This is a genomic window from Anoxybacillus tengchongensis, assembly GCF_014201585.1.
Lineage (GTDB): Bacteria > Bacillota > Bacilli > Bacillales > Anoxybacillaceae > Anoxybacillus > Anoxybacillus tengchongensis.
The window spans coordinates 1-111,370 of the sequence record NZ_JACHES010000010.1 but is presented as its reverse complement, the minus strand read 5'-3'; the positions used below and the strand labels follow the sequence as shown (position 1 = coordinate 111,370).

110 protein-coding genes, 1 tRNA gene, 1 pseudogene and 3 other annotated features are annotated in these 111,370 nt (G+C 41.7%); of the genes and pseudogenes, 102 read left to right on the top strand and 10 right to left on the bottom strand.

Annotation, left to right across the window (positions count from 1 at the left end):
* Positions 1 to 94: 94 nt before the first annotated feature.
* From polX to uvrC, 18 genes and pseudogenes are all read left to right on the top strand, one after another.
* Positions 95 to 1,453: pseudogene (polX, locus tag HNQ82_RS11420) on the top strand (DNA polymerase/3'-5' exonuclease PolX); the annotation flags it as partial.
* A gap of 19 nt (positions 1,454 to 1,472) precedes the next feature.
* On the top strand, positions 1,473 to 3,818 hold the full coding sequence (locus tag HNQ82_RS11415) for an endonuclease MutS2 (protein ID WP_183249739.1): 2,346 nt from the start codon (positions 1,473 to 1,475) through the stop codon (positions 3,816 to 3,818).
* Between the two features lie 11 nt (positions 3,819 to 3,829).
* Positions 3,830 to 4,237 carry a DUF350 domain-containing protein gene (locus tag HNQ82_RS11410; protein WP_032100526.1) on the top strand — a complete coding sequence of 136 codons (408 nt, stop codon included), beginning with the start codon at positions 3,830 to 3,832 and terminating at the stop codon, positions 4,235 to 4,237.
* A gap of 193 nt (positions 4,238 to 4,430) precedes the next feature.
* Positions 4,431 to 6,107 (top strand): long-chain-fatty-acid--CoA ligase, encoded by a 1,677-nt coding sequence (locus HNQ82_RS11405; RefSeq protein WP_183249737.1) that lies wholly within the window; start codon positions 4,431 to 4,433, stop codon positions 6,105 to 6,107.
* A gap of 96 nt (positions 6,108 to 6,203) precedes the next feature.
* Positions 6,204 to 6,785: a fatty acid metabolism transcriptional regulator FadR gene (gene fadR, locus HNQ82_RS11400; protein ID WP_004889140.1), complete on the top strand. Its 582-nt coding sequence runs from the start codon at positions 6,204 to 6,206 to the stop codon at positions 6,783 to 6,785.
* A 39-nt stretch (positions 6,786 to 6,824) separates the two neighbouring features.
* Complete coding sequence (locus HNQ82_RS11395) at positions 6,825 to 7,592, top strand: enoyl-CoA hydratase (RefSeq protein ID WP_183249735.1); 768 nt, start codon at positions 6,825 to 6,827, stop codon at positions 7,590 to 7,592.
* A 15-nt stretch (positions 7,593 to 7,607) separates the two neighbouring features.
* A complete protein-coding gene (locus HNQ82_RS11390) occupies positions 7,608 to 8,381 on the top strand; it encodes an electron transfer flavoprotein subunit beta/FixA family protein (protein ID WP_183249733.1) in 774 nt (257 codons plus the stop codon).
* A 16-nt stretch (positions 8,382 to 8,397) separates the two neighbouring features.
* A complete protein-coding gene (locus HNQ82_RS11385; protein WP_183249731.1) occupies positions 8,398 to 9,375 on the top strand; it encodes an electron transfer flavoprotein subunit alpha/FixB family protein in 978 nt (325 codons plus the stop codon).
* 147 nt (positions 9,376 to 9,522) lie between these two features.
* Positions 9,523 to 9,837, top strand: coding sequence for a thioredoxin (gene trxA / locus HNQ82_RS11380; RefSeq protein ID WP_032100268.1), 315 nt, complete (start codon positions 9,523 to 9,525; stop codon positions 9,835 to 9,837).
* Positions 9,838 to 9,963: 126 nt separating this feature from the next.
* Positions 9,964 to 11,169, top strand: coding sequence for a hypothetical protein (locus HNQ82_RS11375; RefSeq protein WP_183249730.1), 1,206 nt, complete (start codon positions 9,964 to 9,966; stop codon positions 11,167 to 11,169).
* A gap of 83 nt (positions 11,170 to 11,252) precedes the next feature.
* Positions 11,253 to 12,230 (top strand): NAD-dependent epimerase/dehydratase family protein, encoded by a 978-nt coding sequence (locus tag HNQ82_RS11370; protein ID WP_183249728.1) that lies wholly within the window; start codon positions 11,253 to 11,255, stop codon positions 12,228 to 12,230.
* Positions 12,190 to 13,107, top strand: coding sequence for a lysylphosphatidylglycerol synthase transmembrane domain-containing protein (locus HNQ82_RS11365; protein WP_183249726.1), 918 nt, complete (start codon positions 12,190 to 12,192; stop codon positions 13,105 to 13,107). The genes HNQ82_RS11370 and HNQ82_RS11365 overlap by 41 nt, the downstream gene beginning before the upstream one ends.
* On the top strand, positions 13,104 to 14,546 hold the full coding sequence (locus tag HNQ82_RS11360) for an alkaline phosphatase family protein (RefSeq protein ID WP_183249724.1): 1,443 nt from the start codon (positions 13,104 to 13,106) through the stop codon (positions 14,544 to 14,546). The genes HNQ82_RS11365 and HNQ82_RS11360 overlap by 4 nt, the downstream gene beginning before the upstream one ends.
* Positions 14,543 to 15,265 carry a glycosyltransferase family 2 protein gene (locus tag HNQ82_RS11355; protein WP_183249722.1) on the top strand — a complete coding sequence of 241 codons (723 nt, stop codon included), beginning with the start codon at positions 14,543 to 14,545 and terminating at the stop codon, positions 15,263 to 15,265. The genes HNQ82_RS11360 and HNQ82_RS11355 overlap by 4 nt, the downstream gene beginning before the upstream one ends.
* Positions 15,266 to 15,339: 74 nt before the next feature.
* Positions 15,340 to 16,086, top strand: coding sequence for a hypothetical protein (locus tag HNQ82_RS11350; protein ID WP_183249720.1), 747 nt, complete (start codon positions 15,340 to 15,342; stop codon positions 16,084 to 16,086).
* 18 nt (positions 16,087 to 16,104) lie between these two features.
* Positions 16,105 to 17,028, top strand: a complete 924-nt coding sequence (locus tag HNQ82_RS11345; protein ID WP_183249717.1) for an FTR1 family iron permease — start codon at positions 16,105 to 16,107, stop codon at positions 17,026 to 17,028.
* A 45-nt stretch (positions 17,029 to 17,073) separates the two neighbouring features.
* A complete protein-coding gene (locus HNQ82_RS11340) occupies positions 17,074 to 18,474 on the top strand; it encodes a nucleoporin-interacting protein (protein ID WP_183249715.1) in 1,401 nt (466 codons plus the stop codon).
* Positions 18,467 to 20,248 carry an excinuclease ABC subunit UvrC gene (uvrC, locus tag HNQ82_RS11335; RefSeq protein WP_183249713.1) on the top strand — a complete coding sequence of 594 codons (1,782 nt, stop codon included), beginning with the start codon at positions 18,467 to 18,469 and terminating at the stop codon, positions 20,246 to 20,248. Before HNQ82_RS11340 ends, uvrC begins: the two co-directional genes overlap by 8 nt.
* A gap of 10 nt (positions 20,249 to 20,258) precedes the next feature.
* On the opposite strand, the gene HNQ82_RS11330 is transcribed toward uvrC, so the two are convergent.
* A complete protein-coding gene (locus tag HNQ82_RS11330) occupies positions 20,259 to 20,690 on the bottom strand; it encodes a DUF2507 domain-containing protein (protein ID WP_183249711.1) in 432 nt (143 codons plus the stop codon).
* Positions 20,691 to 20,975: 285 nt separating this feature from the next.
* Here HNQ82_RS11330 and HNQ82_RS11325 point away from each other — a divergent pair, with 285 nt between their 5' ends.
* The 25 genes from HNQ82_RS11325 (at position 20,976) to yihA (ending at position 47,319) form a co-directional block, all read left to right on the top strand.
* Positions 20,976 to 21,584, top strand: a complete 609-nt coding sequence (locus tag HNQ82_RS11325) for a succinate dehydrogenase cytochrome b558 subunit (RefSeq protein WP_183249709.1) — start codon at positions 20,976 to 20,978, stop codon at positions 21,582 to 21,584.
* 23 nt (positions 21,585 to 21,607) lie between these two features.
* Positions 21,608 to 23,368, top strand: coding sequence for a succinate dehydrogenase flavoprotein subunit (gene sdhA / locus HNQ82_RS11320; RefSeq protein WP_032100261.1), 1,761 nt, complete (start codon positions 21,608 to 21,610; stop codon positions 23,366 to 23,368).
* The gene (gene sdhB / locus HNQ82_RS11315) at positions 23,365 to 24,126 is read left to right on the top strand and encodes a succinate dehydrogenase iron-sulfur subunit (protein WP_183249707.1); all 762 of its coding nucleotides are present in this window, start codon (positions 23,365 to 23,367) and stop codon (positions 24,124 to 24,126) included. Before sdhA ends, sdhB begins: the two co-directional genes overlap by 4 nt.
* Positions 24,127 to 24,207: 81 nt before the next feature.
* Positions 24,208 to 24,657 (top strand): acyl-CoA thioesterase, encoded by a 450-nt coding sequence (locus tag HNQ82_RS11310; RefSeq protein WP_183249705.1) that lies wholly within the window; start codon positions 24,208 to 24,210, stop codon positions 24,655 to 24,657.
* Between the two features lie 80 nt (positions 24,658 to 24,737).
* Entirely contained in the window at positions 24,738 to 24,953 is a 216-nt protein-coding gene (locus HNQ82_RS11305) for a helix-turn-helix domain-containing protein (RefSeq protein WP_032100525.1), read from the top strand.
* A gap of 109 nt (positions 24,954 to 25,062) precedes the next feature.
* Entirely contained in the window at positions 25,063 to 25,860 is a 798-nt protein-coding gene (gene racE / locus HNQ82_RS11300; protein WP_281380823.1) for a glutamate racemase, read from the top strand.
* An 89-nt stretch (positions 25,861 to 25,949) separates the two neighbouring features.
* Positions 25,950 to 26,996: a GerMN domain-containing protein gene (locus HNQ82_RS11295; protein WP_183249701.1), complete on the top strand. Its 1,047-nt coding sequence runs from the start codon at positions 25,950 to 25,952 to the stop codon at positions 26,994 to 26,996.
* Positions 26,997 to 27,089: 93 nt separating this feature from the next.
* A complete protein-coding gene (gene rph, locus HNQ82_RS11290; protein WP_032100256.1) occupies positions 27,090 to 27,857 on the top strand; it encodes a ribonuclease PH in 768 nt (255 codons plus the stop codon).
* Positions 27,854 to 28,465: an XTP/dITP diphosphatase gene (locus HNQ82_RS11285; protein ID WP_183249699.1), complete on the top strand. Its 612-nt coding sequence runs from the start codon at positions 27,854 to 27,856 to the stop codon at positions 28,463 to 28,465. The genes rph and HNQ82_RS11285 overlap by 4 nt, the downstream gene beginning before the upstream one ends.
* Positions 28,462 to 28,974 (top strand): YfcE family phosphodiesterase, encoded by a 513-nt coding sequence (locus HNQ82_RS11280; RefSeq protein WP_183249697.1) that lies wholly within the window; start codon positions 28,462 to 28,464, stop codon positions 28,972 to 28,974. Before HNQ82_RS11285 ends, HNQ82_RS11280 begins: the two co-directional genes overlap by 4 nt.
* Positions 28,975 to 29,054: 80 nt before the next feature.
* Positions 29,055 to 29,128 (top strand) — tRNA-Arg (locus HNQ82_RS11275).
* Between the two features lie 361 nt (positions 29,129 to 29,489).
* Positions 29,490 to 30,392: a branched-chain-amino-acid transaminase gene (gene ilvE, locus HNQ82_RS11270; protein ID WP_032100254.1), complete on the top strand. Its 903-nt coding sequence runs from the start codon at positions 29,490 to 29,492 to the stop codon at positions 30,390 to 30,392.
* A 12-nt stretch (positions 30,393 to 30,404) separates the two neighbouring features.
* Positions 30,405 to 30,663 (top strand) — a binding site (T-box leader).
* 66 nt (positions 30,664 to 30,729) lie between these two features.
* Positions 30,730 to 32,448 carry an acetolactate synthase large subunit gene (ilvB, locus tag HNQ82_RS11265; protein WP_183249695.1) on the top strand — a complete coding sequence of 573 codons (1,719 nt, stop codon included), beginning with the start codon at positions 30,730 to 30,732 and terminating at the stop codon, positions 32,446 to 32,448.
* On the top strand, positions 32,445 to 32,963 hold the full coding sequence (gene ilvN, locus HNQ82_RS11260; protein ID WP_055440178.1) for an acetolactate synthase small subunit: 519 nt from the start codon (positions 32,445 to 32,447) through the stop codon (positions 32,961 to 32,963). Before ilvB ends, ilvN begins: the two co-directional genes overlap by 4 nt.
* Positions 32,964 to 32,980: 17 nt before the next feature.
* Positions 32,981 to 34,006 (top strand): ketol-acid reductoisomerase, encoded by a 1,026-nt coding sequence (gene ilvC, locus HNQ82_RS11255; protein WP_183249693.1) that lies wholly within the window; start codon positions 32,981 to 32,983, stop codon positions 34,004 to 34,006.
* Positions 33,993 to 35,537 carry a 2-isopropylmalate synthase gene (locus HNQ82_RS11250; RefSeq protein WP_183249690.1) on the top strand — a complete coding sequence of 515 codons (1,545 nt, stop codon included), beginning with the start codon at positions 33,993 to 33,995 and terminating at the stop codon, positions 35,535 to 35,537. The genes ilvC and HNQ82_RS11250 overlap by 14 nt, the downstream gene beginning before the upstream one ends.
* 17 nt (positions 35,538 to 35,554) lie before the next feature.
* A complete protein-coding gene (gene leuB, locus HNQ82_RS11245; protein WP_183249689.1) occupies positions 35,555 to 36,664 on the top strand; it encodes a 3-isopropylmalate dehydrogenase in 1,110 nt (369 codons plus the stop codon).
* A gap of 11 nt (positions 36,665 to 36,675) precedes the next feature.
* Positions 36,676 to 38,091: a 3-isopropylmalate dehydratase large subunit gene (gene leuC, locus HNQ82_RS11240; RefSeq protein ID WP_183249687.1), complete on the top strand. Its 1,416-nt coding sequence runs from the start codon at positions 36,676 to 36,678 to the stop codon at positions 38,089 to 38,091.
* Between the two features lie 11 nt (positions 38,092 to 38,102).
* Positions 38,103 to 38,687: a 3-isopropylmalate dehydratase small subunit gene (gene leuD, locus HNQ82_RS11235; protein WP_183249686.1), complete on the top strand. Its 585-nt coding sequence runs from the start codon at positions 38,103 to 38,105 to the stop codon at positions 38,685 to 38,687.
* An 83-nt stretch (positions 38,688 to 38,770) separates the two neighbouring features.
* Entirely contained in the window at positions 38,771 to 39,691 is a 921-nt protein-coding gene (locus HNQ82_RS11230) for a DUF3196 family protein (protein ID WP_183249684.1), read from the top strand.
* Positions 39,692 to 39,792: 101 nt separating this feature from the next.
* Positions 39,793 to 41,079, top strand: a complete 1,287-nt coding sequence (gene tig / locus HNQ82_RS11225; RefSeq protein ID WP_032100248.1) for a trigger factor — start codon at positions 39,793 to 39,795, stop codon at positions 41,077 to 41,079.
* Positions 41,080 to 41,275: 196 nt separating this feature from the next.
* Positions 41,276 to 42,538, top strand: a complete 1,263-nt coding sequence (clpX, locus tag HNQ82_RS11220) for an ATP-dependent protease ATP-binding subunit ClpX (RefSeq protein ID WP_183249682.1) — start codon at positions 41,276 to 41,278, stop codon at positions 42,536 to 42,538.
* A gap of 106 nt (positions 42,539 to 42,644) precedes the next feature.
* Entirely contained in the window at positions 42,645 to 44,303 is a 1,659-nt protein-coding gene (lonB, locus tag HNQ82_RS11215) for an ATP-dependent protease LonB (RefSeq protein WP_183249680.1), read from the top strand.
* A 113-nt stretch (positions 44,304 to 44,416) separates the two neighbouring features.
* Entirely contained in the window at positions 44,417 to 46,741 is a 2,325-nt protein-coding gene (gene lon, locus HNQ82_RS11210; RefSeq protein WP_183249678.1) for an endopeptidase La, read from the top strand.
* Positions 46,738 to 47,319 carry a ribosome biogenesis GTP-binding protein YihA/YsxC gene (gene yihA, locus HNQ82_RS11205; protein ID WP_183249676.1) on the top strand — a complete coding sequence of 194 codons (582 nt, stop codon included), beginning with the start codon at positions 46,738 to 46,740 and terminating at the stop codon, positions 47,317 to 47,319. Before lon ends, yihA begins: the two co-directional genes overlap by 4 nt.
* 40 nt (positions 47,320 to 47,359) lie before the next feature.
* On the opposite strand, the gene HNQ82_RS11200 is transcribed toward yihA, so the two are convergent.
* Positions 47,360 to 47,833 (bottom strand): LiaI-LiaF-like domain-containing protein, encoded by a 474-nt coding sequence (locus tag HNQ82_RS11200; RefSeq protein ID WP_183249674.1) that lies wholly within the window; start codon positions 47,831 to 47,833, stop codon positions 47,360 to 47,362.
* 176 nt (positions 47,834 to 48,009) lie between these two features.
* On the opposite strand from HNQ82_RS11200, the gene hemA reads away from it, so the two are divergent.
* From hemA to HNQ82_RS11160, 8 genes are all read left to right on the top strand, one after another.
* Positions 48,010 to 49,344, top strand: coding sequence for a glutamyl-tRNA reductase (hemA, locus tag HNQ82_RS11195; protein WP_183249672.1), 1,335 nt, complete (start codon positions 48,010 to 48,012; stop codon positions 49,342 to 49,344).
* Positions 49,345 to 49,356: 12 nt separating this feature from the next.
* Positions 49,357 to 50,172, top strand: coding sequence for a cytochrome C assembly family protein (locus tag HNQ82_RS11190; RefSeq protein ID WP_055440006.1), 816 nt, complete (start codon positions 49,357 to 49,359; stop codon positions 50,170 to 50,172).
* A gap of 21 nt (positions 50,173 to 50,193) precedes the next feature.
* The gene (hemC, locus tag HNQ82_RS11185; RefSeq protein ID WP_183249669.1) at positions 50,194 to 51,117 is read left to right on the top strand and encodes a hydroxymethylbilane synthase; all 924 of its coding nucleotides are present in this window, start codon (positions 50,194 to 50,196) and stop codon (positions 51,115 to 51,117) included.
* Positions 51,118 to 51,120: 3 nt separating this feature from the next.
* Positions 51,121 to 51,873: a uroporphyrinogen-III synthase gene (locus HNQ82_RS11180; protein ID WP_183249667.1), complete on the top strand. Its 753-nt coding sequence runs from the start codon at positions 51,121 to 51,123 to the stop codon at positions 51,871 to 51,873.
* A 2-nt stretch (positions 51,874 to 51,875) separates the two neighbouring features.
* Positions 51,876 to 52,850: a porphobilinogen synthase gene (gene hemB, locus HNQ82_RS11175; protein ID WP_183249665.1), complete on the top strand. Its 975-nt coding sequence runs from the start codon at positions 51,876 to 51,878 to the stop codon at positions 52,848 to 52,850.
* Positions 52,850 to 54,145 (top strand): glutamate-1-semialdehyde 2,1-aminomutase, encoded by a 1,296-nt coding sequence (gene hemL, locus HNQ82_RS11170; protein WP_183249663.1) that lies wholly within the window; start codon positions 52,850 to 52,852, stop codon positions 54,143 to 54,145. Before hemB ends, hemL begins: the two co-directional genes overlap by 1 nt.
* Positions 54,146 to 54,232: 87 nt before the next feature.
* Positions 54,233 to 55,138 (top strand): LysM peptidoglycan-binding domain-containing protein, encoded by a 906-nt coding sequence (locus HNQ82_RS11165; RefSeq protein WP_183249661.1) that lies wholly within the window; start codon positions 54,233 to 54,235, stop codon positions 55,136 to 55,138.
* A 15-nt stretch (positions 55,139 to 55,153) separates the two neighbouring features.
* Complete coding sequence (locus tag HNQ82_RS11160; protein WP_183249658.1) at positions 55,154 to 56,065, top strand: protein kinase family protein; 912 nt, start codon at positions 55,154 to 55,156, stop codon at positions 56,063 to 56,065.
* On the opposite strand, the gene HNQ82_RS11155 is transcribed toward HNQ82_RS11160, so the two are convergent.
* Positions 56,050 to 56,241 (bottom strand): hypothetical protein, encoded by a 192-nt coding sequence (locus HNQ82_RS11155; protein WP_183249657.1) that lies wholly within the window; start codon positions 56,239 to 56,241, stop codon positions 56,050 to 56,052. The genes HNQ82_RS11160 and HNQ82_RS11155 overlap by 16 nt on opposite strands.
* A 135-nt stretch (positions 56,242 to 56,376) precedes the next feature.
* Positions 56,377 to 56,599: a binding site (T-box leader), on the top strand.
* 41 nt (positions 56,600 to 56,640) lie between these two features.
* Between HNQ82_RS11155 and HNQ82_RS11150 the strand changes: the two genes are divergently transcribed.
* The 4 genes from HNQ82_RS11150 to HNQ82_RS11135 all read left to right on the top strand — a co-directional run bounded on the left by HNQ82_RS11150 (position 56,641) and on the right by HNQ82_RS11135 (position 64,980).
* Positions 56,641 to 59,265, top strand: coding sequence for a valine--tRNA ligase (locus HNQ82_RS11150; RefSeq protein WP_183249655.1), 2,625 nt, complete (start codon positions 56,641 to 56,643; stop codon positions 59,263 to 59,265).
* A 62-nt stretch (positions 59,266 to 59,327) separates the two neighbouring features.
* Positions 59,328 to 60,632 carry a bifunctional folylpolyglutamate synthase/dihydrofolate synthase gene (locus HNQ82_RS11145; RefSeq protein WP_183249652.1) on the top strand — a complete coding sequence of 435 codons (1,305 nt, stop codon included), beginning with the start codon at positions 59,328 to 59,330 and terminating at the stop codon, positions 60,630 to 60,632.
* A gap of 58 nt (positions 60,633 to 60,690) precedes the next feature.
* Positions 60,691 to 64,113, top strand: coding sequence for an Ig-like domain-containing protein (locus tag HNQ82_RS11140; RefSeq protein WP_183249650.1), 3,423 nt, complete (start codon positions 60,691 to 60,693; stop codon positions 64,111 to 64,113).
* Positions 64,114 to 64,131: 18 nt separating this feature from the next.
* The gene (locus HNQ82_RS11135) at positions 64,132 to 64,980 is read left to right on the top strand and encodes an ankyrin repeat domain-containing protein (RefSeq protein ID WP_183249648.1); all 849 of its coding nucleotides are present in this window, start codon (positions 64,132 to 64,134) and stop codon (positions 64,978 to 64,980) included.
* Between the two features lie 10 nt (positions 64,981 to 64,990).
* Here HNQ82_RS11135 and HNQ82_RS11130 read toward each other — a convergent pair whose 3' ends face one another.
* Genes HNQ82_RS11130 through HNQ82_RS11120 form a run of 3 tightly spaced genes read right to left on the bottom strand, consistent with a single transcriptional unit; the run spans position 64,991 to position 67,785 of the window.
* Positions 64,991 to 66,628, bottom strand: coding sequence for a hypothetical protein (locus tag HNQ82_RS11130; protein WP_183249646.1), 1,638 nt, complete (start codon positions 66,626 to 66,628; stop codon positions 64,991 to 64,993).
* 13 nt (positions 66,629 to 66,641) lie between these two features.
* A complete protein-coding gene (locus tag HNQ82_RS11125; RefSeq protein ID WP_183249644.1) occupies positions 66,642 to 67,211 on the bottom strand; it encodes a PulJ/GspJ family protein in 570 nt (189 codons plus the stop codon).
* Positions 67,195 to 67,785 (bottom strand): type IV pilus modification PilV family protein, encoded by a 591-nt coding sequence (locus tag HNQ82_RS11120; RefSeq protein ID WP_183249642.1) that lies wholly within the window; start codon positions 67,783 to 67,785, stop codon positions 67,195 to 67,197. The genes HNQ82_RS11125 and HNQ82_RS11120 overlap by 17 nt, the downstream gene beginning before the upstream one ends.
* 88 nt (positions 67,786 to 67,873) lie before the next feature.
* Between HNQ82_RS11120 and HNQ82_RS11115 the strand changes: the two genes are divergently transcribed.
* The 29 genes from HNQ82_RS11115 (at position 67,874) to pheA (ending at position 91,293) form a co-directional block, all read left to right on the top strand.
* Positions 67,874 to 69,088: a hypothetical protein gene (locus HNQ82_RS11115; RefSeq protein WP_183249640.1), complete on the top strand. Its 1,215-nt coding sequence runs from the start codon at positions 67,874 to 67,876 to the stop codon at positions 69,086 to 69,088.
* Positions 69,085 to 69,831 carry a PRC-barrel domain-containing protein gene (locus HNQ82_RS11110; protein WP_183249638.1) on the top strand — a complete coding sequence of 249 codons (747 nt, stop codon included), beginning with the start codon at positions 69,085 to 69,087 and terminating at the stop codon, positions 69,829 to 69,831. Before HNQ82_RS11115 ends, HNQ82_RS11110 begins: the two co-directional genes overlap by 4 nt.
* 13 nt (positions 69,832 to 69,844) lie before the next feature.
* Positions 69,845 to 71,095: a VanW family protein gene (locus HNQ82_RS11105; RefSeq protein ID WP_183249636.1), complete on the top strand. Its 1,251-nt coding sequence runs from the start codon at positions 69,845 to 69,847 to the stop codon at positions 71,093 to 71,095.
* Entirely contained in the window at positions 71,092 to 72,753 is a 1,662-nt protein-coding gene (locus HNQ82_RS11100; RefSeq protein ID WP_183249633.1) for a GspE/PulE family protein, read from the top strand. The genes HNQ82_RS11105 and HNQ82_RS11100 overlap by 4 nt, the downstream gene beginning before the upstream one ends.
* A 10-nt stretch (positions 72,754 to 72,763) precedes the next feature.
* The gene (locus HNQ82_RS11095; RefSeq protein WP_183249631.1) at positions 72,764 to 73,798 is read left to right on the top strand and encodes a type IV pilus twitching motility protein PilT; all 1,035 of its coding nucleotides are present in this window, start codon (positions 72,764 to 72,766) and stop codon (positions 73,796 to 73,798) included.
* 5 nt (positions 73,799 to 73,803) lie between these two features.
* The gene (locus HNQ82_RS11090; RefSeq protein ID WP_183249629.1) at positions 73,804 to 75,015 is read left to right on the top strand and encodes a type II secretion system F family protein; all 1,212 of its coding nucleotides are present in this window, start codon (positions 73,804 to 73,806) and stop codon (positions 75,013 to 75,015) included.
* Positions 75,016 to 75,091: 76 nt separating this feature from the next.
* A complete protein-coding gene (locus tag HNQ82_RS11085) occupies positions 75,092 to 75,541 on the top strand; it encodes a prepilin-type N-terminal cleavage/methylation domain-containing protein (protein ID WP_183249626.1) in 450 nt (149 codons plus the stop codon).
* On the top strand, positions 75,525 to 76,289 hold the full coding sequence (locus HNQ82_RS11080; protein WP_183249624.1) for a prepilin peptidase: 765 nt from the start codon (positions 75,525 to 75,527) through the stop codon (positions 76,287 to 76,289). The genes HNQ82_RS11085 and HNQ82_RS11080 overlap by 17 nt, the downstream gene beginning before the upstream one ends.
* Positions 76,290 to 76,301: 12 nt before the next feature.
* A complete protein-coding gene (gene pilM / locus HNQ82_RS11075; RefSeq protein ID WP_183249622.1) occupies positions 76,302 to 77,270 on the top strand; it encodes a type IV pilus biogenesis protein PilM in 969 nt (322 codons plus the stop codon).
* Positions 77,254 to 77,835 (top strand): PilN domain-containing protein, encoded by a 582-nt coding sequence (locus HNQ82_RS11070; protein WP_183249620.1) that lies wholly within the window; start codon positions 77,254 to 77,256, stop codon positions 77,833 to 77,835. Before pilM ends, HNQ82_RS11070 begins: the two co-directional genes overlap by 17 nt.
* Entirely contained in the window at positions 77,832 to 78,458 is a 627-nt protein-coding gene (locus tag HNQ82_RS11065; protein WP_183249618.1) for a type 4a pilus biogenesis protein PilO, read from the top strand. The genes HNQ82_RS11070 and HNQ82_RS11065 overlap by 4 nt, the downstream gene beginning before the upstream one ends.
* A 13-nt stretch (positions 78,459 to 78,471) precedes the next feature.
* Positions 78,472 to 78,912, top strand: a complete 441-nt coding sequence (locus HNQ82_RS11060) for a type IV pilin protein (RefSeq protein WP_183249616.1) — start codon at positions 78,472 to 78,474, stop codon at positions 78,910 to 78,912.
* 105 nt (positions 78,913 to 79,017) lie between these two features.
* Entirely contained in the window at positions 79,018 to 79,797 is a 780-nt protein-coding gene (locus tag HNQ82_RS11055) for an SPOR domain-containing protein (protein ID WP_183249614.1), read from the top strand.
* A 114-nt stretch (positions 79,798 to 79,911) separates the two neighbouring features.
* Entirely contained in the window at positions 79,912 to 80,481 is a 570-nt protein-coding gene (locus HNQ82_RS11050) for a Maf family protein (RefSeq protein ID WP_183249612.1), read from the top strand.
* Between the two features lie 28 nt (positions 80,482 to 80,509).
* Positions 80,510 to 81,184, top strand: a complete 675-nt coding sequence (radC, locus tag HNQ82_RS11045; RefSeq protein ID WP_006320431.1) for a RadC family protein — start codon at positions 80,510 to 80,512, stop codon at positions 81,182 to 81,184.
* 84 nt (positions 81,185 to 81,268) lie between these two features.
* On the top strand, positions 81,269 to 82,291 hold the full coding sequence (locus HNQ82_RS11040; RefSeq protein ID WP_006320433.1) for a rod shape-determining protein: 1,023 nt from the start codon (positions 81,269 to 81,271) through the stop codon (positions 82,289 to 82,291).
* A gap of 19 nt (positions 82,292 to 82,310) precedes the next feature.
* Entirely contained in the window at positions 82,311 to 83,171 is an 861-nt protein-coding gene (mreC, locus tag HNQ82_RS11035) for a rod shape-determining protein MreC (RefSeq protein WP_032100213.1), read from the top strand.
* Positions 83,168 to 83,692, top strand: a complete 525-nt coding sequence (gene mreD / locus HNQ82_RS11030; protein ID WP_183249609.1) for a rod shape-determining protein MreD — start codon at positions 83,168 to 83,170, stop codon at positions 83,690 to 83,692. Before mreC ends, mreD begins: the two co-directional genes overlap by 4 nt.
* Positions 83,693 to 83,771: 79 nt before the next feature.
* Positions 83,772 to 84,422, top strand: a complete 651-nt coding sequence (gene minC, locus HNQ82_RS11025; protein ID WP_221261142.1) for a septum site-determining protein MinC — start codon at positions 83,772 to 83,774, stop codon at positions 84,420 to 84,422.
* A 2-nt stretch (positions 84,423 to 84,424) separates the two neighbouring features.
* On the top strand, positions 84,425 to 85,231 hold the full coding sequence (minD, locus tag HNQ82_RS11020; protein WP_032100211.1) for a septum site-determining protein MinD: 807 nt from the start codon (positions 84,425 to 84,427) through the stop codon (positions 85,229 to 85,231).
* Positions 85,232 to 85,317: 86 nt separating this feature from the next.
* Positions 85,318 to 86,046, top strand: a complete 729-nt coding sequence (locus HNQ82_RS11015; RefSeq protein WP_183249607.1) for a peptidoglycan DD-metalloendopeptidase family protein — start codon at positions 85,318 to 85,320, stop codon at positions 86,044 to 86,046.
* Positions 86,039 to 86,902 carry a site-2 protease family protein gene (locus tag HNQ82_RS11010; protein WP_183249605.1) on the top strand — a complete coding sequence of 288 codons (864 nt, stop codon included), beginning with the start codon at positions 86,039 to 86,041 and terminating at the stop codon, positions 86,900 to 86,902. Before HNQ82_RS11015 ends, HNQ82_RS11010 begins: the two co-directional genes overlap by 8 nt.
* A gap of 44 nt (positions 86,903 to 86,946) precedes the next feature.
* Positions 86,947 to 87,025, top strand: a sequence feature (ribosomal protein L21 leader region).
* Between the two features lie 14 nt (positions 87,026 to 87,039).
* Positions 87,040 to 87,348, top strand: a complete 309-nt coding sequence (gene rplU, locus HNQ82_RS11005) for a 50S ribosomal protein L21 (protein ID WP_003396311.1) — start codon at positions 87,040 to 87,042, stop codon at positions 87,346 to 87,348.
* A 10-nt stretch (positions 87,349 to 87,358) separates the two neighbouring features.
* The gene (locus tag HNQ82_RS11000) at positions 87,359 to 87,694 is read left to right on the top strand and encodes a ribosomal-processing cysteine protease Prp (protein WP_183249602.1); all 336 of its coding nucleotides are present in this window, start codon (positions 87,359 to 87,361) and stop codon (positions 87,692 to 87,694) included.
* A gap of 13 nt (positions 87,695 to 87,707) precedes the next feature.
* Positions 87,708 to 87,998, top strand: a complete 291-nt coding sequence (gene rpmA, locus HNQ82_RS10995) for a 50S ribosomal protein L27 (RefSeq protein ID WP_003396301.1) — start codon at positions 87,708 to 87,710, stop codon at positions 87,996 to 87,998.
* Between the two features lie 92 nt (positions 87,999 to 88,090).
* The gene (locus HNQ82_RS10990; RefSeq protein WP_246349008.1) at positions 88,091 to 88,633 is read left to right on the top strand and encodes a Spo0B C-terminal domain-containing protein; all 543 of its coding nucleotides are present in this window, start codon (positions 88,091 to 88,093) and stop codon (positions 88,631 to 88,633) included.
* 32 nt (positions 88,634 to 88,665) lie between these two features.
* Positions 88,666 to 89,952, top strand: a complete 1,287-nt coding sequence (gene obgE / locus HNQ82_RS10985) for a GTPase ObgE (RefSeq protein ID WP_183249599.1) — start codon at positions 88,666 to 88,668, stop codon at positions 89,950 to 89,952.
* Between the two features lie 22 nt (positions 89,953 to 89,974).
* Complete coding sequence (locus tag HNQ82_RS10980; RefSeq protein ID WP_032100204.1) at positions 89,975 to 90,415, top strand: ACT domain-containing protein; 441 nt, start codon at positions 89,975 to 89,977, stop codon at positions 90,413 to 90,415.
* A 14-nt stretch (positions 90,416 to 90,429) separates the two neighbouring features.
* Positions 90,430 to 91,293: a prephenate dehydratase gene (gene pheA, locus HNQ82_RS10975; RefSeq protein WP_055441828.1), complete on the top strand. Its 864-nt coding sequence runs from the start codon at positions 90,430 to 90,432 to the stop codon at positions 91,291 to 91,293.
* Between the two features lie 10 nt (positions 91,294 to 91,303).
* Here the strand turns inward: pheA and HNQ82_RS10970 are convergent, their stop codons facing one another.
* Together HNQ82_RS10970 and HNQ82_RS10965 are read right to left on the bottom strand one after the other, a co-directional pair.
* Positions 91,304 to 91,837, bottom strand: coding sequence for a transcription repressor NadR (locus tag HNQ82_RS10970; protein WP_183249597.1), 534 nt, complete (start codon positions 91,835 to 91,837; stop codon positions 91,304 to 91,306).
* Complete coding sequence (locus HNQ82_RS10965; RefSeq protein WP_183249596.1) at positions 91,834 to 92,970, bottom strand: IscS subfamily cysteine desulfurase; 1,137 nt, start codon at positions 92,968 to 92,970, stop codon at positions 91,834 to 91,836. Before HNQ82_RS10965 ends, HNQ82_RS10970 begins: the two co-directional genes overlap by 4 nt.
* 92 nt (positions 92,971 to 93,062) lie before the next feature.
* Here HNQ82_RS10965 and nadB point away from each other — a divergent pair, with 92 nt between their 5' ends.
* From nadB to yajC, 14 genes are all read left to right on the top strand, one after another.
* Positions 93,063 to 94,595, top strand: coding sequence for an L-aspartate oxidase (nadB, locus tag HNQ82_RS10960; protein WP_183249594.1), 1,533 nt, complete (start codon positions 93,063 to 93,065; stop codon positions 94,593 to 94,595).
* Positions 94,592 to 95,422 carry a carboxylating nicotinate-nucleotide diphosphorylase gene (gene nadC / locus HNQ82_RS10955; protein ID WP_183249592.1) on the top strand — a complete coding sequence of 277 codons (831 nt, stop codon included), beginning with the start codon at positions 94,592 to 94,594 and terminating at the stop codon, positions 95,420 to 95,422. The genes nadB and nadC overlap by 4 nt, the downstream gene beginning before the upstream one ends.
* A gap of 12 nt (positions 95,423 to 95,434) precedes the next feature.
* Positions 95,435 to 96,538, top strand: a complete 1,104-nt coding sequence (gene nadA / locus HNQ82_RS10950; RefSeq protein WP_183249589.1) for a quinolinate synthase NadA — start codon at positions 95,435 to 95,437, stop codon at positions 96,536 to 96,538.
* 136 nt (positions 96,539 to 96,674) lie between these two features.
* Positions 96,675 to 97,577: a SafA/ExsA family spore coat assembly protein gene (locus HNQ82_RS14705; RefSeq protein ID WP_183249587.1), complete on the top strand. Its 903-nt coding sequence runs from the start codon at positions 96,675 to 96,677 to the stop codon at positions 97,575 to 97,577.
* Positions 97,578 to 97,653: 76 nt separating this feature from the next.
* Positions 97,654 to 98,394 carry an NAD(+) synthase gene (gene nadE, locus HNQ82_RS10940; RefSeq protein ID WP_183249585.1) on the top strand — a complete coding sequence of 247 codons (741 nt, stop codon included), beginning with the start codon at positions 97,654 to 97,656 and terminating at the stop codon, positions 98,392 to 98,394.
* Between the two features lie 78 nt (positions 98,395 to 98,472).
* Complete coding sequence (locus tag HNQ82_RS10935) at positions 98,473 to 99,168, top strand: YhcN/YlaJ family sporulation lipoprotein (RefSeq protein WP_183249583.1); 696 nt, start codon at positions 98,473 to 98,475, stop codon at positions 99,166 to 99,168.
* Between the two features lie 86 nt (positions 99,169 to 99,254).
* The gene (locus HNQ82_RS10930) at positions 99,255 to 99,992 is read left to right on the top strand and encodes a YebC/PmpR family DNA-binding transcriptional regulator (RefSeq protein WP_183249581.1); all 738 of its coding nucleotides are present in this window, start codon (positions 99,255 to 99,257) and stop codon (positions 99,990 to 99,992) included.
* A 61-nt stretch (positions 99,993 to 100,053) separates the two neighbouring features.
* Complete coding sequence (locus tag HNQ82_RS10925; protein ID WP_183249741.1) at positions 100,054 to 100,524, top strand: BofC C-terminal domain-containing protein; 471 nt, start codon at positions 100,054 to 100,056, stop codon at positions 100,522 to 100,524.
* Positions 100,525 to 100,635: 111 nt separating this feature from the next.
* On the top strand, positions 100,636 to 101,229 hold the full coding sequence (ruvA, locus tag HNQ82_RS10920; protein WP_032100193.1) for a Holliday junction branch migration protein RuvA: 594 nt from the start codon (positions 100,636 to 100,638) through the stop codon (positions 101,227 to 101,229).
* 12 nt (positions 101,230 to 101,241) lie between these two features.
* Positions 101,242 to 102,240, top strand: a complete 999-nt coding sequence (gene ruvB, locus HNQ82_RS10915; RefSeq protein WP_183249579.1) for a Holliday junction branch migration DNA helicase RuvB — start codon at positions 101,242 to 101,244, stop codon at positions 102,238 to 102,240.
* The gene (locus HNQ82_RS10910; RefSeq protein ID WP_183249577.1) at positions 102,237 to 102,443 is read left to right on the top strand and encodes a DUF2905 domain-containing protein; all 207 of its coding nucleotides are present in this window, start codon (positions 102,237 to 102,239) and stop codon (positions 102,441 to 102,443) included. The genes ruvB and HNQ82_RS10910 overlap by 4 nt, the downstream gene beginning before the upstream one ends.
* 25 nt (positions 102,444 to 102,468) lie before the next feature.
* Complete coding sequence (queA, locus tag HNQ82_RS10905) at positions 102,469 to 103,500, top strand: tRNA preQ1(34) S-adenosylmethionine ribosyltransferase-isomerase QueA (RefSeq protein WP_183249575.1); 1,032 nt, start codon at positions 102,469 to 102,471, stop codon at positions 103,498 to 103,500.
* A gap of 20 nt (positions 103,501 to 103,520) precedes the next feature.
* Positions 103,521 to 104,660 carry a tRNA guanosine(34) transglycosylase Tgt gene (gene tgt / locus HNQ82_RS10900; RefSeq protein ID WP_183249573.1) on the top strand — a complete coding sequence of 380 codons (1,140 nt, stop codon included), beginning with the start codon at positions 103,521 to 103,523 and terminating at the stop codon, positions 104,658 to 104,660.
* 14 nt (positions 104,661 to 104,674) lie between these two features.
* A complete protein-coding gene (gene yajC / locus HNQ82_RS10895; RefSeq protein WP_006320470.1) occupies positions 104,675 to 104,938 on the top strand; it encodes a preprotein translocase subunit YajC in 264 nt (87 codons plus the stop codon).
* A 25-nt stretch (positions 104,939 to 104,963) separates the two neighbouring features.
* Here the strand turns inward: yajC and HNQ82_RS10890 are convergent, their stop codons facing one another.
* Positions 104,964 to 105,338, bottom strand: coding sequence for a TIGR04086 family membrane protein (locus HNQ82_RS10890; RefSeq protein WP_183249571.1), 375 nt, complete (start codon positions 105,336 to 105,338; stop codon positions 104,964 to 104,966).
* A 90-nt stretch (positions 105,339 to 105,428) separates the two neighbouring features.
* Between HNQ82_RS10890 and HNQ82_RS10885 the strand changes: the two genes are divergently transcribed.
* Positions 105,429 to 106,076: a YetF domain-containing protein gene (locus tag HNQ82_RS10885; protein ID WP_183249569.1), complete on the top strand. Its 648-nt coding sequence runs from the start codon at positions 105,429 to 105,431 to the stop codon at positions 106,074 to 106,076.
* On the opposite strand, the gene spoVB is transcribed toward HNQ82_RS10885, so the two are convergent.
* Positions 106,077 to 107,600 (bottom strand): stage V sporulation protein B, encoded by a 1,524-nt coding sequence (spoVB, locus tag HNQ82_RS10880; RefSeq protein WP_183249567.1) that lies wholly within the window; start codon positions 107,598 to 107,600, stop codon positions 106,077 to 106,079.
* Positions 107,601 to 107,691: 91 nt separating this feature from the next.
* Here spoVB and HNQ82_RS10875 point away from each other — a divergent pair, with 91 nt between their 5' ends.
* The 3 genes from HNQ82_RS10875 (at position 107,692) to HNQ82_RS10865 (ending at position 111,283) form a co-directional block, all read left to right on the top strand.
* Positions 107,692 to 107,964: a post-transcriptional regulator gene (locus HNQ82_RS10875; protein WP_032100186.1), complete on the top strand. Its 273-nt coding sequence runs from the start codon at positions 107,692 to 107,694 to the stop codon at positions 107,962 to 107,964.
* A gap of 95 nt (positions 107,965 to 108,059) precedes the next feature.
* On the top strand, positions 108,060 to 110,306 hold the full coding sequence (gene secDF, locus HNQ82_RS10870) for a protein translocase subunit SecDF (RefSeq protein ID WP_032100185.1): 2,247 nt from the start codon (positions 108,060 to 108,062) through the stop codon (positions 110,304 to 110,306).
* 83 nt (positions 110,307 to 110,389) lie between these two features.
* A complete protein-coding gene (locus tag HNQ82_RS10865; RefSeq protein WP_183249565.1) occupies positions 110,390 to 111,283 on the top strand; it encodes a cation diffusion facilitator family transporter in 894 nt (297 codons plus the stop codon).
* Positions 111,284 to 111,370: the final 87 nt, after the last annotated feature.

Sequence of the window (111,370 nt, the reverse complement as noted above, 5' to 3'; positions counted from 1 at the left end):
TCTTCTTCCAAAGGAAGATGCTGGTGCATGTGGAGAACACCTCACATAATAGATAAATTGACTCGTAGTGCTAGTTGAGAACTAGCACTACGAATTAAAAGAAGCATGTTTAGCTCAACGTGTGCGACAATTAAGCGGCTTCGGTGCAAAAACAGAAGAAAATATTTTAGCTGCACTTGCCCACATGAATGCACGCCCTGAGCGTTTACCGATTGCGTTTATGTTGGAAGTTGCTTCCGACATCGAGCGTCAGCTAGAAAACTTCGCTGGCATTATTCAGTTTTCACGCGCAGGCAGTTTACGGCGCGTGTGTGAGACGATCAAAGATTTAGATTTTATTATTGCAGCAACAGACGATGCGCTCGTTCGTAAGCAGTTGTTGCAACTTGAACATATTTATGACGTTGTCGCAAACGGTGAAACGAAAGTATCGTTGCAATTGCAATACGATTATGTTGTCAATGTCGATTTTCGCCTCGTTTCTCCTAAACATTTTGCGACAACGCTTCATCATTTCACCGGTTCAAAAGACCATAACGTTCGCATGCGCCAATTAGCAAAAGAGCGCGGTGAAAAAATTAGTGAGTACGGTGTTGAAAACATTCAAACAGGTGAAGTAAAAACGTTTACGACAGAGGAGCAATTTTTTGCCCACTTTCATTTGCCGTTCATCCCACCAGAAATGCGTGAAAGTGGAAACGAAGTCGATGCATATGATGGGACACCACTCCTCACTTTATGTGATATACGTGGAGATTTACATATGCATACGACATGGAGCGATGGGGCGTTTTCGATTCAACAAATGGCGGAAGCATGTCGGAAAAAAGGATATCGCTACATTGCAATTACCGATCATTCACAGTTTTTAAAAGTAGCCAATGGACTAACTGTTGAACGACTAAAACGCCAACAAGAAGAAATTGCTCGCTTGAACGAACAATATGATGACTTTGTCATTTTATCAGGTATTGAAATGGATATTTTACCGGATGGAACGTTAGATTTTGCGGATGATGTATTGCAAACGGTTGATTTTGTCATTGCGTCGATTCATTCTGCTTTTTCGCAACCGCAAGAAACGATTATGAAACGATTGAAAGAAGCGCTTATGAATCCATATGTTCATATGATTGCACATCCGACAGGAAGATTAATCGGAGAACGAAGCGGATACGATGTAAATATAGATGAATTGTTGCAGCTTGCGAAAGAAACAAATACGGTGCTTGAGTTGAATGCAAATCCACATCGTCTTGATTTAACGTATACCTATTTACAAAAGGCGCAACAGCTTGGTGTCAAAATCGCGATTAATACGGATGCGCACAACGTTCGTATGCTTGATGATATGGAGCTTGGTGTGGCGTTTGCTCGAAAAGGTTGGATTCGAAAAGAAACGGTCATTAATACATGGGATATCGAACAACTCATGTCTTTTTTGCGAAAATAAACAGCTGGAGGGTTTATCGGTGCATGCCAAAACATTACACATTCTTGAATTTGATAAAGTGAAAGCACAGCTTGCGGAATATGTATCTTCCTCACTAGGGAAAGAAAAAGTCGTAACGCTTGTGCCATCATCGGACGTTGAAGAGGTGACGCGTTGGCAAGAAGAAACGGATGAAGCAGCAACCGTTCTTCGCTTGCGCGGTCACGTCCCTCTTGGTGGCATATTTGATGTTCGTCCCCAGACGAAACGCGCAAGCATCGGGGGAACGCTCAGTCCACATGAGCTACTCGATGTTGCAAGTACGATGCGGGCGGCGAGACAGTTAAAAAAGTTTTTAGAAGCGACAGAGGCCAACTTGCCACATATTATCGCATATGTGGAGCAAATAGTTCCTCTAAACGAGCTCGAACAACATATATATCATTGTATTGATGAAAGCGGAGATGTGCTTGACGAGGCAAGTGAACGGCTGCGCTCGTTACGTCAACAGCTACGTACGATCGAAGGAAGGGTGCGCGATAAGTTAGAAAGTATTATTCGCTCATCATCTGCCCAAAAGACATTATCGGATGCAATCATTACGATTCGTAACGATCGGTACGTCATCCCTGTCAAACAAGAATATCGCCATACGTATGGTGGAATTGTACATGATCAGTCCTCATCTGGGGCTACGTTATTTATCGAGCCACAATCGGTTGTAGAACTAAACAACGAATTGCAACAGTTGCGCGTGAAAGAAAAACAAGAAATTGAGCGCATTTTAAGTGAATTATCTTCCTCTGTCGGCGAGCAGGCGGAAATAATTATTAGGAACGTCGAATTGCTTGCACAGCTTGACTTTTTATTTGCAAAGGCGAAATACGCGAAAACGATCAAAGCAACAAAACCAGCGATCAATGAGCGTGGATATATTCGTCTTATGCAAGCGCGGCATCCGCTCATCCCTCCTGATCAAGTCGTTCCAAATGATATTGAACTAGGGAACGACTATACGACGATGGTGATTACCGGACCAAATACGGGAGGAAAAACAGTCACGCTAAAAACGATTGGCTTGTTCACCGTCATGGCTCAAGCAGGGTTGCAAGTGCCTGCGTTAGACGGATCGCAATTAGCAGTATTTCGCGCTGTATATGCCGACATTGGTGATGAACAATCAATCGAACAAAGTTTAAGTACGTTTTCGTCTCACATGGTCAATATTGTTGATATTTTAAAACAAGTGGACGAGCATAGTCTTGTGTTGTTTGATGAGCTTGGAGCAGGAACGGATCCGCAAGAAGGGGCAGCTTTAGCGATTGCTATTTTAGATGAAGTGCACAATCGCGGAGCACGTGTTGTAGCGACGACGCATTATCCTGAATTAAAAGCATATGGTTACAATCGACAAGGTGTCATGAATGCCAGTGTCGAATTTGACATCGAAACGTTAAGTCCAACGTATAAACTGTTGATCGGTATTCCAGGTCGAAGTAATGCACTTGATATTTCTCGTCGCCTCGGATTAGACGAACATATTATTGCTCGCGCTCGCACGTATATTAGCGCAGAAAGCAATGAAGTTGAAAATATGATTGCTTCATTAGAACGAAGTAAAAAGCGAGCCGAAGAAGAATGGGAGCAAGCAGAAAAACTTCGTGAAGAAGCAGAACGGTTGAGAAATGAATTAGAGCAACAGTGGAACGAACTAAACGAACAGCGTGAGCGTTTGTTAGAAAAAGCGAAAGAAGAGGCGGAACTCATTGTAAAAAAAGCGATGAAAACGGCAGAAGAAGTGATTCAAAACCTTCGTGACATGCAAAAACAACAAGCCGTTGCGATGAAAGAACATGAGCTGATTGCCGCACGGAAGAAGCTAGAAGAAGCGATCCCACAAATGGAAAGAAAAAAGAAAAAACAAGTCCAAAAAGCTAAGCAACTTTTACATCCTGGCGACGAGGTGAAAGTCACTCATCTTAATCAAAAAGGACAACTTCTTGAGAAAGTATCGAACGACGAATGGCTCGTGCAAATTGGGATTTTAAAAATGAAAGTGCATGAAGAAAACTTGGAGTATGTAAGCAGTCCAACGCCAATTGAAACAAAACCAATTGCGACTGTAAAAGGCCGCGATTATCATGTGCCACTAGAACTCGATTTACGCGGTGAACGATATGAAGACGCGTTGCTTCGCGTTGAAAAGTATATTGATGATGCAGTATTGGCAGGGTACCCGCGCGTGTCTATTATTCACGGAAAAGGGACAGGAGCACTTCGCAAAGGGGTGCAACAATATTTGCAAAATCATCGCTCAGTAAAAAGCATTCGATTTGGTGAGGCGACTGAAGGGGGAACAGGCGTCACCATTGTCGAATTACAATGACGGGAGGAACTATGAGCGCTTTCTGGGAAAACGAAATGATTCATATTGCTGCCAATTTTAGTGTCGTGATTTTATGTTTAGTTTTATTTTTAGCTATTTTTGAACTTGTGACGAAATATAAAAATTGGGAAGAAATTAAAAAAGGAAATATGGCAGTAGCGATGGCAACAGGTGGAAAAATATTTGGGATCGCTAATATTTTCCGATACTCGATCGATCATCACGATTCACTTTTTACGATGATCGGTTGGGGCGTTTACGGCTTCGTTTTATTGTTAATCGGTTATTTTATTTACGAGTTTTTAACGCCAAAGTTTAACATTGACGATGAAATTGCTAATGATAATCGAGCGGTAGGATTTATTTCCATGGTTATTTCGATCGGTTTGTCGTTTGTCATCGGAGCAAGTATACGGTGAGAGGAGAAAAAAATGGAAACTCTAGCGAAAGTATTGCTCGTATTGTGCGGTGTATTTTTGCTTATTGGTGTCATATATATCATGTTTTTTGCATAAAAGGATGTCAGTAGGCATCCTTTTATATTTTTTAATACAAAAATTTCTGAAAATATTATAAAATATAAATAATCTTATAGAAAAAGGGGGAAACAAAATGGAGAAGCCATGGCTAGCGTTATATCCTCAGCAAGTTCCTCATTCAATTGATTATCCGCGCAAGCCGTTGCAACAATTTTTGCGGGAAGCGGCGGAGCAATTTCCGCACAAAACAGCCATTCACTTTTTAGGAAAGGAGCTGACATATAAAGAAATATATGAACAAGCACTTAAATTAGCATCGTATATGCAACAGCTCGGTTTACAAAAGGGTGATCGCGTATCGATTATGTTGCCGAACTGTCCACAAGCGGTTATTAGCTATTATGCTGTTTTATTTGCAGGTGGTATTGTTGTACAAACAAACCCATTATATACTGAACGAGAGTTGGAATATCAGTTAAATGATAGTGGTGCGAAAATCATTATTGGTCTTGATTTACTTTATCCAAGAATCATGAAAGTGAAAGCGCATACAAAAATTGGTCATGTGATCATTACAAGTATAAAAGATTATTTACCGTTTCCGAAAAACGTGTTATATCCGTTTGTACAAAAGAAACAAACAGGGATGATTGTACGCGTCAAACATGAAGGGGATTGCCACTTATTTACGAAAGCATTATCGCTTGCGAGCGGGAAAGTAAAAGAGACGGATGTGAATCCGGTGGAAGACGTTGCGCTTCTTCAATATACAGGCGGAACAACTGGGTTTCCGAAAGCTGCGATGTTGACACATCATAATTTAACGTCCAACACGCTCATGTGCACAAAATGGATGTATAAATGTGAACGCGGGAACGAATCGATTCTCGGTGTGCTTCCGTTTTTTCACGTATATGGGATGACGGCCGTCATGAACTTATCCATTATGGAAGGATATAAAATGATTTTGCTACCGAAGTTTGATGTGGAAACGACATTAAAAACGATTGAAAAGCAACGGCCAACGCTATTTCCAGGTGCACCAACGATTTACATTGCGTTGCTCAATCACCCGAATTTAAGAAAATACGATTTATCATCAATCAAAATATGTATTAGCGGTTCAGCTCCACTTCCTGTTGAAGTGCAAGAACAATTTGAAACAGTAACAGGTGGAAAAATCATTGAAGGATACGGCTTAACTGAAGCATCTCCTGTGACACATTCCAATTTCATTTGGGATGGGAAACGAATTAAAGGGAGCATTGGCGTACCTTGGCCAGATACAGAAGCGATGATCGTTTCAATCGAAACAGGTGAGCGAGCAAATGTGAACGAGATTGGGGAAATCGTTGTGCGTGGGCCGCAAGTGATGAAAGGATATTGGAACCGCCCAGAAGAAACTGCTGTAACGCTTCGAGATGGTTGGTTATATACGGGTGATTTAGGGTATATGAATGAAGAAGGCTATTTCTTTGTTGTCGACCGGAAAAAAGATATGATTATCGCAAGTGGCTATAACGTATATCCGCGCGAAGTAGAAGAAGTGTTGTATGAGCATCCGAAAGTGCAAGAAGCTGTCGTCATCGGTGTACCAGACGCTTATCGTGGTGAGACGGTAAAAGCGTTTATTGTGCTTAAAGATGGAGAACAGTGCACAGAAGAAGAACTTGACGAATTTATGAGAAGTAAATTGGCTGCTTATAAAGTGCCACGCATTTATGAATTTCGAAAAGAATTGCCAAAAACAGCAGTCGGTAAAATATTGCGTCGTGCCCTTGTTGAAGAAGAAAAAGAAAAACAAAAATAACCTTTATACGTTTTTTCTTGACACGTTTTTTGCCTCTCTTTAAAATAAAAATATGAATGATTATTCATTCATATTTTTGAAAGGGAGAATGCAAAGTTGAAACGTGATAAACCGAAGTTTAAACAAATTATTGATGCAGCTGTGATCGTCATCGCTGAAAATGGTTACCATCAAGCGCAAGTATCGAAAATCGCAAAACAAGCAGGTGTAGCTGACGGTACGATCTACTTGTATTTTAAAAATAAAGAAGATATTTTAATTTCACTGTTTCAAGAAAAAATGGGTTATTTTATCGAAAAAATTGAGGAAGAAATAGAAGGAATTTCGAGTCCGTCGGAGAAATTGTTTTTGTTGATTCAAAAACATTTTCAAATGTTAGCGGCGGATCCCCATTTAGCGATTGTTACCCAATTGGAACTTCGCCAATCGAATAAATCATTACGTCTGAAAATTAATGAAATTTTAAAAGGATATTTAAAAGTAGTTGATCGCATTGTGCAAGAAGGGATTGACAAAGGGGAATTTCGTTCAGATTTAGACGTACGGCTTACTCGGCAAATGATTTTCGGGACGATTGACGAAATGGTAACAACATGGGTAATGAATGAGCAAAAATATGATCTCGTTGCATTAGCGAAGCCAGTTCATCAATTGTTAACGAAAGGTTGTTGTGTTTAAAGCACAACAACCTTCCGACATACATGAAGGAGGGAGAATATGTTTTCCGTTCAACAAGAGGGGTATGTGGCGATTTTGACACTTCACCGCCCGCCAGCAAACGCTTTGGCATCTTTTGTTTTGAAAGAGCTTTCAGAACGGCTTGATGCATTAAAGGAAGATGACGAAGTGCGTGTTATCGTTCTCCATGGAGAAGGAAGGTTTTTCTCAGCTGGTGCGGATATTAAAGAGTTTACGGCAATTGAGGCAAGCGAACAAGCAGTTGAACTCGCTCGAGCTGGACAGCGAATAATGGAGAAAATCGAACAGTTTCCGAAACCAATTATTGCAGCCATTCACGGTGCTGCGCTTGGTGGAGGGCTTGAATTGGCGATGAGTTGCCATCTGCGCATCGTAGCGGAAAACGCCAAACTCGGTTTGCCAGAGTTGCAGCTTGGCATCATTCCAGGTTTTGCAGGAACACAACGGTTATTGCGCCATGTCGGTATGGCAAAAGCGCTAGAAATGATGTGGACGAGTGAACCGATCACAGGTGCAGAAGCTGTTCAATGGGGACTAGCGAATAAAGCTGTTCCAGAAGAACAGTTGCTTCATACAGCAAAGCAGCTTGCACAAAAAATTGCTCAAAAGAGCCCGATTTCCGTTCAAGCAGTATTGCAACTTGTCAATGAAGCACGAACAAAAACATTCCATGAATGTGTCGAAAAAGAGGCGCAACTGTTTGGACAAGTATTTGTGACGGAAGATGCAAAAGAAGGCATTTCAGCATTTATCGAAAAACGGACACCACAGTTTCAAGGAAAATAAGAGGGGGAGAGAAACATGAACATTTTCGTATTAATGAAACGTACATTTGATACGGAAGAGAAAATTGTCATTCAAAACGGAAAAGTAAGTGAAGAAGGGGCAGAATTTATCATTAACCCGTACGATGAATATGCGATTGAAGAAGCGATTCAAGTGCGCGACCAGCATGGTGGTGAAGTGACAGTTGTTACAATTGGAAATGAAGATGCAGAAAAAGAACTTCGTACGGCACTTGCGATGGGAGCAGATAAAGCAGTGCTTATTAACATTGAAGACGATGTAGAAAATCGTGACCAATATACAACGGCCACAGTGCTTGCGGAATATTTAAAAGATAAAGAAGCTGATTTAATTTTAGCTGGAAATGTAGCGATTGACGGCGGTTCTGGGCAAGTTGGGCCACGCGTTGCTGAATTGCTAGGTATTCCTTATGTAACAACAATTACGAAGTTAGAAATGGACGGAACAAACGTAAAAGCTGTGCGCGATGTTGAAGGTGACGAGGAAGTCATTGAAACATCGTTACCGCTACTAGTTACGGCGCAACAAGGGTTAAATGAGCCGCGTTATCCATCATTGCCAGGTATTATGAAAGCGAAAAAGAAACCGCTTGAAGAGCTAGAGCTTGATGATTTAGATTTGGAAGAAGACGATGTAGAAGCGAAAACGAAAACGATTGAAATCTTTTTGCCGCCGAAAAAAGAAGCGGGAAAAATTTTGCAAGGAGACATTGCGGATCAAGTAAAAGAACTCGTTTCACTTCTTCATACAGAAGCAAAAGTCATTTAATAGGGGGATGGGGAGCATGGCAAGAAAAGTATTAACATTAGCAGAAGTACGCGATGGAGCATTGCGTAACGTATCATTTGAAGCAATTTCCGCTGCGAAAACGATCGCTGAAGGCGGAGAAGTTGTTGCTGTTGTTGTCGGAGCGAGCGTTCGCTCATTCGCTTCTGAACTTATTGCTTACGGTGCCGATCGGGTTGTTGTCGTCGAACATGGAAAATTAGCTACGTATACGCCAGACGGCTATGCTCAGGCATTACAAGCTGTCGTCGAGCAAGAGAAACCAGAAGGAATCGTCTTTGGTCACACAGCGCTTGGAAAAGATTTATCGCCAAAACTTGCTGCTAAATGGCAATCTGGCCTTGTATCCGATGTTGTTGCGGTTGAAGAGGCAGGTGGAAATATCGTATTTACAAGACCAATTTATTCTGGTAAAGCGTTTGAAAAGAAAATTGTTACTGACGGTCTCATATTTGTTACAGTTCGTCCGAACAATATTGCTCCACTTGAAAAAGATGAAAGTCGTACAGGTGCAGTGGTAGATGTGCAAGTCGAGATAAAAGATTTGCGTACAATCGTTCGTGACATTGTACGAAAAACAGCGGAAGGCGTAGATTTATCTGAAGCGAAAGTGATTGTTGCTGGCGGTCGCGGTGTGAAAAGTGCCGAAGGATTTGAGCCATTGAAAGAGTTAGCAAACGTGCTTGGCGGTGCGGTTGGAGCATCGCGCGGGGCATGCGATGCAGGATATTGCGATTATTCGCTGCAAATTGGTCAAACGGGAAAAGTCGTTACGCCAGATTTATATATTGCGTGCGGCATTTCAGGAGCGATTCAACATTTAGCGGGCATGTCAAACTCAAAAGTCATCGTGGCGATTAATAAAGATCCAGAAGCGAATATTTTCAAAGTAGCAGATTACGGCATCGTTGGTGATTTGTTTGAAGTCGTCCCGCTTTTAATTGAGGAATTTAAAAAATTAAAAGTACATTCATAAGGGCAGAGCACGATGCTTTGCCTTTTCTTTTCAGCATATTTTTTTGTAACAAGGAAATAGTAGAAGCGAAGCAAATGATTGGCGTAAACAATACGTTCAATGGTATACTATGTGCATGGAACCGAAATGTTTAAGGAGGAATGAAATATGGCAATTGTAAATGCAACAGATCAAACGTTTGCTAGTGAGGTAAAAGAAGGTGTTGTGCTCGTTGATTTCTGGGCACCTTGGTGCGGGCCTTGCAGAATGATTGCTCCTGTATTAGAAGAAATAGATCGTGAGCTTGCCGGCAAAGTGAAAGTAGTAAAAGTCAATGTAGATGATAACCCAGAAACAGCTGGGAGATTCGGTGTGATGAGCATTCCGACATTGTTTGTCTTCAAAAACGGTGAAGTGGTAGATAAAACGGTTGGCTTCCAACCAAAAGAAGCGCTTGTTGGTCTTTTAAGCAAACATTTATAATTGACATGCCTCGGAGACATCCGGGGCATTTTTTTTGAAATTTTATATTGACATTGAAAATCGTTCTCTACTATAATGATAACGGTTAATGATAATCGTTATCAAAAAAAGGGGGATACATACGAAATGAAAAAACGTCAATTAAAAGCTGTATTTGCGATGTTTTTATTAGCAGGTGGGATTCTTGCAGGTTGTGGTCAACAAAAGACAGAAACGACGGAGAAGAAGGAAGAAACAAAAGTAGAAGAAAAACAGGAAGAACAGCAGTCGCCTGAAACTGAACAAGTGGAAGAAGTAAACGTTCAAGCGTTTATTGATGCTTATAAAGCAATCAAAGCTGAAACAGAAAAAGCAAAAGAAGGACAGCCAGTTGATTGGAGTCTTGTAGAAAAAACATACGTAGAGCAACTACAAAAGCCAATTAATGAATTGGATGGTACATTTGCTCAAACGATTGAAGCAGCGATTCAAGGTGGAAAAAGTGGAGAGTTAAATGTTCATCCAGCACGTCAAATTGTTGATAAAGTGACACAATCGTATTTTTATCAGTTACAAAAAAAATTACAAAAAGATGTTGTAGCTGCACTTGAAGCTGGTGATCAACAAAAGGCGACAGCATTGTTTGATCAAATAAAATTGCTAGCAACAGAAATTTTCGTTCCAACGGCAATGAAACGTGACGAATATTACCAATTAACGGGAGAATCTAGCCTTGAACAAAGCATTAACGCTGGTTTAGCAGCGCAAGAAGAGGCGTTAAAAGCCAATAACGTAGATGATTTTAAAGTGTACATTCAGTTGACGGATAAATCGATCTATCGTAGCTACTATTTAGCGTCAAAATCATATGCTGAGAAAATTGAAGCAGGTGTGAAAGAAGGAAAGGCAGAAGATGAACTGAAAGGACAACAAGCAGAAGCATGGGGCTTTTTCCAAGCGATTAAAGGCTCTTTAGCTGAAGGAGATGAAGCGGCGACAGCACGTTTGGATGAGATTTTATCGTTAAATAACGATTACAAAACGATCAAAGCATCAGAAGTAAGCGCATTATATGCTAAAGCGTTGTTTGGTAAAATGAAAGGCTATCATGAAAAAGCACCGGCACAGTTAGATGAGAATAACGTTGTCGAAGCGAAAGTAAAAGCGTTAGAAGGTAATATGTTCTTAAAGGCAATTGAATTAGATGTTCAAGCAAAATTAGGCGATGAAAAAGCAGCGGAATTGTTTGCAACAGCAGAAAAGTGGTATAACGCGATTGCTGAAAATAAAAAAGATGAAGCTGCTCAATATAGCAAAGCTGTGCTTGATGCTGTAAGTGCTATTGTTCAATAAACAAACAAAAAAGCCGCGCATACCACGCGGCTTTTTTGTTGTGATACAATAGTAAGGCGATGAACGATGAAGGAGTTACACAAATGACAAAAGTATGTATCACAGGTGGAGCAGGGTTTATCGGTAGTCATCTAGGAAAAAAAATACTTGAACTTGGACATGAGCTCGTTGTTATCGACAATTTCCATCCATATTATTCAACGTGTCGGAAACAATACCAACTCCAACAAATAAAAAATGTCGGTTTTTTTCATTTTTACAATGTAGATATTCTTCAATTTGATGTGTTGAAAACTATTTTTTTTCATCATCGACCGAATGTGGTATTCCATCTAGCGGCGTTGCCAGGCGTACAGCCATCGTTATCAGAGCCGTTAGCATACATTGATTACGATGTGAAAGCGACAGTGAACATATTACAAGTAGCAGGGGAAGCGGGAGTTCAGCACGTTTTATTTGCGTCTTCTTCTTCTGTATACGGTAATCAAGCGTTTCAGCCGTTAAAGGAAGAAATGGCAAATGGTCAAGTTATTTCTCCGTATGCAGCGGCGAAATATAGTGCTGAATCGTTTTGTCACGCATATGCACACATATATGGCTATACGATGACGATTTTTCGTTATTTTACAGTATATGGGCCGTGGGGACGTCCGGATATGGCGATTAGTAAGTTTATTCGTCAATTGTTGCGTGACGAGCCGATTACCGTTTACGGTGATCATACGGCACGCGATTATACGTATATTGATGACATTGTTGCCGGAATGATTCAAGCGTTAGAACGAAAAGGGGAAAGTGATATTTTTAATCTTGGGGCTGGTCAACCGGTGACGATGAAGCAATTGCTTGCGGAGTTGCGCACCCATTTTCCACATATGCGTGTTCATTACGAACCGCCTCGCCTCGGTGATGTTGTTGCCACATGGGCCGATATTACGAAAGCAAAAGAAAAAATTGGGTACGAACCGCGCATATCGTTGCGGGAAGGATTGGCAAAGACGATTGAATGGGCGAAGCAATATGAAAACGAAACAAATAAAAATTTTGATGCGACTCATTAGCTTGATATGTATTGTAGCGTTTATATGGATGACGATTCACCATTTTGATGCACGACTATTGTTTGATCTTATGCACAGGCTTGTTTCGCAACCTTGGCATACGAGTTATATGTTCACCATGTATGGGCTCGCCTTCGTTTTACGTGCTATAGCATGGAAATGGTATTTGCCTCACACCCATTTCCAAACATGTGTCGACGGATTATTTGCTAGTTTATTTATAAACCATATATTTCCGATTAAAATCGGTGATGTCGCTCGCATCGGCATATGTGCAAAACAAAATCGCATTCCATTTGCGATTGTTGCCCAGTCTGTCATTGTACTACGTCTTTTTGATTTTATTGTTTTATTTTTGTTTGCTTTTTCGGGGGCAATCGTTTATATGCAAACGCTTGTACGTTCTGCCCTTGTTTTTCCGCTCGTTGTTGCCGGTATAATTGCTTTATTTGTCGTGCTTCAACAGATGAATCCGTCATGGATACAAAAACATAAACAACATTGGAATGTCATACGGAAAAGTCGTCGTGTTGGACCGATTGTTGTTGCCATTGTTTTTAGTTGGGTATGTGAAGCGGTCGTTTTGTTTGAAATGGCGAAAATGATTGCTTTTCCTCTTTCGTTTACGGAGGCGCTATGGGTAAATAGTATGGCGGTTGGTGGACAAGTATTTCAAATGACTCCGGGAGGATTAGCGACATATGAGGCTGTCATGGCGTTTGCGTTAACGCGCATTCACTCAGATTGGGAACAAGCATATGCCCTTGCACTAGCGACCCATTTATTTAAATTTTTATTTTCTTATGTCGTTGGGCTATACGTATGGTGGCGCATCCCAACGTTATGGACATTCGTTCGAAAGGAGAACGTAACGTGAAAAAAGCATCGAAGTTTGAAAAAATAGCAGCAAGGTGTTGGAATTTATTAAATGAAGGAAAGCCATTTACCCCGATTTTCGTTATAGGGACAATGCTTCTTTTTCACTTGTTAGATGGAATGACGTTGGAAGAGGGAGGAAAAATATTCCATAGCTTTTTGCTAACAGTTCCTCTTTTTGTTTTGTATTACATATATGACTATCCGTTATTTTTACGTAACTATTTATGGATTCCTTATGTCATTTTTTTGATGATTTCGTCTTTCGTACCGACGACTTTACTTTTACTTGCTGTTAGCCTCTATTTCTTTTTTACCGTTTTCTTTTGGGGAACATTATACTATCATTTACGTATTGGAACAACATGGTTGAATTTCACTCGTTTTTGGAAACTTGTGTTAAAAAATAGCGACTCAACGAGCGGAAATGCACAAGAACAATTGCCAAAAGCATTACTTCTTCTTTCTGTATGGGAATACGGAGTACAACACGATGTACATACTCCGTCATTTATCGCTTTTTACGTCTTTGTTTTCGTATGGTCGTTTATTTTGCATCGTTATTTATTTGATTGGAAACCAAAAGTGATTGACCATTATACAAATAACGTGCCGCCAAATGAGAAATCGTTAAGTGATCGCGTCATCGTTCTTGTTGTTGACGGAATGAGAAAGGATCGTTTTGAACAAGCCAACGCCCCATTTTTAAAGTCGCTTCGTACGAATGGAACGGATTTTACGCAAATGGAAACGGTATATCCCGCAAGAACGGTCGTATGCTTTACATCGATGCTCACAGGAACATACCCGTTTGAACACGGCATTCGTTCAAATATGGTATGGAAACTAGGGATTCGTGTCGAAAGTATTTTTGATGTTCTCCGGAAAGTAGGGAAAAAAGGAAAAGTGCTCGGCATCGCTCATCTTGTCGATTCCCTAGGAAATGATGTCGAAACGGTAACGGCTGTCATGCATAACGATGTTGCTGATCGCAATATTATGGAACGCGCAAAACAACTGATGACCGAACAAGATTTACATTTACTTGTCGTTCAATTTATCGGAACGGATCAAACAGGACATAGCCGTGGTGTACACTATGATGAATACGTACAAAAAATTGAAGAAGTTGACACATTAATTCAACAATTTATTGAATGGTTGCACGAACAAGGAAAAATGGATAATACAACGTTAATCATTTGTGCAGATCATGGACAAGCAGATGGAATTGGCGGACATGGCCATTTAGATGAAGGAGAACGATATGTGCCATTTTTTATGTACGGTCCAATGATTGAAAAAGGGAAGCGAATTGACGAAAAACATAGCCTCGTTTCTCTTGCTCCAACGATCGCTTATTTGTTAGGAGCACCATATCCGAGCCATAGCCGTGGCCCTGTGTTAGTTGAAGCGCTAAAGAAAGAGGGGGAACGATGAAAGTAATTGTATTTTTACCAGCACATAATGAGGAGGAAGCAATTGGGGAAGTCATTCGTCGTATTCCAAGACATATTCAACCGAATATAGAAGTACACGTTCTTGTTGTCGACGATGGATCAACAGATCGTACAGTTGATATAGCTAAACGAGCGGGAGCGGATTTCATTTACCGGCACGAACGAAATCGAGGGCTAGGTGCAGCTGTGCGCACCGGCTTACAACAATGCGTCGAACTTGGTGCGGATATCGGTGTGATGATTGATGCAGATAACGAATATCCACCGGAACAAATTCCTGATCTCATTATGCCTATTTTACATGGAGAAGCAGATTATACAATGGGTTCCCGTTTTTTAGGGACGATTCAAGGAATGAAGTGGCATCGGCGAATTGGAAATTACTTATTTACATTTATTCAATCCATCTTATTGAAAAGATGGATTTATGACGGTCAATCAGGAATGCGAGCATTTTCTCGTCAAGCGATGGAAGAAGCAGAAATTATTCATGATTACAACTATGCTCAAGTATTGACGTTAAATTTAGTGCGCAAAGGATTTCGGTTAAAAGAAGTGCCAATTGTATATCAAGTAAGAACGACGGGTCAATCATTTATTAAATTTACAGCTTACCTCAAACATGTCATTCCGGCTATTGTGAAAGAGATGTGCCGTCCAGTGAAACGAAAGCATATGCGCTCTATTCAGCAACGCTAGGGAGATTCTCTAGCGTTTTTTCTTGACAATTATCATGATAATTATTATCATTATCATCGAAGGAGGAGATCGGATTGAAAAAGTTTTTATTTTTTTGTTTATCAATGATATTGATTTTCACATTAGTCCCTACTTCTTCGTTCGCTTACTCATACGGTGATCCGAACGAAGAAGCGGTTGCGGAAGCGTATAAAGAAATGGTAGCGAAAGCGCGAGAGAAAAAGTTCGATGAAGTGAAAGCCATTTACGAAACGGTGCAAAAAGAAATTGATATGCATATGGGTCCGGAACCGTCTGCCATCATTTTAGAGGCAATTGAGCAGAAAGATGCAGATACGATCGTTTCCGCGATGCAAAAAGTGCTTGTGCTTAACGTGGCGCGCCGTTTAGAAAACGTAGAGAAAAACTTCGACAACTACGATACGAGCAAACGTTTATTGGCAAAAGCATTTGCTACATATAAAGCACTCTCACCAATCGTGCAACAAAAGAATGCGGAACTCGACGAAAAATTAAAACAACAGTTTGATGTTGCTCTTCAATCGCTCGGAAATCCAGGATTGTTCGGAGTAGGAAAAAAAGAGTCAAACATCGATCAATTTAAAGAAAGTAAGCATACCATTTTGCAAGCGTTGCAAGATCAATTTGAATTAGAGAGTGTCGAAACAGGTCATTTTACGGAAGAAGATTTAGACCGATTAGCAGCAGCAAAAAAGACAGAGTGGACAGATTTGTCTGATATGAAAAACTGGATCCCAATCATTGTAATTGTGGGAGTTATTGCGGCTGTTGTAGTGTACGCGATAAGAAAACGAAAGTAAAGAAAGGGGTCGTGTAGGTTGGAAGTTCAAGCGCTGCTCATTACGTTTCGTGAAGCATTAGAAGCACTATTAATTGTAGGGATTATTACATCATACTTAAAACGAATTGATCAATCACGGTATGTGAAATATGTTTGGCTCGGTGCAGGATTAGCCGTGTTTGCAAGTGCGATCGTCGCTTTATTATTCCAAGTTGTGCTAACCGGCTTTTCAACGATGGCGAGCGAAATGTATTTAAAGGTAAGCATTATTTTTATTTCTTCCATCTTATTGACGCAAATGGTTTTTTGGATGGCGGAACATAGTAAAGACATAAAAAGTAGTATGGAAGGAAAAATGAGCAAATACGTGTCAAAAGGCGACGTATTCGGCATGGTTATGCATTCGTTTTTAGTAGTATTGCGTGAAGGAGTCGAGACGGTCTTTTTCTTTGCTGCGATTACAGGTGGAAATATCGGAGCGGCAGTACAAGGATGGGGGGCAATTACAGGGTTAACGATTGCAGCTATTGTCAGCTATATGTTCTTTAAAGGAACGATGCGTGTACCACTAAAAACGTTTTTTAAAGTGACAGGTGCGTTTATTATTTTGATTGCGGCCGGATTGCTTGTGCAAGGTGTTTCCATGTTACAAGATTTAAAAATTATCGGCAGTGTCATGCCACACGTTTATGATATTACATGGTTTATGCCAGAGCATCCGATTGACCATGAACATTTCGTGCGTGATACAGGTCAAGAGCCTATTCTCTCTGGCGATGTTGGCATTTTCCTTAAGGCGTTATTCGGTTACTCATCGATGCCGTCACTAGAAGAAGTGTTAGCATACATCGGTTACTTCGTGGTCATTTATTTACTCGTAAAAACACGTTATCACGCGAAAGAAGTAAAAAAAGAAAAAAGCAAAAAAAATGAGCAGGTGCTTGAACAACAAGTAATGTAAAGTACAAGGAGGAACCTTGTACTTTTTTGCTTAGGAGGGGTTATTGTGCGCATGGCTTCGATCATCGGGCTATTTGCCGTCTATATATCTTATATCGTATATGCTAGCCCGTTTGCGGCTACGTGGGATGAAGTCGACTTTGCATTGGCGCTTGAGCGATATGATTTGCTTGCAATGCAGCCGCATTTTCCGGGATATCCGTACTTTATTTTTGGAGGCATGCTCATTCATTCATTTGTCGCCAATCCTGCCAAGGCGCTGGCGATTTGGAACAGTTTGCTTATGATCAGCACCTCAATTCCAATATATTTGCTTGCAAAAACATTTGTGGAAAAAAAGTACGCGTGGGTTGTTACTGCACTCGTTCAATCGCTTAGTTATGTCATGCTTATCGTTTCGCAACCGATGTCGGAAGGAAGTGCACTCGCTGTTTTATGGTGGTATGTATGGAGTTTACAACGTGCGCTTCACTCGGACCGTATTGATATGCAGTTGCTGCCGTTATGGTTATTTAGCGTCATGCTCGGCATTCGTTTATCGTACATTCCTTTTGGGATTGGCATTTTATACGTTTGGTGGAAGCGAGCATATCGCTTTAAAACGCTTCTGTTATACAGTTTTGTAGCCGTTGCTTTTCAATTTATTTGGATTATGGCAGTAGCTACAACAGAGGGGGAAGGGTTTTGGCAGTTGGCTCTTTCATTTACAACAGGACATTTTACGCAATGGGGGGGAACGGTGTCGACAGATGAAGCACCGTTTTGGCAACGAGCCATTGTGCTTATTTTTTATAATATCATTTGGACAGGCATGGCCAAGCAGTCGATATGGCTACTGAGTTGCTTTATTATTTTATTAGCTATGACGTGGAAACAAATAGCGATCCCGCCTTTATATCGTTTGCTTTTATTAACATATTTTCTATGGGCATTGTTTGCGCAAAATATTGAAAAGCCAAGACATATATTGCCGATTGTCGTCATTGTTTCATTCTTTTTGTTTGTCAGTGCCCTTCAATCGTCATCACGTCTACGGCTTACCGTGGCGTTTGTTTTGCTTCTCTCGCAAACGGTCATCGGCACGCAAGCAATCAAGCATCAAGCGACACGGTTGCCAGCGACGTATCAGTTGGCGTATGATTTTGAACAGAAAGAAAAGCCTTTTGTTTTATTTACGTGGGAAGAGACGCGCGTTCTTGAATATTTACGTGTTTCGTTTCCGCATGGGCGAGTGTTTTCATTTGACGTTTTCGAGCGTGAAAAAGCGGCATTTCCACATGCGAAAGTGTATGTCACCGACCATGTGATTAAAGGATTTCAAGCGCAAGGCATAGACGTTCGTCCGTATATTCGTTCCGTTCGAACGTATGAATCGAGTTTATTATCTGACCCTGTGTACGGACGCATCACCGTATATGAATGGCGAGAGGAGGGAGAACGTGAATGAACGATTAAAAGAAAAATTAGCGATTTTGCCCGATCAACCGGGATGTTATTTAATGAAAGACGCCCACGGGACAGTCATTTATGTCGGGAAAGCAAAGGTGTTGAAAAATCGTGTCCGTTCTTATTTTACGGGTACACATGACGGAAAAACGCTTCGGTTAGTAAATGAAATTGCTGATTTTGAATACATTGTGACGTCTTCGGATTTAGAAGCGCTTATTTTAGAAATGAATTTAATTAAAAAATACGATCCGAAATATAACGTCATGTTAAAAGATGATAAAAGCTATCCGTTTATTAAAATTACTGGAGAAACGCATCCGCGTCTTATCATCACCCGAACGGTGAAAAAAGATAAAGGGAAATATTTTGGGCCGTATCCGAACGCCCAAGCTGCGCACGAAACGAAAAAACTGCTCGATCGTCTATATCCATTAAGAAAATGTGAGAAAATGCCGAAAAAAGTTTGTTTATATTATCATATGGGACAATGTTTAGGACCTTGCGAATATACAGTGTCAGAGGAAGAAAATAAACAAATTGTTGAACAAATTACTCGTTTTTTAAATGGTGGGTATAAAGAAGTAAAAGAGACATTGACAGAAAAAATGTTAGAAGCGGCCGAACAGTTACATTTTGAGCGGGCGAAAGAATATCGTGATCAAATCACGTATATCGAAACATTAATGGAAAAACAAAAAATGATTTTGCACGATTTTGTTGATCGCGACATTTTTGGATATGCGTACGATAAAGGGTGGATGTGCGTACAAGTATTTTTTATTCGCCAAGGAAAGCTCATCGAACGAAACGTATCGATGTTTCCATTATATCAAGAACCAGAGGAAGAGTTTTTAACGTTTTTAGGGCAGTTTTACAGTAAAGAGTATCATTTAAAGCCACGCGAAGTTGTATTGCCGCGCGACATCGATGGAGAGATGGCGACAAATTTGCTTCAGGTGAACGTCACACAGCCGAAAAGTGGTAAAAAGAAAGAGCTCGTTGATTTAGCGTGTAAAAACGCACAAATTGCTTTGCAAGAAAAATTCTTTTTAATTGAGCGTGATGAAGAACGGACGATTCGTGCGATTGAACGATTAGGTGAAGCAATGGGGATTCAAGCTCCTCGTCGTATTGAGGCGTTTGACAATTCAAATATTCAAGGGGCAGACGCTGTCGCTGCGATGGTCGTATTTATTGATGGAAAGCCGGAAAAAAAAGAATATCGTAAATATAAAATAAAAACGGTGCAAGGAGCGGACGATTACGAGTCGATGCGGGAAGTGATTCGACGACGATATACGCGCGCGTTGCGCGAACGTCTACCACTTCCTCAATTAATCATTGTCGATGGCGGAAAAGGACAAATACAAGTCGCAAAAGAAGTGTTGGAATGCGAACTCGGGTTGTCGATTCCTGTTGCTGGTTTAGTGAAAGATGATAAACATCGCACATCCCATTTATTGTTTGGCGATCCGCCAAGCGTCATTTCGTTAGAAAAGAACAGTCAAGAATTTTATTTGTTGCAGCGCATTCAAGAAGAAGTGCATCGTTTTGCAATTACATTTCATCGTCAAGTTCGTTCAAAATCTACATTCCACTCCATTCTTGATCAAATTCCAGGGGTTGGTACAAAAAGAAAACAAGCGTTATTGCAACATTTCGGATCGATTAAAAAAATGAAAGAAGCAACGGTTGAACAGCTACAAGAAGCAAACGTTCCAAAACATGTCGCCCAAAAAATTCACGAAGCGCTCCGAACGTATGAAAGCTGACCGATGATGGTCAGCTTTCATCTTTGCGATCCCATTTGACAGTAAACAAAACGGTTTTGGCGCGTCGTTTTTGTTGTTCAAACGCTTCCGTCACATATCCTTTTTGCTGTTCAAACTGTTGAGCAAGAAAGCCCGCTTCAAGTTGAAACGTACACTCCCCACCATAATCGAACCGCATGGCGACAAGCGATCCATCTAATTGAAGATCGCATTGATCTTTTTTCTCCTCCAGTAGCGATAAATTCCCCCAACCAGCTTGTTCAAAAAAAGCAACGACATCATCGACCGTAGCTAGCGGGTACTTTCTCGCTAATTCTTTTCCTGCCCAATATAAAATAAATGGAGTTTCTTTTCCAAACAAATTTGGTAGCAGTTCTTGCCGAAATAAAAAGTCGCTAAAAGCAGAAATGTTCGTTTGTTTCCATTGCTCGTATCCGCTCACGATCAATTCCCCTCTCTATTGTTCATTATAGCGAACAATAATGTGAAAAACAGTATTGACTTTTCTCTTATTTCGGACTTCACTAGAAGTGTAGTTATTTTAAAATTTGAAATGATTGAACATTTCGTGAACACCTTTTCTTGACGCTCCTACATTCTGGGAGTACAATGAATGTGACAATGATCAATGGAAATGGAAGTGTTTACACATCTGTTGATCATAGTCTAGTAGATGTGGATGGGAGCGTATAAAAAAGGAAGATGACAAATTTAAGGGGGGTTATGTATGGCACAAAATCGCGAATTTTTTTACCGTCGACTCCATTCATTGCTCGGAGTCATTCCAGTTGGGCTGTTTTTAACGCAGCATTTAGTAGTTAACCATTTTGCAACAAGAGGAGCAGAATCGTTCAACAAAGCGGCAGCATTTATGGAGCAGCTACCGTTTCGGTACTTTTTAGAAGTTTTCGTTATTTTTCTTCCGCTACTGTTCCATGCCATCTACGGACTGTACATTGCATTTACAGCACAAAACAATGTAAGTCGCTACGGGTATTTCCGTAACTGGATGTTTATGTTGCAACGCTTAACGGGTATTATTACGCTCATTTTCGTCGTCTGGCACGTATGGGAAACGCGCGTTCAAGCGGCGTTTGGTGCAGAAGTGAACTACGACATGATGGCGAACATTGTGGCAAATCCGTTTATGCTTGCATTTTATATTGTCGGAATCGTTTCTGCAGTATTTCACTTTGCGAACGGGTTATGGTCGTTTTTCGTTAGCTGGGGTATTACAGTGACTCCTCGTTCACAACAAATTTCTACATACGTGACAATGGGGATTTTTGTCGCGCTTTCGATCGTTGGTATACGCGCGATTTTAGCATTCGTTTAATCCACAAGAAGGAGTGAGGAGACATGAGTAAAGGAAAAATTATTGTCGTTGGTGGAGGTCTTGCCGGCTTGATGGCAACCATTAAAATTGCCGAAGCAGGTGTAAAAGTAGATTTATTTTCATTAGTTCCCGTGAAACGGTCTCACTCTGTTTGTGCACAAGGTGGCATTAACGGTGCGGTCAACACAAAAGGGGAAGGAGACTCTCCGTGGGAGCATTTCGATGATACAGTATACGGTGGGGACTTTTTAGCTGACCAACCTCCGGTAAAAGCGATGTGCGAAGCTGCCCCTGGCATTATTCATTTGCTCGATCGTATGGGCGTCATGTTCAACCGTACACCAGAGGGATTGCTCGATTTCCGACGTTTTGGGGGGACGCAACATCACCGTACAGCATATGCAGGAGCAACAACAGGACAACAGCTTCTTTACGCGCTTGATGAACAAGTGCGTCGTCATGAAGTAGCGGGTCTCGTCACAAAATATGAAGGATGGGAATTTTTAGGTGCAGTTTTAGATGATGAACAAGTATGTCGTGGGATTGTCGCGCAAAACTTAACAACGATGGAGATTAAAGCATTCCCTGCTGATGCAGTCATCATGGCAACAGGCGGTCCGGGGATCATTTTTGGTAAGTCAACAAACTCCGTCATTAACACAGGTTCGGCGGCATCGATTGTTTATCAACAAGGGGCGTATTATGCAAACGGAGAATTTATTCAAATTCATCCGACAGCCATTCCAGGCGACGATAAGCTTCGCTTAATGAGTGAATCAGCTCGTGGAGAAGGTGGACGAGTTTGGACGTATAAAGATGGAAAACCTTGGTATTTCTTGGAAGAAAAATATCCAGCTTACGGAAACCTCGTTCCACGCGACATTGCGACGCGTGAAATTTTCCATGTTTGTGTAGACTTAAAGCTCGGTATTAACGGCGAAAACATGGTTTATTTAGACTTGTCCCATAAAGATCCGAAAGAGTTGGATATTAAGTTAGGTGGCATTATTGAAATTTATGAGAAATTTATGGGTGAAGATCCAAGAAAAGTGCCGATGAAAATCTTCCCAGCGGTTCACTACTCGATGGGTGGATTATGGGTGGACTACGATCAAATGACAAATATTAAAGGATTGTTTGCGGCGGGTGAGTGCGACTTCTCGATGCACGGTGCCAACCGTCTTGGTGCAAACTCATTGTTATCTGCAATTTACGGTGGAATGGTAGCAGGTCCAAAAGCAGTTGAATATATGAAAGGGCTCGAAAAATCAGCAGATGCGATGCCTTCTTCTTTATATGATCGCTATTTAAAACAAGAAGAAGAAAAATGGGCGCAAATTATGGCGATGGATGGCACAGAAAACGCATACGTTTTGCATAAAGAGCTTGGTGAATGGATGACTGATAACGTCACAGTCGTTCGTTATAACGATAAACTATTAAAAACAGATGAGAAAATTCAAGAATTACTCGAGCGTTATAAAAATATTAACATTAACGACACAGCGAAATGGAGCAACCAAGGTGCATCGTTTACACGCCAACTTTACAACATGTTGCAACTTGCTCGCGTCATTACGCTTGGTGCTTACAATCGTAACGAAAGCCGTGGAGCGCATTATAAGCCAGAGTTTCCTGAGCGAAACGATGAAGAATGGTTAAAAACAACGATGGCAAGCTTTACGCCGGATGGTCCATCATTCCATTATCGCGAAGTAGATACATCACTTATTAAACCGCGCAAACGCGACTATACGAAAAAGAAAGGGGAAGTGAAATCATGAGCGAAAATAAAACGATTCGGATTATCGTCACAAGACAAGACCGTCCGGATACAGCCCCTTATGAAGAAGAGTTTGTCATTCCGTATCGTCCGAATATGAACATTATTTCGGCGCTCATGGAAATTCGGCGCAATCCGGTCAATGCAAAAGGGGAAAAAACGACGCCTGTTGCTTGGGAAATGAACTGTTTAGAAGAAGTGTGTGGTGCTTGTTCAATGGTAATTAACGGAAAGCCACGCCAATCGTGTACCGCACTGATCGATCAGCTTGAGCAACCGATTCGTTTAGAGCCGATGCGCACATTCCCTGTTATTCGTGACTTGCAAGTGGATCGTAGTCGCATGTTTGATTCGTTAAAAAAAGTAAAAGCATGGATTCCAATCGATGGAACGTACGATTTAGGTCCGGGACCGCGCATGCCAGAGCGCAAACGGCAATGGGCATATGAATTATCAAAATGTATGACATGCGGTGTATGTTTAGAGGCTTGTCCGAACGTCAATAGTAAGTCAAACTTTATCGGTCCAGCACCGCTTTCACAAGTACGTTTATTTAACGCACATCCAACAGGGGAGATGCATAAAGCGGAGCGCCTTGAAGCGATTATGGGTGACGGTGGATTAGCGAACTGCGGAAATTCACAAAACTGTGTGCAATCTTGTCCGAAAGGCATTCCGCTTACAACATCGATTGCGGCATTGAATCGTGCAGCAACCATTCAAATGTTCCGCAATTTCTTCGGTAGCGATGAAGTGTAACAACAAGGTCGACTCTTGAAGAGTCGGCCTTACGTTTCATATATAGATGCTAAGTCGCTTTTATAGAGGGGGAGAGGGAAAATGAAAATATCTTATATTGGTGACATAAAAGATTGGGAACAACGTTTTTCTTTTTTTCATCCGGTGCGTGTCCGCTTTTCAGAAACGGATATGTTTGGCCATTTAAACAATACGGTACCTTTTGTATATTTTGAAGAAGCGCGCATCGCATTTTTTGAACATCTCGGCTTTATGAACGATTGGTTAGGAAAAGAACATGATGCGATTCCGGTCGTTGCGAATTTACAATGCGACTTTTTACAACAAGTGTATTTTGGTGAACAGCTGCAAATCGGTGTCAAAGTGGCACACATCGGAAACTCTTCTGTTGATTTACATTATGTTGGAAAAAAGCAAAATGGTGCAATTGCGTTTACAGGGCGTGGAACGATGGTCCAAATGTCAAAAGCGACAGGGAAAGGAGTGGCATGGGACGAAGAAGCGCGAGCGCGATTAATAGAAAACATGTAACCGTTAACGCCCTTCTTGCATACGATATGTTGACTAAATATATACCCATCCGTTTCGGTCTGGTAAAAGCAAGGAGGGTTATTCACTTGAATCAGAAGCCGCTGCTCACAAAAAGAGAACGAGAAGTATTCGAACTGTTGCTGCAAGACAAGACAACGAAAGAGATTGCTAGCGAACTATTCATTAGCGAAAAAACAGTTCGCAACCACATTTCGAATGCGATGCAAAAGCTTGGAGTAAAGGGGCGCTCACAAGCTGTCGTCGAATTGCTTCGAATGGGGGAACTTGAACTATAACGAGAACCGGCTCGCCTTTTCGTTTTAGGCAGCCGGTTTTCTATTGATTTGATGTGTGTTATAATGAAAAATGTTTTGTCATACATTAACAAAGAATGAGGCGAATACATTGGAAAGACCAATTGGAGTGATTGATTCAGGTGTTGGTGGATTAACAGTTGCACGAGAAATCATGCGCCAGCTACCAAAAGAACAAATTTTGTACTTAGGAGATACGGCACGCTGTCCGTATGGACCGAGACCGCGAGAAGAAATTCGACAGTTTACGTGGGAAATGACGAACTATTTGCTCGGTTATGATATGAAAATGCTTGTCATTGCATGTAACACCGCCACGGCTGTCGCTTTAGAAGAAATTCGTGATACCCTCAACATCCCTGTGATCGGGGTCGTTCATCCCGGCGCACGCACTGCGTTAAAAATTACAAAAAACTATCATATCGGTGTCATCGGCACGATCGGAACGGTAAAAAGCGGGGCGTACGAACAAGCATTGAAATCCATTAACAGCGACGTGATCGTAGAAAGTTTAGCTTGCCCGAAGTTCGTCCCTTTAGTCGAAAGTGGACAATTTGAGGGAGAAGAAGCAAAACAAATTGTTGCTGAGTCTCTTGAACCATTAAAAGACCGACCGATTGATACGCTTATTTTAGGGTGTACGCATTATCCGCTCTTAAGTCCATTGATTCAACAATACATGGGAAAGCACGTGAAGCTCATTTGCTCCGGTGATGAAACAGCACGCGAAGTGAGTACGATTTTACATCATAGCGGTTTGCTTTATACGGGGAATAAACGTCGCGAGCATATATTTTTTACTACTGGACCGAAAGAAACGTTTCAACAAATTGCGTCCAAATGGTTCGGTCATCCGATTGAACATGTCGAAACGATTCAATTATCTTAATCCTTCGCATTAGCCGAAGGATTTTTTTGTTCTATTTTTTTGGACGGCTCGTATACATAGTAGTACAAACCGTATGAGGAGGGGAGTCCATGCGTCGCGTATGGGTTATTGCCACAATGTTTATATTTATTCTTTCAGGATGTGGGCTGTTTGGAGGTGAAAAAGCGACGAAAGAAATTGATCCGCCAAAAGATGTAACATATGTAGGAGATGAGCAATCGGTGCAAGAAAAAGAAACAGCAGAAAAAGAAAAAGCGACAGAAACGGTGCAACGCGAACTATATTTAATTGATAAAAACGGCTTCGTCGTTCCACAAACGTTTGCCTTACCAAAAACGAACGCAGCTGCCAAACAAGTACTTGAATATTTAGTAGAAAACGGTCCGATTTCAGAGTTGCTTCCGAACGGATTTCGTGCTGTTCTTCCTGCTGATACACAAGTATTAAGCGTTAACTTAAAACAAGACGGCACGCTTGTTATTGATTTTTCGAAAGAATTTGCGAATTATCGTCCAGAAGATGAAAAGCGCATTTTACAAGCGATCACATGGACAGTGACGCAATTTGATAATGTAAAACGTGTAAAAATTCGTATGAACGGCCACGATCAAAACGTCATGCCGGTCAATGGAACGCCAATTAGCGAAGAACTAAGCAGAGATGACGGAATTAACATTGAAACAAACGGCGTTGTCGATATTACGAATACACATCCTGTCATTGTCTACTTTTTAGCACAAGACGGAAAACAGACGTATTATGTGCCGGTAACAAGACGCGTGCCGAATAGCGAGCAAGATGAACTCGCTGCAGTTGTGAACGAACTTATTAAAGGACCAAGTTACGGTTCTGGGTTGTTAAGTGATTTTCAAGCAGATGCGAAATTGTTAGAAGCGCCAAAATATGAAGATGGAAAAGTGACGTTAAACTTTAACGAAGCGATTTACGGTAGTGTGGAGAAAAATGTCGTATCTACGCATGTACTCAATTGTTTAGTTTTATCTTTAACAGAACAGCCAGGGGTAGAGAGCGTCGCCATTACAGTCAACGGAAAGGCAGAATTGGTCGATGAAAGTGGAAAACCGCTATCAGAACCTGTCACAAGACCGCAAAATGTGAACACAGGTAGTTTTTGAAACCAATTTTTTGCTATACTATATAAAGATTCATCGTCGAGAGGCAGCGTTCCTGCCTCTTATTTCGTGAACATATATTGAGGAGGATTTTGTGTGAGAGTAGATGGTAGAACAAATGACGAACTTCGTCCCGTACATATTGAACCGAACTATTTAAAACATCCGGAAGGGTCTGTGCTTATTTCGATTGGCGATACAAAAGTCATTTGTACAGCAAGCATCGAAGATAAAGTCCCACCGTTTATGCGTGGAGGTGGGAAAGGATGGATTACTGCCGAGTATGCGATGATTCCGCGTGCGACAGAGCAACGAAATATTCGTGAAGCAAGTAAAGGAAAGTTGTCAGGACGAACGATGGAAATTCAACGATTAATTGGTCGTGTACTCCGTTCTGTTGTTGATTTACAAAAATTAGGTGAAAAAACAATTTGGATTGATTGTGATGTCATTCAAGCGGATGGCGGAACACGTACAGCATCCATTACAGGAGCGTTTGTTGCCATGACGTTGGCGCTCGGAAAAATGGTTGAAGAAAAGAAATTGTCGGCACTTCCGATTACAGATTTTTTAGCTGCTACATCTGTCGGAATTGATGAAGAACATGGAATCATTTTAGATTTAAACTATATTGAAGATTCAAAAGCACAAGTTGATATGAACATTGTCATGACAGGATCGGGACGATTTGTTGAAATTCAAGGAACGGGGGAAGAAGCAACGTTTTCATATGAGCAATTGCTCGATTTATTAACGGTTGCTGAAAAGGGCATTCATGAGCTTATTGTTCTTCAAAAAGAAGCGCTTGGCCCGATCGCTGAACAGATTATGCAACATCGTTCGGAAGGAGAGAAGACGAAGTGAAACGAATGATTATTGCTACAAAAAACAAAGGGAAAGTAGCGGAGTTTCAGCAGTTGCTTACAAAAAAAGGAATCGAAGTTCTCTCCCTTCTTGACTATAATGACATACCAGATGTTGAAGAAACAGGAACAACGTTTGCTGAAAATGCTATATTAAAAGCAACGACGATCGCCAATATGCTTCACGAAACGGTTATTGCAGATGATTCTGGATTAATCGTTGATGCGTTAGACGGCGAGCCGGGCGTATACTCGGCTCGCTACGCGGGCGAAGGAAAAAACGATCAAGCAAACATCGAAAAAGTGTTTAAAAAACTGCAAGGCGTACCTTTTGAACAACGGACGGCCCGTTTTCATTGTACGCTCGCTATTGCCAAACCAAACGGAGACGTGACAACAGTAGATGGCGTATGTGAAGGATATATAACAGAAAAACCAATAGGGGAAAACGGTTTTGGATACGATCCGATTTTTTTTGTTCCTGAAAAACAACGAACAATGGCTCAATTAACAAAAGAGGAGAAAAACGAAATTAGCCATCGGGCAAAAGCGTTACAACATCTTTTATATACATGGGACAAGCTGTTTGAAAAGGGGAATGAGTCGTGAACGTATTAATTTTAAGTGATAGCCATGGATTGACAAACGAATTACAAACGATCGTTTCACGCCATAAGCAACATGTCGATGCAATGATTCATTGCGGTGACTCCGAGTTAACAAGCGACCATGCAGCGTTGCAAGGCATGCTTGTTGTGCGAGGAAACTGCGACTACGAGCATCGTTTCCCAACAGATCTTCTTGAAGAAATCAAAGGTATTCGCTTTTTCGTTACACACGGTCATTTATATAACGTCAAAATGACGCTTATGAACGTATATTATAAAGCGAAAGAAGTCGGGGCCAACATCGTCTGCTTCGGTCATTCACACATGGCAGGATGCGAACAAATCGATGACGTCCTTTTCATCAACCCAGGGAGCATTTACTTGCCGCGCATGCGTCGTGAAAAAACATATGCCATGCTCCACATAGATAATAAAAACATAACCGTACATTTTTACAACATCGACGGCCAACTGCTTCACGACTTAACGAACACATATACAACAAAATAGGGGCAAGAAAATTCTACTGCCCCTATTGACTTTTTTCATAAACATCATTACAATAACAATTGTCCAAACCACGATAATATGTCCCAGTAGCTCAGCTGGATAGAGCAACGGCCTTCTAAGCCGTCGGTCGGGAGTTCGAATCTCTCCTGGGACGTTAACAATCCTCTTGCATAAGCAAGAGGATTTTTTATTTTGCTCATCCTATATTGCTCAGCTGGATAGAGCACGTGTCTGATTTAGCTTTATACATACACGCTAACAAACTTCTTGCATAAGCAAGGATATTTTTTGGTCAAAAAATGTTCAAAATTTTTTACATCTTTCCTTTCCCTTGATATATCAATTATGTAAGCGGATACATAACATTTAAACTAATCTAAATAATCAAAAAATTCGATGAAATAGTATTGACTGTTTTGGTAAATGGGCGTATGATAATTTTCAAATAAATCTAACAAAAGTCGCAATCAACAGAAGAAGCAAGAGACGGCGAACAGGGGAAGAGGGGAAAAACATTGAGTGAACAGTGGATTTTTCTAAACGATGAATTTGTTACAAAAGAAAATGCAAAAATCTCGGTATATGATCACGGTTTTCTTTATGGGGATGGGGTGTTTGAAGGCATTCGCGTGTACAGTGGCAACGTGTTTCGAATGAAAGAACATATTGACCGCTTATACAATTCAGCGAAATCCATTTTATTAAACATTCCGTACACAAAAGAAGAATTAACAAATATTATCGTTCAGACGGTGCAAAAAAACGGCTTTGAAGATGCTTATATTCGCGTCGTTGTGTCGCGAGGGGTTGGCGACCTTGGACTTGATCCATACAAATGTCCAAAGCCGCAAGTTGTTGTTATTGTTGAACCGTTAGCAATCTTCCCAAAACATTTGTATGAAACGGGCATCGAAGTGATTACCGTAGCAACAAGACGAAACCGTCCAGATGTATTAAGCCCGAAAGTAAAATCATTAAACTACTTAAACAACGTATTAGTGCGAATTGAAGCGCATTTAGCCAACGTCAGCGAAGCGCTTATGCTCAACGACCAAGGTTATGTCGCTGAAGGATCAGCAGATAACGTATTTATCGTCAAAAATGGCGTGTTATATACACCACCAGGATACGTCGGGGCGCTTGAAGGTATTACGCGCGATGCGATTATCGACATCGCCAAAGAACTCGGCTACGTCGTCAAAGAAGAGCCGTTCACTCGTCATGATGTGTATACAGCAGATGAAGTGTTTTTAACAGGAACCGCAGCAGAAGTCATTGCTGTTGTCAAAGTCGATGGTCGTGTCATTGGTGACGGTGTACCTGGTGAGCATACGAAACGATTGTTAGAACAGTTTCGTAAACGAGTTGTTTCTGAAGGCGTAAAAGTATATGCCACACAAAATGTTAATGCTGGGTGACAAATGAATAAAGAAAAAGCGTTGAAGAGGATAAGTAGCGAACGGGTTAGACATCTACAGAGAGCCGGGGTAGCTGGGAGCCGGTGATGTCTCCGTTCGTGAACTCCCCTCGGAGCGCCGTCCTGAACGATACGATCTAGTAGGGACGGACGGGTGCACGTCACTCGTTATTAAAAACGAGCGCTGCGACGATAGTTGCACGCTCCTGAGGTGGCTTTGCCACGAAGAAGGGTGGTACCGCGGGAAGGATGCAAGCCTTTTCGCCCCTTTGGTCCACATGGACCGATGGAGGGGTGAGAAGGCTTTTCTTATTTCACATTTTTTTAGGGGTGAAAAAATGGCAGCGAATATGAAAGTGAAAGAAAGAGTGGTAAAAAAGCAAACGTTATGTGGAGCGCTTATGTTGATTGAAGCGCTCAAAGCAGAAAACGTAAAAGTCATTTTTGGTTATCCAGGAGGGGCTGTATTACCGATTTACGACAAGCTGTATGAGTCAGGCGTGTTTCACGTGCTCACACGTCATGAACAAGGTGCCATTCATGCAGCGGAAGGATATGCGCGCATTTCTGGAAAACCTGGTGTCGTCATTGCTACATCGGGACCAGGCGCGACAAATATCGTGACAGGTTTAACGGACGCGATGATGGACTCTATTCCGCTCGTCGTTTTCACAGGGCAAGTAGCATCGAGCGTCATCGGTTCAGATGCCTTTCAAGAGGCGGATGTATTAGGAATTACGATGCCAATTACGAAGCATAGTTACCAAGTACGCGATGTACACGAGCTGCCAAAAATCATTAAAGAAGCGTTTCATATTGCAACGACTGGACGTCCAGGTCCCGTATTAATCGACATTCCAAAAGATATGTCTGTCGCAGAAGCGGAGTTTGATTACGAACAAGAAGTCCTGTTGCCAGGTTATCAGCCGACAACAAAACCGAATCATTTACAAATTCGCAAGCTTGTTGAGGCAGTTAGCCAAGCGAAACGGCCAGTCATTCTAGCTGGAGCAGGTGTTCTTCATGCGAATGCTCATGAACAGTTGAAACAATATGCTGAACAACAACATATTCCCGTGATCCATACACTTTTAGGACTTGGCGGATTTCCTGCCGATCATCCGCTATTTCTTGGAATGGCAGGAATGCATGGAACGTACACCGCAAACATGGCGCTGTATGAATGTGATTTGCTCATTAATATTGGTGCACGATTCGATGATCGGGTGACTGGAAATTTGGCTCATTTTGCGCCAAAAGCGACAGTCGCTCATATCGACATTGATCCGGCAGAAATCGGAAAAAATGTACCGACAAAAATTCCGATCGTTGGCGATGCAAAAGAAGCGCTTATTCAATTAATCGAACAAAACGGAAAGCGACCAGATGTATCAGAGTGGCTGAACAAGTTAAATGAATGGAAAAGAGAATATCCGCTTATGTACAAACGCGAACCGGGCGTACTAAAACCGCAACGACTCATTGAAATGATTCATGAATATACGAACGGTGAGGCGGTCGTCACGACAGATGTAGGTCAGCATCAAATGTGGGTCGCTCAATATTATAAATTTAAACAGCCACATCGTTGGGTCACATCAGGCGGACTAGGAACGATGGGATTCGGCTTGCCGGCGGCGATCGGAGCACAATTGGCGCAACCAGAAGCAACGGTCGTATCGATCGTCGGTGACGGTGGATTCCAAATGACGTTGCAAGAGCTATCTGTTATTCAAGAGTTGAATTTGCCGATTAAAATCGTCATCGTCAACAATCAAGCGCTCGGTATGGTTCGTCAATGGCAAGAAATTTTTTATGAAAAACGATATTCTCATTCACTCATTCCGAATCAACCGGATTTTGTCCGTTTAGCGGAAGCATACGGCATAAAAGCGATGCGCGCGACGACAGAAGAGGAGGCAGAATACGTATTGAAAGAAGCGCTTGCGACGAACGCACCAGTTTTACTTGATTTTCACGTTCATCCAGGTGAAAACGTATATCCGATGGTTGCGCCAGGAAAAGGACTACATGAGATGGTGGGGGTGAAATGGTGAAGCGCATTATTACAATGACGGTCAATAACCGTCCGGGCGTATTAAACCGCATTACAGGTTTATTTACAAAACGACATTACAACATTGAGAGCATCACAGTCGGTCATACTGAATCAGAGGGCATTTCACGCATGACGTTTGTCGTCAATGTAGATGATGAGCGCATTGCCGAACAAATTACAAAACAATTAAATAAACAAATTGACGTATTAAAAGTTGTTGATATTACCGATCAAGCGATTATTGTTCGGGAACTGGCCTTAATTAAAGTGGCGGTCACGCCGGCAACGCGCGGCGAAATTTATACGCTTATTGAACCGTTTCGTGCCGCAATTGTCGACGTGGCACGAGATAGCCTCGTCGTTCAAGTGACAGGTGAGCCGGAAAAAATTGATGCGCTCATTGACTTATTAAAGCCATACGGATTAAAGGAAGTTGCAAGAACAGGAACAACGGCGTTTCCGCGCGGTTCACAACGCGCATCATCAACAAATAAATCACTATTTATTATTTAAAAGGAGAGGATTTTACTATGGTAAAAGTATATTACAATGGCGATGCAAACGAAGCTTACATTCAAGGGAAAAAAGTAGCAATTATCGGATATGGTTCTCAAGGTCATGCGCATGCACAAAATTTGCGCGATAGTGGTGTTGATGTCATCATTGGATTGCGTAAAGGAAAGTCATGGGAAAAAGCAGAACAAGATGGATTTGTCGTCTTACCGGTTAGTGAAGCAACAAAGCAAGCCGACATGGTGATGATTTTACTTCCAGATGAACATCAACCGAAAGTATATAAGGAAGAGATTGCACCAAACTTACAGCCTGGGAACGCGCTCGTGTTTGCACACGGATTTAATATTCACTTCAATCAAATCGTTCCGCCAAGCGATGTCGACGTCTTTTTAGTTGCACCAAAGGGTCCTGGTCATTTAGTTCGTCGCACATATACAGAAGGAGCTGGCGTACCAGCTTTAATTGCTATTTATCAAGATGTGACTGGTGAAGCGAAAGAAACGGCACTGGCGTATGCGAAAGCGATCGGTTCTGCTCGAGCAGGGGTCATCGAAACGACGTTTAAAGAAGAAACAGAAACGGATTTATTCGGGGAACAAGCGGTTCTTTGTGGTGGATTAACTGCTCTTGTCAAAGCGGGATTTGAAACGCTCGTTGAAGCAGGATATCAACCAGAAATTGCATATTTTGAATGTTTACATGAATTAAAACTCATCGTTGATTTAATGTACGAAGGCGGTTTAGCAGGCATGCGTTATTCCATTTCTGATACAGCACAGTGGGGCGACTTTGTGACAGGGCCACGCATCATTAACGATGCAGTAAAGGCGGAAATGAAAAAAGTGCTTGAAGACATTCAAACAGGCAAGTTTGCAAAAGGTTGGATTTTAGAAAACCAAGCGAATCGCCCAGAGTTTAACGCGATCAACCGTCGGGAAAACGAGCATTTAATTGAAGTTGTTGGTCGCGAATTACGAAAAATGATGCCGTTTGTCAACGCTAAACAGAAAGATGTGGTGACAGTCGGTGCGAAAAATTAACATTTTTGATACGACGTTGCGTGATGGCGAGCAGTCTGCGGGCGTCAACTTAAACTTGCATGAAAAGCTAGAAATTGCTCGGCAGTTAGAACGCCTCGGTGTAGATATCATCGAGGCGGGATTTCCTGCCGCATCAAAAGGTGATTTTCAAGCGGTTCAAGCGATCGCTCAAACCGTTCGCAATTGTTCGGTTACAGGTCTTTCTCGCTCTGTTCAATCAGACATTGATGCGGCGTGGGAAGCGTTAAAAGACGGGGCAGAGCCGAGATTACACGTCTTTATCGCAACGTCACCTATTCATATGCAATATAAATTGCGTATGACACCCGAACAAGTCATTGAAACAGCTGTGGAATCTGTTCGTTATGCGAAAAAATATTTTCCGATTGTACAATGGTCAGCAGAAGATGCATGTCGAAGCGATCTTCCGTTTCTTGCAACGATTATTGAGAAAGTCATTGAAGCGGGAGCGAACGTCATTAACATTCCGGATACAGTCGGTTATATTACTCCGAAACAATATGGTGACATATTCTCTTTTTTAAAGAAAAATGTTCGGAATATTGAAAAAATTAGTCTATCTGCTCATTGTCATGATGATTTAGGTATGGCGGTCGCGAATTCGCTTGCTGCTATTGAAGCAGGAGCGACGCAAATCGAAGGAACGATTAACGGCATTGGCGAACGGGCAGGAAACGCTGCAATTGAAGAAGTGGCGGTGGCGCTTTATATTCGAAAAGATTACTATCAAGCAGAGACGCGCTTGAACTTACAAGAAATTAAACGAACGAGCAATTTAGTAAGCAAGTTAACAGGGATGATTGTGCCGCCAAATAAGGCGATCGTCGGCAAAAACGCTTTTGCTCATGAATCGGGCATTCATCAAGATGGTGTGTTAAAGGAAAAAACAACGTACGAAATTATATCTCCGCAACTTGTTGGGGTGCAATCAAATTCGATGGTGCTTGGAAAACATTCAGGACGCCATGCGTTTCGTACACGCATTCAAGAGCTTGGTTATTCGTTGACAGAGGAAGAAGTGAATCGTTTATTTGTTCGTTTTAAAGATTTAGCAGATAAAAAGAAAGACATTACCGACGATGATTTAATTGCACTCATCTTGGATGAAAGACTAGATACGTATAAAAACTTTTATCAATTATGTTCGATTCAAGTACAATACGGTACAAATCAAATTCCAACGGCAGTTGTTGTATTAAAAGATGGAGAAGGAAACGACGTTCAAGAAGCAGCGACAGGGGCTGGTAGCGTCGAGGCGCTATATAATGCTTTAGAAAAAGCGTTGCAATTACCGGTGACGTTACTCGATTATCGCATTGAATCCGTTGGAAGCGGACGGGATGCGTTAGCACAAGTATATGTGAAAGTATCGCTCGATGGCAAAGAAGCGAGTGGACGTGGAACGGCACAAGATGTACTAGAAGCATCAGCAAAAGCATATATTCATGCCGTCAATCGCATGTTTGTCATCGAAAAAATGAGAGAGGAACAAGCGCTTGCTGCGCAATAACAAAGGGGGATGTTTTTATGTATCGTATCGCTGTATTACAAGGGGATGGCATTGGAAAAGAAGTGACAAAAGGAGCGGTAAATATTTTACAGGCGATTGCTGATCGTTTCGGACATACGTTTCATTTTTCATACGGATTGATTGGTGGAGAAGCGATTGACCGTGAAGGGACGCCGCTACCAGAACAAACGCTTCATTTATGCAAACAAAGCGATGCGGTATTGCTTGGTGCAGTTGGGGGACCGAAATGGGACAATAATCCACCGCACCTTCGTCCAGAAAAAGGACTATTGCAAATTCGGAAAGAAATGAATTTGTTTGCCAATATTCGTCCTGTTACGTTTTATGAGAGTTTAGCCGCTTCTTCTCCACTTAAACCACATGTCATTGAAGGGGCAGATTTTGTCATCGTGCGCGAGTTAACCGGAGGCTTATATTTTGGGAAACCGAGTGAGCGACGTATAGAAAAAGGCGAAGAAGCTGTTGTTGATACGTTGTTTTATAAACGAGCAGAAATTGAGAGGATCATTACGTTTGCTTTTACGCTTGCACAAAAGCGGAAGAAAAAAGTAACGTCTGTTGATAAAGCGAATGTGTTAGAGTCAAGCCGAATGTGGCGGGAAGTGGCTGAGCAAGTCGCTAAACGTTTCCCAGACGTTCAACTAGAACATATGCTTGTTGATAATGCTGCGATGCAACTCGTTCGCTCGCCAAAACAGTTTGACGTCATTGTCACAGAAAACATGTTTGGCGATATTTTAAGCGATGAAGCATCGATGTTAACCGGATCGCTCGGCATGCTTCCATCGGCAAGTTTATCTGTTGACGGACCTGCATTATATGAACCAATTCATGGTTCGGCGCCAGACATTGCAGGACAAAACAAAGCGAATCCACTCGCAACGATTTTATCAGTAGCGATGATGCTTCGTTTATCATTTGGACTTACAGAAGAGGCGGATATTGTTGAACGAGCAGTCAAGCAAGTGTTAGATGCTGGGTATCGCACAGTTGACATTGCTCAACATGGCGATTGTGTATTATCAACGACAGAAATGGTCGAAAAAGTAAAAGATGCGATTTTAGATGATGTAGCAATTGAACGCATTATGCAAGTGTATGTGTAGGAGGGATGATGGTGGCGCCAAAGACGATTATTGAGAAAATTTGGGATGAGCACGTCGTTTATCGTGAAGATGGAAAACCAGATTTATTATATATTGATTTACATCTCGTTCATGAAGTCACATCGCCGCAGGCGTTTGAAGGATTACGGCAAAAAGGGAGAAAAGTGCGCCGCCCAGATTTAACGTTTGCGACGATGGATCATAACGTGCCAACGATCAATCGGTTTGTCGTGGAAGATGAAGTGGCGAAAAATCAAATGACGGCATTAGAGCGGAACTGTCGCGAGTTCGGCGTTCCGCTTGCCGATTTAAATAGTCCCGAACAAGGCATTGTTCATGTTATCGGTCCAGAACTTGGATTGACGCAACCGGGGAAAACAATTGTGTGTGGGGATAGCCACACGTCTACACATGGCGCTTTTGGGGCATTAGCATTCGGTATCGGCACGAGCGAAGTCGAGCACGTATTAGCGACGCAAACGTTATGGCAACACCGTCCAAAAACGATGCAAGTGAACGTCACAGGTTCGTTAACACCAGGCGTATCAGCGAAAGACGTCATTTTAGCGATCATTGGCAAGTTTGGCGTAGATTTCGGCACCGGATACGTGCTCGAGTTTACGGGAGATGTCATTCGTCGTATGTCGATGGAAGAACGGATGACAATTTGCAACATGTCGATTGAAGCAGGTGCACGAGCTGGATTGATTGCCCCAGATGATGTGACGTTTGCGTATTTACGCGGAAGAACATACGCTCCAAAAGGAGAGGCGTTTGAACAGGCGATTGAAAAGTGGAAACAATTACGTACGGATGAAGGAGCGGTATATGATCGTGTCGTTCATATTGATGGAAGTGAAATTGCTCCAACGGTGACATGGGGAACAACGCCAGCAATGAGCTCACCAATTGATGGAACGATCCCTTATCCAGAACAGTTTGCGACAGAAACGGAACAAAAAGCAGTACAGTTAGCGTTGGAATATATGGGGTTAAAACCAGGAACAAAAATGACAGATATTGCTGTGCAACATGTGTTTATCGGATCATGTACAAACTCCCGCATAAGCGATTTACGGGAGGCAGCGCAAATTGTAAAAGGAAAAAAAGTCGCACCGGGCGTAAGGGCGCTTGTTGTTCCAGGCTCGCAACAAGTAAAAAAACAAGCAGAAGAAGAAGGGATTGCGCAAATTTTTATTGACGCAGGTTTTGAATGGCGTGATTCTGGTTGTAGCATGTGTCTTGGAATGAATCCAGATACTGTTCCAGCAGGAGAACATTGCGCTTCCACGTCAAACCGAAATTTTGAAGGACGACAAGGAAAAGGGGCGCGTACGCATCTTGTAAGTCCAGCAATGGCAGCTGCCGCTGCGATTTACGGACATTTTGTCGACGTGCGCACGTTATATCAAGAAGTGGTGAGATAGGAGGGGGAAAATTGGAACCATTCGTCGTTCATAAAGGAAAAGTAGCTGGCTTAGATCGAGCTAATGTAGATACCGATCAAATTATTCCGAAACAATTTTTAAAACGAATTGAGCGCACTGGATTTGGTCGATTTCTTTTTTACGATTGGCGTTATTTGCCGGACGGAACACCAAACCCGCATTTTGAGTTAAACCGTCCTGAAAACGAAGGAGCGACGATTTTAGTAGCAAACGAAAATTTTGGATGTGGTTCATCGCGCGAACACGCACCTTGGGCACTTGCAGATTACGGGTTTCGTGCTGTTATTGCTCCTTCATTTGCCGATATTTTTTATAACAACTGTTTAAAAAATAGCTTGCTTCCCATTAAACTACCAAAAGAAGACGTTGCTTATTTGTTAAAACAAGCGGAGCGATCAGATTACGAACTGACGATTTCACTTGAACAACAAGTTATTTTTGATGACGAGGGATTTACAAGCTCATTCGACATCGATCCGTATCGAAAACAGCTTCTTTTAAAAGGGTGGGACGAAATTGATTTAACATTCGTATATGAGCCATATATTATCGCCTACGAAAAAGCACGCTCTTGACGACTCGTCGAGAGCGTTTTTCGTTGAGTTTGTCGGCAAACATTGCTACACTTAAAGACAAACGTGAACGCAGGTGAGTACATGTGAAAAATCGAAAAATCGTTCCGCATCCTTATTTAAAAGAGCGATTGTTGACGGAAGGGATGGAGGCGTTAAAAGGAAAGCGATATAAAGAAGCGTATACGTGTTTCGTACAGTTAGAGCAACTCCAATTACATGATGATGATATACAAATGGCGCTTGTCGTTTGTTTATTTGAAATGGGACAAGTAGAAGAAGCGAAAGAGAGATGTGAACAGCTGTTAGCTCGTGGCATAGGCGACTGGACTATATATATTTCTATGCTTGTCCATTTACAGCAATACGATGAAGTCGTTGCAGTTATTCATAAACTCCAACAAAAAGGAATCGATTGTACCCCGTTTTTACCGCTTTTACAGTTTAGTGAAAAAATGATTCATTCGCATGACGATCGTCAGACAAAACAATACGAATCGATTTTTCAAGGAAATGAATGGATGAAACAACTTCGTATCCTTCAGCAACTTGATTTGCGTCTCGTTTCACACCTTGTGCCGATATTCGTTCGTTATTTGCGTGATGAAACGAAACACCCGATTGTGAAAACGACAATGTTACACATGTTAAAGAAAGAACAAGTGACAGAGTCGGTGACCGTAAAAAAATTTGGTCAAACGATGACCGTTGTTCCGGCTCAACTCGATGAGCGAAAACAAAAACAATGGACGGAGCAAGTGCTTGACATTGTTGAACAAACGTGGGCGAAACAAAATCCGACAATGTATGAATGGTGTGAACAAATATGGCTTCGTTACATGTTTGTAATGTATCCATTTCTTCCAACAGGGTCGGCACAACAATGGGCGAATGCATTACACGCATATGTTGAGCAATGTGAAACGGGACAAACGATATGTACAAATTCGCTTGTTGCCAAACTTTACGAAACAGAAAAATTGTGGCTCTCTGTTGAAAGTATATAATTGTATGGTATAATATAGTGGTTGTATTACACATAAAACCGTGTATGCCTACATATATGTAGTTCATTTACATGAATTTTTGAAGTTGGAGGGAAAGAAGCATGTCGGCGAAATGGGAAAAACTCGAAGGCAACCAAGGCGTTCTTACAGTAGAAGTAGACGCTGAAAAAGTGAATGAAGGGTTAGATGAAGCGTTTAAAAAAGTAGTGAAAAAAGTACAAATTCCAGGATTCCGTAAAGGTAAAATTCCTCGTTCTTTATTTGAAAAACGTTTCGGCGTTGAGTCATTATACGCAGATGCGTTAGATATTTTATTGCCAGAGGCATACGCAAAAGCTGTTGAAGAAACAGGTATTGAGCCAGTTGATCGTCCAGAAATCGACGTCGAGCAAATGGAAAAAGGAAAAAGCTTAATTTTCACTGCGAAAGTCACTGTGAAGCCAGAAGTAACACTTGGTCAATATAAAGGGCTTGAAGTGGAAAAATTAGACGATACTGTAACAGATGAAGACGTGGAACAAGAATTAAAACGCTTGCAAGAGCGTCACGCTGAGCTTGTTGTGAAAGAAGAAGGAACAGTAGAAAACGGTGATACAGTTGTCATCGATTTCGAAGGATTCGTTGACGGTGAGGCGTTTGAAGGCGGAAAAGCGGAAAACTATTCACTTGTCATCGGTTCAGGCACATTCATCCCAGGATTTGAAGAGCAATTAATCGGCATGGCTGCTGGAGAGGAAAAAGATATTGAAGTAACATTCCCAGAAGAATACCATGCAGAGCAATTAGCTGGTAAGCCAGCGGTATTTAAAATTAAATTGCACGAAATTAAAACAAAACAACTTCCTGCACTTGATGATGAGTTTGCAAAAGATGTAGATGAAGAAGTCGAAACATTAGATGCGCTAAAAGAAAAAATTAAAGAGCGCTTAACAAAAGAGAAAAAAGAAGAAGCTGAGGCAGCACTTCGTGATGCGGTTGTTCAAAAAGCGACAGAAAACGCACAAATGGACATTCCAGAAGTGATGGTGAAAAATGAAACAGATCGCATGATTCGCGAGTTTGAACAACGTTTACAAATGCAAGGGCTAAATCTTGACTTATACTATCAATTCTCTGGACAAGATGAAGCAGCACTTCGTGAACAAATGAAAGAAGAAGCAGAAAAACGTGTTCGCGTAACATTGACGCTTGAAGCGATCGTTAAAGCAGAAAACATCGATGTCACAGAAGAAGAAGTAGAAAAAGAATTGCAAGAAATGGCGAACCTATACAGCTTATCTGTTGATAAGTTAAAAGAGCTTTTAGGCACAGTTGACGGCTTAAAAGAAGATTTAAAAATGCGTAAAGCGATCGATTTCCTTGTTGAGAACAGCAAAGTTGTTGCATAATGAGAAGAGAAAGAACAAGGTGCATGATGTACCTTGTTCTTTCCACATATAGTTGCAGTAATGAAAGTTTTCTAACTTTTCGCGCACATTTACGTTTTTATTGGCATACTTTTAAAGATTTATGATAAAATGACGAATACATAACGCTTTTTCATTTTTATGTACATATGATCGTAAAGGAATAAGGGGTGAAATCATGTTTAAGTTTAATGATGAAAAAGGGCAGTTGAAATGCTCGTTTTGCGGCAAAACGCAAGAACAAGTGCGCAAACTTGTTGCTGGCCCGGGTGTATACATATGTGATGAGTGTATTGAATTGTGTACAGAAATTGTGCAAGAAGAGCTTGGATCGGAAGAAGAAGTAGAGTTTAAAGATGTACCAAAGCCAAAGGAAATTCGCGACATTTTAGACGAGTATGTCATCGGACAAGACGAGGCGAAAAAAGCGCTTTCTGTAGCGGTATACAACCATTACAAGCGAATCAATTCAAATAGCAAAATTGATGATGTTGAGTTAGCTAAAAGTAATATTTTAATGATCGGACCAACAGGAAGCGGAAAAACGTTGCTCGCCCAAACGCTTGCACGCATTTTAAACGTACCGTTTGCCATTGCTGATGCGACATCGTTGACAGAAGCAGGGTATGTCGGTGAAGACGTCGAAAACATTTTATTAAAGCTCATTCAAGCAGCCGATTACGACATTGAACGGGCGGAAAAAGGAATTATTTACATTGATGAAATTGATAAAATTGCGCGCAAATCAGAAAACCCTTCCATTACGCGTGACGTATCAGGTGAAGGTGTACAGCAAGCGTTATTGAAAATTTTAGAAGGAACAATTGCGAGCGTACCACCACAAGGAGGCCGAAAACATCCGCACCAAGAGTTCATTCAAATTGATACAACAAACATTTTATTCATTTGTGGTGGAGCGTTTGACGGATTAGAGCCGATTATTAAGCGTCGTCTCGGTAAAAAAGTGATCGGTTTTAGCTCGGATGTACAAGCGGAAGTCGAAGAAAAAGATTTATTGTCTAAAGTGTTGCCAGAAGACTTATTAAAATTTGGATTAATTCCAGAGTTTGTTGGACGTCTACCTGTGATTACAAGCTTACAGCCGCTTGACGAAGATGCGCTTGTCGATATTTTAGTCAAACCGAAAAATGCGCTCGTGAAGCAATACCAAAAAATGCTCGAACTTGACGATGTCGAACTGGAATTTGAAGAAGAAGCGCTTCGTGAAATTGCGAAACGGGCGATTGAGCGAAAAACAGGAGCGCGCGGTTTACGCTCAATTATTGAAGGCATTATGCTTGATGTCATGTTTGAATTGCCATCGCGTGAAGATGTGCAAAAATGCGTGATTACAGCAGAGACGGTACGTGGAGAAAAAGCGCCGTTGCTTATTTTACAAGATGGAACAATTGTCGAGTACGAACGAAAAACATCTGCGTAAATGGAAAAAGGTCGATTTTCCGAATCGGAAAGTCGATCTTTTTTTGTTTATTTCTTTCATTGCTCGGAGATACTATGCGTACAATACATATGCAGGAGGAACGGCCATGAACTGGACAAACATTGCGCTACTTATTCAGTTGTTTTTTGGCATTATTATCGGCCTATATTTTTTGAACCTGTTAAAAAGCCAACGAACGCAAAAAATTTCGATTGATAAAGAAGCGAGAAAAGAGATGGAACAACTTCGGAAAATGCGTTCCATTTCATTAACGGAACCGCTTGCTGAAAAAGTGCGTCCAAAAACGTTTGATGATATTGTTGGTCAAGAAGATGGCATAAAAGCATTAAAAGCGGCATTGTGTGGACCGAATCCACAACATGTCATTATTTATGGACCACCAGGTGTTGGAAAAACAGCGGCTGCTCGTCTCGTATTAGAAGAAGCGAAAAAAAATCCGTTATCTCCATTTCGAAAAGATGCGGTTTTTATTGAATTAGATGCAACGACAGCACGCTTTGATGAGCGTGGTATTGCTGATCCATTGATCGGTTCTGTGCACGATCCAATTTATCAAGGAGCGGGTGCGATGGGACAAGCCGGCATCCCGCAACCGAAACAAGGAGCGGTGACGAACGCGCACGGAGGCATATTATTTATTGACGAAATTGGTGAACTGCATCCGATTCAAATGAACAAGTTGTTAAAAGTGTTAGAAGACCGAAAAGTATTTTTTGAAAGCGCATATTATAGCGAGGAAAATCCGAACATTCCAAACCACATTCATGACATTTTTCAAAACGGATTGCCTGCTGATTTTCGGCTCGTTGGTGCAACAACGCGAACGCCAAACGAAATACCGCCAGCAATTCGTTCACGCTGTATGGAAGTTTTTTTCAGGGAGCTAGAACAAGAAGAAATTGCAAAAATTGTAGAAAAAGCAGCGGAAAAAGTAAACCTCCCGATCGAAGAACAAGCTGTTCACGAGCTCGCGATGTATGCTCGCAACGGAAGAGAAGCGGTCAATACGTTGCAAATCGCAGCAGGCATTGTCATTTCAGAGAAACGTTCTAAAATCTTACGTCAAGATATCGAATGGGTCATTCAATCAAGTCAATTATCGCCACGTTACGAGAAAAAAGTGGGGCAGGAAGCGAAAATTGGATTAGTAAACGGATTAGCGGTTTACGGTCCAAATAGCGGAGCATTGTTAGAAATTGAAGTTGTAGCATTGCCAACAAAAGAAAAAGGGTCGATCAATATGACCGGCATTGTCGAAGAAGAGCAAATTGGCGGACAAGGTAAGTCGATTCGTCGAAAAAGTATGGCGCGCGGCTCGATTGAAAACGTCATTACCGTTTTGCGTACACTTGGTGTACCTGCAGATCAATATGATATTCATGTAAACTTTCCAGGTGGTGTCCCGATTGATGGCCCTTCTGCTGGTGTGGCGATGGCGATTGGTATTTACTCTGCCATTTATCATTTGCCGATTGATCCAACCATAGCGATGACAGGAGAAATTGGTGTACATGGCAACGTGAAGCCTGTTGGCGGCATTTTTCCAAAAGTAAAAGCAGCAAAACAAGCTGGAGCGAAAACCGTTATTATTCCGCGCGAAAATATGCAGTCGATTTTAAGACAAGTGACAGGCATTGAAATCGTTCCAGTCGATCACATTGGCGATGTTCTTTCTTTTTTATTTCACGAACACGTTCGTTCTATCCCGATGCGTCATCATTTACCGAAAACAGAGCTCATGTAAAGGCAATCGGCTTCAACCGAGCGTTGAAGTCGATTTTTTACGATGAAAGATTTTACAAACGCTATAATGTACTATACAATAGGGCAATAGAAGTATGATGGAGGTGCGGGGTTGTGGCGAGAAAGAAAAATAAAGTCATTCCACTCTTGCCGTTAAGAGGATTACTTGTGTTTCCAACGACAGTATTGCATCTAGACGTTGGGCGGGAAAAATCCGTACAAGCGTTAGAAAAAGCAATGGTTGAAGAAAATCTCGTATTGTTAACATCCCAAAAAGATGTACAAATTGATGAGCCAGAACTTGAAGATGTATATGAAATGGGTACCATTGCCCGTGTGAAGCAGTTGTTAAAGCTGCCGAACGGAACGTTTCGTGTGCTCGTTGAAGGGATCTCGCGTGGAAAAGTAGTGAAGTGGGTAAGCGAGGAACCGTGTTACGTCGTGCAAGTGGAACAGTTTGTGGATAACGAAAAAGAGGATATGGAGTTTGAAGCGTTGCGCCGAACGATGCTTGAATATTTTGAGCAGTACATCAAACTGTCGAAAAAATTATCTGCAGATATTTATACATCTGTCATGGACATTCAGCAAGCGGGACGAATGGCGGATATTATTGCGTCTCATTTGCCGTTAAAACTTGAAGAAAAGCAACGATTGCTTGAAGCGGTCGATGTGAAAGAACGCGTCCATCAAATCATTCAAATTCTTCATAATGAAAAAGAAATTTTGCATTTAGAAAAACGAATTAGCCAGCGCGTCAAACAATCGATGGAACGAACGCAAAAAGAATATTATTTACGCGAACAAATGAAGGCGATTCAAAAAGAGCTTGGCGAGAAAGAAGGCAAGACTGGCGAAGTTGATATGTTGCGTGAAAAAATTGAGCAAGCAGGCATGCCAGAACATGTGAAAGCAACGGCATTCAAAGAACTAGAACGATATGAAAAAGTGCCAGCTGCCTCTGCTGAAAGCGGAGTCATTCGCAACTATTTAGATTGGTTGTTAGCATTGCCGTGGACAAAACAAACAGAAGATATTCACGATATTCATCGCGCTGAAAAAATTTTAAACGAAGAACATTACGGTCTTGAAACAGTAAAAGAACGCGTGTTGGAATATTTAGCTGTTCAGCAATTAACCCATTCGTTGCGAGGACCGATTCTTTGTTTAGTAGGTCCACCTGGGGTTGGAAAAACATCCCTTGCTCGTTCGATCGCAAAAACGTTAAATCGAAATTTTGTTCGTATATCGCTTGGTGGTGTGCGTGATGAATCAGAAATTCGCGGTCATCGTCGCACATACGTTGGTGCTTTACCAGGTCGTATTATTCAAGGAATGAAAAAAGCAGGAACGATTAACCCTGTATTTTTACTTGATGAAATTGATAAAATGTCAAGCGACTTCCGCGGTGATCCGTCTGCCGCCTTATTAGAAGTGCTAGACCCCGAGCAAAATCATTCTTTTAGCGATCATTATATTGAGGAACCGTACGATTTATCAAAGGTCATGTTTATTGCAACAGCAAACACGCTTTCAACTATTCCGCGGCCGCTACTTGATCGTATGGAAGTTATCACTATTCCAAGCTATACGGAAATGGAAAAGTTGCATATCGCAAAAGAACATTTATTGCCAAAACAAATGGAAGCGCACGGTTTACAAAAACGAATGCTTCATATGCGTGATGAGGCGATGATGCAAGTTATTCGCTATTATACGCGTGAAGCAGGTGTGCGTAACTTAGAACGTCAATTGGCGTCCATTTGTCGCAAAGCAGCGAAAACGATCGTATCAGAAGGGCGAAAGCGCATCGTTGTCACTGAAAAAAACGTCAGCGAATTTTTAGGTAAGCCGACATATCATTACGGTCAAGCAGAAAGTGAAGACCAAGTTGGGGTAGCGACAGGTTTAGCGTATACAGCAGCAGGTGGTGATACGTTAGCCATTGAAGTGTCGATTGCTCCTGGAAAAGGGAAATTGACACTTACAGGTCAATTGGGCGATGTGATGAAAGAATCTGCCCAAGCAGCGTTTACATACATTCGCTCGAAAGCAAAAGAGTTTGGGATTGATCCTGAATTTCATGAAACACTCGATATTCACATTCACGTGCCGGAAGGGGCTGTACCAAAAGATGGTCCATCCGCAGGGATTACTATGGCTACTGCGCTGATTTCCGCATTGACAGGGAAACCGGTCAACCGTTTTGTTGGCATGACGGGAGAAATTACGTTGCGCGGTCGTGTGCTCGCCATTGGTGGGGTGAAAGAAAAAGTGTTAAGCGCCCATCGCGCAGGGTTAAAAAAAGTCATTTTGCCGAAAGAAAATGAAAAGGATTTAGAAGATATTCCTGAAATCGTAAAAAAACAATTGCAATTTGTTCTCGTTTCACATATTGATGATGTACTTGAACATGCTTTGGTAGGTGGAAAAAAATGAAGATTACAAACGTAGAAATGGTCATTAGCGCTGTGAAGCAAGAACAATACCCAGCAGGACAGCTCCCAGAGTTTGCGCTTGCTGGACGCTCAAATGTTGGCAAATCATCATTTATTAACAAAATGATTAATCGCAAAAACTTTGCCCGTACATCGTCAAAACCGGGGAAAACACAAACATTAAACTTTTACCGCATTAATGACGCTTTTTATTTCGTTGATGTACCGGGATATGGCTTTGCGAAAGTATCAAAAGCAGAGCGCGAAGCATGGGGAAAAATGATTGAAACGTATTTTACAACGCGAGAGCAACTAAAAGCAGCGTTGCTGATCGTCGATTTGCGTCATCCTCCAACGAAAGATGATGTGATGATGTATGAGTTTTTAAAGCATTACAACATTCCGACGCTCGTCATCGCGACGAAAGCGGATAAAATTCCGCGTGGGAAATGGCAACAACATGCGAAAGTAGCAAAAGAAACATTGCGTCTCATCCCAGACGATGAACTTATTATTTTTTCAGCAGAAACAGGACAAGGGAAAGATGAGGCATGGGGCGCACTGCAAAAATGGGTATAAAGAAAAAATGTGGGTGAAATCGCCCACATTTTTTGTATAATTATCCTTTTTTCACGAACAATAAGTACAATCCAAGTAAAATGAACGCCAACGGCCAAATGTGGATGAGTGAATCAAACGTTACGGATGTTACCGCTTGTTGTAACGGATGAGAAAATAAAAAAATGAATGATAAAGCAAAAAGTAAAATGGTAGGAAGTAACGCTTGTTTCGTTTTTACGTATTGCAAAAATAAACCAAGCGCTATAATTAACGTCAATATGCTTATATCATCTGGCCACGATGAAAGACGAGAAGAAAGATGAAAATGAACGCCAACCCCTGTAAACACAACACCGGATAAAATGGCGGAATAATCTTTTCCGATATACGCTTGACCTAAAAAAGCGACCCCGATGATGAACAGCAACGTCGGCCACGTATGGAAAGATGGAAAAAGTGAAAAGCGTTCAAGTAAAAAGTACGTTCCAAAACCAATTAAAATGATGCCGGAAAAAATACCACGTTTTTTCATTGAAATTCCCCCAATTCCGTGCGACACTTGAAGCAGCATCTGTTCACTAGTTTACTAAATGAGCGCCGTTTACGAAAGATCGAAAGTTGTCAAATTGTATTCACACTTTATAAGGAAAAAACAACATAGACGTGCTATAATGAAATGAGATGACTTTAAACTTCGGGGTGATGGGAATGTATGTCGTTGTTGTCAGCGTGAACTATCGTACAGCCCCTGTCGAAATTCGTGAGAAATTGACGTTTAATCAAACGGAACTTGCTGAAGCGATGAAAGCGCTACAAAAGCAAAAGAGCATGTTAGAAAACGTCATCGTATCGACATGTAACCGTACGGAAATTTATGCGGTTGTCGATCAATTAAACACAGGGCGTTATTATATAAAAACATTTTTAGCGGATTGGTTTGGGCTCGATAAAGAACAAATCGTTCCGTATTTGCGCATCTATGAAGAGCGTGAAGCGATTGAACATTTATTCCGCGTCGCTTGCGGGCTTGATTCTATGATTTTAGGTGAAACACAAATTCTTGGGCAAGTGCGCACAAGTTTTCTTTTAGCGCAACAAGAAAACACAATAGGCACGGTGTTTAAACAGCTATTTAAACAAGCGATTACGCTTGCTAAACGCGCGCATGCGGAAACGGAAATCGGTGCAAATGCGGTATCTGTCAGCTATGCAGCTGTGGAACTTGCGAAAAAAATTTTTGGCGATTTGAAAAATAAACACGTGCTCGTGTTAGGCGCTGGAAAAATGGGGGAATTGGCGCTGCAAAACTTGTACGGAAGCGGCGTCAAACGCGTCACGGTGGTGAATCGCACATTTGAAAAAGCAAAGCAGCTTGCCGAACGATTTAACGGAGATGCTAAACCGTTATCACAATTGCAATGCGCATTATTAGAGGCGGACATTTTAATTAGTTCGACGGGTGCAAAACAATATGTCATTACAAAAGAAACGATGGCAGTCATTGAAAAAATGCGCAAAGGACGTCCGTTTTTTATGATTGATATTGCAGTGCCGCGCGATTTAGATCCTGCGCTTGCTGAACTAGATAGCATCTTTTTATATGATATTGACGACTTACAAGATATTGTTGAAGCGAATTTAGCCGAACGGAAAAAAGCAGCGGAGCAAATTGAGCGCATGATTGCTGAGGAAATGGACGAGTTTCAACAATGGCTGCATATGCTTGGTGTCGTACCAATTATCGCAGCTTTGCGTGAAAAGGCGATGCTCATTCAAGAAGAGACGATGAAAAGTTTAGAACGAAAGTTGCCACATTTATCAGAACGAGATAAAAAAGTATTAAACAAGCATACGAAAAGTATCGTCAACCAATTGTTGCGCGATCCAATTTTGCGCGCAAAAGAATTGGCTGCAGAGGACAATGCAGAAGAAGCGCTTCAGTTGTTTATGAAAATTTTCAACATTGAACAGCAAGTGAAGCAGCAACAAAAAGAGATAAGCTGTGTTCACGAGCGAGCGGCAGAACCATCTTTTCAATCGTAAGGAAGAGCTAATATGTTTGACATGACGAGATGGTACGAACTCTCGCTTCTTTTACATGCATCGTCCGTTTTGTTTTATTTTATCGATTTTCTTCATCACAACCGGAAGGCAAATCGCATTGCTTTCGGGTTGCTTTCTATTGTTTGGGGGATGCAAACATTTTTCTTTTTTGCGAGAATGGTGGAGACAGGAAGATTTCCTGTTTTAACGCTTGCGGAGGGGCTGTCGTTTTACGCGTGGCTACTTATTACGTTATCGCTTGCGATTAACGGATGGCTGCGCGTTGATTTTCTCGTCTTTTTCACAAACGTATTAGCGTTTTTTATTCTTTCATTGCATACGTTCGCACCGACACCGTACACTGTTGGCATTGCAGAGCAATTGATGTCTGAACTGTTGTTTATTCATATTACGATGGCCATTTTATCGTATGGAGCGTTTTCGATTTCGTTTATGTTTTCCCTTCTATATTTACTTCAATATGAGTTATTGAAGAAAAAAAAGTGGGGAAAACGATTATGGCGGCTTGGCGATTTAGCTAAGTTTGACGATCTTTCCTATGTGTTAAACGGCGTCGGTGTTCCGGTACTATTATTAAGTTTAATTTTAGGCATTGTTTGGGCATATATGAAAGTAGATCATTTCGTTTTATATGATGCGAAAGTACTCGGTTCGTTTACTGTATTTGCAACATACAGTTTTTATTTATATAAGCGAGCTGTTCAAGGGATGCAAGGAAAAGAAATGGCATTTTGGAACATTGGCTCTTTTCTAATTTTACTAATTAATTTCTTTTTGTTTGGTACGTTATCGCAATTTCATTTTTAGCGATTGTTGGAGGAAAGAAAGATGAGAAAAATTATTGTTGGTTCGCGTCGAAGCAAGTTAGCGCTAACCCAAACAAACTGGGTCATTGAACAACTGAAACAACTCGGTGCCCCGTTTGAATTTGAAGTGAAAGAAATCGTCACAAAAGGCGATCAAATTTTACATGTGACGTTATCGAAAGTAGGGGGCAAAGGACTGTTTGTAAAAGAAATTGAACAGGCGATGCTAGATGGCGAAATTGATTTTGCAGTTCATAGTATGAAAGATATGCCTGCTGTTTTACCAGACGGATTAATGATCGGATGCGTACCAAAGCGTGAAGATCATCGCGATGTGCTCATTTCGAAAGGTCATGTTCCGTTTGAGCAACTGCCAAGCGGGGCGGTTGTTGGAACGAGCAGTTTACGGCGTTCCGCGCAGCTGTTAGCCGTTCGTCCAGATTTACAAATCCAATGGATTCGCGGCAATATTGATACTCGTTTAGCGAAGTTAAAAACAGATGCGTACGATGCTATTATATTAGCAGCTGCTGGGTTACATCGCATGGGTTGGGCAAAAGAAGTAGTTACTCAATATTTACCAACGGACATATGTGTCCCAGCGGTTGGACAAGGGGCGTTGGCGATTGAGTGTCGAGAAAGTGATGAGGAATTATTGCATTGGTTAAATAAGTTAACCAATGAACAAACGGAACGTGCTGTGCGCGCCGAACGGGCATTTTTACAGCGCATTGAAGGTGGTTGTCAAGTACCTGTTGCTGGATATGCATATGTTGATGGAGATGAAGTGGTACTAACAGCCCTCGTTGCTACGCCGGATGGAACAGACGTGTTAAAAGAAATTGTGCGTGGAACAGAGCCAGAACAAGTGGGGGTTGAAGCGGCACAACGTTTAATTGAACGTGGTGCAAAACAACTGATTGCACGTGTGTTAAAGGAGATGTAGTAAATGCTCAGGGGGAAACGGGTGCTCGTGACGCGTGAGAAAGCGCAAGCAAAAGCGTTGTCGCAAACGTTGGAACGATACGGTGCGATTCCAGTTGAATTGCCGTTGATTCGCATTGGACGAGCGAAACAAGCGGATCATAACTTATTACATGAATGGCATACGTTCGATTGGATCGTATTTACAAGTCAAAACGGTGTCAAATATTTTTTTGAGGCGGTGAAAGACGCGCAGCCACCAGCGTGGCCGAAAGTGGCTGCGGTAGGAGAAAAAACAGCGAAAGCATTGCAAAAGCGAAACGTTGTTGTCGATCTGATTCCAAACGAATTTGTTGCCGAAAGCTTATCGGAAACGTTACAACCTTTGCTTTCTACCGACACGCGCGTGTTGCTTGTGAAAGGGAACTTAGCGCGCGATACGTTGCGAGAGCAATTAAGTAACATGGCAGACGTGACAGATTGGATCGTCTACGAAACGACGATGAATGAAGAAGCGAAGCCACAACTCATTGCGCTCCTTCAACAACGAATGATTGATGTCGTTACGTTTACAAGTTCATCGACGGTACATAGTTTTGCGCACGCGATCGCAGGGGAAGACATCAATTTGTCTTTTGTTACGATCGCATGCATCGGTCCAATCACGAAACAAACAGCTCTTGATTTAGGCATTCCTGTTCACGTTTGTCCACATACATATACAATTGATGCAATGGTTGAAGAGATTAATCAATATTTGAAGATAAGAGGTGAGTAAATATGCAATTTGCCCGTCATCGTCGTTTGCGTCAAACGGCTAATTTACGAGCGATGGTACGTGAAACACATTTGCATATAGAAGATTTGATTTATCCGATTTTTGTCGTCGAAGGAGAAAAAATAAAAAATGAAGTGCCGTCGATGCCCGGTGTGTATCAGCAGTCGCTTGACTATGCTCTTGAAGACGTGCGCGAAGCTGTTCAATTAGGTGTACGTTCCATTATTGTATTTGGTGTACCAAACGAAAAAAACGAGATCGCTTCACAAGCATATTGTGAACACGGAATCGTTCAACGCGCCATTCGTGCCATGAAGAACGAATTTCCAGAACTTGTTGTTATTGCGGATACATGTTTATGCCATTATACGAGCCATGGCCATTGTGGCGTTGTGGAGAACGGAACGATTGTCAATGACGACACGCTTGAATTATTAGCGAAAACAGCAGTAAGCCAAGCAAAAGCTGGAGCGGACATTATCGCACCGTCTAATATGATGGACGGATTTGTCGCAGCCATTCGCCAAGCGTTAGATGAAGAAGGATTCACATATGTGCCGATCATGTCTTATGCGGTGAAATACGCCTCAGCATTTTACGGACCGTTTCGAGATGCAGCCCATAGCGCACCGCAGTTTGGCGATCGAAAAACGTATCAAATGGATCCAGCTAATCGCCTAGAAGCGTTTCGTGAAGCGCAAGCGGATGTGGATCAAGGTGCCGACTTTTTAATGGTGAAACCAGCGTTAGCGTATTTAGATATTATTCGCGATTTGAAAAACCATTTCCATTTGCCGATTGTCGCTTATAACGTAAGCGGGGAATATGCGATGGTGAAAGCGGCCGCTCAAAACGGCTGGATTGATGAAAAAGCAGTTGTACTGGAAATGTTAACGAGCATGAAACGAGCAGGAACGGATTTAATTTTAACGTATTTTGCAAAAGACGTTGCTCGTTGGTTAAAGGAGGAAAAATAATGCGTAGCTATGAACGTTCAAAAGCGGCATATGCCGAAGCCGTAAAGCTTATGCCTGGCGGTGTAAACAGTCCGGTGCGCGCGTTTAAAGCGGTGAAAATGGATCCAATTTTTATGGCGCGCGGAAAAGGTTCGAAAATTTACGACATCGACGGCAATGAATACATTGATTACGTTTTATCGTGGGGACCGCTCATTTTAGGTCACGCAAATGATCAAGTCGTTGAGGCGCTAAAACGAGTAGCAGAAACAGGAACAAGTTTTGGCGCGCCAACGTTAATCGAGAATGAACTTGCTAAACTTGTCATGGAGCGTATGCCTTCTGTTGAAATCATTCGTATGGTTAGCTCGGGAACAGAAGCGACGATGAGCGCTCTTCGCTTAGCGCGCGGCTATACAGGACGGAATAAAATTGTAAAGTTTGAAGGCTGTTATCACGGCCATGGCGATTCGCTTTTAATTAAAGCAGGATCAGGTGTTGCGACGCTCGGTTTGCCAGATAGCCCAGGGGTGCCGGAAACGGTTGCGCAACATACGATTACTGTACCGTACAACGACTTACAAAGCGTGCGTTATGCGTTTGAAAAGTTCGGAGAAGATATCGCGGCGGTTATTGTCGAGCCTGTTGCGGGGAACATGGGAGTTGTTCCGCCAGAACCAGGTTTCTTACAAGGATTGCGTGATGTGACGAACGAATACGGTGCCCTTCTTATTTTTGACGAAGTGATGACAGGGTTCCGTGTCGACTATTATAGCGGACAAGGATATTACGGAGTTACACCAGATTTAACGTGTCTTGGAAAAGTGATCGGTGGCGGTTTACCGGTTGGGGCGTACGGTGGTCGGGCTGATATTATGGAGAACATTGCGCCGAGTGGTCCGATTTATCAAGCGGGTACGTTATCAGGGAATCCGATGGCGATGACAGCTGGTTATGAAACGTTGCGACAATTGACGCCAGAAACATATGAAACGTTCAAGAAAAAAGTGAATCGGTTAGCGGAAGGATTAAGCGAAGCGGCAAAAGCGTACGGCATTCCACATACAATTAATCAAGCTGGCTCAATGATCGGCATCTTCTTTACAAATGAGCGTGTCACAAACTACGAAACAGCAAAAACGTCCGATTTAGACTTATTTGCTCGTTATTATCAAGAAATGGCGAATGAAGGCATCTTCTTGCCACCATCGCAGTTTGAAGGCATGTTTTTATCAACTGCACATACCGATGAAGACATCGAAAAAACAATTGAAGCAGCGCGCCGTGCGTTTGCGAAAATGAGCGATTGCCTATAAGGCGTCGCTTTTTTTATGCATACTTCTTTTTTCCACTTCATAATCATAGTAATGTGAAATGACTTGGACGTTGAAGGAGAGATGAGCATGTTGCGTTTTTCAATTGAAGAAGCGATTGCCTTTCGGCGTGAACATCACGTTGATCAGTTATTATCGATTTCGCTACAACCAACCATTACGATTGAGGAACAAGGAGATTATGTGTATATTCGCGGGGTGTTGGAACTGTCAGGGGAGTATGCGAAGCGGGAAGAAGATGGAGAGGACGATCTATCGGTTGAAGCCGTTCGCTACGTTGAGCATGTCCGTATAAACGATGAACAAGTTGGTGAATTTTTGCATCAATTTCCGATTGACGTCACCGTACCGAAAGAGCGAATTGATGACCTCGAACAAGTGTATGTGTTTATTGAATCATTTGATTATGATTTAAGGCAACATGAATTACGTCTTATTGCAGAAGTGGCCATTCATGGTATTCAAATGGACGATGATCGCGAAGATGATGAATGGGAGCCATACAATGTAGACGATTTCGAACCGTTTGAAGTGGTCGCAAGAGAAGAAGTATATCAACAGGAAGAAACGGAAGAGGATCAAGGAAGTATCGTCAACGTTCCACCGTTTTATATGTTTCATGAAGAAAGTAATCATGTTGAACAACAGCTATTAGATGATGAGCAACATGAAGATAAACGAGCTGAAGAACAAAAAGAGGAAAAACAATCATTTCAACTTGAAATGAAAGGGAGAGATACGAACGAAAAGCGAAATGAAAATGCGTTATATTTAACAAAACTATTTGGTAAAAATGAAGAACAGACGTTTGCTCGTTTGAAAATTTGTATCGTCCAACAAGGTGATTCGTTGGACAAGATTGCCGAGCGATACGACGTATCTGTCCAACAGTTGTTGCGTACAAATCATTTAGAAAGCGGTGCGGATATACACGAAGGACAGTTGCTATACATTCCAACGCCAAGTAAAGTGTAAAAGGGTTGTACGATGATGAAAACGGTGCAATTACAACATGAGCGTATACAAAAATGGGAAATAGCGAATAGAACATATGCGCTCAAACGAATCGCTTCATTGGCACATTGGCAAGCGATTGAACAAGCGCATCGTCTCCGTATACCGCTTGCCATTCCGATTTACGAAACGAAAAAGCGAGATGGGCAATGGTATTATATGATGCCTTGGTTAAAAGAAAAAACGGATCCAACATCGTCATTTTTTCACGATTTGGCGCGATGGCATAAACATTCGTTAAAAGAAATGCAAACGATGGAAACGGAAATCGAATCGTATTATAAGGAACGAAAAAGCTCACTTGAAAAGACAAAACAAACATTAACTCAGTATATTGAACAATGTGAAAAACAATGGTATATGTCGCCGTTTCAACTGCAATGTTGCATCCATTTTCTTGACGTTATGCGCGCCATTTCTTTTTCTGAACATACGTTAAATGAATGGCGTGAGCGAATGCGAGAAAAAAAGACGGTGCGCATTTGCTATATTCACGGTCGCCCGTCGTTTCGCCATTATGTCGAACGAGATGATGGTACATCGTATTTTATTAGTTTTGAACAAGCGCGTTGGGCTCCTCCATTTCATGATTTACTTTTCTTTTTTCGCCAATATTTGCATACGTATCCGATTGTATGTGATGAAGCAGTACAATGGCTTTCACAGTATGAACAAACATTGGCGCTTGAAGAAGATGAACGGCTTTTATTTTTTCATTTACTTGTTGATCCACATCGTTTTGTTCGTCTCATTCATCGGTACGAACAACAACGACATGAGCGACAATTCACCGCTACTTGGCAGCAGGCATATTGGCAAATGAAAAATATCGAATATGTCATCGGAAAATGGGAAGAAGAAAAACAAACAAATCAAATCCAATCGTAATGTAAAGCGAAGGAAAGAAAAATGAAAATAGCGAGTAAAATAACGTCGATTGTTGTTGGAAATAAAATGGTGCGAATCGCTTGAACAACGGTAATCGGGATGATGCATTGTTCAGCAATAAAGCGCAGCTTTCTCAACCACGGTGGCCAAGCGTACGGGTTGAAACGTTTACGCATATGTTCACTTCCTTTTCAAATGGTTAGCTCCACATGTTGGAGCTTTTCTTTTTTATCATATGTATAAAGGAGTGAAAATGTGGCAAACCTTATTGACGATTCATATGATTTTTATATAGTATTATGTATGAATAGAAAAAAGCGAAGATAGGGAAGAGTACGGCGCAACCCGCCTTGCAGAGAGGGAAATCAGTAGCTGCGAGATTTCCTAGGTTTGTGGTCGTCGGAAGGTCGCCCTGGAGCTGTTTCTTCGAACGAAAGTAGAAGAAGCCGGTGCATCGCCGTTATCGATTTGAGTGCTTAAGCGTTGCTTAAGAAAAAAGGTGGTACCGCGAAAGAGTCTCCTTTCGTCCTTTTCGGATGGAAGGAGTTTTTTATTTGACTGAAGGAGGGATTTTTATGTTATCGCCAAAATATGACCACCGTACTGTTGAGGCAAATCGTTATGAATGGTGGTTAAAAGGAAAGTTTTTTGAAGCAACAAGTGACGAAAGGAAGAAACCATTTACGATCGTCATTCCACCCCCAAATGTGACAGGGAAACTTCATTTAGGACATGCATGGGATACGACGTTACAAGACATCATTACGCGCATGAAGCGCATGCAAGGGTATGACGTGTTATGGCTTCCGGGCATGGACCATGCGGGGATTGCGACGCAAGCAAAAGTGGAAGAAAAGCTCCGCAACGAAGGAAAAACACGCTACGATTTAGGGCGTGAAACATTTGTTGAAGAGACGTGGAAATGGAAAGAAGAATACGCAGGACATATTCGCTCTCAATGGGCGAAGCTTGGACTTGGCCTCGATTATACGCGGGAGCGCTTTACGCTTGATGAAGGATTATCAAAAGCGGTGCGTGAAGTATTTGTATCGTTATATGAAAAAGGACTTATTTATCGTGGCGAATACATTATTAACTGGGATCCAGTAACAAAAACAGCATTATCGGACATTGAAGTCGTGTATAAAGATGTGCAAGGTGCGCTATATCATATGCGTTATCCGCTTGCAGACGGCTCTGGCTATATCGAAGTGGCAACGACTCGTCCAGAGACGATGCTTGGTGATACAGCGGTTGCCGTTCATCCAGAAGACGAACGCTACAAACACCTGATCGGAAAAACAGTCATTTTACCGATCGTCGGTCGTGAAATTCCGATTATTGGTGACGAGTATGTCGATATGTCGTTCGGTTCCGGAGCGGTGAAAATTACGCCAGCACATGATCCAAACGACTTTGAAATCGGAAACCGTCATCACTTACCGCGTATTCTTGTGATGAACGAAGACGGCACAATGAACGACAATGCGCTTCAATATAAGGGACTCGATCGTTTCGAATGCCGCAAACAAATCGTCAAAGATTTACAAGAACAAGGTGTGCTATTTAAAATCGAAGAGCATATGCATTCTGTCGGTCATAGCGAACGGAGCGGTGCAGTCGTAGAACCGTATTTATCGACACAATGGTTTGTCAAAATGAAGCCGCTTGCTGAAGCTGCCATTGAACTACAAAAAACAGAAGGAAAAGTGAATTTCGTTCCAGAGCGATTTGAAAAAACGTATTTACATTGGATGGAAAACATTCGCGATTGGTGCATTTCTCGCCAACTTTGGTGGGGGCATCGCATCCCAGCATGGTATCATAAAGAAACGGGCGAAGTGTATGTTGGACACGAGCCACCAGCAGACATTGAAAATTGGGAACAAGACCCTGATGTATTAGATACGTGGTTTAGCTCGGCGCTTTGGCCATTTTCAACAATGGGCTGGCCAGACGAAGAAGCGGCAGATTATAACCGTTATTACCCAACAGATGTGCTTGTTACAGGCTACGATATTATTTTCTTCTGGGTATCGCGCATGATTTTCCAAGCGCTTGAATTTACAGGAAAACGCCCGTTTAAAGATGTTCTTATTCACGGATTAGTGCGCGATGCACAAGGAAGAAAAATGAGTAAGTCGCTTGGCAATGGCGTCGATCCGATGGATGTGATTGATCAGTACGGTGCCGACTCGCTTCGTTACTTTTTAGCGACAGGAAGTGCCCCTGGTCAAGACTTGCGCTTTAGTACAGAAAAAGTTGAAGCGACATGGAACTTCGTCAATAAAATTTGGAACGCTTCCCGTTTTGCGCTCATGAACATGGAAGGATTCACGTATGAAGACATCGACTTACATGGCGAAAAATCGGTTGCGGATCATTGGATTTTAACACGCTTAAATGAAACGATTGAGACGGTGACAAAACTCGCAGATAAATACGAGTTTGGTGAAGTCGGTCGCGTGTTATATAACTTCATTTGGGACGACTTATGCGACTGGTATATCGAAATGGCGAAATTGCCACTATACGGTGACGATGAACAAGCGAAGAAAACGACGCGCTCCGTTCTTGCTTACGTGCTTGATCAAACGATGCGTCTCCTTCATCCGTTTATGCCGTTTGTTACCGAAGAAATTTGGCAACAACTTCCGCATGAAGGAGAATCGATTACGGTTGCTCCGTGGCCGCAAGTTCGTCCTGAACTAAGCAATCATGAAGCGGCTGAACAAATGCGTTTGCTTGTTGATATTATTCGCGCGGTGCGTAACATTCGCGCTGAAGTGAATACGCCGCTAAGCAAGCCAATTACGCTGCACATTAAAGCAAAAGACGAGCAAATTGCGAATACCCTTCAGAAAAACCGCTCATATATCGAGCGTTTCTGTAACCCTAGTGAGCTTGTCATCGACACGACGATTCCAACGGTCGAGAAAGCGATGACCGCTGTTGTGACAGGGGCAGAACTAAGCTTGCCGCTCGAAGGGTTAATTAATATTGAAGAAGAAGTGAAACGTCTTGAAAAAGAGCTGCAAAAACTCGATCAAGAAGTCGAGCGTGTGCAAAAGAAATTAAGCAACGAAGGATTTTTAGCGAAAGCGCCAGCGCACGTTGTGGAAGAGGAGCGGAAAAAAGAGCGCGACTACATCGAAAAACGCGAAGCTGTCCGCGCCCGTCTTGCACAATTAAAACAATAGTTTTATGATGAAGACGAATCCATTTTGGATTCGTCTTTCACTTTGTAGAGGAGGGATTTTTCATGGTTTTTACATATAAAGAAGCAGTTGATTGGATTCATAGCCGTCTATCATTAGGAGTCAAACCGGGGCTTAAACGAATGGAATGGATGATGGAAAAGCTCGATCATCCAGAGCGCCGCATCAAAGCGATTCATGTCGGTGGGACGAACGGAAAAGGATCGACCGTTTGCTTTTTACGTCATATATTACAAGAAGCAGGATATCGTGTTGGAACATTTACATCGCCGTACGTTGAACAGTTTAATGAACGCATTAGCATAAACGGACAACCGATTAGCGATGTCGATCTGATCAAACTTGTGCAAGTCATTCAGCCTTTAGCAGAACAGTTAGAACAGACGGAATTAGGTGGGCCGACAGAGTTTGAAGTTATTACCGCCATGGCGCTTTATTATTTCGGTAAAATGAACGTGCAAGACGTTGTCATTTTTGAAGTTGGACTTGGTGGTCGCTTAGACTCAACGAACATCATTTATCCGCTTTTATCGGTGATTACAAATGTCGGCTACGATCATATACATATATTAGGGGATACACTCGAACAAATTGCGTTTGAAAAAGCGGGAATTATTAAAGCAGGAATTCCTGTTGTTACTGCGATCGACCAGCCGGAGGCGCTACAAGTAGTAGAAGAAAAAGCAGCATCTGTGCGGGCAAAAACGTATGCGCTTGGTCGTGATTTCGCGCTTTTCTCTCATGAACCAACAGCAAGTGGGGAACGTTTTTCGTTACAAACACCGTTTACGACATATCATCATGTAACGACAACGATGCTTGGGGCACATCAAGTAAAAAATGCTGCGCTCGCGCTTATGGTCGCCGATTATTTACGCACATATTATTCGTTTCTTATTGAACGTGAACATATGTATCACGGTATTCGAAAAGCGGAGTGGCTCGGACGATTTGAAAAAATGAGCGATCGCCCGCTTATCATCATTGACGGCGCGCATAACGAAGAAGGAATCGCTAGCCTTGTGGCGACGATGAATACTCACTATCCGAATCGCCGTGTGCACGTGCTCTTTACAGCGTTAGGTGATAAACCGGTCACAGCGATGATTCGAAAGTTACAATCGATTGCCGAAACGATGACGTTTACAACGTTTGACTTTCCGCGTGCCCTTTCCGCCGAGCAACTTGCGGAACAGGCGACGCATCCAAACGTGCAATGGACAAACGATTGGAAACAATGGTTAAAAGAGAAACGGAAACAAGTCGCCAAAGATGATATTATTTTAATTACAGGTTCACTTTATTTCATCTCAAATGTACGAAATTTTATAAAAAATAAATATAAGTAAGACGAAAATTGCTGGTATAATAGATAAAAAGTAGGATTTTTGAAAGGGGGAGAGATAGGTGAAAAGAGCTGTTTCGGTATTTTTAACGCTTCTTTTACTCGTTCCGTTATTCATTCCTGTCATCACTGTACGTGCGAATGACAATATCACATACAATGTTCTTGAAATTGTTAGTCATGCCAATCAATTATCTTCATCACCGTTAAAACAAGAATTAGGGAGCACGTCGAATATCAATGTGACAACGATGACGATGAAACGTTTTGTTGCTTTGCGTGATGAATTAGACGGTAAATATGATGCGATTGTGATTTCGAGTGGCGATTATAACCCGACAAAACTAGGCATGACAACGAGCAGCAATAGAAGTGCATCGCATAATACGACGAATATTTTAAACGATGTGACAGATTTGAAAGCTGGACAAATCAAACAATTTTATATTGACAAAGGATTGCCTGTTTTTCTTCATGACAGCAGCGTAAAAAAGTATCCGACAAGTAAATTGTATAGTTACTCTCAATCCAATGCATGGAAGTCAAAAACAAACGTCATTTTCTTTACAACGAATACGAACATGAAAAACTATTTTGCGACAAATGGCACGAAACGTCCTCATTTTGTGTTAACAAATGCCCCGTCTTCGACACAGGTGTATACAAAAGGAGATACGCTGTCATTTGTATATCAAATTACGAATTATACACAATTTCAAAATAAATTATTGACTGTCAACTTATATATCGACTCTGATTTTAACGACAAATATACGAGTGAAGAAATTGTTGCATCAAAGCAAGTGCAAGGAGCAACAGGAACGATTTCATACACTCTTCCAGCTGGCTATTCTGGACCACGTTATTGGAAAGTAGAAATTGTTGATGAAACAAGCGCGTTAAAAGATTATGAAAAAGGGTTTGTGAAGTTTCAAGATGTTGTTGCCAATATTAAAGTATTACAAATTCGGAAAGGGAACGATGCAAGTTCTTTATTAAATACGAAAAATATGAATCCGAGTTTTTTAAGTCGTACAAATGAATATCATATTAATATTGACGTAACAACATTAGCAGATTTTCAAAAAAGCAAGGTGTACGAACCAAATTATTCACATGAAGTCATTAATGGAAAATATGATATGATTATTTTTGGTTTTGCAGATTGTTATAACGGATGTGGTTCTGTTATTTCTTTAAATCAAAATACCGTTCAATCCGTCAAAAACTTTATTCAATCTGGTCAAAGCGTCATGTTTACACATGATGTGATGTTTGGAGCAAATAACGTATGGGTAAATGAATTCGGTCCGATTGTGCAACAAATTCAACCGCAAACGGATTTAGGAAACGGTGCACCAAATGCATCGACAAGTACAAAACAAGTGAATAGCGGTTTAATGACAAACTATCCATTTGCATTAGGTGACAGCATTACAATCGCAACAACGCACAATCAATATTATACGCTTAATTTAGAAAATGAGAATGTAATCCCTTGGTACAATATTAATGGATCTCCTCGTGATGTACACGATAGCTGGAACCATTATTATACGTATTCCAATGGAAACGTCACATACTCAGGAACAGGGCATGTAGGGACAACATCAGCATTCCCAGAAGATGAACAAAAATTATTTGTCAATACAATGTACCGTGCGTTTTTCGGATCAAACCATGCACCGCAATTAACAGTTATCACACCGAGAGAAAACGAAAAAATTCCGAGCAATCAGCCGATTGAACTCTCGTATAAAGTGGAAGATTTAGACTTAGTAGATCGAACATTTTCTACGAAAGTATGGTTAAACGATCAAGAAGTGTATGCGCAAAACAACGTGCCGAACGGCACAACAATTATTCAATCGCTTCCGCACAATATGCCAAACGGTGGAACAGCGAAAATAAAAATTGAAGCAACAGACGCACGTGGAGCAAAAGTAACGAAAGAATTTCAAGTCGTCATTGAAAAAGTATCGGCAAATATTGAAGTCAGTCGAACAATTTCAAAAACGCTCGCTCCAGTTCATGAGCCGGTGACGATACAATATACACTCACACCAAAACCGTTGTCATTATTAACGAATACGTTGTTAAAAGTGACAAACGTTGCATTTGAAGAAAAATTACCAGCAGGCATTGAAGTCGTTTCTTTACCGAATGGATTTACAAAACAAGGGACAATCACAGAAGGATATACAATTAAAGGAATGTTACCAGACATTTCGTTTGTAAAATCAGGAACAACGTATGTAGCTGAACCACAAACGTTCGTCATTCAAGTAAAGCCAATGACAAAAGGAACGTTCTCACTGTCGCAAGCAAAATTGACGTATAAAGATATTAATACGCAAGTCGTCAATTTGTCATTTAATGCTTTGTCGTTTGTTTCTGATTACAAAATTACAGATGTCACGCTACCAAGTACGATGTTTGTAAATCGTGGCGTGCCGAAAAATGCGCGTTTATTGTTAAACGTTTTGCCACAAGAAGCAACGATCGCCTCAGTGGAGTGGAGCGAAAATAGTAACGGGCAAATCATTTCAATTGATCAAAACGGCGTCATTACCGCATTACAAGAAGGAACAGCACAAGTGACAGCGCGTGTAAAAGATGTGTTCGGTAACGTAAAAACAGCAACGATGACAGTGATCGTACGCATCCCAGTTGATTCGATGACAATAAACGATTTTACTGTTCATGTGGGTGAAACAATTCCAATTCCAATTACCGTATCGCCAGCAGATGCAAAAAAAGCGGTATCTTATTCACTAGGAAATAGCTTGTATGCTGAAGTGAATGGTGCAAACGGCACAATTACCGGATTAAAAGAAGGAGTAACAACGCTAACTATTCAAGCGTTTAACAGAAATGATGAGCTGATTGAAAAAACGGTTACTGTCACCGTTCAAGCCATCCCGGTCACTGCAGTTGTCGTATCACCAACTGTTGTCCATATGAATATCGGTGAAACAACTACTCTCACAGCAACAGTTGCACCAAACAATGCAACGTATAAGACGATTACATGGCGGTCATCGAATCCGAATATCGCTTCGGTTGATGAAAATGGAAAGATTACAGGTGTGAGCACAGGACAAGTGACAATTACCGCGCAAGCGCATAACGGTGTCATTGGAACAGCCGTTGTTCATGTTGGTTCACCGTTAACAGGTATTTCGCTCCCTTCAACGTTCGTTGTGCAAAAAGGAAAAACAATTAATGTATTACCATATATTGCACCAATCCCAGCAAATGCGACGACAAAAATTGTGAGCCGTTCATTTACTATCAGTAATAGTTATTATGCGGTTGTTGATTCAAATGGAGAAGTGACTGCGAAACGTCTCGGTGAAACACCGCTGACGGTAAAATTGATCGATGAAAACGGAAAAGCGTGGACGGCATCAACGGTCATTCGTGTCGTAGAACATGCGACAGATCCAACGAAAGGCGGAAATAAAAACGGCTGGTTGTACTAACGAAGGATGTGAACATGTATGAAAAAAGTGGTGATGCTATTTGTCATCATCAGCTTGTTAAGTGGGTGCTTTCCGTCGCAAGAAGAAAAGCAACAAAAATTTATCCGGGCGATTGAGCAAGGAAACGTTGAAGCAGTGCGCGAATATATGAAAAAAGAAAAAAATATTAATTTCAAAATAAAAAATGAAACACCGCTCGATGTGGCGATGCGTACCGGTCAGCGTGACATTGCGGTAAAACTATTAAAAGCTGGAGGAAAGTCGGCTGTTATGCCGCTTCCTCCCCTTCATTTCGCGCTCGCTTCTTCTTTAGCTCAAGGGAATGAAGAAAATATTGAAATTGTGAAACAAATAGTGAATGAACAGACGGTGCGAGAGAAAGATAAAGAAAATAATACTCCCTTGCATATTGCGGCAGGGAGTGGGAATCTTGCTTTTGTACAACTCGTTTGTCAATACGACGTCGATGTCAATGCGATAAATAAACATGGTGAAACGCCGTTATTGCTTGCGGTGCAGGCTGGAAATATCGATGTTGTTCGCTTTTTATATGAACATGGCGCGAACGTAGAGATCGCAAATAAAGCTGGTGAAACCCCGCTATATAAAGCCGTTGAACGAAATTTTATTGACGTAGCCACATATTTATTAGAGAAAAAAGCAAAGGTAGACGCGCAAACAACCATCGGAAAAACACCGTTAATGGTTGCAGCTGAGTACGGTTACGATAAATTAGTGACGCTCTTGCTTCGCTATGGAGCCGATGTGCAGGTGAAAGACAAAACTGGAAACACCGCACTTTCTCTTGCGCAATATTGGAAACACGAAAACATTATAAAACAGCTAAAGGAAAAAGGAGCCAAGTAGCTCCTTTTTTTCATTGTACCCGTATTTCATCGACAATAACGGCAAGCTGCTTAACAAGCGGTAAACCAAGCCCACGGTTAATAAATACATCTTTATTATGTTTCACGACGAAACGAGCATATTGCTTTTGCTCTTCTTCTGATGATATGAGCATTTGAAACGAAAGATTTGTTCCGCTATCATTCGTTTCACCACGATACGTATTAACGATCAACCCGTTTTCATCTGTGTAAGGAATCATAGAGCTGTTGCCGCGAGCGAATAGCCCTCCTTCAATATTTATATATGATCCGACAGCATAAATCACTGCATTGCTGTCTGTATAGAAAAATCCTTTTAAGTTTGGTGTTGTGAACGAAAAATGGTTTGTAAATTCATTGACACGAGCAATTTCTAGCTCGCCTTTTGTGAGTAACACAACTTCTTTCCCATTTAAGCCGCTAATTGTCGTATTGTAAATGGACGTATTTCCATTGACGTATACGGTAGAATCGAACGCCACTTGTCCTGTAATCGTTAAATTGCCGAGCACAATGATATTTCCTTTCATTTGTAAAGGTAAATTCCCTGCATTTTCTAAAGTCAAGTCACCGTTTACAATGAACCATTGCCCATCGTTTAGAGTTAACGATGTAATATCGAAATACGGAACGGTACTTGTATCAAGGAAAATGGATTTTCCACTGGCAATCGCGCCTTCTAATGCGGTTGGTAAATCGACAGGGTCATTAACGACAACAGTCGCAAATGACGATTTTATTTGTTCGACAAGCTCGGATAATGGTAAAGAAATAAGACTTTGATATTGCGCTTGTTTGCTCAGATCAAATCCATCAATGCCAGCCGCTGATAGTAGTTTGTCTTTTAATGTCAAATCAAAATTTACGTCAATAAAGTCATCTTGTTCTTTTTGAACGCTCGGTCCTTGGTATTGAAACAACAGTGAATCCGATGTAAAATCGTTCATGTTTTTTGTAAATGCAGTTGATACGGTGTAACAACTTCTTGCTCCATTTCCATGATCGCACGCATAACGGTTGCCTTCAACAAACAATATACTTTTTTCACTCGTCGTTGGGAATGTTGTTTGTACGGAATAAAGCGTTGAGTTGTAAATATAGTTAGCAACGTTTGTGACATATATATCTTTTCCCGTGTATATATTGCCGTCAATATATGCTCCGCCATTTAACGTAACGTTCTCACGCGAACCAAGGGCATATTTTAAAAAGCTCGGTGCATTCGTGATAATCACTTCACGTGTGACCGTTTTGCTTCCATATGGGGCGGATATACGAAAAACGCGTGTAAATAGTTTATTGCGCACGATTCCTTTTGCATCGGTAATATCTTCAATTGTGACGCTATGGCGTTCCATGAGTTCACTTAAAAAGCCAGCTTGCGCATTTCCTAAATCGAGATCAAGCTGCGTTGGAGTTGATAACGTTAACTGTTCAACTTTCGCTTTCAGCTCAGCAACCGTTTCTTCTACGTTTTTGACGGCATCGTGAAGCGATGTGACATCTTCTACGCGTACTTGAGTAAATTTTGCTTGATATATGCTGACGGATAAAATCGTAAGTCCAATAATAAAAAAGATAGTGACTGTTAACATAACGAGTACAAGGCTATATCCTTTCTCGTTCATCTCTCTCCCCCCTTTAAAACCCGAATTGTGATTGCAATGTAAACGGTTCAATATATAACGGATCGTCCGGATGGCGATGATCATTGTCTTGAACAGATAAACGAATGGAAATGACACCGCCTTTACATACATTTTGTTGTTCCTGTACGCACGTATAAGTGAACGTTGATTGTTCTGGGACGATGCGTAAATTACTTGATGTGATTTGTTTATCATTTATTTGTAATGTTCCTGTTGCCTCATCTATCTTAATTTGTAACGTTTGTCCTTCTTGTTCTTTTTCTTCGACAAGACCTGTATTTGTATCAATTTCTTTTTTTATGTGATTGACAAACGTTAATGTATGTTCGTTTGATTCATTTTTGTTTAAGCCGTCTGGCGCAAGGGTGTATAGTTCGTTAAAAATCGTTGTCATCAATATATCTGCTTCACTTCGTAATTGACTTTCAATGCCAATTCGTTTATACGCCTTCGTTCCGGCTGTAAATACGCCATATGCAGAAGTAGCAATAATCGATGTGATCGCTAAACCGACAAGTAGTTCAATAAGCGTTAGTCCTCGTTCATTAGCGAATACTTTCATTGGCGATCACCCCTTTTAATACGATCACTTCGTTATTTGAACGGACAGTGACATATAAACGAAGTAAATAGTCGCTTACATTTTCTTTTATATCTTTCTCGTTTTGAATCGTTTGTTTTAAAGGGTCAGGAAATTCGCTTGGCGGGTTTGTTTTTATGTTTGACCATATGGCTTGATCGTATGGAATTAACCAAGCTTGTACGTCTTCTTCGTCATATGTTACGTTGTTAACCGTCGGTGCAAAAACAGCTTGACATACGTTTTCATTAGGAAATAACGATGTATTGGAACATGACGAAGCATCGAAGCGTATAAACGGCGTTTGTTCTGTCATATGGTCATGAACATACGTATTGATCGTTTGGAAATCGAGACGTTCCATATAATGAATAACACCACGAGCGATATTGACGGCAACGGTTTTTGATTGACTATACGCTGTGTATGTCATCGCATGAGTGAAAAACATGAACATGCCGCTCACGACAAATGATAAAATAACAATCGACAATAGTACTTCAATTAACGTGAAGCCACGCCTGTTATAAAAAATATTCATTTTCTTTTGACACATTTTCCTTCCCCTTCTTTTAAAATACATAACTTTATTATACAATATGTTAGAGTTAGGTGTTGTATCATTTGCGAATGGGGGGAACAAGTTGTTATATTTATTTTTCGCTATCTTCTTTCTCATCTTAATCCCCATCTATATTCGGTTGCCTTTTGGATGGACAAAAAAAGGGATCGCAGTTTTATTAACGGTTGCTTGTTTATTAAGCGCCTTTGGCATGATTGTCGTAGAACAATTTCCACTTTGGCAGGCGGCATTATTTCTTTTACTTTTAGTGATTGCTAGCACATATTTACTTGAACAAAAGCTCGGTCATTTATTTTATGCACGTATTCATGAGCACGATTTAATTGTAGTGAACGATGTAGAAGATGAGCAAAAAGAAGAACCGTTATTTATCATAAAAGAAGTGGCGGAAGAAAAGCAGGAAGAAGAACGTGACCTCCAACAAGAACAAACGGAAGAAATGGAATTCGAGTGGCTTGAAAGTAACTGGCCAGAAGAAGTTGAACAACATGTTTCCGTTGAGCCGCTTCGCAATGATGAATACGATCATATCATTGAACCGTTAGCTGAAATGGACGATGTGATTGAGCCGCTACATATAGTGGACAATGACGGTACAGATGTAAATAACGAACATCATGAGATGGACGATGAGCGGTGGGTTAATTTGTTAGACGAAAAAAACGATGTGATGACTGAAACAGAAGAAAATGAATTCCTTAGGGTGGACGAGCTCGCTGTTGTTGACGAGATGACAGATCATTTTGTCGATGAAAAAAATGAAATCGAGACAGTTATAGAACATGATGACATAGTAGATGGACAGCAAAATGAAATGGAAATGATTCCAGTCGTTCAAGGGGATGCGATCGCTAAAAAACAGCAAGATGAAGCGGAAAGCATTCCGAATGTCGAAGAAGCGACTGTGTATGTGGACGAAGAACCGTCTGCATATAATGAAACAATAGCGATAGAAAAAGGTGATGAAGCGATACGTATGCTTCCAAAACCGTTCATGAAAAATTTACTCGCTTCTTTATACACCATGCGTCCGTTATTATCGGACGAGGAATATGAACAGTTGATTCATAAACATTTACATCCTCGTTTACATGAACAAGATTATTATACATTTGCGAATGTATTAATGGAGCATTACGTTGCTTCGAAACAATATGAAAAGCTATATGATGTGGCGAAACAATTGTACGGGCAATATGAGCCTTATCCAATCATTCAACAACAATTAGCGCACATGATTCATTACGCTGAACAAAAAATGGGGTGGAAAAAATGAAAAGTAGTGCACAAGTTATCGGTCTTCCAGTCATTAGCATTCAAACCGGGGTTCAACTTGGACAAGTGAAGTCACTTGTCATAAACCCAGAAAAAGGAACAGTCGACTTTTTAATTGTTGATCAAGAAAATTGGGAAATTAGTATGAAAGCGATTCCGTTTCGAAATGTGATCGGAATTGGGGAATTTGCGGTAACGGTTGAAGAAGAAAGAGCTGTTCTCGATTTAAACGTCATTCCTATTGCGAATGAGCTTGTCAATAAAAAAATCGCGATTAAACAAGCGAAAGTGATGACGAGAAAAGGTCAATTGCTTGGAGAAGCAACAGAATTTTATGTTGACGAAGAGACGGGAGAAATTACAGGTATTGAAGTACAAATCGGCAACGACTCCCGCGTCGTTCGTGCTGATCACGTCATTACATATGGAAAAGATTTATTAATCGTTCATGAAGATGCACAACAAACGCTTGTTTCCGATGTTGATGCGTTATTGTCGCTAAAGGGAACACAAGTACAACCGCTCATTGAACAAATTGCGCCAAAGTCATTTGAAAATGAGATTGATGAACTGCGCAAAAAACAAATCGACATGTTAACAGGAAAGCGAGTATTAAAAGATATTTTTGACGCAAATGGTCAAGTGCTCATTTCAAAAGATACGATTTTAACGAAAGAAGACGTCATGCGTGCGCAAGAAGAAGGCCTAGACGTTGTTATTGAGTTATCTATGAATGTCGAGTAAGGAGGCGTATGCCGTGCGCCGAATCGTTTCATTCAAGCTATTTTTTACGTTACTCATTACCGTTTCATATTTACTTGCTAGTACAAAATTGGCAACGTGGGCGTACGAGTCGTTTGTTAGCAAAGACAAATTTGCCGAAGGAACGATGATCGGACCGATTGACGTATCTAATCGTTCATATGAAGAAGCGCGTGAACAAATGAGTCAAAAAGTGAACGAGTGGAAGCAATCGGCAACGATGACGCTCGTGCTAGAAGGAAAAAAGGTCACGGTACAAACGAATCATTTTACGTTTCATATTGAGGAGAGCATGAAACAAGCGGTGAGCGGAAAGCGCACCCCTCTCCTCGTTTCTGTTGATACGAAAGCATTGCAAGATGCTATTTCTTCGCTTAATGCATCAAGCGACTGGCTCGATGTTGAAAAGATGAAAAAACAATTAGAACAAGCAGCTGCTTCACTTACATCCACTCAACTATCGCTTGTTCAATATGTTCGTGAAGATATGCAACAACAAACGATATTGTCGCAAGCCGTTATTCCTTTACATGAAGAGCTTCGTGCGATGTCGCAAACAACCATTGTCGTTGAACCAAAACAAATGTTTTCCGTTCTAGATTTTTTCAAAAAGCAAGGCATGGGGTTATCAAAGGAAGCAATGACGTTATTTGCGTCAGTTTTATATGAAGCGATTGTACCGACGAACTTTGAAATTGTCGAGCGACATACGAGCACCGTATTGCCAAACGGGGTCAAAGCAGGATTTGAAGCAGCTGTTGAACAAGACAAAAAAGATTTTATTTTCTTTAATCCAAACGATCGAGCATACACTTTTGAGTTGATGATCGAAGGGAATGACATGCGAGCGTCTTTGATCGGTGCTCCATTTATATATCAATACGTATTAAAAACAGATCCTATTGAGTATTATGATCCGAAAACAATTGTGCAATATAGTGCATTGCTGAAGCCGAACGAAAAGCGGGTAAAAGAAGAAGGAAAAAAAGGAATGCTTATTCGCTTATATAAAGAAGTGTACGATCGAAACCGCACATTAGTTGAAACGGTTCTTGTTTCGGAAGATTTTTACCCGCCGATTCATCGTGTGGAAGTGCGTGGATTACGGTCCGAGACAAGTGAGACACCAACACCAAATGAATCATCAACACGAAACGAAACACCTTCAACAGAATCAACAGACCAAGAAGATATATGGGGAAATGAAAACGAGCAAATCAAAGGAAATGAGGATGAGACCTCATGAAGAAGCAAGAGCGAAAACGATTGGGCGATTTGTTAATTGAAGCAGGGCTCATTACGAAAGAACAGCTTGAAGAAACGTTAAAAGAAAAGGCCCCTGGACAAAAGTTAGGCGACGCGTTGTTGCAACGAGGGTACATTACCGAACAACAATTAATTGAAGTATTAGAGTTTCAACTCGGCATCCCACACGTCAGCTTATATCGGTATCCGATTGATCCAAAATTAACGAACCTTGTACCAAAAGAATTTGCGAAACGCAATATGCTCATTCCTTTAAAGCAAGAAGGAGATCGGCTATTTGTCGCTATGGCAGACCCGATGGATTTTTTTGCGATTGACGATTTGCGTTTATCGACCGGTTTTCATATTGAAGTGGCGATCGCATCAAAAGACGATATTTTACGGGCAATTAATAAGTATTACGATATTGACGATTCGGTTGAAGAATTTTTAAACATTGCGCCGGTACAAGAGTCCCGCGAACAAGAGAAACTTGTCGAAGACGACTCACCGATTGTTCGGCTCGTTAATCAAATTTTACAAATGGCTGTAGAACAGCGGGCAAGCGACATTCATATTGACCCACAGGAGACGAAAGTGGTCATTCGTTACCGAATTGACGGAATTTTACGTACAGAACGAGCGTTGCCGAAACATATGCAAGGGATGTTAACGGCACGCATTAAAATTTTAGCAAATATGGATATTACAGAACATCGCGTTCCACAAGATGGGCGTATTAAAATGAATATTGATTTTCATCCGATTGATTTGCGCGTATCGACGTTGCCGACAATTTACGGTGAAAAAATTGTTATGCGCGTGCTTGATTTAGGCGCGGCATTAAATGATTTAAATAAACTCGGATTTAATAAAGTAAACTTGCAACGGTTTATTCAGCTCATTGAACAGCCGACGGGCATCGTGTTAATTACGGGACCGACGGGTTCAGGAAAATCATCGACACTTTATGCAGCATTGAATCGGTTAAACGGTGAACATGTGAACATTATTACAATTGAAGATCCTGTCGAATATCAGCTTGAAGGGGTGAACCAAATTCAAGTGAATCCAAATGTCGGGATGACATTTGCAGAAGGATTGCGCTCTATTTTACGGCAAGACCCGAACATTATTATGGTCGGGGAGATTCGTGATCGCGAAACGGCGGAAGTCGCCATTCGTGCATCTTTAACGGGGCATCTTGTGTTAAGTACGTTGCACACAAACGACGCATTAAGCACGGTGGCTCGTTTAATTGATATGGGCGTTGAACCGTTTTTAGTTGCGACATCACTTTCAGGAGTGGTTTCACAACGTCTCGTGCGTCGTGTTTGTCGCGATTGTCAAGCAGAACACGAACCGACGAAGCGAGAAATAGATATTTTTGCACGGCGCGGTTTGAAAATTGAGAAAGTGATGCGCGGACGAGGCTGTCCGACGTGCAATATGACCGGATATAAAGGACGTATTGCATTACATGAGTTAATGGTCATGTCTGATGACATGAGAAAAGTCATTTTAAATGGAGAACCGCTTTCGAAATTACGTGAATTAGCAATAAAAAATAAAATGATTTTTTTAATTGATGATGGTCTATTAAAAGTAAAGCAAGGGCTGACGACAACAGAAGAAGTGTTGCGCGTAAGTATTGGCTAGGGTGATGAAGATGAAACAAAAAGTAGATGCGATGTTGCGTACTGCATTTGAGTTAAAAGCATCTGATATTCATTTGACGGTCGGTATTCCCCCTATTTTTCGCATCAATGGAGATTTGAAGCGATATGGGCAAGACGTATTGTCACCAACTGATACGGAACAAATGGCAAAAGCGATCGTTCCTGAAAAGATGTGGTCTTATTTTGAAGAAAACGGGGAATTAGATTTGTCGTATAGCCTCGCGGGCGTTTCGCGCTTTCGTGTTAACGTGTTTAAACAACGAGGCTGCATCTCGCTTGCTATCCGTATTGTGCCGACAAAAATTCCGACGCTTGACGAATTGCAACTACCAGATGTGTTAAAAAAGATGGTAACAAAACCTCAAGGACTCATTCTTGTCACAGGACCAACGGGAAGCGGAAAATCGACGACGTTAGCCGCGATGATTGACTATATGAATAAAACGATGCGTAAACATATTATTACACTTGAAGATCCGATTGAATATGTGCATAAGCACGGAGGATGTGTCATTGATCAACGCGAAGTTGGGACGGATACGAACAATTTCGCAAACGGTTTGCGGGCAGCACTTCGGCAAGATCCGGACGTCATTTTAGTCGGCGAAATGCGCGATTTAGAAACGATTCAAACAGCAATTACCGCTGCAGAAACAGGACATCTCGTATTCGGTACACTTCATACATCGAGTGCGCCTGCAACCATTGATCGAATCATTGACGTATTTCAACCAGAACAGCAAGCACAAATTCGTATTCAATTAGCAACAGTTTTAGTTGCGATTATTTCACAACGATTATTTCCACGCGCGCAAAAAAATGGGCGAATTGCGGCGACAGAAATTTTAATAAACAATGCAGCTGTTGCCAATTTAATTCGCAACGGGAAAATTCATCAAATTCCAAGCGTCATGCAAACAAACCGCGCGCTTGGTATGCATACGCTTGAGGCAAGCATTAAAGAGCTTGTGCAGCAAGGATTGATCGCAAAAGAATCGGTCGAGCCGTACTTGCAGGAAGGATGATAAACATGGCGCAATTTCGCTATGAAGCGCGCGATGTGCGCGGGCGGGTGAAAAAAGGAACGATGGTTGCTTCGTCGCGACGAGATGTCATGATGAAACTGCGTGAACAACGATTAAAAGTCATTGATGTGCGTGAAATCCCCCAGACGTTATTAACAAAAGAAATTACGTTTGGTAATCCCGTCAAACTACAACATTTCGTCATTTATTTGCGTCAATTTGCAACGCTTTTAAAGGCAGGAGTAACGATTGTTGACGCCACTCGTATTTTAGCCGAACAAACGGAAAGCAAAGCGTTAAAAAAAGCGCTTGTTCACATTGAAGAACAATTAAGAAGCGGTCAACCGTTATCTACAGCGATGACCGATCACCCAAACATTTTTCCTCCGCTCGTTATTAATATGATTCGGGCGGGAGAAGCGAGCGGAAGTATGGAAGAAACGCTTGAGAGGCTTGCTGATCATTTTGAAAAAGTGCATCGGACACGCCAAAAAATTGTTTCCGCTTTGGCATATCCTGTTGTTGTTGGAATCATTGCGGTCATCGTTGTCATCTTTTTGCTAGTTAGTGTCGTACCGACGTTTGTTTCGATGTTTGCGGATTTCGGGGCGGAGTTGCCAGCGATTACGAAGTTTGTGCTACGTGCAAGTGAAGTGATGCAAACGTACTGGTGGGGCGTTATTTTACTCATGTTTAGCCTATACGGGTTGCTTTTTTTATTAAAAAGACAAAAAACGACGAAATATTATTTGGATGTTATCGTGCTGCGTATGCCAATTTTCGGCAGTATGCTGCAAAAAGCAGTGCTTGCTCGCATGACGCGTACATTAAGTTCCCTTTTTTCAAGCGCTGTCCCTATTTTACAGGCGCTTGCGATCGTTGAAGCGGTCGTTGAAAACGAAGTCGTCGCTCGCGTCATTCGTACATCGCGTGATGCGCTCGAGCGCGGAGAATCGTTAACGGAACCTATGAAGCGACATTGGGCGTTTCCTCCGCTCGTGACGCAAATGATTGCGATTGGAGAACAAACAGGTTCATTAGATGCGATGCTTGCGAAAGTTGCTGACTTTTACGAAGCAGAAGTCGAAGCGGCGACCGATCGGTTAAAATCATTAATCGAGCCGTTGATGATTGTGTTGCTCGCTAGCGTCGTCGGGACAATCGTCACATCCATTTTAGTCCCGATGTTTGATATATTTAATCATATTCAACAATAAAACTAGTACTTTTCAACTAGATGATTGATCGTGTAAAATAATTAAAGAAAACAAAAAATTGCAAAGGAGAGGAATTATGTTAAAGAAATTGATTCGCAATGAGAAAGGTTTAACGCTAATCGAGTTGTTGGCAGTGATCGTTATTTTAGGAATTATTGCTGCCATTGCTATTCCGAGTATTGGGGCAATTATTGATAATTCGAAAAAAGACGCTCATATCGCCAACGCTAAACAGCTTGTTAATGCAGCAAGAATAGCTGTTACAGCCGACGCTGCAAATGCAGCCAAAACATCATTCACAATGAAAGAATTAGTTGAAGGTGGATACTTAGAAAAGACGCCGAAGTCACCTGGGGATAAAGATGAATATGATCCAGATAACTGCAAAGTTTTCGTTACAAAGAATCAAACAACAGGAAACTTCAGCTATGAAGTTGAGCTGGTTGATAAAGGAAATCCAGCACATAAGTATATCGGAAAGAAAAACGTAGATGATTTAAAGAGAAGTGATGTTAAGCTTGAATAGTGTATTACCTATTTCTTTCCTCCTTGGTCTTCTTCTCGGCTCGTTTTATAACGTTGTCGGGCTAAGGGTGCCGAAAGGGGAGTCGATTGTTGCGCCGCGTTCGCATTGTCCATCTTGTAAGCGAACGTTGACAGCGTTAGAGTTAATTCCGGTCGTTTCGTATATGTTGCAAAAAGGGAAATGTCGCGCGTGTTGTGCGCGCATTTCCTTTGTTTATCCGTTCGTTGAGCTGTCCACGGCTATATTGTTTACGCTCGCTCCATTTCTTGTCGGTTGGTCAGCGGAAGTAGCCGTTAGTTGGACGCTCATTTCTTTATTCGTTATTATTTTCGTTTCTGATGTGCATTATATGATTATTCCAGACCGTGTTTTATTATTTTTTGCGCCACTTCTTTTCATTGAGCGCATATGGCTTGTGCCGCTTACTCCTTGGTGGGATAGTTTGCTTGGTAGTTTTGTTGGATTGATGATGTTGTTTCTTATTGCTCTTGTGAGTAAAGGTGGAATGGGTGGTGGAGATATTAAACTATTTGCAGTGATCGGTTTGGCGCTTGGGGTAAAATTAACGATTTTAGCGTTCTTTTTATCGACGTTCGTTGGAACGATGTTTGGTCTGATTGGCATGGCAATAGGGCGTGTGAAGCGTGGCGAACCGATGCCATTTGGACCAGCCATTGTTGTTGGTACACTGATCGCCTATTTTTTTGGTGAAGCGATGATTGATATGTATGTAAAGGCTATGATGTAAGGAGAACAAACTATGCGGCTTTTTTCGATGAAAAATAAAGTGGGCAACATTGTCATAAAAGATCACGTCATTCGCTATGTAGAGTTAAAACAACAACAACCGCTCATATGGCATACATGCGAGGAATGGCCGCTTCCAGAAGGGATTGTGCGCGACGGGAAAATTGCTGATGAAGAGCAACTTGCTCACATTATGGAGCAATGTGTCGATATGTGGAACATAAAACGTCGTCGCGTCCGTTTTCTCGTGCCTGATCCGCTTATCGTCATTCGTAAAATTCCATTACCGAAAGAAATTGAGCATGAAGATATACGCAGTTATTTATTTATGGAAATTGGTGCGACCATTCCACTTCCGTTTGAAGATGCCGTATTTGATTATGCGGTGCTTGAGAAAACGAAAGAAGCACTTCACGTTTTACTATTTGCAGCTCCGGAAGCAAACGTGATGCAATATGCGGAGCTGTTTGAAGCAGTTAAGTTAAAACCGATTGTAGCAGATATTTCTCCGCTTAGTTTGTATCGCTTATTTTACACGTTTGATTTAGCGAACGACGTCGATCACTTTTTATTTGTTCAATTTGATTTATCATCGTTAAATGTCAGTGTCTTTCATCAGCATCGTCCGATATTTACTCGTCAGTTAGCGTTTGATTCACAATGGACATATTGGGAAAAAACGAATGAAGGATGGAAATGGTTAAAAGAAGGACAACCTGAACGTCAACTTGAAGATGTATACAAAGAGCTAGAGCGTGTTATGAATTTTTATCGTTTTTCACTACAAAAAGGCGAGGCGCAAATTACGCGTATCGTTATGATTGGCGATCATCCGCTCATTCATACGTTTTCCCACTTATTACAAGAGCGGCTTGATGTGGCGGTGGAAACGTTAACGTTGCCGCTTTCGATCGACCCTGCTTACTACTTACCAATTGGACTCGGATTAAAAGAGGGTAATGCACATGTTAGTAGAAATTAACTTACTCCCAAAGCGAGAACGGAAATCGCGCTTCATTCCGCTTTTATCAATTGTGGTGGCGGTCTTATTCATTGTTAGTGCAATAACATTTTATTTCATTGTCCAGCGCATGGAACAGCAAATTGAGCAATTGAAAACGGAGCTCGATCAAACGAAAGCGCTGCGCATCGCTGAAGAAGAAAAACAAAAAACAGCAACGAACGCATCTGTCGGAGTCCAATTACAAGAAGCGATTCAATGGGCAGAACAATATCCGATTCATACGGTCGCGCTGTTGCATGAATTTATTGAACGGTTGCCTGAGCGCGGCTTTTTAATCAATGTTTCGTATGCCCGCGATGGGGCCATTCAATTAACGACTCAATTTGATACAACACGTGAAAGCGCCGCCTATTTACAAGCGTTAAAAGATGCATCGTTTATCGCTGATGTGAAACTGACGAGTTTAACCGCAACAGAAGGAAAGACGGAAGAAGAAGGAACAATGCCACGATATATCGGTCAATTTTCTATTCAATTAAACATGGAAGAATGGAAAAAACAGCAACAAGGAGGGGGAACATGAGAAAAACTTTAATGATCAGCCTCTCTCTCTTGTTGTTTGTGTTACTATCATTTGCGCTTTATATGTATGTATATAAACCGCTCGATGATCGCCGGGAGCAATTACAAACAGAATTACAAACGGAAAAAAAGTTGTTACAAACGTTACAAAGTAAACAAACGTCGGGCGAATTACGCACGAGCATCGTCGAACTACAAAAACGTATTCCTGTTCAACCGTTTGTTGAACAATTTTTATTAGACATTGAAAAAGCAGAGGTCGTCTCAAATAGTGAGGTATTGTCGCTTACTTTTCAAGAAGGAGAAAATGTTGAAGGACCTCCAACGCCGATTCAAAAATTGACAGTCAATCTATCTGTTCGTTCTCCTTCCTATTTTGCACTCGAACAATTTATCGATGTGTTAGAGCGATCAAAGCGCATCGTTTCAGTTGATTTTTTATCGTTCACAGGATATGAAGAATGGACGACAGTCACCGATGAAGTGCCAGAACTGTCTTATTCTCTTACGGTTTCAACGTTTTATGCACCAGAGTTGCGCCAATGGATTGAGCAATTGCCACCGCTTGATTTACCGCAACCGAGCGAAAAGCGAAATCCGTTTCCTTCATTAACGGAACAATAAAGGGGTCGGTCGGATGCAAGATGAACGGGGAATGACGCTGATCGAACTGTTAGCTGTCATCGTCATTTTAAGTATTTTAGTCATGATTGCGACTGTGTCTGTCGTTGAGGTCATTAAAAAGTCGCGCGATCAAGCGTTTGTTGCGAATGCGTATACGCTGTATGAAGCGGCACGGCTTCATGTTGGTGCGCAAAAAGTCGAGTTTTTAACGCCGAATCAAAGCGAAACGTTGACGTACAAACAATTAGTCGATGATGGGGTTCTTGAAGGGATGATAGATCCATACACATCGAAACGTTTGCCACCAAATGATGATTCGTATGTCATTGTGACAAAGCAAAGTGACGGTACAATCACATATGCTGTTTGTTTAAAAGGGGAAACGAAGCAAATTTGTAAAGAAGGTGGTATACCAGTTGACCAATTGTCGGTAAATGATATTCAAGAGCGATAGTGCGAAATTTGACGAAAACCTTCCACGACGAGACGACAAATGTCTCGTTTTTTTTTTCTTTTTTTATGTTACGATGGGCGAAGAATGACAGCGGGAGGGAAAAAAATGGACAAGCCAGCGAAAAAAGCGATCGTGATTAAAGTGAACGGAAAAGAGCAACCGTACACGACTGCGATGAGCACGTTACCGCAATGGTCAAGTGAGCAAAATGAGGAACAAAGCGAAGAACAACATGATTTCATTGAATGGGATAAACAATATAAAACAAAACGATCACCTTGGCGTTCGTTTGCGTTTGCGATTGCTTTAGCTATCGTTCTTGGGACAAGCTTCGGGTTATTTGTGTTAACGATCATTCCAACAACAGAAAGTAAACCGGCATCGACAGCAACGTTACAACAAGAGCAAAAAACGGCAGTGTCGAGTGCACAAATAACGGAGGCGGTTTTTGTCGTTCAAGGAGGAGCGTTTCAAGACGACGAAGCAGCGAGTGCATATGTACAAAAAATAGAAGCACAACATCGTCCGAGTGTTACGGTTGGAAAAAATCCTGTTTACGTGTTTTTAGGGATGGCATTGACAAAAGAAGAAGCGAAACAAATGGCAAGATTATATGAACCGCTCGGAATTGACACATACGTGAAACCGTGGAATGTATCCATCGATGAAAAAGAAAAAGAAGCGTTTTTTACGATCGTTTCTTTTATTAGCAAGTTGCTAGCTGGGCAACAACTTGTTAATGAACAGTGGAAACAGCTACAGTCGTATTCGTTTCATAACGAACATATGAAAAAAGCGTATGAAGCGCTTCAAACTTTTCAACAAACAAACGATGACGCACAACTATGGAAAGCACAACAATATATATTAAACGTTTTACAATAAGAAGCGATTTGCTTCTTTTTTTCTTTGTCGAACCGTTGTATATTGTGTATAAATTTGGTACGATACAAGTGTATCTTCCTTGAAACAAACGCTCATGACAGAAAGGTGATGACGATGCAACTTGTATTAGCTTCTAGTTCTCCTCGCCGTAAACAACTTCTTCGTATGCTTGGACTTCCGTTTGACATCCTCGTCAGCGATGTCGATGAATCATTTGATGCGAACTTATCCCCAAATGAAATTGTACAACAGCTCGCGTATAAAAAAGCAAATGCGGTATGGCAACAAGCAAGTGATGCGTGCGTCATCGGTGCTGATACGATTGTCGTATGTGAAGGAGAAGTGCTTGGAAAGCCAGCAAATGAACAAGACGCCTTTCGGATGTTAAAACGTTTATCCGGAACGACACATGAAGTGTGGACAGGTGTAGCGATTTGTACAGCAAAAGAGTGCGTGACGTTTGCTGAAAAAACGAACGTTACATTTTGGCCGCTTTCAGATGAAGACATTTGGGCGTATATTGCGACAAAGGAGCCGCTTGATAAAGCGGGGGCATATGGCATTCAACAGCGCGGGGCACTTTTTGTTCAAAAAATTGACGGCGATTATTTTTCTGTTGTTGGTTTGCCGGTCGCAAAACTCGCTCGCGAATTAAAAAAATTCGGATTTTATCCATTTCGTTAAAAAAAGGTTAAAATAGAGGGGGGAACGTATGCTTATTCGTCATGTTCCGCCCGATGAACGCCCGCGTGAACGCTTGCTTTCTGAAGGACCGCAAAGCTTATCAAATCAAGAATTGTTAGCTATTTTGCTTCGCACGGGGACGAAACAATATTCCGTTCTCACGCTCGCACAACATTTACTCACCCATTTCGAAGGACTCCGCCAGCTAAAAGATGCGACCATTGAAGAAATGACAAGCATTAAAGGCATTGGAAAAACAAAAGCGATTCAAATTATTGCAGCACTTGAACTCGGTCGGCGTGTGCATCAACTTCAATACGATGATCGCTACGTCATTCGCTCGCCAGAAGACGGTGCGCGTTATGTCATGGAAGATATGCGTTTTTTAAGCCAAGAACATTTCGTTGTGTTATATTTAAATACGAAAAACCAAGTGATGCATAAAAAAACAGTATTCATTGGCAGTTTAAATGCGTCGATCGTTCATCCGCGCGAAGTGTATAAAGAAGCGATTAAACGTTCGGCAGCGTCCATTATTTGTATTCATAATCATCCGTCAGGGGACCCAACGCCGAGCCGTGAAGATATTGAAGTGACGCGTAGGCTCGTGGAGTGCGGTCGTCTCGTCGGCATTGAGTTGCTTGACCATTTAATTATTGGCGACAAAACATATGTAAGCTTAAAAGAAAAAGGATATGTGTAAATCATTCTCTTTTCACTGCAATTACGTTATAATAAATGTCATGAGTTTTTGAAAGTATTTTGTTTCAGAAAGGAAGATACGAATATGTTTGGCATTGGATCAAGAGATCTCGGAATAGATTTAGGTACTGCAAATACGCTTGTATACGTCAAAGGAAAAGGAATTGTTTTGCGCGAGCCTTCTGTTGTCGCACTTCAAAAAGATACGAAACAAATTGTAGCTGTTGGAAATGAAGCAAAACAAATGATCGGACGTACGCCAGGAAATGTTGTTGCACTTCGTCCAATGAAAGATGGGGTTATTGCAGATTACGAAACGACAGCAATTATGATGAAATACTACATTAAACAAGCAACAAAAAATAGCGGACTGTTTGCTGGAAAGCCATACGTCATGGTGTGCGTACCGTCAGGAATTACGGCAGTAGAAGAGCGCGCAGTCATCGACGCAACGAGACAAGCAGGGGCTCGCGATGCTTATACGATCGAAGAACCGTTTGCAGCCGCGATCGGCGCGAATTTGCCTGTATGGGAGCCAACAGGGAGCATGGTTGTTGACATCGGGGGTGGCACAACGGAAGTCGCTGTTATTTCTTTAGGTGGCATTGTGACAAGCCAGTCGATTCGCGTTGCTGGTGATGAAATGGATGAAGCAATTATCCAATATATTCGCAAAACGTACAATTTAATGATCGGAGAGCGTACAGCGGAAGCGATTAAAGTTGAAATTGGTTCAGCAGGAAATCCTGAAGGAATCGGAAGCATGGAAATTCGCGGTCGTGACTTATTAACTGGCTTGCCAAAAACGATTGAAATCCATGCGGAAGAAATTGCTGAAGCGCTGCGTGATACCGTATATGCGATTGTTGATTCCGTGAAAAATACGCTAGAAAAAACGCCGCCGGAGCTTGCTGCCGACATTATGGATCGTGGAATCGTTTTAACCGGTGGGGGAGCGTTGCTACGGAATTTAGATAAAGTCATTAGCCAAGAAACGAACATGCCAGTCATTATTGCTGAAAATCCGCTTGATTGCGTCGCAATCGGTACAGGAAAAGCGCTTGATCATATTCATTTATTTAAAAATAAAGCGCGAGACCATCGCTAATGTGTAAGAAGGTGTTCTCATGCCGAAGTTTTTCTTAAATAAACGGCTCATTATATTGCTTGTCAGCATCATGGTTCTCGTCGCCTTGATCGGCTTTTCATTGAAAGAACGAAACGAATTAAGTTGGATGGAAAAGTTTGTGAAAGACACCGTTGTTTTTATGCAATCGATCGTGCATAAGCCCGCACAGTTTGTTGCGGGCTTCTTTGAAAATGTGAATGATTTGCGCCATACATATGAAGAGAACAAGCGTTTAAAAGAACATTTAGAGCAATACGTTCTTTTGCAATCAGAAGTGGAGTCACTAAAGAAAGAAAACGAACGTTTGCGTGAACTTTTGAATAAAAAAGAAAGTTTACGTGACTTTGTTGCTATTCAAGCGACAGTCATTGGGCGCAATCCAGATCGTTGGGAAGAGACGTTAATTGTCAATAAAGGGTCGCAGCACGGTGTGAAAAAAGATATGGCTGTTATTACACCTCAAGGGTTAATCGGCAAAGTGCGTAGCGTCTCCCCATTTAGCGCAACGGTGCAACTGCTGAGCGCAAAAGATCGACAAAACCGTATTTCCGCATTTATTCAAGGAGATGAAAACGTATTCGGTTTAATAGAAGGATACGATGAAGAGAGAGAAGCGTTGCTACTAAAGCGTATTCCGTATGATGCAAAAATAGAAAAAGGGCAGCGCGTATTTACATCAGGACTTGGTGGGATTTTTCCAAAAGGATTGTTTATCGGAGAAGTTGAAGAAGTCGTTGCGGATGAGTACGGGCTTACACAAATTGCCTATATCAAGCCAGCAGCGAATTTTTATGACATTGATGATGTGATCATTGTGAAACGAAAAATTGAGATGTCGCAAGAGGAGGAAGGACAATGAGCCGCTTGTTTCTTCCTTCCCTTGTGACCGTTATGTTTTTATTAGAAAGCATTATTGTTCAATTGTTTTCACAGCCATTATTTGATGTTTATTTGCTCGTGCCGCGTATGTTGCTCGTTTTAATCGTGTTTATTACGATTTTTATTGGACAAACAGAAGGAATGACGTACGGATTCATCTTCGGTCTATTATACGATGTAGCATATACGGAACTATTAGGTGCTTATGCCTTTGCCTTTTCGCTCATTGCTTATTTAATTGCAAAAGCGATGAACGTTTTGCATAAAAACGCATGGACGGCTTCTTTTTTTGCCATTGTGGCGATCGCATGTGTGGAGTGGTACGCATACGCCATTCAACTCGTTATTGGTGGAACGACTATGTCTGTTCAAACGTTTTTTCAGGCACGCTTTTTACCAACGTTGTTTATTCATACAATTGTCATTTTGATCATCGCCTATCTGCTAAAGCAAACGTTGTTAAAGTGGCATGAGAAGCGGGATGAATCGTCGCCAGTGTGAAGGAATACAAAAAAAATGCGGAGAAATATTTATTGAGGTGAAAGTCGTGGCTGGCAAGGAGAAAAGAGCATATGTGTCGATGAAAGGGACGAAAGAAGGGTTGACGTTGCATCTTGATGATACGTGCGCCTATGACGAACTATTAAAACAAGTGGACGAATTGTTGATGACGACAACTCGAGATGAGGAAGGTCCGCTTGTTGCGGTGCACGTGCATGTTGGCAACCGATATTTGACGCGTGAACAAGAAGAAAGATTGCGCGATGTCATCCGAATGAAAAAAAATTTAATTGTGCACTCGATTGTAAGCAATGTGATGACGAAACAAGAGGCGTTGGAGTGGAAAAAGAAAAATGAAATTGTGTCTGTTGCGAAAATCGTTCGTTCTGGACAAGTGCTACATATCGATGGGGACTTGCTTTTAATCGGTGATGTGAATCCTGGCGGAACCGTCATTGCGACAGGAAATATTTTTGTGTTGGGGGCGTTACGCGGCATTGCTCATGCAGGGTATGATGGAAATCGCCAAGCGATCATTGCTGCTTCAGTCATGAAGCCAACACAGTTGCGCATTAGCGATGTGATGAATCGAGCACCAGACTATCGTACCGACGAAGGAAATGAAATGGAGTGTGCTTATATTGACGAACATGATCAAATTGTTGTCGATCGACTCCAACTATTAATGCATTTACGTCCGCATTTAACTCGGTTAGAAGGGAGTTTTTGACAGTGGGAGAAGCGATTGTTATTACTTCTGGCAAAGGTGGCGTTGGCAAAACAACAACGACGGCAAATCTCGGAACGGCGCTAGCACTATTAGGAAAGCGTGTCTGTCTTGTTGACACCGATATCGGGTTGCGCAATCTTGACGTCATTATGGGGTTAGAAAATCGCATCATTTATGATCTTGTCGACGTTATCGAAGGACGTTGCACGGTTCAAAAAGCGCTCGTGAAGGATAAGCGGTTTGAAGATCGTCTGTATTTATTACCAGCTGCCCAAACGAGCGACAAGTCTGCGGTTACGCCGGAACAAATGAAACAACTCATTGACGATTTAAGACAAGATTACGATTATATTTTAATTGATTGTCCTGCGGGTATTGAACAAGGATATAAAAATGCTGTTGCAGGAGCGGATGAAGCGATTGTTGTGACGACACCAGACATTTCCGCTGTTCGCGATGCGGATCGAATTATCGGTCTGCTTGAAAAAGAAGAGCATATGAGACGCCCGCGTTTAATTATTAATCGCATTCGCAGCCATATGTTAAAAAATCATGATATGTTAGACATTGATGAAATTGTCATGCACTTATCTATCGATTTACTTGGTATTATTGTTGATGACGAACACGTTATTAAAGCGTCAAACAATGGTGAGCCGATTGTTCTCGATCCGAATAGCAAAGCCTCAATAGCATATCGCAACATTGCTCGGCGCCTTCTCGGCGAATCAGTGCCGCTCATGTCGCTCGATGATGAAGAGCAAAAAGGCTTTTTCTCGAAAATTAGAAAATTGTTTAGCGCTCGCTAGCACTTCCGATTGGAGGTGCTTTTTTCATTCATATCTTCCCGATTTCCCCATACATATAATACAAATAGGACGAGAGGGGTGGGAGTGTGAGCGATCGAATTGAACATATTCGAAAACGAATCGCCAAGCGGAAAAAGGAGCGTGAACGTCACGTTCAAACGATGTTGACGAATTGGAGCGAAGATGAAAAATACGGAAACCCAACGGTTGTGACGTACGAAGGGGAGCGTGAATCGTCGCTGTTTCGCAAAGATATATTTTTATTTAAAAGCTTCCTCGCAGCACTATTATTTTTTAGTGTGGCCATTTTGTTTCAATATGATTCTCCGAAAATGGAAGGAGCCCGTACGTTTGTCAAACAAGTGATGGAAAAAGATTTTCAGTTTGCGACCGTTGCTCAATGGTATGAAAAAACATTTGGCAAGCCGCTTGCGTTTTTTCCAGTAAAAAAGCAACAAGAAACAACAGCAGCATATGCCTTTCCTGCTTCAGCGCGCGTTGTAGAAACGTTCGAACATAATGGACAAGGCGTTGTCATTGAAACTGATGAAACGATTAAAGCAGTCGAAGAAGGGATTGTCGTATTTGCAGGAGTGAAAGAACCGCATGGAAAAACGGTCATTATTCAACATGCAGACGGAAGTGAAACGTGGTATGGAAAATTATCGGCTATTTCTGTAAAGCTATATGATTTTATTGAGGCGGGAAAAGAAGTAGGAAAAGCGGAGGAGAATAATCAAAAACGTATATTTTATTTTGCCGTTAAACAAGGGGATCATTTTATTGATCCAATTCAGGTGATTTCCTTTGAATAAGTGGCTATCTATTTTCATGAACATTCATATCCATCCGCTTTTTTGGTTCATTGCGCTCATAGCGATTATGACCGCTCAATTTCAGACGCTTCTTTTGTTGTTTTGGATTGTTCTTTTGCACGAACTTGGACACGTTATAGCGGCACATTTGTTTTCGTGGCGTGTGAAACGCATCTTACTTTTGCCGTTTGGTGGGGTAGCTGAGATGGATGAGCATGGGAATCGTCCGTTCCATGAAGAATTAATCGTGATACTGGCAGGTCCATTTCAGCATATTGTTATTTTTTTTATTGCATATATAGCACATAGCGCCAACATGTTATCGGATGAGTGGTATAAGCAACTGCTTGAGTACAATTTATCCATTTTACTCATTAACTTATTACCAATTTGGCCGCTCGATGGAGGAAAGTTATTGTTCCTTTATCGCACAATGCGTACATCGTTTCGACGTGCGCACGAACAAACGCTTTATGCGTCATCTTTGTTTTTAATCGCATGTTTTATTACTTTACTTATTTTTGCGCCGATGCAAATCAATTTATGGATCATCGGTCTTTTTTTAGCACATGCCATTTGGGTTGAATGGAAGCAACGAACGTACGTATGGATCCGTTTTTTACTTGAACGTTACTACGGAAAACGAATCGAATATCGGGCATTGAAGCGTCTTGTCGTCGATGCAAATGATCCGTTATTTCGCGTTCTTCTTTTGTTTCATCGTGGAAAAAAACATGCGATCCTCGTAAAGAAAAATCAAATGGAAATGGAACTTGATGAAAATGAATTGTTGTATGCTTATTTTCATGAGAAACGAACGAATGAACCGATCGGCCATTTAATTTTTACGTATTGACAATTGTTTTCTTTTTATGCTATCATCTTCTATGTTGTGTAGCACCCGTGCTACAACCGCTCAGCTAAGGCTATTTAAGCGTTCGCTTGAACCGCCTCGCAGCTGGCGAGTCTGAGTCTAATTTAGGAGGTGCAAATATGTACGCGATTATTGAAACTGGTGGAAAACAAATTAAAGTGCAAGAAGGCCAAGCGATTTACATCGAGAAAATCGATGCAGCGGAAGGCGAAACAGTAACATTCGACAAAGTGTTATTTGTAGGTGGCGAAAACGTAAAAGTTGGTAATCCTACAGTCGCTGGCGCAACAGTAACGGCGAAAGTTGAAAAACATGGTCGTCAAAAGAAGATCATCGTTTTCAAATATAAGCCAAAGAAAAACTATCGTCGTAAGCAAGGTCATCGCCAACCATACACAAAAGTTGTTATCGAAAAAATTAACGCATAAGGCGTAAGCGATGATTCGTATAACGATTAGTCGAACGGCGGAAGGGACGATTCAGTCCTTTACGATTAGCGGACACGCTCAGTTTGCGAAGCGTGGACAAGATATTGTATGTGCAGGTGTATCAGCCATTTCGTTTGGTGCGGTCAATGCGATCGTCGCCTTGACGAACGTGAAACCGATCATTCAACAAGGAAAAGATGGCTATCTTCATTGCGAACTTCCGACAATTGAAGATGCGAAAGTGCTAGCCGATGTGCAACTTCTTCTTGAAGGAATGATCGTGTCGCTCCAAACGATTGAGCGTGATTACGGTAAATATGTCAAAATAACGACGAAAACGTTGTAGGAGGTGACACGACATGTTGCGTTTAGATCTTCAGTTTTTCGCATCGAAAAAAGGAGTAGGTTCAACAAAGAACGGTCGTGATTCGATCGCAAAACGTCTTGGCGCGAAGCGTGCAGACGGTCAATTCGTCACAGGCGGTTCTATTCTTTACCGTCAACGCGGAACAAAAATTTACCCAGGATTAAACGTAGGACGCGGTGGTGACGACACACTTTACGCGAAAGTTGATGGAATCGTTCGTTTTGAGCGCATGGGTCGCGATCGTAAAAAAGTGAGCGTTTATCCTGTTGTGAAAGAAGCATAAAGAAGTGGAAAACTCTAACCGGCTTGGTTAGGGTTTTCTTTTTGTTAGCGTATGTTATAATTATAGTCAAAATGTTTATGGGAGAATGAATGATGGAGAAGCGGTGGACGATTGTGGAGGCATTGCGTCATTCCAGGCACGATTGGCTCAATAAAATTCAGTTAATTAAAGGAAATTTATCTTTACATCGGATTGATCGCGTGAATGAGATCATTCAACAAATTATCATTGAAGCAGAAAATGAAGCAAAGCTCACGAACTTACAAACAGAACAATTCGCTGAATTGCTTATGACGTATCATTGGCAAGCACGTCATATTCAACTCGAGTATGACGTGTTAGGAGAGCCACGTTCATTACATGCATATGATCATATGCTCGTTACATGGTGTCAAACATTTTTACATATGCTTGAGGAATGTTCTTCTCCACATGTTGAAAACTATGTAACGATCACGATCGATTTAACAGAGAAAAATGTACGATTATTTGTTGATTATCGTGGCATGCTTCAAAAACTAGAGACGGTAAAAACATGGATTCAAGACCATAAGCAAGATGATGCACTTACACTTTGTGATTGCGTCATTCAACAACATGAATTAACGATATGTGTAACTATTTCATCTTTTTAAATAAAAGGTGAAAAGATCGGAGGAGGAAAACGATGTTTGTTGATCAAGTGAAAATATACGTGAAAGGTGGCGACGGTGGAAACGGAATGGTCGCGTTTCGGCGCGAAAAATACGTTCCAAAAGGCGGTCCAGCGGGGGGAGACGGTGGAAAAGGTGGCGACGTCGTATTTGTTGTTGATGAAGGATTGCGAACGTTAATGGATTTTCGCTATCAACGCCATTTTAAGGCGCCACGTGGTGAACATGGCATGTCGAAAAATCAACATGGAAAAAACGCCGAAGATTTAATTGTCAAAGTGCCACCAGGAACGGTTGTTATTGACGATGAGACGAAAGAAGTGATTGCTGATTTAACAGAACATGGACAACGATTTGTCGTAGCAAAAGGTGGTCGCGGAGGACGAGGAAATACTCGATTTGCAACCGCATCGAATCCGGCACCAGAAATTGCTGAAAACGGGGAGCCGGGACAAGAACGATACGTGACGTTAGAATTAAAACTACTTGCTGATGTTGGGCTTGTCGGTTTCCCGAGCGTCGGTAAATCGACGCTATTGTCCGTCGTTTCAGCAGCGAAACCGAAAATTGCAGACTATCATTTTACGACGATCGTTCCAAATTTAGGTGTCGTTGAAACAGAAGATGGTCGTAGTTTCGTTATGGCTGATTTACCAGGTCTTATTGAAGGTGCTCATCAAGGAGTTGGACTCGGGCATCAATTTTTACGTCATATTGAGCGAACACGTGTCATTGTGCATGTCATTGATATGGCTGCCATTGAAGGACGAGATCCGTACGAAGATTATGTAGTGATTAACGAAGAATTAAAACAATATAATTTACGCCTAACAGAGCGACCACAAATTATTGTGGCGAATAAAATGGATATGCCACATGCAGAGGAACATTTGCAACAGTTTAAAGAAAAATTAAATGAAGATGTGCCGATTTTCCCAATTTCAGCAGTCACTCGTCAAGGGATTCGTGAACTGTTATTTGCCATTGCTGATTTGCTTGAGACGACGCCAGAATTTCCTCTTTATCCACAAGAGGAAGAAGCGATTCATCGCGTTGTTTACAAACTTGAAAAAGAAGAAGCTCCGTTTCATATTACGCGCGATGATGATGGAACGTTTATTTTATCAGGGGAAAAGATTGAAAAGCTATTTAAAATGACCGATTTTTCACGAGAGGAGTCCGTTCGTCGTTTTGCGCGCCAATTGCGCTCACTTGGGGTGGACGATGCACTGCGCGCTCGCGGAGCGAAAGATGGGGATATTGTGAAACTATTGAATTACGAATTTGAATTTGTTGATTAATGTGAAAGGGGGCGCTTGTGCGGTGGATAAAAAGTTTTACTTAGTGCGTGAAGATGTATTGCCTGAGGCGATGAAAAAAGTATTGGCCGCGAAAGAATTAATTGAGCGAAAAAAAGTCGATTCCGTCGCTGACGCTGTGCAACTTGTCGATGTCAGCCGAAGCGTTTTTTATAAATACCGCGACGCCGTTTTTCCATTCCATACGATGGTTCGTGAAAAAATTATTACGCTTTTTTTCCACTTAGAAGACCGTTCAGGCACCCTTTCAAAGCTATTAAGCGTTGTTGCAGCGGCCAACTGTAACGTGCTTACGATTCATCAAACGATTCCGCTTCAAGGGCGTGCAAACGTCACGCTATCGATGAGTACAAGCGAGATGACGATGACGATTGATGAGCTAATTTCGCAACTAAAACAGCTGCCTTTTGTTGAAAAAGTAGAGATTCTTGGGTCAGGGGCGTAGAGAGGAGAAGAAAGGTGAAAATCGGATATTTAGGACCAAAAGGGACGTTCACGCATGCGGCTGTTGAAGCTGTTTTCCCTCATATTCTGAACGTTCCATATCATACGATTCCGCAATGCATGGACGCTGTGCGTGACGGCGAAGTGGAGTTAGCCGTTGTTCCGTTAGAAAATGCACTTGAAGGTTCCGTCAATTTGACAATTGATTATTTAATTCATGAATGCAATTTGCCAATTGTAGGGGAAATTATCGCGCCAATTGAGCAACATTTGCTTGTTCATCCATCTCGATCGGAGCATTGGATGCATGTTGAACGTATTTATTCACATTCACATGCGATTGCTCAATGCCATAAGTTTTTACATCGTCATCTAAAAGAGGCAACGTATGAATACGTCACTTCAACAAGTGCAGCGGCTAAATATGTAAGCGAGCATCCGAACGAAAAAATTGCAGCGATTGGCAACCGTCTTGCCGCAAAACAATACGGTTTGGCGATTGCGAAAGAAAACATTCATGATTATGACTACAACCATACGCGTTTTATTGTTTTGCATCGTGAACGTTGTTTATTGCCTGTAAAAGATCAAGAAGACGGGTTTAAAACGACGCTAATGGTTATGTTGCCGAAAGATCAAGCAGGAGCGCTTCATCAAGTGTTATCGGCGTTTGCATGGCGAAAGCTCAACTTAACAAAAATTGAATCCCGACCGGCGAAAACAGGACTTGGAAACTACTTTTTTATCATCGATATCGATCAAAAAATGGATGACGTTTTAATTCCTGGAGCGATTGCAGAACTAGAAGCACTGGGCTGTACGGTGCAACTACTAGGTAGCTATCCGTATTATACCGTGAAAAAAACATCCCTCGTGTAAAGGGATGTTTTTATTCAATTAAAAACCGAGCTTGTTTTAGAGCAGCGCATGCTTCATCTAACTTTTCTACGCAATCGGCTTCGAGCGTGTGCAAATGCACGCCGTCTGTCAGTTGAGATAAATAGGCGGATTTCGTTTCGTTAATTTTTCGAATAAATTCATCTACTTCTAGTCGATTGCTGACCATAATAGATGCTGTTAAGTCACCATATACTGGATGTTCAATTTTAACGTCCTTAACCGTCACCCCATGGTCGACAATGATATACAGTTCATCTTTCGTTTGTTCGGGTGTGTGACAACAAGCGATCACGCGTGTGTACATATGAGTAGAAGAAGATGATAAATATAAGTACCCTTGACTTGTTGCAATAATCGGTTCGTTCCTTGCCTTTAATAAGGAAATATCTTGAACAATGACTTGGCGACTTACGTTTGTTTTATTCGCCAATTCTGTGCCTGTCATCGGGCGATGATTCTCCTTCAGCCATTGCAAAATGAGTGCCCGTCGTTCTTCCCCTAGTAATTTCTTTTCTTTTTTCATGTTGACATCCTTTCTTTTTGAAGCTGTTCAAGTACAGAAACAACCGTTTCTACATCATTTTTTGTTGTACGTACACCAAACGATAGACGAATGAACTGCTTCGCTTCATCTTCCTCCTTGCCGATGGCGATCATCGTTTTTGAAGGTGCTTGCTTTCCGACTTGACATGCGCTGCCAGTAGAAATCGCAATCCCATGACGATTGCAGTGCAACATGACATATTGCCCTTCAAAGCCGTGGACGAGACAGCCAACGATTTGTGGCAATTGGTCAGTTGGATGCTCAAAAACTGTTATCGGCAGTTGTTTTTGGGTGATTTGTTCAACAAAATAACGACGCAATTCATTCATATGTTGTTGAACTGTGTTTCGCTTGTTTTCAGCTTCAAGCGCAGCAGTTGTAAAAGAAGCGATGCCTGGCACGTTGACTGTTCCCGGTCGAAATCCGCCTTCATGTGTCGTGTTTGGTAGCGACATGTGCCAACGTACGCGTGGGTTCATGTAAACAGCTCCAACCCCTTTTGGACCATAAATTTTATGGCTAGAGATGGATATGCTATCAAGATGGAACTGTTTCACATCTATCGGTATTTTACCAAAAGTTTGTACACAATCGCTATGAAAGACAATTTGTTTTTTCTTTAATAACTCTCCAATTTGTTTCAACGGCTGAATTGTACCGATTTCGGAATTCGCATGTTGAATAGACACGAGAATCGTTTCCTCTGTCAATGCCCGTTCAAGCGCCTTCATATCAACTTGTCCGAAACGATCAACAGGCACGTACGTAACGGTAAACCCTTCTTGCTCAAGCTGAGCGCATACAGCATGAACGGAAGCGTGTTCGACGCTTGATGTAATAATATGCTTCCCTTTATGACGATGGGCATAAGCAAGCGAACGAATGGCGAGGACGTTTGCTTCTGTTCCTCCACTTGTAAAATATATTCCTTTTTCTTCGCCACTAACGAGTTGAGCGATTTGTTTTCGGCAAATGGTAAGTAGTTCATTTGCCGCTGTTCCGATGTCATGAAGACTGCTTGCGTTTCCAAAATATTTTTTTGCACTTTCTACATAAACAGCTAACGCTTCTTCACTCATTGGCGTCGATGCAGCGTAATCTAAATAAATCATCTCATTCACCAACTTCCAAAACAAAAGTCTTGTCATCAGTTTAAATATATGTCAATATAGGTGTCAAGACAGTATGAAATGGAGGAACATCCATGCGTGAAGCGGATGTGATTATTGTTGGTAGCGGCCTTGCAGCGTTAATGGTTGCCTACCATTTATGTGAGTATAAAAATGTGATCATTTTCACGAAGTCAAATAAAGAAACAAGTAATTCTTGGCTTGCTCAAGGAGGAGTGGCTGCTGCCATTCATCCGAATGATCATTGGCTATCTCACTATGAAGATACAATCATCGCAGGGTGTGAACATAATGACGACGAGGCGGTACGCATTTTAGTTCAAGAAGGACGTGAAGCGATTCAACATTTTATGAACATCGGTTTTTTATTTGATGTGGACGAACGTGGACAGCTCCTTTTTGGACAGGAAGGTGCGCATCGCATGAAGCGTATTTTACATGCTGGAGGAGATGCGACTGGAAAAAATATGGTGTTCTTCTTATTTGAGAAGCTTTCCGGACGCGTGACGTTTATTGAAAACGATCCTGTCATTGATTTACTTGTTTCTGATGGACATTGTGTGGGCGTACAGACGAAACATAGAACGTATACCGCCAATGCAACGATTATTGCAACAGGTGGAATTGGACAGTTGTACACGTTTACATCGAACGCTGAAACGGCAACAGGTGATGGAATTGCAATGGCGTATCGCGCAGGTGCAGCTGTTACGGATATGGAGTTTGTACAGTTTCATCCGACAATGCTCTATGTGAATGGAAAGGCGGTCGGTCTCATTTCCGAAGCGGTGCGTGGTGAAGGAGCCATTTTAGTGACCGATGACGGTCGTCAAGTGATGGATGGGGTGCATCCACAAAAAGATTTAGCTCCACGTGACGTCGTATCTCGAGCGATTGACCATGAAATAAAAAACGGTCATCGCGTATTTTTAAATATTTCTATGATCCCACACTTCCCATCCCGTTTTCCGACGATCACATCCCTTTGTGAGCGCTATCACGTCGATTGGCGTAGCGGACTCATCCCTGTTGTTCCGGGAGCCCATTTTTTAATGGGAGGGATCGTTGTAAATATGGATGGGGAAACGACGCTACCGGGATTGTATGCGGTTGGAGAGGCAGCATGTACAGGTGTACATGGTGCAAACCGTTTAGCGAGCAATTCGTTGCTTGAAGCGCTTGTCTTTAGTAGAAGATTGGCTTTTCACTTATTGCAAAAAACAGGGCAACATCGGACGTTAAAGAAAAGTGAAAGAAAAGAAAATCAATTACGTATTGTGTTACCAACAAGAGACGAAATTCAGCATGTAATGACGCAATATGTCGGCATTGTTCGCGATTATGACAAATTGTTTCAAGCAAAACGATGGTTTGAACAATATTCCATTCATGAACTCGTCACCGTGGCACCTGAGGAGGATGATGAGAAACGGACGATCATATATATGTTAATCGTTGGATGGCTTATCACAACTTCCGCTTTGCAAAGAAAAGAAAGTCGCGGTGCTCACTATCGAAGCGATGAACCGTTTGAAAAAATGTATTGGGAAAAACGACGTATCATACGCACGAAAGCAGAGCATTTCACGAAGGAGGGGTTCCGTTGAATGAGTTAAAGTTAAAAGAACTACTCAAACAGTTTTTTTTAGAAGATATTGGAGAACGTGATGTGACGAGCGAAACGATTTTTTCTCCGATGGATGAAGGAAGGGCGATATTTGTTGCCAAAGAAGATGGAATGATCGCAGGTGTATCGATTATTGAAATCGGGTATAAGTTATTACACTCGTCGATCGCATGTCAATTGTATAAACGAGATGGAGAACGTGTGAAAAAAGGGGAACCGATTGCTGTCGTTTCCGGTCCAATGATTCCGCTTTTATCAGGTGAGCGCGTCATTTTAAACTTACTTCAGCGCATGAGTGGTATTGCCACGTTGACAAACCAAGCCGTTCGAGCACTTAACAGCAATCATACACGCATTTGTGATACGCGAAAAACAACACCAGGACTTCGCATGTTAGAAAAATATGCGGTGACATGCGGTGGTGGATATAATCATCGCTTCGGTTTATATGATGGGGTGATGATTAAAGATAATCATATTGCGTTTTGCGGGTCGATTAAAAAAGCAGTAGAACGTGTTCGTTCCCAACTTGGTCATATGGTAAAAATTGAAGTAGAAACGGAAACGAAACAACAAGTCATCGAAGCGGTTGAAGCAGGGGCGGATATCATTATGTTTGATAACCGTACACCGGAAGAAATTCGCGAATTTGTCCAACTCGTCCCATCGTCCATCATTACAGAAGTTTCAGGCGGAATTACGCTTGAAAATATTGCACAATATCGAGATACAGGGGTTGACTACATTTCGTTAGGCATGTTAACGCACTCAGCAAAAGCGCTAGACATTAGTTTAAACGTGCAGTAGGAGGAATAAAGAATGAACGTATTACAATTGATGCAACAACAAGATGCGATGCCAGAGACGTATAAACAGTTGTCGGTTGAAGAAATGGAAGAACGAGTGGCTCGTGTCAAACAAAAGCTCGGCGCTCGTTTATTTATCCCAGGTCACCATTATCAAAAGGACGAAGTCATTCAATTTGCAGATGCGACAGGCGATTCATTGCAATTGGCGCAAGTGGCAGCGAAAAATAAAGAAGCTGAATATATTGTATTTTGTGGCGTGCATTTCATGGCGGAAACTGCTGATATTTTAACGAGTGACGAACAAATCGTCATTTTACCAGATATGCGCGCAGGCTGTTCGATGGCTGATATGGCAGAAATTGAACAAGTTGAACGAGCGTGGCCAATATTGCAACAATTGTTCGGAGATACGATTTTACCGTTAACGTACGTCAACTCTACAGCTGCAATTAAAGCGTTTGTCGGTTTGCATGGCGGGGCAACAGTGACATCATCAAATGCGAAAAAAATGGTCGCATGGGCGTTTACACAACAAGAGCGTATTTTCTTTTTGCCCGATCAACATTTAGGAAGAAATACAGCATACGATCTTGGCGTTCCGTTAGAACAAATGGCCGTATGGGATCCGGCTACAAATACATTGCAATACGAGGGAGATGTTCAAAAGATTAAAGTAATCTTATGGAAGGGTCATTGTTCTGTTCATGAAAACTTTACTGTGAAACATATTGAACATATTCGAAAAACAAAGCCAGATATGAAAATTATTGTTCATCCAGAATGTAGCTGGGAAGTGGTGCAACAAGCGGATGATGCGGGATCAACGAAATACATTATCGAAACGATTGCTAACTCACCAGCAGGAAGCAAATGGGCAATCGGAACAGAAATGAATTTAGTAAATCGCATCATTCAGCAACATCCAGATAAAGAAATCGTGTCGTTAAACCCGTATATGTGTCCATGTTTAACGATGAACCGCATTGATTTACCGCATTTACTTTGGGCGCTCGAATCGCTTCATGAAGGAAAAGTTGTAAACCGTATTACCGTGCCAAACGATGTAGCGGAAGGAGCGATGTTAGCACTTGAGCGCATGTTAGCCCGTGCATAAGATCGGCATTTTTTTTGCCGGTCTTTTTTATTTTTATCATAAAAAAAGCTTTCCGTTCATAAGTTATGTTGAAGTCTAGTAGCGACAAGCTGAACATGACATACACGTCACGTCTGAACATAGGAGGGGGAAACACGTGAAAATTCATATCGTTCAAAAAGGGGATACACTTTGGAAAATTGCAGAAAAATATGGGGTTGATTTTGAAGAGCTAAAAAAAATGAACGCTCATTTAAGCGATCCGAATTACATTATGCCAGGTATGAAAATTAAAGTACCAACACCAGCCACACCAGTAAAACCTGTCAAAAAGGAAACACCGAAAGTTTCAGTTGATGTGGATATTCATGTAAACAAAAAAGAGCAACCATTACAACAACCGCAAAACGTTGAACCGATAGCAAAAGAAATTCCAATTGCAAAGACACCGGAGAAAAAAGAAGAACCGAAACAAGAGATGCCGCTTTTGCCACCAAAGCCGCCAAATATTATGCCAAATATGATGGAACATGACGAAGATATGCAAATACCACCATTTCCAGATATTCCACCGATTCCACCAACACAAGCGCCAATGATGGAGGAGCAACCACAACAACCGATGCAGCCGCAGCCTGTTCCGATGCCGTTGCCAGTGCCGATGCCTTGCATTCCTATTTCACCGATAATGCCAGGATATGGTTTTTACCCATGGATTCCACCGATGTATCCTGTCATGCCATGGGCATATCCGCAAGGAATGATGAATACCGATGATTGCGGATGCGGTGAATCGCAACAGACGCCATATATGCCACAAATGCCAAGCGGCATGAATGAATATTCGCAGCAGACACAACAAGCACCGACTCCGAATCAAATGTATCCATCACAAATGCCGTATGGTGAAAATATGCCAATGGCACAGCAACCGATGTATATGCCGCAACAAGCAATGCCGTACGGTCCATACGGATGGCAGCAAACGTGGCCGGTACAGCCATACGGAGTAAACCCATATTTTTCTGTTCCTTATCGTGAGGAAGAAGAGGGGCAATAATGTCGCCTCTTTTTCTTTTTGTTTTTTGTGTGATAAAATGAACATGATCATGTTGCAAAGAAAGGAATGTACATACATGGAACAAAAAATTGAAAAATTAATTGTATGGCTTCGTGAACGCGTACAAGAAGCAGGGATGAACGGAGCCATTGTCGGCATTAGTGGCGGCATCGACTCAGCGGTCGTTGCTCATTTAATTAAGCGAGCGTTTCCTAATCACTCATTAGGGCTCATTATGCCATGTAAAAGCAATCCAAAAGATCAAGAAGATGCATTGAAAGTTGTAGAAAGTTGTGGCATTGACCATCATGTCATCGACTTAACAGAAACGCATCGCGTATTATTTGGCGAAATTGAAAAGCAATTAAAAGAGAAAGAACAATGGAACGAGCAAGCTGCCCGTCTTGGTGATGCGAATACGCGCGCACGGTTGCGCATGACAACGTTGTATGCGGTCGCTAACAATTACGGCTATCTTGTTGTCGGAACGGACAATGCGGCCGAATGGCATACCGGCTATTTTACAAAATACGGTGACGGTGGCGTTGATTTAGTTCCGCTCGTTCATTTTACAAAAGGTGAAGTACGCGAAATGGCTCGTATTCTCGGTGTACCTGAAGAAATTATTACAAAAGCGCCTAGCGCAGGTCTTTGGGAAGGGCAGACAGATGAAAACGAAATGGGTACAACATATGACATGATTGACAAATATTTAAAAGGTGAGCCAATTCCAGAACGCGACCGTGCCATTATTGAACGACTTCATGAACGTTCACATCATAAGCGACAATTAGCCATTGCTCCACCAAAATTTTAACAGCGATAAAACCCTTTTTTTGCGCCAAGCTAATGATGTAGACGCATTGTCTACAAAAGCGAAAAGGGGGTTTTTTCTTTGCGGAAGCGAATCGTCGCTCTCGGTACAGTCCTCGCACTTAGCGGGTTAGTTGCTTGTAATAATCAAGCGCTTGATACACGTTATACCGATCGCACACGTCCGATCGGATATTACTCAAACGAAAACGATATGACTGGGTTTCAATATGGCCGCTACGGTACAGAGCGTTTAAACGGAAACGTTCGTCAAGTGCGTGACAACGACGGACCGATTACGGAAATGCTTGATCGTGGCATGGATCGAACGATGCGGACACCACAAGTGGATCGCAATTTTAGCCGCGCTGATCGCAACTATCACGGGCATTTAAATACGATGGATGAACGTACGCGCCCATCGTATTACCGTAACTATAACGGAGCGTTAGCTGAAAAAATTGCGAAGCGTGCCGCAAGCGTCGCCAACGTAAAAGACGCCCGTGCTGTTGTTTCAGGGGAACGTGTCGTCGTTGCAGTATCAACGACAGAGAAAAATACAACGCGTATTGAACGTCTCGTTCGTCAAGCGATCGCCCCATATACAGCGGGCAAAACCGTTCGCGTAGTTGCAAATGAAAGCATGTACAACCGTATTCGTACGCTCGACAATGATATTCGCGACGGTGGCCCAATGGATCAACTAGAGCGTGATATTCGTGACATATTTAACGATATGGGCGATATGATCGAACGCCCATTCATGAATCGTGGATAAAAGAACAGGGGCTTCCCCCTGTTCTTTTTTATGCATTTTTGTTATAGTTTTTTATGGACATTTTTCACATATGAGAGGGGATCCGAATGGCAGGACATTCTAAGTGGAAAAATATTCAACGTCGCAAAAACGCACAAGATGCGAAACGTGGAAAACTATTTATGAAATTGGCGAAGGAAATTTACGTGGCGGCCAAAATGGGCGGTGGCGATCCAACAACAAACGCTACGTTGCGTCTTGCGATTGAAAAAGCAAAATCGGCTAACATGCCGAACGAAAATATTGAACGTGCGATTAAAAAAGCAACGGGAAATCAAGAGCATACACATTATGAGGAAATTCGTTATGAAGGGTATGGACCAGGCGGCGTAGCGGTCATGGTTATTTGCTTAACCGACAATAAAAATCGGACAGCTTCCAACGTTCGTGTAGCATTTTCAAAAAATGGTGGAAACTTAGGAGAGACGGGATGCGTTTCGTATTTATTTGATCGAAAGGGATTAATAGTCATCGCACGTGAAGGTTTAGATATAGATGAAGATGAGATGTTGTTACAAGCGATTGAAGCTGGCGCAGATGAAATGGAGACGACGGAAGACTCATTTGAAATTTATACATCCCCAGAACAGTTCGAGCAAGTAAAAAATACGTTAGCTACGCAAGGATTTGTATTTGCAACAGCTGAAATAACAATGATTCCGCAAACGTATACGACGTTAACAGGTGACGATTTAACGAAAATGTTAAAACTGATTGATATGCTTGAAGACGATGATGATGTACAAGAAATTTATCATAACTTAGATGAATCGATGTTAGAATAAAGTTAGAATAAACGGTCTTGCGATGGCAAGACCGTTTAATTTTGGAGAAAATGGTCAACATATGAATGAGGTGAGAACGATGAATATTGTACTGACACTATGGCTTAGTTTATTTTTTGCACAGAGTGCATCCTCTGTACACATGACAATCATTTTAGAGACCGTATATATGGATGGGGAAGTGAGTGAGGAAATAAAGGAAGAAACGGTAACATCGATGAAAGACATTTGGAACAAATATAAAGATTGGCATCTGGTCAATATGGATGACGAGCAAATTGTTTTTCAACGATATGTTGACGATTTGTCACCATTAACGAAAGCAGGATATTTCGGTCTTACTAAAGATGGAACACTTTCTATTTTTGAAGGAAAGCCAGGTGAATCCTCTCGCGTGATCCAGTCGTTTTTTCAAATTGATGTAAAAAAACTTGAAAGTCATGAACGGGAGAAATTAGAAAAAGGCATTTCTGTTCGTTCGAAAAGAAATTACAAACGCGTCATTGAAGCGTATGAGCCGTTTGGAAAATAAGCCCGCACATCAAGCGGGCTTTTTTATATGTTTAATCGTGTCTTGCTGTACGCTTTCCGCTTTTCTCATCTTATGTTAAAATGAAAGGCGTGGGAAAAGGAGGACGAGCCGTTGATTGAATTTATTCGTGGATACGTCGATTACGTTTGTCCGGAATATATCGTCGTTGAAAATAATGGAATAGGCTATCAAATTTTTACCCCAAATCCGTTTTCATTTCACATTAGCAAACAGGAACAGATCATCGTATATACATATCATTATGTGCGTGAAGATGTGCTTGCGCTTTACGGATTTCACACTCGCCAAGAGCGAACGTTATTTGCTAAACTATTGCAAGTATCAGGCATCGGACCGAAAGGGGCGCTCGCCATTTTAGCGGCTGGCCAGCTTGAGCAATTGGTTGAAGCGATTGAAGCAGAAGATGATAAGTTTTTATGTAAGTTTCCAGGCGTCGGGAAGAAAACAGCACGGCAAATGATTTTAGATTTAAAAGGAAAACTGCAAGCCATTGTACCTGATGCTTTCCCAAATTTATTTACAGAACCGTTTGAAGCGATAGACTCGCTTTCTGAAGCTCTTGAAGCGTTAAAGGCGCTCGGTTATTCGGACAAAGAAATTCAAAAAGTCGTGCCGATTTTAAAACAAGAGCGGTTATCGACAGAAGGATATATTAAGCTCGCTTTACAAAAACTACTGAAGTAAGGGGGATGCATGATGGAAGAGCGTCTCATTTCAAGCGCAGCTGACTATGATGATGCATCGCTTGAATACAGTCTTCGCCCAAAACAGTTACGGGAATATATTGGACAACAAAAAGTAAAAGAAAACTTAACCGTATTTATTGAAGCAGCGAAAATGCGCGGAGAGACGCTTGATCATGTGTTGTTGTATGGGCCGCCGGGGCTTGGAAAAACGACGCTTGCCGCTATTATTGCAAATGAAATGGGTGTACAATTGCGTACAACAGCCGGACCAGCGATTGAGCGCCCTGGGGATCTAGCTGCCATTTTAACAACGCTTGAGCCTGGTGATGTACTATTTATTGATGAAATACATCGTTTGCCGCGAGCAGTGGAGGAAGTATTGTATCCAGCAATGGAGGACTTTTGTTTAGATATTGTCATCGGCAAAGGACCGGCTGCTCGCTCTGTCCGTCTCGATTTGCCGCCATTTACGCTCGTAGGGGCAACAACAAGATCTGGCGCACTCTCTGCTCCGCTTCGTGATCGTTTTGGTGTGTTAAGTCGTTTAGAATATTATACTTCTGATGAGCTCGCGCACATTGTGAAACGAACGGCGCACATTTTTGCGGTAGAAATCGAGGAAGAAGCAGCGTTTGAAATTGCACGTCGTTCACGAGGTACACCGCGTATCGCGAACCGATTGTTGCGACGTGTACGCGATTTTGCTCAAGTGCGCGGTGATGGGACGATTACGTTTCTTTTAGCAAATGAGGCGCTCGAGCAATTGCAAGTTGATCGTTTAGGATTAGACCATCTTGACCATAAACTACTAAAAAGCATGATGGAAAAATTCCGCGGTGGACCAGTCGGATTAGAAACGATTGCAGCAACGATTGGAGAAGAGGCGCAAACGATTGAAGATGTATATGAACCGTATTTGTTACAAATCGGCTTTTTACAACGCACACCGCGTGGACGAATCGTTACACCGCTTGCATATAATCATTTCGGTTTGGAGGTGCCGCAATGACGAACTTACCAAAAACAATCATGCTTATTGGTGTCGTTCTTATCATTGTCGGTTTTTTGATGCAATTTATTAAAATTGGACGTTTGCCAGGAGACATCGTCATTAAAAAAGAAAATGCAACATTTTATTTCCCGATCATGACATCAATTATTTTAAGTGTCGTTTTATCGCTTATTTTTTATATCATTGGTCGTTTTCGTTGATGGAATTAAAGAAAGGAACGTGGATATGAAAGTCGATTTATTTGATTTTTATTTGCCGGAAGAACTCATTGCCCAAACCCCGCTTCCAAATCGAGAAGCGTCACGTCTCATGGTGCTCGATAAAAGAACAGGCGAAGTAACGCATGAGCCAACATTTCGTTCCATTTTATCTTATTTGAAAGAAGGCGATTGCCTTGTTTTAAACGATACGCGTGTATTGCCAGCTCGTCTGTATGGAGAAAAAGAAGGAACAGGGGCACATATTGAAGTGCTCTTATTAAAACAGCTCGATGGCGATCAATGGGAGACGCTTGTCAAGCCAGCGAAGCGCGTGAAAATCGGAACGACGCTTTCATTTGGTGATGGTCGTTTACGTGCAACATGTGTAGCCGAGCTAGAACATGGTGGACGCATTCTTTCGTTTTCATATGATGGCATTTTTCTTGAAGTACTTGAGTCGCTTGGCGAAATGCCGCTTCCTCCGTACATTAAAGCACAGCTTCATGACCGCGAAAGATATCAAACTGTTTATGCACGTGAAGCAGGCTCAGCTGCGGCTCCGACAGCAGGGTTACATTTTACAGAACAACTTCTTGAAGATGTACGGAAAAAAGGGGTGCATCTTGCCTTTATTACGTTGCACGTCGGATTAGGAACGTTTCGTCCGGTCAACGTAGAAAACATTGAAGAACATGATATGCATGCAGAGTTTTATCAAATGTCAGAAGGCACTGCGCAATTGCTGAACGATGTAAAAGCAAAAGGCGGACGCATTATCGCTGTTGGGACGACTTCAACACGCACATTGGAGACGATCGCATCTCGTCACGATGGAACGTTTGTTGCTGAAAGCGGCTGGACGGACATTTTTATTTATCCGGGCTATACGTTTCGTGCCATTGACGGAATGATTACAAATTTCCATTTGCCAAAGTCGACGCTCATTATGCTTGTTAGTGCGTTAGCTGGGCGAGAGCATGTATTGCGCGCTTACGAAGAAGCAGTAAAAGAGCGTTACCGATTTTTTAGCTTTGGTGATGCGATGCTCATTATATAGATTGAGAAAGGGGACTATATGTGACACCAATTCGTTACGAACTCATTAAAACATGTAAACAAACGGGCGCGCGTCTTGGCATTCTTCATACACCGCACGGCTCGTTTGAAACACCGATGTTTATGCCTGTCGGTACACTTGCGACTGTAAAGACGCTTTCACCTGAAGAATTAAAGGAGATGGGAGCAGGCGTCATTTTAAGCAATACGTATCATTTATGGCTTCGACCAGGGCATGACATCGTCAAAGAAGCCGGTGGTCTCCACTCATTTATGAACTGGGATCGTGGCATTTTAACGGACTCTGGTGGGTTTCAAGTGTTTAGTTTAAGCGAATTTCGCCGCATTGAAGAAGAAGGCGTATATTTCCGAAATCATTTAAACGGTGATAAATTATTTTTATCGCCAGAAAAAGCGATGGAAATTCAAAATGCGCTCGGGTCTGATATTATGATGGCATTTGACGAATGCCCACCATATCCTGCAACGCATGAATATATGAAGCGGTCAGTTGAGCGAACGAGCCGTTGGGCAGAGCGGTGCTTAAAAGCACATCAACGTCCGAATGAGCAAGGACTATTCGGCATCGTACAAGGCGGAGAGTTTGAAGATTTGCGCAAACAAAGTGCCCACGATTTAGTGTCGCTTGATTTTCCAGGATATGCGGTCGGCGGCTTGTCCGTTGGTGAGCCGAAAGAAGTGATGAATCGCGTATTGGAATTTACAACGCCATTACTGCCAGCAAATAAACCACGTTATTTAATGGGGGTAGGCTCTCCTGATTCACTTATTGACGGAGCGATTCGCGGCATTGATATGTTTGACTGTGTGTTACCGACGCGCATTGGTCGCAACGGAACGGTCATGACAAGTGAAGGTCGGGTCGTCATTAAAAATGCCAAATATGCGCGTGATTTTTCACCGCTTGATCCGAACTGTGATTGTTATACGTGCCGTAATTATACGCGTGCATATATTCGCCATTTAATTAAATGCGATGAAACATTTGGTATCCGCCTTACATCTTACCATAATGTGTACTTTTTGATAAAATTAATGGAGCAAGTGCGACAAGCGATTCGGGAAGATCGCCTTGGCGATTTCCGTGAACAGTTTTTTGAACAATACGGTTTTAATAAGCCGAATGCGAAAAACTTTTAGAAAGGGGTGAAAATATGGAAACTGTAGCGAGCTTACTACCACTTATTTTATTCTTTGCGATTTTTTACTTTTTGCTGATCCGCCCGCAACAAAAACGCCAAAAGGCTGTTCAACAAATGCAGGCGAACTTGCAAAAAGGAGACAAAGTCATTACGATTGGCGGATTGCATGGTATCATCGACTCGCTTGATGAAAATACAGTCGTCATTCGCGCTGGTGACGGTTCGCGTCTTACATACGATCGTGCGGCGATTCGCGAAGTCGTGAATGAAAAATAAGACAGGTTTGTTGCCTGTCTTATTTTTATGCGCTCCGTGAACGAGATGTCGCTACGTTGACACCGATCATCCCACCGATGATGGCTGTGACAAGAAACGCTGCATGGTATCCCCACTGTTTGAGCGAAAACGCTTGATCCATACCGAGAAATTGAAATAAAAAAATAATCGTTGTAAACATGGCGCTTGTCGCCCCGCCAAGCATCCAGCCGCGCGTTTTTCCTTTCCCACCTGCAATAAACCCACCAAAAAACAAGGATAAAAATGCGAGAACGTGCATGACCCATTGCAACGATGTTTCATCATAACTTGTCAACTTCAACAAAACAGCAAATATAAAGCTACATAGGATAGCGCTTATAAAAATCGTTATGACCCCATGAAAAATAGCACGAATCATTCGTAACCCTCCTTCCTGCATTTAGTACAAACATATTCGGTCGTCCATTTGTTTAGAATAAAAACGTACAACAAATGAGGGGGGATTAATGTGGAGTACGTAACGATTATTTTACGAACGTTATTATTGTATGGGGTGATTTTATTTATTTTCCGTGTGATGGGGAAAAGAGAAATTGGTGAGTTGAGCATTTTAGATTTAGTTGTTTTTATCATGATTGGGGAAATGGCAGTCATTGCGATTGAACAGCCAAAAGACTCGATTTTTCACACGATCGTGCCGATGATTGTATTAACGATCGCCCAAATTGCTTTTGCATATTTTTCTTTAAAAAGCGAAATGTTTCGTCGTCTCGTTGATGGGTCACCGACGATCATTATCAACAACGGAAAAATTGATGAAAAAGCGATGCGAAAACAACGATACAACTTTGACGATTTGCTTATTCAATTGCGAGAAAAAAATATTAAAAACATTGCGGATGTCGAGTTTGCCATTTTAGAGCCATCTGGTAAACTGTCCGTATTTGAAAAAGAAAAAGGAAAAAAGAAAACACCGTCTTTAGCGTTACCGCTTATTAAAGACGGTGTCATTCAAGAAGAGCATTTAGCTCTCATCAACCAAACGAGCGCATGGTTAATTAAACAACTAAAAAAACGCGGATATGAGCGAATGGACGACATTTCGTATTGTACATATGAAAATGGAACGTTTTATATTGACGAAAAAGATGAGTGACTATCGAAACAATTGGCGAAACTCATCTTTTTCAATTAGACGAAATGCTTGAGCAAGAACGAGGTATATGAACGTCATGATTGCGATGGTGACAATGGTTTTGATAAGCAATGAAAATGGTAAAAGCGGAACGATCCAATGTCCAACTGTCGCCACAGAAACGATGACGATGAGATGGGCGATGTATGATTTTACGTGCAAAGAAAGCGAAATGGCTTTCACGATCGTTGCCGCATGTAACAGTGTCACGATCATTATGCCAACTGTGATGGCTAGCGCAGCACCCATAATGCCGAGCGATGGTTGGGAGGCGAGCCAAAAAATAAGCGCTGTTTTAACGATAGCACCGATGAGGCTATTTGTCATTGCTTCTTTTGCTAAATCGAGCGCCTGTAAAACGGCTTGTAGTGGACCTTGCAAGTAATAAAAGATGAAAAACGGGGCCATCGCTTGAATAAAGATTGCTGCTTGATTGGGGCCATACATAAGATACATCAGCTCTTCTGCCAACACGTACAACACAACAATAGATAGTCCCCCGGCTAAAAGTGATAACCGTACAGCTTGATGTAAGCGATATTCGATTAAACGATATTGTTTTTGGGCAGCCGCTTCACTAATTGCTGGAACGAGTGAAGTGGCGAGCGCGTATGTAATAAATGAAGGAAGCATTAAAAGGGGAAGTGCATATCCGGTAAGCTCCCCGTATTGTTTTGTCGCATGGATGGCAGTAATGCCGGCAAGCGCTAAACTTTGCGCAACGACAATCGGTTCAAAAAACCATGCGATTGATCCAATCATTCGGCTTCCAAGTGTAGGCACAGCAATGCGCATGAGTGAAACGAACGTATCCTTTCCTTCTTTTACGTAAGCGAAAAAGCGATAACGAATGCGAATCGGCTTTTTTCGTTTAAACGTAATGAATAAATAAACGAGCGATACAAATTCCCCAACGACTGCAGAAACCATTGCCCCTGCTGCAGCATATTCGATTCCATATGGCAAAAAAGCGGTTGTAAAAGCAGCGATAAGTGTGATGCGCACTGCCTGTTCGAGCAATTGGGAATACGCATATGGCTTCATTTGCTGTCTTCCTTGAAAATATCCACGTAAAACGGAAGACACAGCGACAATTGGGACGACTGGTGCAATGGCAATGAGCGGATAATAAACGCGCGCATCTGTAAATAACGATTTAGAAATTATTGGAGCTGTGGCGAGTAAGGCTGGGAAAAAGATCATACTTAAAACGATTGTAATGGATAAGGATACAACTAATATTTTTTTTATTTTTCGTCTGTCGCCCACTGCTTCCGCTTCAGCGACAAGCTTTGAAATAGCGACAGGGAGGCCGAACTGTGTAATCGTAATGGCTAACACAAGTGTTGGAACTGCCATCATATATAACCCGACGCCTTCTTCACCAATGAGACGAGCAACAACAATGCGATTAATAAAGCCGAGTATGCGTGTCAACAATCCCGCAACAATTAAAATAATCGTTCCTTTCAAAAATTTGGACATGTTCCTCCCTACCTTCTCAAATGCGGTCATCTTTTATACAATGAAATATATGCACATGTTGGCCAAGCATGACAAAATGGGAGAGATGAATATGAACCGTGAACAATTAATGCCAGCACTACAAAGTAAAGTAGATGAGTTAAAGTTGCTCGGTTACGAGCAAGCAACGATTGAAGATGTATGGAATTGTTTAATGGTGAAAAAATGGAAAAAAAACAAAGAAGAAAAACGGTTGTTTGAGCTTGTCAATGACGTTTTATCGTTGCGGGCAAGCGATTATATGGCGTATGTTGTCCAAAAGGAGCAAAAGCACGACCGTTGGTTTACGGAAGAAGGGCTTTCAGAATTAGAACAATTGTTTTAATCGTTCGTTTGGAAATTGACAGAAAGTGTACTGTCATTCATAATTTGTTTTGTTGGTAAAAATTCTGGCAGACGCCAGAATAGAGGAGGATTTTTATGGTAAAACGTAGTCGCATCATTGCTTTTTTCCTTCTTGTCGTTTTACTAGGCGGCATGATGGGAACAACAGCAGAGAAAATCGTAAAAAATATTAAACTCGGTTTAGACTTGCAAGGTGGCTTTGAAATTTTATACGAAGTGAAGCCGACAAAAGAAGGAGAAAAAATTACGAAAGATGTGTTGCTTAGCACGGTAAGCGCATTAAATAAACGCATTAACGTGCTTGGGGTGAGCGAACCGCGCATTGATGTAGAAGGGAACGATCGTATTCGCGTTCAATTAGCAGGGGTGAAGGATCAAAATAAAGCGCGTGAAATTTTATCTACAGAGGCGAAGTTAACGTTTCGCGACGTACATGACAACGTATTAATGGATGGGAGCGACCTTGTCGAGGGAGGCGCGAAACAAACGTTTGATGATAAAGGAAAACCAAGTGTTGCAATTAAATTAAAAGATGCCAATAAGTTTAAAGAAGTCACGCAAAAAGTATTAAGTATGGCACCAAACAACGTGCTTGTTATTTGGCTTGATTTCGACGAAGGTGTTGACTCGTACGCAAAAGAAGTAGGAAAAGAGCATCCGAAGTTTATTTCGGCAGCACAAGTCAACGAAGTGTTCAATCAGACAGATGTTTCGATCGTTGGAAATTTCACTGTTGAAGAAGCAAAACAATTAGCTGATTTATTAAACGCAGGCGCGCTCCCTGTTGAGTTAAAAGAAATTTATTCCACATCGGTCGGTGCGCAGTTTGGTGAACAAGCGTTACAAAAAACGATTTTTGCTGGCGTCATCGGCATTGCGTTCGTCTTTTTGTTTATGCTTATTTTTTATCGTTTGCCGGGAATTGTCGCTGTCGTTACATTAAGCGTATATATTTATCTCATCTTGCTTGTCTTTGATTGGATGAACGGAGTATTGACGCTACCGGGAATTGCAGCACTCATTCTCGGGGTTGGTATGGCAGTCGATGCAAACATCATTACATACGAGCGTATTAAAGATGAGTTAAAGCTTGGCAAATCGCTCATGTCAGCATATCGCATCGGAAATCGCGGTTCTTTCGGTACCATTTTAGATGCAAACATTACAACGATTATTGCTGGTGTTGTTTTGTTTGCATACGGGACGAGCTCTGTTAAAGGGTTTGCGACAATGCTCATTATTAGTATTTTAGCGAGCTTTATTACAGCAGTATATGGAACGCGTGTATTGCTCGGTTTGCTTGTGAAAAGTCGCGTGTTTGATAAAAAACCACATTATTTTGGCGTTAATCCAAAAGATGTGTTAGATATTGCGAAAGTGACAGATGATACGGATGTGCCGACAAAGTTTGCACGTCTCGATTTTGTGAAACGAAGTAAGCTATTTTTTATCGTTTCAGGAGCAATGTTCGCCATCGGGCTTGTATTATTGCTAACTGCAAAATTAAATCTAGGGATTGATTTCTCTAGCGGTACGCGCGTTGATTTAATGAGCGAAAAACCACTGACAACAGAAGAAGTGAAGCAAGAGTTAAAACAATTACAGCTCGAACCGAAAGATGTCGTCTTGTCTGGCAATAACAATGAAATGGCCATTGTACGTTTTCTTGGGGTACTTGACCAAAAAGAAATTTCACAATTAAAATCACATTTTAAAGAAAAATACGGAATAGAGCCGAACGTAAGCACCGTATCGCCGACAGTCGGAAAAGAATTAGCGCGTAATGCGTTTATTTCCGTACTCATCGCTTCTATCGGCATCATCATTTATGTAACAGTTCGCTTTGAAATGTATATGGCAATTGCAGCTATTGTTGCGCTATTGCATGATGCATTTTTCATCATCGCTTTCTTCAGTTTAACTCGTTTAGAAGTCGATTTAACGTTTATTGCGGCTGTGTTAACGATCGTTGGTTATTCAATTAACGATACGATCGTGACGTTTGATCGCATTCGTTATTTAATGAAAAAGCGGAAAGTAAAAACGGTCGACGATTTAAAAGACATCGTCAACAAAGCATTACAACAAACGTTCGGTCGCTCGATCAATACGGTATTAACGGTCGTCTTCACAGTCATTGCGCTTTTATTATTCGGCAGTGAAGCCATTCGTAATTTCTCATTTGCATTGCTTGCTGGTTTAATTTCCGGCACATATTCTTCACTATTTATTGCCGCGCAATTATGGCTCATTTGGAAAGCAAAGCAATTGAAAAAAGGAAAACAAAAACGCGACCAATTAGAAGCAGAACCAGAGTTATAAACGTCGTGGCGCATGCCGCGACGTTTTTTCATAGCGTGAATAGGATACACTAAAAAAAACAAAAGGGAAAGGAAGCGAATGGGGTGAATGAACAAGCGCGCTTTCGACAAGCTCAATTTGCCGCAATGGTTGGCGTTGTTGGCAACGTTGTTTTAGCAGTAATCAAAGGATGGATTGGGATGATTGCAAACAGTAAGGCGTTGATTGCTGATGCGGTACATTCTGCTTCTGACGTAGCAGGATCGCTTGCTGTATGGATCGGGTTGCGTGTCGCAAAACAACCACCCGACGATGATCACCCTTATGGACATGGGAAGGCGGAATCGATCGCTGCGATTATTGTGGCAGTTTTACTTTTTCTCGTCGGAGTAGAAATTGGTACTTCTTCTTTTTCTTCTTTTTTTCAACCCATTGAACCGCCGAAAATGCTCGCTGTCTATGCTGTCGTTTTGTCAATTGTTGTGAAAGAGGCTATGTTTCGCTACAAGTATGCTTTAGGAAAGAAAATTAAAAGCGATGCTATTATTGTGAATGCGTATGAGCATCGTTCGGATGTTTTTTCTTCCATTGCAGCATGCATTGGCATTATTGCTGCGATGTTAGGTGAAACCTTACAAGCACCATGGCTCGTTTATGCTGATCCCGTTGCAGGGCTATTCGTTTCGTTGCTCGTTTTAAAAATGGCGTGGAAACTAGGAGCAGAGTCGATTCATCATGCACTTGATCATGTGTGGCACGAAGAAGAAACGGTGCATTTGCGCGAAGCTGTTCTTTCGTTTCCAGAAGTTAAACGTATCGATTCCCTTTTTGCACGCCAACACGGTCATTACGTCGTTGTTGATTTAAAAATTGCTGTCGCACCACATTTAACTGTTTCAGAGGCACATGAAATTGGGAAGAGGGTAAAAGAAAAGCTTTTATCGCTTCCACAAGTGCATAATGTGATGGTGCATATGAATCCATATGATGAAGTATGAGTAAAATGTTTGTGGGAGAAAAAAAGACAGGTTCCTGATTTGGTATAATCAGGAACCTGTCCGATATGTAAGCAAAATAGATGAAAA

Coding starts and splice junctions, on each gene's coding strand:
- HNQ82_RS11410 (WP_032100526.1), top strand. CDS start 3,830: ATGAGCGCTTTCTGGGAAAACGAAATGATTCATATTGCTGCCAATTTT.
- HNQ82_RS11405 (WP_183249737.1), top strand. CDS start 4,431: ATGGAGAAGCCATGGCTAGCGTTATATCCTCAGCAAGTTCCTCATTCA.
- HNQ82_RS11395 (WP_183249735.1), top strand. CDS start 6,825: ATGTTTTCCGTTCAACAAGAGGGGTATGTGGCGATTTTGACACTTCAC.
- HNQ82_RS11390 (WP_183249733.1), top strand. CDS start 7,608: ATGAACATTTTCGTATTAATGAAACGTACATTTGATACGGAAGAGAAA.
- HNQ82_RS11385 (WP_183249731.1), top strand. CDS start 8,398: ATGGCAAGAAAAGTATTAACATTAGCAGAAGTACGCGATGGAGCATTG.
- trxA (WP_032100268.1), top strand. CDS start 9,523: ATGGCAATTGTAAATGCAACAGATCAAACGTTTGCTAGTGAGGTAAAA.
- HNQ82_RS11375 (WP_183249730.1), top strand. CDS start 9,964: ATGAAAAAACGTCAATTAAAAGCTGTATTTGCGATGTTTTTATTAGCA.
- HNQ82_RS11370 (WP_183249728.1), top strand. CDS start 11,253: ATGACAAAAGTATGTATCACAGGTGGAGCAGGGTTTATCGGTAGTCAT.
- HNQ82_RS11365 (WP_183249726.1), top strand. CDS start 12,190: ATGAAAACGAAACAAATAAAAATTTTGATGCGACTCATTAGCTTGATA.
- HNQ82_RS11355 (WP_183249722.1), top strand. CDS start 14,543: ATGAAAGTAATTGTATTTTTACCAGCACATAATGAGGAGGAAGCAATT.
- HNQ82_RS11325 (WP_183249709.1), top strand. CDS start 20,976: ATGGCACAAAATCGCGAATTTTTTTACCGTCGACTCCATTCATTGCTC.
- sdhA (WP_032100261.1), top strand. CDS start 21,608: ATGAGTAAAGGAAAAATTATTGTCGTTGGTGGAGGTCTTGCCGGCTTG.
- sdhB (WP_183249707.1), top strand. CDS start 23,365: ATGAGCGAAAATAAAACGATTCGGATTATCGTCACAAGACAAGACCGT.
- HNQ82_RS11310 (WP_183249705.1), top strand. CDS start 24,208: ATGAAAATATCTTATATTGGTGACATAAAAGATTGGGAACAACGTTTT.
- HNQ82_RS11295 (WP_183249701.1), top strand. CDS start 25,950: ATGCGTCGCGTATGGGTTATTGCCACAATGTTTATATTTATTCTTTCA.
- ilvB (WP_183249695.1), top strand. CDS start 30,730: ATGGCAGCGAATATGAAAGTGAAAGAAAGAGTGGTAAAAAAGCAAACG.
- ilvC (WP_183249693.1), top strand. CDS start 32,981: ATGGTAAAAGTATATTACAATGGCGATGCAAACGAAGCTTACATTCAA.
- leuB (WP_183249689.1), top strand. CDS start 35,555: ATGTATCGTATCGCTGTATTACAAGGGGATGGCATTGGAAAAGAAGTG.
- tig (WP_032100248.1), top strand. CDS start 39,793: ATGTCGGCGAAATGGGAAAAACTCGAAGGCAACCAAGGCGTTCTTACA.
- clpX (WP_183249682.1), top strand. CDS start 41,276: ATGTTTAAGTTTAATGATGAAAAAGGGCAGTTGAAATGCTCGTTTTGC.
- lonB (WP_183249680.1), top strand. CDS start 42,645: ATGAACTGGACAAACATTGCGCTACTTATTCAGTTGTTTTTTGGCATT.
- yihA (WP_183249676.1), top strand. CDS start 46,738: ATGAAGATTACAAACGTAGAAATGGTCATTAGCGCTGTGAAGCAAGAA.
- HNQ82_RS11200 (WP_183249674.1), bottom strand. CDS start 47,833: ATGAAAAAACGTGGTATTTTTTCCGGCATCATTTTAATTGGTTTTGGA.
- hemA (WP_183249672.1), top strand. CDS start 48,010: ATGTATGTCGTTGTTGTCAGCGTGAACTATCGTACAGCCCCTGTCGAA.
- HNQ82_RS11190 (WP_055440006.1), top strand. CDS start 49,357: ATGTTTGACATGACGAGATGGTACGAACTCTCGCTTCTTTTACATGCA.
- hemC (WP_183249669.1), top strand. CDS start 50,194: ATGAGAAAAATTATTGTTGGTTCGCGTCGAAGCAAGTTAGCGCTAACC.
- HNQ82_RS11180 (WP_183249667.1), top strand. CDS start 51,121: ATGCTCAGGGGGAAACGGGTGCTCGTGACGCGTGAGAAAGCGCAAGCA.
- hemB (WP_183249665.1), top strand. CDS start 51,876: ATGCAATTTGCCCGTCATCGTCGTTTGCGTCAAACGGCTAATTTACGA.
- hemL (WP_183249663.1), top strand. CDS start 52,850: ATGCGTAGCTATGAACGTTCAAAAGCGGCATATGCCGAAGCCGTAAAG.
- HNQ82_RS11165 (WP_183249661.1), top strand. CDS start 54,233: ATGTTGCGTTTTTCAATTGAAGAAGCGATTGCCTTTCGGCGTGAACAT.
- HNQ82_RS11160 (WP_183249658.1), top strand. CDS start 55,154: ATGAAAACGGTGCAATTACAACATGAGCGTATACAAAAATGGGAAATA.
- HNQ82_RS11155 (WP_183249657.1), bottom strand. CDS start 56,241: ATGCGTAAACGTTTCAACCCGTACGCTTGGCCACCGTGGTTGAGAAAG.
- HNQ82_RS11150 (WP_183249655.1), top strand. CDS start 56,641: ATGTTATCGCCAAAATATGACCACCGTACTGTTGAGGCAAATCGTTAT.
- HNQ82_RS11145 (WP_183249652.1), top strand. CDS start 59,328: ATGGTTTTTACATATAAAGAAGCAGTTGATTGGATTCATAGCCGTCTA.
- HNQ82_RS11135 (WP_183249648.1), top strand. CDS start 64,132: ATGAAAAAAGTGGTGATGCTATTTGTCATCATCAGCTTGTTAAGTGGG.
- HNQ82_RS11130 (WP_183249646.1), bottom strand. CDS start 66,628: ATGAACGAGAAAGGATATAGCCTTGTACTCGTTATGTTAACAGTCACT.
- HNQ82_RS11125 (WP_183249644.1), bottom strand. CDS start 67,211: ATGAAAGTATTCGCTAATGAACGAGGACTAACGCTTATTGAACTACTT.
- HNQ82_RS11120 (WP_183249642.1), bottom strand. CDS start 67,785: ATGTGTCAAAAGAAAATGAATATTTTTTATAACAGGCGTGGCTTCACG.
- HNQ82_RS11110 (WP_183249638.1), top strand. CDS start 69,085: ATGAAAAGTAGTGCACAAGTTATCGGTCTTCCAGTCATTAGCATTCAA.
- HNQ82_RS11100 (WP_183249633.1), top strand. CDS start 71,092: ATGAAGAAGCAAGAGCGAAAACGATTGGGCGATTTGTTAATTGAAGCA.
- HNQ82_RS11095 (WP_183249631.1), top strand. CDS start 72,764: ATGAAACAAAAAGTAGATGCGATGTTGCGTACTGCATTTGAGTTAAAA.
- HNQ82_RS11090 (WP_183249629.1), top strand. CDS start 73,804: ATGGCGCAATTTCGCTATGAAGCGCGCGATGTGCGCGGGCGGGTGAAA.
- HNQ82_RS11085 (WP_183249626.1), top strand. CDS start 75,092: ATGTTAAAGAAATTGATTCGCAATGAGAAAGGTTTAACGCTAATCGAG.
- HNQ82_RS11080 (WP_183249624.1), top strand. CDS start 75,525: ATGTTAAGCTTGAATAGTGTATTACCTATTTCTTTCCTCCTTGGTCTT.
- pilM (WP_183249622.1), top strand. CDS start 76,302: ATGCGGCTTTTTTCGATGAAAAATAAAGTGGGCAACATTGTCATAAAA.
- HNQ82_RS11070 (WP_183249620.1), top strand. CDS start 77,254: ATGTTAGTAGAAATTAACTTACTCCCAAAGCGAGAACGGAAATCGCGC.
- HNQ82_RS11065 (WP_183249618.1), top strand. CDS start 77,832: ATGAGAAAAACTTTAATGATCAGCCTCTCTCTCTTGTTGTTTGTGTTA.
- HNQ82_RS11060 (WP_183249616.1), top strand. CDS start 78,472: ATGCAAGATGAACGGGGAATGACGCTGATCGAACTGTTAGCTGTCATC.
- HNQ82_RS11055 (WP_183249614.1), top strand. CDS start 79,018: ATGGACAAGCCAGCGAAAAAAGCGATCGTGATTAAAGTGAACGGAAAA.
- HNQ82_RS11050 (WP_183249612.1), top strand. CDS start 79,912: ATGCAACTTGTATTAGCTTCTAGTTCTCCTCGCCGTAAACAACTTCTT.
- radC (WP_006320431.1), top strand. CDS start 80,510: ATGCTTATTCGTCATGTTCCGCCCGATGAACGCCCGCGTGAACGCTTG.
- HNQ82_RS11040 (WP_006320433.1), top strand. CDS start 81,269: ATGTTTGGCATTGGATCAAGAGATCTCGGAATAGATTTAGGTACTGCA.
- mreC (WP_032100213.1), top strand. CDS start 82,311: ATGCCGAAGTTTTTCTTAAATAAACGGCTCATTATATTGCTTGTCAGC.
- mreD (WP_183249609.1), top strand. CDS start 83,168: ATGAGCCGCTTGTTTCTTCCTTCCCTTGTGACCGTTATGTTTTTATTA.
- minC (WP_221261142.1), top strand. CDS start 83,772: ATGAAAGGGACGAAAGAAGGGTTGACGTTGCATCTTGATGATACGTGC.
- rplU (WP_003396311.1), top strand. CDS start 87,040: ATGTACGCGATTATTGAAACTGGTGGAAAACAAATTAAAGTGCAAGAA.
- HNQ82_RS11000 (WP_183249602.1), top strand. CDS start 87,359: ATGATTCGTATAACGATTAGTCGAACGGCGGAAGGGACGATTCAGTCC.
- rpmA (WP_003396301.1), top strand. CDS start 87,708: ATGTTGCGTTTAGATCTTCAGTTTTTCGCATCGAAAAAAGGAGTAGGT.
- HNQ82_RS10990 (WP_246349008.1), top strand. CDS start 88,091: ATGGAGAAGCGGTGGACGATTGTGGAGGCATTGCGTCATTCCAGGCAC.
- obgE (WP_183249599.1), top strand. CDS start 88,666: ATGTTTGTTGATCAAGTGAAAATATACGTGAAAGGTGGCGACGGTGGA.
- HNQ82_RS10970 (WP_183249597.1), bottom strand. CDS start 91,837: ATGAAAAAAGAAAAGAAATTACTAGGGGAAGAACGACGGGCACTCATT.
- HNQ82_RS10965 (WP_183249596.1), bottom strand. CDS start 92,970: ATGATTTATTTAGATTACGCTGCATCGACGCCAATGAGTGAAGAAGCG.
- nadB (WP_183249594.1), top strand. CDS start 93,063: ATGCGTGAAGCGGATGTGATTATTGTTGGTAGCGGCCTTGCAGCGTTA.
- nadA (WP_183249589.1), top strand. CDS start 95,435: ATGAACGTATTACAATTGATGCAACAACAAGATGCGATGCCAGAGACG.
- nadE (WP_183249585.1), top strand. CDS start 97,654: ATGGAACAAAAAATTGAAAAATTAATTGTATGGCTTCGTGAACGCGTA.
- HNQ82_RS10930 (WP_183249581.1), top strand. CDS start 99,255: ATGGCAGGACATTCTAAGTGGAAAAATATTCAACGTCGCAAAAACGCA.
- HNQ82_RS10925 (WP_183249741.1), top strand. CDS start 100,054: ATGAATGAGGTGAGAACGATGAATATTGTACTGACACTATGGCTTAGT.
- ruvB (WP_183249579.1), top strand. CDS start 101,242: ATGGAAGAGCGTCTCATTTCAAGCGCAGCTGACTATGATGATGCATCG.
- HNQ82_RS10910 (WP_183249577.1), top strand. CDS start 102,237: ATGACGAACTTACCAAAAACAATCATGCTTATTGGTGTCGTTCTTATC.
- queA (WP_183249575.1), top strand. CDS start 102,469: ATGAAAGTCGATTTATTTGATTTTTATTTGCCGGAAGAACTCATTGCC.
- yajC (WP_006320470.1), top strand. CDS start 104,675: ATGGAAACTGTAGCGAGCTTACTACCACTTATTTTATTCTTTGCGATT.
- HNQ82_RS10890 (WP_183249571.1), bottom strand. CDS start 105,338: ATGATTCGTGCTATTTTTCATGGGGTCATAACGATTTTTATAAGCGCT.
- spoVB (WP_183249567.1), bottom strand. CDS start 107,600: ATGTCCAAATTTTTGAAAGGAACGATTATTTTAATTGTTGCGGGATTG.
- HNQ82_RS10875 (WP_032100186.1), top strand. CDS start 107,692: ATGAACCGTGAACAATTAATGCCAGCACTACAAAGTAAAGTAGATGAG.
- secDF (WP_032100185.1), top strand. CDS start 108,060: ATGGTAAAACGTAGTCGCATCATTGCTTTTTTCCTTCTTGTCGTTTTA.